We start from the raw sequence: 115,343 nt of genomic DNA on the forward strand, positions 1-115,343 counted from the left end.
CAACGCCTCATCACTCATTATGGGAAGATACGCACCACCCGCTACGCATGGTCCCATTATTGCAGCTATTTGGGGGATTCCCATCGCAGACATTTTGGCATTATTTCTAAAAATTCTTCCAAAATGCTCTTTGTCAGGGAAAATTTCGTCCTGCAGAGGGAGAAATACTCCAGCACTGTCGACCAGATAAATTATCGGGAGTCTGTTTTCTATCGAAATCTCCTGTGCGCGGAGATTCTTTTTACATGTGACGGGGAACCAGGCTCCTGCCTTTACAGTGGAATCATTGGCAACTATCACACAGTCCCTCCCATGAATTTTGCCGATACCGAAAACCGTACCTGAACTTGGTGCCCCGCCCCACTCTTCATACATTCCATATGCGGCGAAAGTATTCAGTTCCATGAAAGAAGTGCCCTGATCAATCAATCGGGATATTCGCTCTCTGGCAGGCATCTTTCCCTTTTCTCTCATTTTTTGAAGAGCTTTCTCACCACCACCTTTGTGAGTTATTTTTCGCTCATTTTCAAGTTTTCTGACAACCTGTTTGTACGCATCTTCCCTTACAAGAAAGGAAGTTTCTTCCGAAAGGGGCTTTCCAATTTTTTTCATCTGCTAATCACCAAGAAGGTTGCGTGAAATTACAATTCTTTGCACTTCAGATGTACCCTCACCTATGGTAAGGAGTTTTACATCCCTGTAGAATTTCTCAACGGGGAAATCCTTAATAAATCCGTAACCGCCAAAAATTTGTACTGCCTGATTGGAACATCTCTCTGCCACTTCACTCGCAAAGAGCTTTGCCATCGCGGCAATATTTCCGAGTGGTTTTCCGGAATCCTTTATGGTAGCGGCTTTGAAAGTCATTAACCTTGCTGCTTCAATTTCAGTTGCCATGTCGGCAAATTTGAATTGTATCCCTTGAAAGGCGTTTATAGGCTTACCGAACTGGTGCCTCTCGCCCGAATATTTTAATGACTCCTGAAGTGCACCCTCTGCGAGTCCAACACTCAGAGCTGCTATCGAGATTCTTCCACCCTCAAGAATTTTCATTGCCTGTTTAAATCCTTCGCCTTCGATACCAATGAGATTTTCAGCCGGTACTCTACAATTATCGAAAGTCAACTGGCAGGTGTCGCTCGATCTCATGCCAAGTTTGTTCTCTTTCTTGCTGACGATAAATCCGGAGGTGCTTTTTTCAACGATGAAAGCTGAAATACCTCTCGAGTGTTTGGATTTGTCCGTAACAGCCATAATTACAGCGACATGACCCACACCACCATGTGTGATAAAGGTTTTACTGCCGTTCAGAACCCACTCGTTGCCATCTTTTACTGCGGTAGTAAGCATTGAAGCAGCATCACTTCCTGAAACGGGTTCTGTAAGCCCCCATGCACCAATAAACTCTCCTGATGCAAGTTTTGGCAGATACTTCCGTTTTTGATCTTCATTTCCGTGCATGAGAATGTGATTTGTACACAAACCATTGTGTGCAGCTACTGTAAGCGCAACAGACGGATCCACTTTTGCAAGCTCCTCTATTATAAGTGCATACTCTGTATAACCCAAACCTGAGCCGCCATACTCTTCGGGAACAAGAATTCCCATGCAGCCCATCCCGGCAAGTTCCTTCACTATCTCAAACGGAAAGGCTTGAGATTCATCATACTCCATTACTACCGGTTTCATTGAATTAATCGCCAGATCCCTGACAGCCGCCTGAATTGCTCTTTGTTCCTCTGTGAAGTCGAGAAGAAAACTGTTTGATCCCGTATTTGTATCCATCACTGCTGCCTTTCTTTTAAAAATTCTTTATACTTCTCGATGATTTTCTTTGAGAGAGTATATGGTGAAATTTGCTTTTCCAAAACACCTTGTATCGAATCATGAAGAAACTGAGTCCCTCCCGAGGACCATAGCTCTCCAAGTATTTCACTCTCAACGATCTCCTCCAACCGGTTTTTTTCCCTCTCTTTTCTCCGTAGCATCAATTTCCCGGTGGAAACAAGATATTCTTTGTGTCTTTCAATCTCGAGAGCAACTTCGTCAATTCCTTTGTTTTCATTTGCCGAAGTTTTTATAACTGCAGGCATCCAGCTAGTTTCGTCATGGTCGCGAAACTGGAGCATGGTTTTTATTGAGGCTACTGCCTGCTCGGCTCCGGGACGGTCACCTTTGTTCAGAACAAAGAAGTCAGCTATCTCCATCAGTCCCGCTTTCATCGCCTGAACTGTATCCCCGGATTCGGGAACCAAAACCACTATTGTGGTATCTGCAGCTTTTGCAATATCCAGTTCCGATTGCCCCACTCCAACAGTTTCATAAATGATAACTTCATATCCGGCAGCATCCAGCACATCAGAAGCATCAACCGTTTTCCGGCTTAGCCCGCCAAGACTTCCCCTCGTAGCCATACTTCGTATAAAAACACCATCCAAATTTCCGATTTCGGTCATTCGGACTCTGTCACCCAGCAGGGCACCGCCCGTAAAAGGACTCGTAGGATCAACTGCGATCACAGCGACAGTAATCCCCTGCTTCCGAAGAAGTTTAACCAGTTGCAGTGTTAAGGTGCTTTTGCCTGCCCCCGGAGGTCCTGTAATTCCTACTTTGTAGGCTCTTCCGGTATGCCGGTGGAGTTCTTCAAGAAGTCCGGCGTAACCTTCACGCTCTGATTCAACACGGGTGATTGCCCGAGCAATGCTTCTTTTATCTTTTTCGAGGATTTTGGTGATTTCAATTTCTGTCATTCAAGGTACAGTTTTTCTTTTTTAATGTATTCAACAACAAGTCGAGGCACAAGAAAATCTATCGGAAGACTCTCTCTTATTCTGTCTCTGATCCCGGTAGAACTGATTTCAATCATTGGTGAATCCACAAAGATGGCTTCACTAAAAAATCTGTTTTTATTTTCCATTTCCCTGTTATCAGTCTTTCGAGTGAGAACAATCAGTTTTGCTTCCTTTACGATCTCTTCGGGCTTGTACCATTTGTGAAAATCCAGAATGTTGTCGAAACCGATGATTAATTCAATATCCGGGTAGCTTTTTTTCAAGTGCATTATAGTATCGTAAGTGTAGGACACTCCCCCTTTTTTCAACTCGTAATCACTTATTTCGTAGGAGGGATTCTCACCAATGGCGAGCTCGAGCATTTTAATCCTCTTTTCACCATCCAGAATATCCGGTTTTCTTGTCTTGAACGGTGAAATGTTACAAGGCATCAGAATTATTTTGTCGAGATTTCTCAACTCCTTCACTCTTTGTGAAGTGATGAGATGTCCAAAGTGCACGGGATTAAATGTGCCGCCGAAGAGACCAACAGCCACTAAAGTAACTCTTTATATTCTACAAAAAGTTCAGTAAATCTGTCATGCATCAGGAAACTGCATGCGGGGATGCTTTCTTTTGCAGATAGATATTCATACAAAAGTTTAAAGTCTTTTGTCGATTTGACGACGGTGCCTGAAATACCACCGGTAATTGGTCTTGAGTTAAGCATTAAAATATGTTGCAATAGTTTATCGTAAGGATTGAGAATATTCAATAGAAGATCAGATTGTTTCAATTCCATGTAATTGAAAGCGACAGCGGATAAATAACCGTTTTGTGACCGGATCAGAAAAGTAGTTTCATCCTCCAGCTCGACCTGCTTTACCATCTCGACATAATCCTGCGGTTTAAGTCCCATCACAAGAGGATTTACGGCAACAATGAGATCCTGTGCCTCTGCTGAATCCTCTAAAATCTCCCTGATAATCTGAACCTGATTCCCCTCTTCGTAGAAGACAATCTCAAGGTGTTCAAACCGCTGCAATTCATCCAGACCCTCGGCGCTTATGTCAAATTGATGAAAAAGTGCTGTTATTTTGACCGGGAAGTCGAGAGCACTGACCACCTCGAACTGATTTATTAAAAGATTCCGACGAAGAAACGAGGAATTACTTTTATCAAAATGAGGGAATTCCTCAACCTCGAACAAATTAAAAACGGGTTTGGAAACATAAAACAGCACATTGACGGTTCGGTGCATCAGATCCGTTGAATCTTTAATAAATTTAATGGAAACCGAAAGTTAAGTATTTTTCAGGAAAATGTCAAAAAATCAACGGTCCTTTGGGAACCAAACAGTGAAAGTCGATCCTTTCCCGGGTTCCGATTCCACATCAATTTTACATTTATTAAGGTCAACAAGTTTTTTTACAATTGGCAATCCCAACCCAAGTCCCTCGAACGGGCGGCTGTACCCTGTCTCCTGCTGGACGAAAGGTTCGAAAAGATTGGGCAGGAAATCATCAGATATTCCAGTCCCGCTATCCCGGACGGAAACATTCACTCCTCCACTCTCACCATCTGACAGGGAAATTGTGACTCCGCCTTCTCGTGTAAACTTAATGGCATTCTCGACGAGAAAGAAAAGAATGTTCTTGGCATCAGCAGCATCTACAAAGACTGAATCATCATCCGTTTCTTTAACAACCGATAATTTAAGATTCTTCCGTTCAACCTCTTCTTTATTATCGTTTACAACTCTTTCCAATAAGGACATCAGGCCGGTGTGCTCAGATTTCATTTCGTGATCCCCGGTCTGCAACTGCGACATGAGGAGCATCATTTCAACTGTATTTATCAATCTCTGAGTGCTTTTTATCAAGGAATTGAAATAAACCAGATCCTCAGGTGATGCCGATTCTTCGAAAATTTCCTGAATTATCCCTGCCATCCCGACAATGCCGTTCAACGGAGTTCGAATCTCGTGAGATAAATTATTAATAAAGGCATCTTTCAGACTGTTTGCCCGTTCGGCTTTTTCTTTGGCAACAAGAAGACTTTCCTCAAACAATTTGATCTGTGTAATGTCTGTAATTGTACCAACATAACCGATGGTTTCGCCAACCACAATCTCGGGAACGGAATTCCCCATCACCCAGACTATGGTGCCGTCCGGCTTGATAAATCTGTAATGCGCCTGTGAAGTGACATTTTCTTCACAAGCCATTTTCCAGTTATCAACCAGTATTTGCTTGTCTTCGGGATGAACACCCTTTAACCATCCATAGCCAAGTGCCTCAGCAAAGGGAATGCCTGAAAGTTCTGACCATTTTGGATTTACATAAGTAGTCGATCCATCGGGATCGGTTCTGAAAATCCCGACAGGTGAAACCATCGCAAGAGTGTGAAAGAGCTGCTGACTTTCCCTGAGAGCATCCTCAGCTTTTTTCTGTTCGGTTATATCTTCAACAATTCCGTCATAGTAGAGTGGAGAACCGTCTTTGTCTCTGATAAGTCTTGCGCTCTCCCTTACATAAATGAAACTTCCATCCTTCCTCATCCATTTCGATTTATGTCCCTTTATCTCTTCCTGCTTCTCAATCACATCCAGAAATATTTTTCTTTCGTTGAAATTTTCATATCCTCTCTCTTCAATATTGATTGCTTGAAGTTCCTCTATCGAATTGTACCCGACCATTTTCAGAAGTGTCTGATTGGCGAGCAACACCTCACCTTTATAATTCGTCCTGTATAATCCCATCACTGCATTGTTGTAGAGCTCTCTGTACTGTTCTTCACTTTCGGAAAGCTGCTTCTGAGTCCAGACCCTGAGCTTTTTCTCATTCCCGAGTTCAAGAGCACGGTCAATCGCTGAGGGGAGTCGCGCCAGTCTGTCTTTAAGTATGTAGTCGGTTGCCCCGGCTTTAAGCAGCTCCACTGCTGTCTCTTCGCCAATCGAACCGGAAACACAAATAAAAGGAATGAGAGAACAACATTGCAACATGTCTTCCAGCGCCCCAAATGCGTTGTAACCCGGGAGCATGAAATCACATAGTATCAGATCAAAATCCGGTGTTTTTAAAGCTTCCAGATATTCTTCTTTCGATGCAACCCACTTCATTCTGGTCTCAAAACCCGCATCCACAAGGAGTTCTGCGATCAATTCTGAATCGTACCTGGAATCTTCCAGGTGAAGAATATTAACTGTTTTCCGTTCTTCGTTAATCATCAAGTTCCTTAGATATGATTCATTGGCAATTCATTTAGAATACCCCAGAATATTCCAATTTGTTTGACGGCATCGACAAACTCATTGAAATCAACAGGCTTTACAACATATGCGTTTACACCAAGTTCATAACATGTTTTTAAATCGGGTTCTTCCCTTGAAGAGGTAAGCATAACAACGGGGAGTTTCTTAAATCTCGGATCAGTCCTGATTACTCTCAGCACTTCAATTCCGTCCATTCTTGGCATTTTTATGTCGAGTAACAGGACTGCCGGTGGTTCCGGACTCCGGTTTGCGAACTTCCCTTCAAAGTTCAGGTATTGCATAACCTCAACTCCATCTTTAAGCACTATCACCTGATTGGCAAGATTGTGTTCGTTGAGTGCTTCAAGAGTTAATTCGACATCCATTGGATTGTCTTCCGCAAGTAAAATTGTTTTTAACATTGTCATGTTGTTTCCTTTGCCTTTTTTGGAAGTGAAAAAAAGAATTCCGCACCCTTCTCGGGTTCGGCTTCTGCCCAAACCCTTCCACCATGTCTCACTATTATTCGCTGTACATTTGCAAGTCCGATTCCTGTTCCCTCAAACTCATCCTTTGGGTGAAGTCTCTGAAATACGCCAAAAAGCTTTTGTGAATAGTTCATATCAAACCCGGCACCGTTATCCTTGACACTAAAAATATACTCCGGGTCTGTTTCCTGCCAGCTTATCCGGATTTTGGTGTTTTCTACTTTTTTTGAAAATTTGATGGCATTGCTAAGTAAATTCACCCAGACCTGTCGGATAAGAGAAGCATCTGCAAAAACTTCGGGCAACTCGCTAATGTCCCACTCAATAGAGCGATTCACCACACCCCTGCTGCTCGATTCCACCACTTCCTTCACAAGTCCGTTCATGTCAAGAAAAGCAGCCCGCATCTCAGCCCTTCCCGTCCGGGAGAACTGGAGCAAATCATCAATCAGTTCACCCATCTGTCTGGAAGACAAGGCAATTGAATTGAGATAATGCTCCCCTTTTTCAGAAAGATTCACCTTCTCTCTTTTCAGAAGCAGATCAACATAACCGCTAATATGCCTGAGTGGAGCCCTGAGATCATGCGAAACAGAGTATGAAAATGCTTCGAGTTCTTTGTTCTTAAAATCGAGTTCCTGAGTCCTCGCGATCACCCTCTCTTCGAGCTCAGCATTCAGTTTCTGAATTTCTTTCCTTGACTTCACACTCTCGGTTACATTTCTTCCGATACCAAGCAGCCCGGTTATTTCACCTTCATCGTTCTTCAACGGCAATTTTGAGGTAAGCAACCAGATGATTTCGCCATTTTCGTCGAGAACAAACTCCTCTTTATTGATAATGGGATTTCCTGTTTCAATCACATATCGGTCATCCTTCATAAATCCTTCAGCCAGGTCGGGAGGGTGGAGCTCCAGATCAGTCTTTCCGATCACCTCAGCTTCTGAACTAACATGCATGTTATACAAATCAGCAGGATTGGCAATTACTTTTCGAAGTTCAATGTCCTTACTGTATATGGCATCAGGAATGTTGTCGATAAGTGTGCGCAGCAGCTTCCGTTCCCGCCTTACCTCCTTTTCCGTCGCACGCAGATCGGTAATATCCCTGATCACTGCAACCACATCGTCACTGTCATCCATTCGGAATAAACGGGCTTCGAGGTCCCTGTTCTCTCCCGAAGTTTTTGAAATGAAATCGAATCCCTTGAGTTTCTCTTTCTTTCCAAAATTTACAAACTGATTTTGAATTGAAGCCCAAAGTTCCTCGGTGAAAAGAACTGAGAGAGGCTGATTTTTTATTTTTTCCGGATCATCAAGATGAAATGTTGGATTGGTGGTGTAACAATCGAGTATTATACCGTCTCTGGAAAATTTAAAGTACAGGTCGGGTAAAACCCTGAAGACAGCCCTTAAATCGTTTGCACTTTGAATGGCTTTCTCTTCATGAAACTTCTTTTCGTTTGTTGACGCTGAAAATGAAAGGGATGTGAAAGCGAGTATGCTTACAAACCCCTGAAGAAGGAGTAAGGAAGTATTTCTTGTATCTTTTACAAAGGGACCGAATCCGTTTACTGTACCATCCACAGCTATTATAGATATGATCGCGATGCTAAGATATGCAGCCACAGGGTTGAATTTTTGTGCCACCCAGATTATCAACGGGAAAAAAATGAACGGCATCAACAAGGATAAGATATGATTCGGCGAATTCGTGAAAACTATAAAAGACATGAGTGTGAAACATAAGCCGATAATAGTCGACTCAACTATATCCTTCGGTTCAAGTTCACTTACTTTTAAATTTAGAATTGTATATACGGCAGGTGTAAAAATGATGATACCCGTGGCATCACCCAGCCACCAGGTCAGGAAAAAAGCGGGATAAAAATCCCAGCTCGCCAGATTTGAGATGCAAAATGCAGCAGGACCCGCTCCGGCACTAACCAGAGACATCACAAAAGCAATTAATGTAAATCCTACAACGGCTCTCACTCTTGTAAATAACGAAGTCAGAATCGAAAATTTTTTGATCAACCAGTAGCCGGTAATGCCTTCAAGTGTGTTCCCGATCGCTGTCACTATTCCTACGATTGATGGTATCAGATACCCCTGACTCAGATCACCTGAAAGCATGGTCCAAAGATTTGCAAGAAATGCACCCGCAGCAATTCCGGGCGAAACCCGGTAGCCACACATAAGGAAAAATGCTAGAGCTATTCCCGAGGGGGGCCATACAGGGGAGGCGTTGCTGCCGGGCAGGGCGAGAAGAAGACTTGTCCGTGCGACAAGTAAGTAAACCAAAGTCACAATCAGGTTGTCACGCAGAAAATTGCCGGGCTTCGGTGAAGAATTGCAATCAAATCGACTATTTGTCATCATTAAATTCTTCTCATTAACAGGGTGAATTCTGTTTTTTCCAGACTTAAATTAATCATATTTCATGAAATATTAGTCTGTTTTTAGATGTAATTATTCAATCACATCCGGAGAATGATTTATCGTTTGATTTGCATTTTTATTGATGGCTCAATTCGGTAAATTTCTCACGATATGCGCTTCTTAGAGAACTTTTTCAGTACCGAATTATAGATAAATTTTGATGATTCAATCTGTATTTTGATGAATTCCTCCCCTTTTTCTTTCCATCCATTTTTCATCATCAGCAGCCTGCCTTCTTCTGATTCTCCTTCATTGTCTGTCAATTCACTCACCCGTACCTCAATAAAATGTTCCTTTTCCACTCTGACTGCATAGACTATCGAACGACTGACTATTATCATCAAAGTAAGATTAATAATATTTGCCCCAGTCTCCAAAGCTATATAATTCCAAATAGAGTGGGAAACAGCAGGAAATGGTGCTGCAAGCAGAAAAACCAAAAATCTGTTTTCAATTTTGTTCGAAATGAAAAGGTAGAGAAGAATAAAAAGAAAATTTTGCACACTGTGCATTGGAGCGATGACAAGGGTTCTCTCAAGCATTGTTCCCGCCATACTCCTCTCACCATTCCCGATTGAGGAGTAGAGGATGTTCTCAAAAAATGCGAAACCGAGTCCGATTGCTATCGCAAGGAATAACGAATCGAGCAATTCTTCACTTTTTAGTAATCTGATTGCCAAGAGAGTGACACCACCTTTTGCTATTTCCTCGATTAGTGGTGATACATAAATCGAACGGAAATGCCCCCGGTACATGATGTCGGCCACTTCATATATTTGTGACATGCCAAACTGTATCCCGATTGTAAACAGCACGGCAACCAAACCACCTGCAAGTGCCGGCAGAAGGAAATCAATCTCCCCTCTGTACCTGTATCTTTCGAAACCGGAATAGAACTTAAAAAACAAGGCGGAGATTCCTCCGCCTGTTAAAACCATTGCGAAAATATCAATCATCATATTTCAAATATAATGATACAACAATCAAACTGATTTATCAGGAATCGTATTTCATCCAGTTTATCAGTTCTTTTATCGAAGGTACCTTCCCGTATGACAGGATACCGATTCTGAAAATCTTCACTGAGATTTTTATCACAACAAAAATACTTAAAACGAGAATTCCCATTGCAATCAAATGCTCATAGAGAGGAACCTGTATCACATTCATCCTTGCTATCATCACCAGTGGAGATGTAAACGGGATGTAAGCAAATATTTTCACGAGTCCCTGATCAGGATTTTGAATTATCGGCATGAGTAAAACAACCGGAAATATTACCAAAAGTGTCAGGTAGCTCGTTATCTGTTGAGCCTCCTGTTCAGTATTCACGATGGAGCCGACTCCCACAAATATCGAAACATAAAAGAGGAATGCCAGGAGAAAATATGGAATTACAATGTGGATATTCTGAAATGCTGCAGAAGTGGCTATCAGAGGACCCGCATAACCAAATGCCAGAAGTGCCCAGATACCCATCTGAGTAAGCACCAAAAGACTAAGTCCCATAACCTTCCCGAATAACAGATCATCCGGTCTGCAACTTGAAAGAATAATCTCAATCAGGCGGTTGGATTTCTCTTCCACTAGACTTCTTACGAGTGAACCCCCTGTAAACATGATTATGAAGAAAAGAGCCATTACAATAACAAATGTGGAAAAGAACTGTGTCTGAAAATTGATTTCCTCAGCCCCCTCGAGAGTTATCTTTACGGAGCGAAGTCCAACCTCACGAGTGAGTGAATCGAGAAGGCTTTGCCCGATATTCTTGTTGGCAAGCATCCTTTCCCTTCTTATGCTGTTAAATCCACTCTCCATTATCCTTATGTCCCTAAAGTTACCCATCGACTTGCTGCGGTACTCAAGGTTCAGACCGGAATCCTTCTTCTCATAGATATAGATATATCCTTCAAGTACTTTTTTATTGAAGACAGAGTCATCCAGTTTTTTCTTTGCAAGGGATATGTCACCTGGAGGGACAACATTTTTTGGGATCAGATATCTTGGTTGTCCATCCTCAAGTTTTTCTTTCTGAAGTTGTGCCCTCAGAGCATCTTCATACTGCCCGGTTGAATCGAGAATCGTGATCGCCTTCGGTGCATCAGAGTCTTTGTCTGCGAGAAGAGAAGGCAAGATCGAAAATACAGTGAAAATAATTGGCGTAAGAACCACGGAGATAATGAACTCTTTCGAGAGAACCTTCTGAAGATATTCCCATTTCGCTACTTCAAATGCTTTCTTCATTTTACTCTCCGATCTGCTTTATTGTATCAATAAAAATTCGATTGAGGGTTGGTGCCTCGATAGAAAAACTTCTTAGCTTCATATTCTGGAACAGTTTTGGAAGTACCTCTCCCGGAACAGCGCCTTCAACCAGTTCAATCTCTCCAAAATTTCCGTATAAATCAGCGGTTTTTACTTCAGGAAGTGTCTTTATAAAGTCTGAACTCCCTTCATATTCGATCTTTATAAACTCTTTCCCAAAATTTCTCTTTACGAGATTTATCGGTCCGCTGCAAACTTCTTTTCCTTTGTTGATGAGAAAGATCGATTCGCACATCTTTTCAGCCATGTCCATTTGATGAGTTGAAAGCACAATGGTCTTTCCTTCACTTTTTAAGCGAAGTATTTCATCCCGTACCATCTCCTGATTAATAGGATCGAACCCACTGAAAGGTTCATCAAGTATCAGTATCTGGGGATTGTGAATGACAGAGACAATAAACTGAACTTTTTGCTGGTTTCCTTTGGAGAGTTCCTGTACTTTTCTCTTTTTATAGTCAGGTATATCGAGCCTCTCGAGCCATTTCTTCCCAACTCTCTCAGCCTCTGTAGAATTCACACCCTTTAGTGCTGCAAAATATTTTATGATGTCGAGTACGGTGCTTTTTTTATAGAGTCCCCTCTCTTCAGGGAGGTATCCTGTTATGTTATGGAAATCCTTGCCAACAGGCCTGCCGTCGATCGAGATTGTTCCCGATGTCGGCTTTATGATATTTAAGATCATCCTTATTGTGGTGGTCTTTCCTGCCCCGTTTGGACCCAGAAGACCAAATATCTTCCCCGGTTCCACTGTAAAGGAAATGTCATCCACCGCAACGATGTCTTTGAATTCTTTTCTAATGCTGTTTACTGCTAACATTTAAAATCCATTTTTATTGACCGGGAAAATTACTAATTATCATTCTCAATAACGCAATTATTTGACAGTCGGCAGAATAATTTGACAAATAGAAATTGCGGAAAATATTGTCTCTATTCCTTCATTTGACCTCACCTCCTGTTATTTAAGTTCTATCATAAATAATAACCAATCATAATAATCTCATTTCGAAATGACTATTCATTCTTTAGATTGCAGGCCAACATCAATATTTTTCTTACAAAGGACTCAAATACATGAAAAAATCGCAGGCTTTAATATTCGTCCTCACTTTATCGACTCTTCTTTTTCCACAATGGTCTCAGACCAATGGAATTAAAGGAGGATATTTTCAGTCAGTTGTATCGACGGGAGATAAATTGATAACCAGTACAGCAAATGGGAGTTTGTTCGTTTCAGACGGCAGCAACTGGTCATCCCCGGTTACTGGAGTATACGCCGCTTCCCTGCTGAACGAGAATAGCACTATTGTTGCTGTAAATTATGGCTTTATTTTTGTTTCTTCTGACAATGGCACTTCATGGGTTAAAAGGACAATCCCCGAAGCAACCAATTCCGATCCTGTTTTGTACCTCGGAAAACTTTATGTCATTAGTGCTTCTGGTGATACAGTTTATACAAGTTCCGATCTTGGAAACAGCTGGTTACCCGTTTCTCTGAACAAAAATTTTACTCACAACAACGAAACACGACAGATATTTATTGTTATGAATCTGTTTGTCTCTTCAGGTAAAATGTGGATAGAAGCTTTCACCGACAATACTCCGGAATCTGTAGTGCTTCTCGAATCAACCGATCAGGGACAAAATTGGAATGTCGCTTTTGTGCCTCAAAATGGTGAAAAAACCACTTCCGTTGCTAATGAAGACGGTGTGGAAATTTTAACCACAAATGCAAATGTTTACAAAAAAGATATTTCAGGTTCATGGGCTCTTCTTAAAAATGGTTTGGATCTTGGAAGTGGAAGTACCATCCCGTTTAACGGACTGAAACTCATCTCCGGTGATTATTACCTGTCCGTAATTGGTGACAATCCGGGACTTTTCCGACTTACAGGCAGCTTTTGGGTAAGCCTGAATTCTCCTTCTTATATTAACGGGTATACCATGCACCAGGGAAGCATTGTTGCCGCAACTTCGGGGAAAATCATCAGAAGAGTGGACGGGCATTGGCTGTCTATGACCGAAAATCTGATTGCAAGCACTGCAGCCCCAATTGTTATGTCTGAAGATGTGGTTTTCTCGCAGTATGGCTCAACTCTTTACAGAACCACGAATGGTGGAAACAACTGGGATTCCATATCCGCATACATCGGAAACCCTGTATTCAAAGGTAACCAGATTTATGGTTGGAATGCCAACGGAGTCATCCGTTCAAACGATCTCGGAAATACCTGGACAACCCTTAATTCCGGTATTCCACAGTCTTACATCACAAAAGTTTATGGAGTTGCTGTTTCCGGGAATACAATTTATGCAGGTTTTCACGGAACGAGAAGACGAGACCATCTGCCTCCTGTTTGGGAACAAGGTGGAGTTTACCGGTCAACAGACAACGGTGCTACATGGTCGTCGTTTAGCGCAGGTATTGTCCAGGAAGCAGGGGTACCGGCTCCTGTTTATGAAATAAAGGCCTCTGATTCAAGGGTGATTGTAAAAACGATCGAAGGAACCTACACCCTGAACGGACAGACCTGGCAAAGAATTAACAGCAACATGCCGGCATCCACTTCCTTCACTTCGCTGACGGTCGTTGCTGATTCTATTATTGCAGGAAGCAATCATGGTCTGATGATTTCCACTAACAATGGAATTGACTGGAAATATTTCAAAAATGGTCTACCGACTTCGCAGTTCGACCTCTATTTTATTAAATATTTCAGATATCTTGGCCATTTTTTCGCCTACGACAGTCAGGTGAACAAAATGTACAGATTGAGAGACACCACCTGGGTGCCTTCCTTGTTTAATCTTCCAGACGGAATGGAGATAACTGCTCTCGATGCTTCAGGAGATGTTCTGTATGCAGGTACCGTAGACCGCGGTATTTGGAAATATCTCAAGACTCCAACTCCGGTTGAAATGGAAGAAAATTCACCGGTTTCTTTCACTCTGAGTCAGAACTATCCAAATCCGTTTAATCCGTCCACAACTATTTCTTTCTCACTCGCGAACGACGGTTTTGTATCGGTCAAAATATTTAACATTCTTGGTGAACTCGTTGCCGAACCCCTAAGTGGACAGCTTGCAGCAGGCAATCATAAAATCAATTTCGATGCTTCAAACCTGCAATCAGGTGTGTACATTTATAGTGTAACTCAAAACGGGAATTCCCTCTCCCGGAAGATGACCCTTCTCAAATAATTAACCCCATGAAACAAAAAACCCTGTTCTGCCAAAAGCATTACAGGGTTTTTTCTATGTAGCGCGTACGGGATTCGAACCCGTGATCTCTGCCTTGAGAGGGCAGCGTCCTGAACCGCTAGACGAACGCGCCAAATTTAGACTTCAAAAATAACCTATTTTGAGCAGATTACAAAGAACAGACCGTATAATCTGGTTGATTTCTTCCACTTCTCCCCTTTCACTCATTTTTAATTAAATAATTTTATGAAAAATTCATAAAAAAGTTATTTGGCTTTTTCATTTATTGAGTTATATTTACCGTCGCACATTTCAATATTATTATCCTCTTTAATCTGACTTTTTAATACAATTTATTTAATCAAAATAATCGGACAATCTCATGAATACAAAAAACCTCACAAGAACTCTTCTCATTGTATTTGCGGCTCTTTTCCTGACCGCGTGCAGTGTTTCCACAGAACAACTCGCAGACCAAATCAAGAAAGACATGGAAAACAGCCCTCAATTCAAAGAAAAAGGAATCACGGTTAAAGAGTTTACTCTTACTCCAAAAGGCGGAGAAAAATATGAGGGGCTGCTCAAAACCGAGGAGCCTGGCGGCGAAGCTCACTACAAAGTCGATGTAACCTATGATGGCTCAAAAGCTTCCTGGGTTTTGGTGGAACATCTCAACAAATAATGAGATCAAAAACAAACAGAAAGGCAGATAATTCCATTACCCGGTAATTATTTTGGCTGTTTGCGAAAAATTCTTTTTTTCTGCATTATAATTAATTACATTTCGCAGTTATTTTTAATCATTTAGTTTAATCGCCCGGGGACATCATGTCTAAACTTTTTGCTGTTCTTTTTATTTACGAAAATATGTCCCCTGCACAGTAATTTTTTTTAATTTCCCGTTCCCGGAGATTCTCAAGGGAAGGGTTTATTGGAATAAACCGCAACAGTTAGTCTGTTGTACAATTAAATAATCAAACAACTAATTTATTGGAGACTCCATGTCGAAATATTTTTCACTCGTTGCAATACTTGCAGTAGCTTTGTTTCTCGGTGGTTGCAAAAAAGCAGACAAACCTGCTGATAAGCCTGCAGATTCTGCAAAACCTGCTACCGAAAAACCTGTTGAAGGTGAAACCTTTACAGACGAAGCCGCTCAGGTAAGTGTTGCACTTCCTGCAGGATGGTACTATACTACTGATGAAAAAAGCATGACAGCTCACTCAGCTGACAGTCTTTTCGCTGTAAACTTCGTCGTTCTCAAAGAAGACGAACTTGAAGCAGCTATGAAAGAACTTGACAAGTACCTCGGAAGTGATGTTAAGAACCTTAAGCTCGGCGAAGCAAAAGATGAAGACATCAACGGCATGAAAGGCAAATCCATTGAAGGAACCGCTGATGGTCTCGAACTGTATTTGGGACTCATCAATACTCCTGCTGAAAAAACCAGCTTGTTCATCAACGCCTGGGCAGCTCCTGAAGCTCTGAAAAAATATGCTAAAGAGCTTGAATACATCTTCAAAAACATTAAGCCGCTTAAGAAATAATAAGCTTAATTGATTTTCAAACCGGATTGCTTAAATTAGCAATCCGGTTTTTTTTTGTCATTCTACACATGGAGTATTGTGCTAAAAGTATTTTCTTTTTCAATCTTAATTGCTGCTTTGGTTATGACTGGCGGATGCAAAAAATCTGATGGTCCTGCCAACAAATCAGGTTCCGAAACTTCCGCATCGAATGTTGAAGGACAGATCGAAGGCGGTGAGACCTATACAAACGAAGCAGCGAAAATCGATTTTCAACTTCCCGCCGGATGGATTCTTGAGACCGATGAGCAAAACATCACAGCATTCCCGAAAGAAGGCGGATTTCTCGTGCAATTTTACATCCTGAATGTTGATAATCTTGATAAAGCAAAAGATGAAGCACTAACTATATTCAACAGAGAGATCCACAATCTTAAGACAGGTGAAATCGTTGACAGTGATATTAATGGTTTGAAATCAAAGTTGATACAAGGCAACTCAGAGGGTGTTCGTCTTGTTTCCGGAATTGTAGATGCACCTGCTGATAACATCTCGGTACTCATCGCTGCATGGGGTTCATCTGAAACAGTAAATCAATATGAGAAGGAAGTCAACTCGATTATCAAAAGTATCGCAGCTGCAAAATAATAACCCGTTCAATTGCATTTGCTTTTGAACCTGAAACCAAAACAGATTGTTATATTATAAACCAAAACAAAAGGATACTCATGAAAAAATCAGCATCAATAATACTTCTCACATTCTTACTTACCATCATTTCCTTGAATGCTCAGGCGCCTGCTGTCCCGGCGGCTTCCCCGTTGGGTTCAGTCTATCAGGTTGTCGGAATAAGTGAAGTGACAGTCAAATACTCCCGTCCCTCTGTAAAGGGAAGACAAATTTTTGGCGGAGTAGTTCCGTTTGACCAGGTATGGAGAACCGGTGCCAACTCAGCAACCACCATCACCCTTTCTCACGATGCAACCATCGGTGGAACCAAACTGGCAGCCGGAACTTATGGAATATTTACAATTCCGGGCAAATCAGAGTGGACAGTGATTCTCTCGAAAGACAACAACTTGTGGGGTTCAGGGAACTACAATGCCGCAAATGATGCTCTTCGTTTCAAAGTCACACCTGAAAAAACAGGCAATGTGGAAATGCTCACCTTTAATTTTGAATCAGTCGAAAGCGACAAGGCAAAATTGACCATCTCATGGGCTGATGTGAAGATCGGTTTTGATATTGCCTTCGAGAGCCACAAAAACATCCTCGACAAGCTAAAAACTGATGTAAACTGGAGCACTTCATTCAGAGGTGCTGATTATATGCTAAAATCGGGCAAAGACCTGGACCTGGCAATGAAGTATATCGACATCTCAATTATGATCGATGAAAACTACAACAATCTTAAGGTTAAGGCACAGTTGCTCGAAAAGGCAGGCAAGAAAAGTGAAGCGATTGCGACTATGCAAAAAGCACTTGATAAAGCCGCAACGATGAAAAATCCTCCGTTTGACCTTGATGCAATGAAGTCACTTCTGGAAAACTGGAAGAAATAGATTATTAAAAAAAAGAGGCTGAACCAAACGGACAGCCTCTTTTTATTTTAAGTATTCAATCAACCAGAGGGGAAATCGAAAATCTTCGATCACTAAAAATCGAAAATGTCATCCAGGAATCCACCTCTCTTCTTTTTCTTGTAACCGTATTCGTGACTGTCATAACTTCTGTCCTTCTCATAACCACGGTCTTTTTCTCTGTAGTCAGAATCCTTTTCACGGTAAGTTTCACGGCGGTCATCACTTCTGCTTCCAGCAGAAATCTGGGCAGATCTCTCAATTATTTTATCGAGCTCTCCCCTGTCAAGCCACACTCCGCGACAATCGGGACAGTAGTCAATCTCCACACCTTCTCTGTTGGAAATTACGAGCTTTGTTTCTTTACATACCGGGCAATTCATATATTATTCTCCTTGTCATTGTTTTCAATCCATTCCGGCCTCTCCGGGTTAAAAGTATAACAAATTGAATGTCAATCTGGTTCAGTAATTGCTACAAGTTGGCGACATTTCGCAGAAAATTTTAACCGTGCGAAAAAAATGTATGACACCTGACTTAGATGTACTTCTTCGCTTTTTTCCAAATATCTTTTAGTGGATATTTTAGCTTGCGCGCAACCCATATGTTCATATTATTCTCATAAGGCATGGAGTATTTCGCGGTATGGATTCCTTTAAGTTCAGGGTCGATTGCATAAGTTTTCACATCATCTTCCGTGTCGCCCAGTGAAATATAAACATCATATTCCTCCCGCGGTACCCCCCACAACCAGTAACTGTTATGTTCGGTGGTGCAGTAAGGAAGATTGTATTTCCTTCCGATAACATTGATTGCACTCGCTTCTCCATAGTTGTTTGCCACAATGAGAATTGAAAGAGTGTCCTCACCCGGAATTGCATCCACAACTTTTTTGACTGATTCCACCATCTCCTCCCACCCGTGCATGTCTGCGTAAAACTGATGAAGTTCAGTCAGTTTGTGCCCCTCATTCGACTGAGGATTCAAACCTGTTAACTTGAAATATTTGATGGTATCTTCAACTTTTAGAACCGGCACCACCACAGGGATGGCTACAATTCCCATTCCAATAACTAAAACTGGTATAACATATTTCAACGGATATACCAACCACTTCGAAGTTAGAAGTTTCGATTCAAGAAACACCGCACCGACTGCGATCATAGCGGGATAGGCAGCTCCCAAATACTCCGCTTTTGAATGTGAATTAACCAGTAAAATCAGAATTGTAGTTACCCATATAGCTGCGGGTGCAATATTTTTCCTGCCCGAAGGATTGAATGTCGAATACCACAGTCCGCAAAATGCCAAAACAATTGCGAAAGGACCCATGAGCATCAACTGATCCATAAGGAACTGAACCCGGGTAATTTGCGAATACTTCATTTCCACCGCATTACGCATGAATTCGAGATGAGCAAAGTCGTTGAACACATTCCAGACAATATATGGTGAGAAAATCAGAAGTGCAATAACTCCCGAAATCCATGGGTAAGGAGTCTTCAACAGATCTCTTTTGTCACTGACAAGAAGTGCAGCGAAGAATCCGGCAATCAACCAGCCAATGCTTATTTTATTGAGCATTCCCAATCCGGCTAAAATTCCCCAAACAATAAATTTCTTATTCTGCGGTTCCTGAATCAGATCTACTGCGAGACAAGTGAGGAGTGCCCAGAAGAAATAATCGATAGAATTCATCGAATATACAGAGTTCATCCCCATGAAGACAGGCATAAAAGAAATTGTAATCGCTGTAAGAAATATGGTAAAACCTCCACCACCCGTTTTTTGAGCGGTTTTACAGGATATCCACACCACCACCGCAGATAAAATCGCGGGGACGATTCTGATCACACCAACGGAATCTCCGAACACAGTTGTAATCAACCATAGTAGCCAGATTGATAACGGCGGATGATCAACATACCCAAAATCCAGGTGCCTCGTTGACTCAAGATAGTAAAGCTCATCCCGAAAGTAGGAAAATCCGCCGAAAAGAATAGCGTAAAGGTGGATAATCAATGTAATCGAGGATAAAGCAAGTATTAAACGGTTGTTTGTAATTGACTTCATCATAATTTTTTTGTTCCAAGAACACCAATTTACAATTTTGATTTGTAATTCAATCAAAATGGTTTACTCTGCCTCAATCAGAGGGTGGAACCTCACATTATGTCAAAAGCTATTTCAACAAAACCATTTTCTTCAATTCTGAATACCCCCCTCCTGAAAGCCGACAAAAATAGACTCCCGAGGGCAATGAAGTTCCGTTAAATTGATACTGGTGCTCACCTGCCGGCATACTGCTTAAAAATTCTTCCGAAATGAGTACACCTTCACAATTGTAGAAGCTTAATTGGATATCGGTGGACTTGCTCAGCGTGAAATTCAGCGTTGTCACCGGATTAAACGGATTGGGATAATTCTGACCCAATTTTATTTCATCAGGTGTTGCCGCAGGTTCTTTCACAGAAGTTGGGAGATCATCACAGGTAAGGAAGTTGGGTGTGCCACCATAATCATTTCTCCAGATCGAATCTTTCTCGCCCAAAGTTGCCCAGACAATCTTCCCGCTTGCAGCCAACACATTTAATGAGTCGATAAGACTGCTGATTTTTGCGAGATATGATGACTTGAAATCTCTTTGGTTAATCATTATTGTTGCAGTGTAAAAATTACCTGACGGCAATGTTCCATTCGCGATGGCATTGAGCATCTCGTTAAGAGTGTTAAGATTGTCTGTAATCTCAGTGGTATCAGTCACCTGATTGTGACAAGCGTTTCCGAGTAACCGCACTCTCTTTGTCGGATCATGAGTCATCAGATTCCATGCACCTGCAGGTCTCCATGAACCAAATGCATTCAGATCGCCATTATGGAACATCCCTTTGGTTGCAGATCCCCAGACTATATCCGGTTTCCAGATTTTCAGCGGGAATTTCTGTCCTCGAAGTCCACCCTCGAACAGGAGCCAGCTCTTAAGTCCAACCGTGTCATTCCATAAAAATCCTCCGACAATTTTTGAATCCGAAACACCACAATCGGTTATTAATTTGGCGATATCAGCATAATTGTATCCGTCTGACTGATGAGAATGAGCATCAACCTGAATTTTTTGCTGACTGTCCTCAGACAACCATTTCAGAATATTCTTGCCGCCGGTTGCAGGATCATTCCCTTTGTCAAAATTCAATACGCCGTTTAAGAATCTCCAGTCAGCCTGAAAGTTATATTTGGCACCCTTTGACTTCACCGTGTTGGCTAACTCCACAATAAGGCTCCTGACCTGCATGAATCCGACACTGTCCGTGTCATAGAGAACCGGATCCGTCACTTCATTGTGCGAGGTTATATTTAAATAAACAGGTGTTTGTGCATGAAGTGATGCTACGATTAAAAGAAGGATTGTAACTCGTGTAAACATTCGTGATTCCTTTATTTGATTAAAATTGCTTTTTTGATAATGTTTGTGTTATTAAATGAAAACCTGAAGAAATAGACACCCGATGCCATTCCGTTTCCGTTAAAATTGTAAATAAATTCACGACCATCGGACACTATTTGCTCACTCTTTATCAGATTTCCACTGATATCATGAATATTGACCCGGCAATATCCCCCATTCGCCATTTCTACACTGAAGCTTGTTGAAGGATTAAAGGGATTCGGGTAATTGTGTGAGACATTAAAATCACCGGGGAGATCAGGACTTTCCCTTTCAACGCCGGTTACAGAAATTCTTCTTGCCGGCTTTTCTCCCCATTTTACGGGGTTTTGATACAAAGTTTTATTCGTGTATGAGATACTTTTGGGAGTAACTGTACCAATTGTTCCGGTTTCGTACAGATTTTTTAGTGCTGAAGCCGCAATGAACAGATACTCCAAAGGATTTGCCAAAGGGAATCCGTTCGTAACAACACTTGAAGGTATTCGGGAGAGATATTTGTTGCCGGTCGCATAATAACCGAACAGAGAGTCGTTGAAAGCAACTCCCTTTCTGATCGAAATTGAATCCAGAGAGCCAGATGAAGAGAGATTAACTACCGTTGTATCAAATGGTCCGTTGATGTCCGATGTAGTAACACTCCCCGGAAGTGAACCGGTGTTCAAGTAGCTTGCCAGTGATTTGGTAATGGTATAGTAAGCGTCGGCAATGGAAAAATAATCTCCGGACAGACTGAAAAAGCGGGGTGGAAAATTGACGGGATTTGAAGAAGCGATACTTCTGGAGAGCTCATAAATCTGGTTGATGGAAACACTTCTCTCAATATCAGGGGATATTAAGGTGTTTAGATCTTTCATGATAAAGGTCTTTATATGGGGATTCCCGGCAGCAGTGGCGACGAGGGAGTCATAGTAACTCCATAATTTTTCTTCCTGTTGTTCGCTGTTGGTTCTGATCCAAAAGGATGTGCGGTTGGTATCGAACGGCGCCTGCAAAGGGACTGTCGACATCGAATCAGAATAATAGCAGGCACGCCAGGGTGGAAGATTATAATGAAAATCTGTTTCATGAATTATGGCATTGGCAAAATTCAACTTCGTATTGTTGATCGTGTTCATCTTAGATGCCAGGTACGCAGCAGGTGAATAATAAGGCTCATCGGGCGTGCCGATCATCTCCCACCAAAACTCATCATCGGTTTGTGAACCCGCTGTCCAACGCGTAACACTGAAATCGACCGGACGAACCAGTAGACCTTGTGAATAAAAAAGGGGGTAATCTGCATCAGAACCTTCTTCATGAAACAGAAGCACACCTTTGGCACCCATACTTTTACAGGCTATCAGGTCTGCCCTCCCAAAATTTGAAGTGGGTCCGCTTTCACCTGTGGATACTGTAAATGGTGATTCGTCGAATACTTCTTTAACAGATTTGTAGCCACCTGTAAATTGTGATTTGTAACCACCTGTCACCAGATCAAGCCGGTATTTTTCATAAGGATCAAGGACCTGAACCAGAGTATCAAGCGGTTTTTTAGTCAAACTGCTGATATAAGACGACTTAAAAGAGAGAATGTGTGGTGCCCGGTGATGAAGATTTATTCCCATCCCCAGAATTTTTAATGAATCCGGAAACCATGGATAGAACTGAACAATGTTAGTAATCAATTGCTCAACAAAATAAAAATCAGCTCTTACACCATACTTGTTAAAAATGTGAGCAGCACGCATCAAAGTTTTGCACGACTGTGCAGGTTCAGTAAAATCATGTGCGTTAACCACAAAATTCAAATACAGGTAACGCTCACCGTCCTTGTCTCTTTGATTGATAACAGTTTGAGTGAATATTTGCACGGAAAGAATAAAACTGATTAAAACAACTATTAAAAGACTCTTCATGAAATTCTCCATTTTTGAATATCGGACACCCAAATTTCAGTAATGGTTTAATCACTAATCATGATTAGAGGCACAGTGTGACGATGATCATATTCGGGCTTGAGACAGGTCTCTTTTCAATCACAAATGGATTAAAATCATCGGTAGAATTCGCGGAGGGAGGCTCATGAGTCGCGGAATGTCAGGAAGTTGAAAAGATTCGGCGTATTTTTTTTATTTATTTTTTTATTTCAATTGTTTATATTTCATATTGAATAAATCGAAAGCTAAATCATGGATGAATCAACTATCCTGTCGAAATTTAATACTCTTCCGGAAACTCTGAAAAAAGAAGTCCTGGATTTTATGGATTTCTTAATCCAGAAGAAACAGAATGATTCTGATAATAAGCATCCGGTCTCCGGTTGTATGAAAGGTACATTTAAGATGAAAGATGACTTTGACGAACCACTGGAAGACTTTCAGGAATATATGAAGTGAAAATTCTTATGGATACCCACGCACTTATCTGGTTTGGCGAGGATGACGAAAAACTGCCTGATTCTCTGAAAGTGATTCTGAGTCAGAAAAACAATTCTATTTTTGTCAGCGTTGCTTCGTTGTGGGAAATGGCTATTAAAATCAGTCTGAACAAGTTGTCAATCTCAGTATCATTCGATGAAGTAATAGAATTGGTGAAATCTAATGGTTTTGAAATCCTCCAAATCTCAGAATCTCATTTATCAGAACTACTAAAATTACCATTTATACATCGTGATCCATTCGACAGAATATTAGTTGCTCAATCTTAATCTGAAGATTTTTTGTTTGTAAGCCGTGATGAAATTTTCAATTCGTACGAAGTTAGAAGATTGTGGGCCTGAATTATTCTGTTCTGAATATTTATTCTGTTTTCAACCGATTTGGCATTAAATTTTCCCCAATCAAAGAATTATCCCTTGAAAAAGACACGATTTTTTCGTAAATTTGGAATTACAAGCGAGCGTAACTCAGTCGGTAGAGTGTCAGCTTCCCAAGCTGAATGTCGCGGGTTCGAATCCCGTCGCTCGCTCAAGATTTCAGAAGATTTACGCGGGTTCTGCCATAGGCATCCCTTCGGGAGATTCCCGTCGCTCGCTCAAGATTTCAGAAGATTTACGCGGGTTCTGCCATAGGCATCCCTTCGGGAGATTCCCGTCGCTCGCTCAAAGTTTTTTAAATATTTTGTAAAAAGACTTGTATAAATTCGCAAAAATCGCTAAATTTACAGTCTAAAATTTTTGAAGTCGGGCGTTTAGCTCAGTCGGTTCAGAGCATCTGCCTTACAAGCAGAGGGTCCGGGGTTCGAATCCCTGAACGCCCACAAAAAAGCCTCAAAACAGCGTGTTTTGGGGCTTTTGTTGTTTTAAATGGTTTTGGAAAATCATCTAATAGAGCTATAATTTGCTTAATTTAGCCTGTTTTGACCTGAATTATTGCCGACTCGCTGCCACTTTCGCTGCCAAATAATTCCTGAATATACTTTCACAAAGATCAACTGAATATAAAAATAAACGATTTTGGAGCATTCAGCCGTGAATCAGATTCTTTTTTGAGTAGACGGTTTTTACCTCAAATTAATTACAGGTAATTATTTTGTGTTCTAATTTTTAAGTCTTTTGTTGAATAAACAAATCTGATTGATTTACTTTATTAAATAAAATAATCTCAAAACAATTCAGAGCGAAAAACGAATTGGTGAACCTTGCGTGAGAGATACCAGAATTAGAGTCTATGATGTGTTAAGTCGGCTTTCTACCCGGATGTCGCCGCGAGGGCTATAATGAAGTTAGGTGCCGCTTTCTACCCGGATGTCGCCGCAAGGGCCGAAACTTCAGCATTTCAGACTTCATCCCTCAGACTTCGCCCATGATATTCCTACTTCTTCGACATGAACCCTGTTTCATATTTCACAACAGTCTCTATGCTGTTTCTAAGTCCGGAATTACCATAAGAATAGACATTCGGGTACCGTTCGGTGATTTTTTGCATCAGGTCATTTTTGTAGGTGATATCGGTAATTGAGTACAATTGATCCCGTTCGAAGATGTAGATATATCTGTTTTGCGACCATCTTCCCTGATAGTCGAAAGAGTTTTCTATTCTTAAACCACCATCCCGATTGCTTAGAATTTCTCTTCCGTTAAGATCGTAGGCAATTACTACATCTACTTTCTTTGTCTTGTGAAGGAACCTGTCGCCGGTTTTTTTGTAGTCACCCGCTTCAAGCAACTTCCCTTTGTCGTAAACAAAATTGAAAACGATTTTCTCGTCCGGCGGGGATTGAGTCAGGATGGAATTGATTTGCCCGAGAGTATCACGGGTGTAGCTTGATATTTTTGAGGTAGATCCGGTTTTGCAGGTGTAACCAACAAGCTTGTCGTTGTCATTCCAGGAAAACTCGAACGATTGTTTCGCGAATTTATCTCCCGGTTTTATTACCGACAGTGTCAACAATCCTTTGGGAGAATAGGTAAAAATGGCAACAGTGTCCTGATCGATTATATGAAATTCTTTTGAAATGCCATTTTTCCTGACGGCAGCAACATGGTAGGGCATCATCTTTTCTCTGTTCATGCTCCCCATCTCCCGGTATCCCCAGTCATCACTGTTGAGTCCCTGGGCGGGAATAAACTCCTGGGAGAAGGAACTGACAGTAAGCAAACAAACGAGAACAATTAAAAATATATTAGGAAACTGTTTCATATACCGATCTTTTTCAAAAATAATTAGATGTGACCAAATTTAGAAGAACCAAAGGGGACTGCTCCACTTCGCAGCCCCCTTTTTATTTCATAACATCGTAAATGCTGTCCTGATTATTGCTTCCTGCTGTCTGGCAGCAAGTTTGCCCGAACCGACTGCGGGGCTTGCGCTTTCTGGTCTGCCGACATACTGAACGCTCAAATCCTTTTTTAGAATTTTGTAGATTCTGGGACGAATGAAGTTCCAGGCACCCATATTTTTCGGTTCTTCCTGTACCCAGAGCAATTCCTCGATATTTGAATATGAGTCGAGTATTCCGGCAAGCATTTCTCCTTCAAACGGATACAACTGCTCAGCTCTCACGATGGCAACATCCGTAAAATTGTTCTCTTTTCTGAATTTGTCGAGCTCATAGTAAATCTTGCCGCTCGTCAGAAGAACTTTTTTCACTTTCTTTTTATCGAGTCCTGAAGTGTCGTCAAGGAACTCTTTGAATGTCCCTTCAAGGAAGTGCTGCTTTGGTGATCTTGCTTCAGGCAGACGAAGAAGACTTTTCGGTGACATTACAACCAGCGGACGAAGAATATCCTTCTTCATCTGTCTTCTCAGGAGATGGAAATAGTTCGCAGGATCGGAGAGATGGCAGACTTCCATATTTTCCTGAGCACAAAGAATCAGGAATCTTTCGAGTCGTGCACTTGAGTGCTCGGGTCCCTGACCCTCAAAACCGTGAGGCAGAAGAAGAACGAGGTTATTGGGAGTATCCCATTTTTCTTTTGAAGCCACAATAAAATTGTCGATAATGATCTGGGCACCGTTCACAAAGTCACCGAACTGTGCTTCCCAGATAACTAGACAGAGCGGATCAGCCGTGCTGTAGCCATACTCAAACCCCATTACAGCAGCTTCTGAAAGGTTACTGTCGAGAATTTCTGCCCGTGCCTGATTTGTATACATGTGATTAATCGGGAAATACTCCTGACCGGTCACCACATCGGTAAATGCCATGTGCCTTTGTGTAAAAGTACCACGGACACAATCCTGACCGCTCAATCGAACCGGAATCCCCTCTTTAACCAGGGAAGCGAATGCGAGAAATTCGGCTGTTGCCCAGTCGGCGAGTCCGTCATCCGAAGTGACTATATCCTTCCTTTTTTCAAGGAATTTCACGAGTTTTGGATGCAGATTAAACCCTTCAGGAAGTGACGAACCCTTGATCAGCAAATCTGAAAGTTCTGATTCAGAAAGTGCAGTGTCGTGTTCCTTCTTTTGGGTAGCAATCTTTTCAGTATTAACTGCGAGAGGAATATCAATTTTGAATTGTATTTTTCTTTTTGCAACTTTTTGAAGAGCGTCCTCAAGTTTCTTGTTGTAGTCGGATTCCATCTGCTTCAACTCATCGAGAGTGATGACTCCTTCAGCAACAAGTTTTTGACCATACTGTTTCGTAACGGATGGATGTTTCTTGATTTTTGCGTAAAGAATTGGTTGTGTATAACCCGGGTCGTCTCCCTCGTTATGTCCGTGTCTTCTGTAACCGACAATATCGATCACTACATCTTTTTTGAATTTCTGACGGTAGTCGAAAGCTATTCTGATAACATGAAGCACCGACTCGGGATCATCACCGTTAACATGGAAAACAGGTGCCTGTACAATCTTCGCCACATCTGTAGCATAAACTGATGAACGGGCTTCCTCGGGGGTGGTGGTAAAACCAATCTGGTTGTTTGTCACGATATGAATGGTGCCGCCTGTCTTGTATCCTGCAAGCTGAGAGAGATTGATGGTCTCGGCAACAACTCCCTGTCCAGCAAAAGCTGAATCACCATGCAACAGTACCGGAATAATGTGACTTCTGTCGATATCACCTGTCCGGGTCTGTTTCGCTCTCACGATTCCTTCCACAACAGGGTTCACCCATTCAAGGTGACTCGGATTTGAAGCGATTGAGACACCGATTTCCTTGCGGGTTCTAGTCTTTACTTTGTTATAGGCGCCAAGGTGATACTTCACATCACCCGAACCGGCATATGAATTCGGATCGACAATATCTTCAAATTCAGAGAGAATTGAATCGTATGATTTACCTACTATATTTGTGAGGACATTTAACCTTCCGCGGTGTGCCATGCCAAGAACAATTTCTTTTACATTGTTATCGGCTGCTATGGTAAGCAACTGATCGAGTGCGGGGATGGTGGATTCAAGACCTTCCAAAGAAAATCTCTTGTGTCCGACAAATTTCGTATGAATAAAATGTTCAAATCCTTCGGCTTCGATAAGCTTGTTTAAAATCTGCTTTTTAGTCGGATTATCGAGGTTTGGCTTATTCTCAACAGGCTCCATTCTGTTTTGAAGCCATGCTTTTTCGTCACTCGACTGGATATGCATATACTCGACACCGATATTTTCACAGTAGGTACGATGCAGCTTCTCAAGGATTTTCCGAAGTGTAGCCGTTTTATATCCGCCAAAATCATGTGTGAGGAACTGCCTGTCGAGATCCCAGACCGTAAGCTGATAAAATATCGGATCAAGCTCATGGTGGTAGGTGGTGTTCTTGCCGAGAGGGTCGGTTGTTGCAATCAGATGCCCGCGAACACGGAACATGTTTATCATCTGGCGGACTCTTCCCTGCTTGGCTATCTCTTCGTAACTCGTGTGGCCGTTGCTGAACGCCGGCTCCAGATCGCTTTGCCATTTGTGAGGAAGCATCGGAATTTTCAGACTCTCGAACAACTCTTCGTAAAAATCATTTTCGCCCAGAATCATTTCACTTATCTTCTTGAGGAAAAGACCCGACTCGGCTCCCTGGATGATTCTGTGATCATAAGTGCTGGTGATGGTCATAACCTTGCTGATACCAAGACTGGAAACTGTCCCCGGTGACATTGCGACATATTCTGCGGGGTATTGGATTGCGCCTGTCGCAACAATGGTCCCCTGACCCGGCATCAGTCTGGGAACTGATGATATGGTGCCCAAAGTACCGGGATTTGTCAATGAAATGGTGGTTCCCATAAATTCTGAGGGGTCAATCTGTCCGGTACGGCTTCTTTTTACAAGGTCTTCATAAGTATCGAAAAACTTTTTAAAATCCATTGTATCAGCAGCTTTGATGTTTGGAACCATCAGATTTCTGCTGCCGTCTTTTCTCTCGACATCAATTGCGAGACCGAGATTTATATGTTCTCTGTTTATTACAACCGGTTTACCGTCCTTTTCAGAGTAAGCGTTGTTCATCGAAAGATAGAATTTCGTTGCCTGAACAATAGCCCAGCCGATAATATGGGTAAAACTTACCTTACCTCCCCTGACTTTGGCGAGGTGGGCATTAATAAGCAGTCTGTTCTCTTCAAGAATCTTCACCGCAATACTTCTGATTGAAGTTGCTGTCGGAATTGTAAGTGAACTCTCCATATTTTGCAGAATTTTTGCCGCACCGCCTGCAATCACGCGGGTTGTGTCCCCCGGAAGTGGCTGAGGCGCAGGAAAAGTCCTGGCAGGCACGCCGCTCTCTGACCTGTTTCCGGTTTGTGCCTGTGGTTCCTGCTCTACTGTGGAAGTCTCTCCTGAAAAATACTTCTTCCACTGCTCGGGAACTGCTGCCGGATTGTCCTTATACTCCTCGAAGAGATACTCCACAAACCAGCTGTTTGAGCCAAATTCTTCAACAAATTGTTGTTTATCTTTTGGTGAACCGTTTTCACTCATAATTTTTGCAATACTCTTATTATTTTTGAATGATCTGTCGTATATATTCGTTCTTTAATTGTGATTCGCCCTCTCAATTAAGAACAAAAATTTAAACAAGAAAAGTAATCAAATTAACGGAACTAAAGAAATGCCAAATCGTGATAACCATCATATTGCCCATCTAAGAAAGAATTATCAACTCATGGGACTGGATGAAAACTCGATAAAGACAGACCCGATGGAACAGTTTTCCCTCTGGTTCAATGCTGCCCTCGAATCTGAAATTACCGAACCAAATGCAATGATTCTCTCCACAGTCTCTCCTGAAGGGTCACCTTCCTCCAGGACTGTCCTCTTAAAAGGACTTGAAGCCGACGGATTTATCTTTTTTACAAATTATGAGAGTGAAAAAGGAAGGCAAATCGGCAATAACGACAATGTGGCAATTTTGTTTCTCTGGCTCGATCTCGAAAGACAGGTAAGGATAACGGGCAAAGCATCGAAAATAGACAGTTTGGCATCCGAGACCTACTTCAAATCGCGACCCGTTGACTCACAAATCGGTGCCTGGGTTTCCAGTCAAAGTGAAGTGGTACCGGGCAGGGAATATCTGGAAAAGAAATTTGAATCGATGAAACAAAGATTTTCCGATGGTGAGATTCCTCTGCCTCCATTTTGGGGCGGTTACAAAGTGGTACCGTCAAAAATGGAATTCTGGCAGGGTCGCCCAAACCGGCTGCATGACAGAATCCTCTACACCCGTGCGGGAAATAAGTGGAAAATTGAAAGACTTTCTCCATAAGAAGAGAAAATCAGTCTAAAATGCGGGTTTTCGCCTTCGCCTTTTTTCGATCATCAATGTTCTGAGAGCTATTGCAAGCACGATAATCACACCACCGATAATTGCATAGAATGAGGGCGTTTCCCCGTAACCGATTAAAACCCAGACGGGGTTAAGAACCGGCTCTATCATCGCGAGAAGTGAAGCTTCAATTGCCTCCACTTTATTTATTCCATAACTGAAAATCACATAAGCGATGCCAATCTGGAAGATTCCCAGATAACCTACCATCAGAAAATCATTTGTTGAAAGTGCCGGCATGTCAAAAAGTGAGTATGCACAAAACAGAGCTACAAAGAAATTGCCCCAGAAAATGGTGCTCCATTTGTAATCTTCACCAGACTTCCTCATCCCAAGAAACATACCCGTAAGACACAATCCCGAAATAAGTGCGAATGTATTCCCCTCTATATCGCCGGGAGACAGTTTTCCAACAAAGAAAAGTGCCATTCCAATGAAACAGAAAACTATCGTAATGAGATTTATTCGTTCAAATTTAGTCTTTAGCAGAAGCGGTTCAAGAATGAGGACATAAATCGGTGCAGTATATTGCAGAAAAATTGCATTTGCTGCAGTAGTCAGTTTCGTCGCCATCACAAAAAACACAAGGACTCCCGCATAGAAGAGCCCTGTCATCAAAGACCAGCCGTTAAATTTTAATGCCTTCCCTCGAAACAAAAGAAGTATCACCAGTCCGGCAAAGAAAGACCTGAAAAATGACAGTTGAATCGAGTTCAGGCTTATCAGTTTTATAAATAATCCACCTGTGCTCCAAAGAAGTGCGGCGATTACGACGGCGATGATACCTTTTTGATGAAGGGATTTCTCCAAGGGGGAACCTTAATTTTTGAAAATTACGAGTGTAAATTTAACCCAATAACCCTTTTATTTATCTTTCTTCAAATTAATTTGTTAAAACTGCAATAAAATGGAAACTTACTATTGACTTTTAAGTTTCCATATAGTATTTTAGAAACTGTAATTATTAATTTTAGTTTCCATAATGCAAAAAACAGATATTAAACTAGAGATCGCCCTGTATGCCTTTTCCCTCTACAGAGAAAAGGGATTTATGACAATTCCCATGGATGAGATCGCAAAAGGGATGAAGATCAGTAAAAAGACGATCTACAAATATTACAATTCGAAAGAAGAGCTTGTAGAGGCTGCTTTCCGATCGTTCATCTTAAAGGCGTCTACGGTGGTCGGTGAAATAATGCAGAAAGATGTCCCTTCGGTGGTAAAACTTGTGTTCATTCTAAAACACATGCTGACGGAGACAGCCATGATTTCCACTGTGCTCTTCAAAGAACTCCAGACAGAAATGCCTCTTCTTTGGAAGGATTTCGACGATTTTCGGAGTGAAATGATGAGAAAAACCATTTCTAAAATTTACGCTCAGGGAAGAGAGGAAGGATACATAAAAGAATATCCCGTCATTTTTATTGTGACGATTCTGGTTGCATCGATAAGAGAAATACTAAAAAAAGAATTTCTCGATCAGTCGGGATATACAATCAACGAATCCCTTTCCCTCTTCTACAAATTTTTGTTCAACACAATTCTGACCCCCAAAGGGAAGGAAGAATTTTCAACTATGATCTATGGAGTTATACAGAATGAGAATATTTAGGATTCTCTCAGTTTTGCTTTTTACCGGTCTGATTTTAACCGGATGCAAAAAAGAAACCGACACTTCCAAAATTAAAGTCTCCGGGAATCTTGAGGCTATCAGCGTAACACTCTCCTCACAAACGCCCGGACTTGTCGTCAATTTCCCTTTCGAAGAAGGAGATGTGGTGAAGGAGAATGACACAATCGTCAAGATTGATGATTCCAATCTGCTTCTTCAACTTGCAAAGACCGGAGCGCTAATAGAAGGTGCAGACGCCCAATACAGTCTGCTTCTAAGCGGTGCCCGAAAAGAGGATATCAAGCAGGCAGAGGAAGTGGCGTCACAACTAGAGGCAAACGTGCAACTTGCTGAATCTGATTTTGCCCGCATTAAAAACCTTTACGGCACCGGGTCGATGACGAAAAAGCAATATGATGATGCTGAAACACGCTTGAAAGTACTTCGATCTCAACTGGATGCGGCAAAGGAAAACCTTCAAAAAGTGAAAACCATTGTCAGACCTGAAGAACTTAAATCGGCAGCAGCCCGGAAAAAGGAAGCATCAGCGAGTGCAGATATCCTGAAAAATGCCATTGAGAAATGTTTCGTTATCTCCCCCATCTCAGGTAAAATTGTCAAAAAATATGTTAAAAAAGGAGAGGTTGCCGGTGCCATGTCGTCACTGGTTAAAATTTCCGCACAAGACGAACTCGATTTAATCGTCTATGTACAGGAAACCGACCTGGGCAAAGTAAAGACGGGTCAAACGGTTGATATAAAAATTGACAGCTACCCGAATAAATCCTACACAGGCAAGGTAATCTTCATTTCACCCGAGGCAGCCTTCACTCCCAAAAATATACAGACCGAGGATGAAAGAACCCGTCTCGTATATGAAGTGAAGGTCAGAGTAAAAAATCAGAATAATGAGTTAAAAGATGGAATGCCCGCTGATGCGTTTATCAAATTATAGTTCGTTCACTTCTGACCCGTTTGAAAGCCGCCTGAAATGCCACGAGGTTCGATAATATGCCGGTGATAGAGATAACTTCGCTAAAAAAAACATACGGCGAGACTTTGGCTGTAAACTCGATTGACCTTTCAATTCTGGAAGGTGAAATGTTCGGGCTGGTGGGTCCAGACGGAGCGGGAAAAACAACGACGATGCGAATACTTTGCGGATTGACGAAACCAACCGGCGGATCAGTCACCATTTTCAACAAGGAATTATCAAAAGCAAAAAAGGATATCCAAAACAATATCGGATATCTCTCACAGAAGTTCTCTCTATATGGAGACCTGACAGTCGATGAGAATATCAGGTTTTTTGCGAACATTCATAATGTAAGGCATTTCGAAGAGAGAAGAGATGAGTTACTTGAACTGATGAGACTTATCAAATTCCGGGACAGATTTGCGGACAAGCTTTCAGGTGGAATGAAACAAAAGCTCGCCCTCGCTTGCTCTCTGATTCACAAACCAAAAATATTGTTTCTCGATGAACCAACCACTGGAGTTGATCCTGTCTCCCGAAGAGATTTTTGGAAGATACTCTCTAAACTCCAGGCCGATGGCATCACAATTCTGCTTACCACTCCCTATCTTGACGAAGCAGAAAGATGCAACCGTATCGGATTGATGAACAGAGGAGAAATAATCGCCCTCGGAAAGCCACAGGAAGTGAAAGACACAGTCGATATGTCTGTCCTGGAAATTTACTGTGATGAAGTAAGAAAGGTCTCCCGGATTATCAGGGAAAATCTGAAATATGACACACAGGCATTCGGTGACAGAATAGATATTCTTTCCCAAAATCCTGAAGATGTATTGATCGATGTGACGGGACTATTAAAGAAACATAATCTGGCAATTACAGAATCCAGAATCATCTCACCTTCACTCGAAAATATTTTTATCCACCTCGTAAGCAGTAATTACAAGTAATGACATGAAAAAATATAAATTATCAACCATTCTGTTGTTCTTCACACTTTTTGTGACCGGTGTACCGGCGCAAACTTTTAGTCTTGAGGATTGCATTAAAGCCTCGTTGGACAACAGTCGTCCGCTCGCTCTGAACAACTCCGCGATACAACAAAATTTGGGAAAAGTAAAAGAAGTTGCAGCAATGAAACTTCCCCAGTTAAAATTCCTCGCGTCGTATTCGAGACTGAGCGACATACCAAACTCAGAGATAAAGCTCCCGTTCCTGCCCTCTCCCGTGGTTTTGCAGGAGCCCATACTGAACAATTATGCCTTGAGACTCAGCCTGACTCAACCTCTATTCACAGGACACCGGTTATCGTCTCAAGAGAAGAGTGTTGAGATTTCAACCGAGGCATTGAAGTCAGATAACGAAATAATAAAAAACGATGAAGCCATAAAAACGATTGCGGCCTATTACAATCTCGCGGCTGCGAATGAACAACTGGCGGTGATTGAAGAAAATATCACAACCCTCAAAAAGCGGTTGTCTGATGCGAACGATTTTTACAAAAACGGACTGATTACCAGAAACGACATCTTAAAAATTGAAGTGCAAATATCCAACACCCTTTCCAAAAAAATTGATGCTGAGACGGCAATCCTTGCTGCCAAAGCACAGTTAAACCTCGCGATCGGAAGAAGCGTCGATTCACCGATTGAGATCAACAAGTTTTCATGGGCTGAGCCGGCTACTGCAATTGACTTTGAGACGCTAAAACAGACTGCGGAGACCAACAGAGGTGAGTTCAAAACACTCGCAATCAAACAAAAGGTTTTGGAAGAGAACATGAATGTCGCCAAAGCAGGTTACCTACCTGAAATTTATCTTGGTTCGAACCTCTACTACACCAATCCCTCTCAAAGAATTTTCCCTCAAAAGGACGAATTCCGGGCAACCTGGGATGTCTCCTTGAGTCTGCAATGGAATGTCTGGGACTGGGGTGCCACTTCTGCCAAGGTTGATCAAGCCACAGAAAGCATCAAAAGTCTTGGCACGACAAAACAACAGCTTTCGGATGCGGTTTCCAATGAAGTCTATCAAAATTATCTCCAGTATACCGCTGCCAGGTCCAAATTGAAAAATCTTGAGATCACTCTGGAACAGGCAAATGAAAACTACAGGGTGACACTCGAAAACTTTAATGCTCAGGTGGCAACAGCTGCCGATTTGCTTGAAGCTGACAATTCCCTTTTCGCTGCAAAAACGAGCCTGCAACTTGCAAAAATCGGCATTGTCCTGTCGGGCTATAAACTTCTGAAGTCAACAGGAAAGAGGTTGTATTAATGCAATACGCCATCGAGGTAAGCCGGCTCACTAAAAAATTTGGAGATTTTGTCTCTGTCGATGAGGTTAGTTTTTCGATTCCACAAGGCGAAATTTTTGGATTTCTGGGAGCCAATGGTGCCGGAAAATCTACAACAATCAAGATGCTTTGCGGATTGCTTGAACCAACTTCGGGGGATGCTTTGGTTGGCGGTTACAGCATCATGAATGAGCCTGAAAAAGTGAAAGAAAACATCGGCTACATGTCTCAAAAGTTCAGTCTTTACAACGACCTTTCAGTGGAAGAGAACATCAATTTTTTTGGCGGGGTTTACGGTCTGGAAAGAAGCGAACTTGCTGAAAGGAAAAAATGGGCTCTCGAAGTATCCTTTCTACAAGGGAGAGAGAAGACCGTCACAGGAAGCCTCCCCGGAGGCATAAAACAGCGGCTCGCACTTGCAACAGCAGTAATCCACAAGCCAAAAATCGTATTTCTCGATGAACCTACAAGTGGTGTTGATCCAATCTCAAGAAGAGCTTTTTGGGAGCTTATCAACTCACTTTCAGAGGAAGGTATTACTGTTTTTGTAACCACCCACTACCTTGAAGAAGCCGAGTATTGTGCCAATATCATCCTTATTAATGCAGGGAAAATAATTGCCGAGGGCACACCAACCGAGTTGAAACAGGACCACATCAAATCAAGGGTATTGGAAATCAGTTCTAACAACAGTGTTGAGTTGATGAACAAAATTTCTGAATCACATCTGAATGGTGAGATCTCCATTTTTGGAGACAAAATTCACTTCATTCCGGCAGATAATGCTGCTTCCAATGTTGAAACAATCCGGTTCCTTAATACAAATTTCTCAAATTTTGATATGAACATCTCTGAGATACTCCCCTCCCTTGAAGATGTTTTCATTCATCTTATCGAAAAAAAATATTGATATGCTTAAAACTGTTTTTGCAATCGCAGGCAAGGAATTCAAACATTTAACAAGAGACCGAAGACTCTTCGGAATCCTGATGTTCTTTCCCGTTTTTCTACTGGCATTCTTTGGATATGCCGTTAATTTTGATGTGAAGCAAATTAAAACTGCTGTAATCGACCTTGACGGATCCCCTTCGAGCCGCAGGTTTATCAGCGAGATGACCTCTACCGAGTATTTTGCAAAACCGCTTTATACTCACGACATGTCATCGATCAGGCACTTGCTTGACAGCAGAACGGTAACTGCTGTTATAACGATACCCGAAAAATTTGAGGAAGAACTAAAGCGGGGTGAAAAAACAACAGTTCAATACCTCATCGACGGTGTGGATGCAAACACCGCTGTGATTGTATCCAACTATATTGAAGCCGCAATCGGGTTGTTCAATTCCAAATACAGGGATGAGGAACTCGCAAAAACGGGATTAAAGGTTAATCCACCGGTTAAGATTTCACCTAAAATACTTTATAATCTGGAGCTAAAAAGCTCTCTGTTTTTTGTACCGGGTTTGATTTCAATGATTCTCGTGATCACAGCAGTAGTCAGCGTTTCCCTGTCACTCGTCAGAGAGGAAGAAAGAAACACAATCGAGCAAATTCGGGTCTCCCCTGTCTCTTCCTTTTCATTGCTTATCGGCAAGATAACCCCTTACCTGCTTCTTGCATACCTGAATGCAGTTATGATACTGATTGTCGGGTATTTTCTTTTTGGTGTCGAGACAAAAGGGAGCTATTTCGATCTGGTTTACACGACATTTGTGTTTCTTCTTGCCTGCACCTCACTCGGAATTCTGGTTTCAGTAATTTCAGACAACTCACAAGTGGCATTTACTTTAGGGCAGTTTATATCGCTCCTGCCGGCACTTCTTTTGTCCGGGTTTGTATTTCAGATTGACAGCATGCCACCTCTCATTCAGATTCTTACAAATATTACACCGACTAAATTTTTTAACCGGATTCTAAGAGCAATAATTCTTCGGGGAACGGGACTTCCCACATTCTACAAAGACATGATCAGTCTTTTTATTTATACAGGTGTAACACTCGGACTTTCGCTCATCATCTCCAAAGTTAAAGAGAGGAAAGCCTGATATGAAAATCGTATTGCGAATTATTTTGAAGGAGTTCCAGCAATTCAGGCGGGATCCAAAAATGTTCGGTATCATTCTTGTCGCACCTGTAATGCAGTTGATTTTTCTCGGATATGCTGCGACTCTCGACATAAAGAGCGTAAAAACCATAGTTTATGATACCGACAGATCGGAAATGAGCAGAAAACTGGTGAGGGAATTTGAAGGCAGCACCTATTTTATTGTGAACGACTACCTCTACAACTACGATGCTGTTTACAAAAAGATGGATGAGGGGAATACAATTGCTGCGATTATCATACCAAAAGACTTCGAAAAAGATATCAACCGGGGTGAGTCGGCTACAATCCAGGCAATTTTTAACGGAAGTGACGGAAACACAGCATCAATCGCTGCAGGGTATGTATCCAAAGTCATTGGAAAGTTTGCGGGAAATGTAGCCGGCGACAAGCTCAAACTTCGGGGTATCACCAGACTCCCCTCGGGTGAAGTCACCTCGCAATACAGGATCTGGTATAATCCCGCTGTGGAGTCGAGATACTTTATGGTGCCATCCATCGTAGGGCTACTTCTCAGTCTGATAACTCTTTTGTTAACCTCTCTTGCCATAGTAAAGGAAAAAGAAATTGGCACCCTTGAACAGTTGATTGTTACACCGATCAAGTCATGGCAGCTCATCGCAGGGAAACTGATTCCATTTGTTATGCTTGGATTTGTAACAGTTGTTCTGGTGCTAACTGCAATGAGGGTAATATTCGGAATAGAGGTTAAGGGGGATGTGGTATTTCTTTTCTTCTCGGCATTTATCTACATTCTCTCAACTCTGGGTCTCGGATTGCTCGTATCAACATTCAGCAAAACCCAACAACAGGCAATGATGGTTGCCACATTTGGTGTAATGATGCCTCTAATTTTCCTCTCGGGTTTTTCCTTCCCGGTAGAAAACATGCCCGACATTTTTCAAAAAATCAGCATAATAATTCCGCTAAAATACTTCATCCTGATCATTCGCGGTGTTATACTGAAAGGCTCCGGTTTCGCCGAACACTGGCAGGATGTCCTCGCAATGTTCATCATCGGAACCGTAATCCTTGGAATCAGCATCCTAAGGTTTAAGAAGAGAATTTCTTAATTATGAGTTATGAATTATTAGTTATTAGTTTAACTCATAATTCATAAGTAATAACTCATAATTACTTGATTCGGTATCCAAACTTTGTGACATACCTGGAGTCAAACTCTTCCTGGTAGGTGGAGGTGAAATAGGTACCAAAGAGACCGTAGCCACCGGAGATGTTGGTGAAGACCTGCTCATCAAGGCGGAGGCTGAAGTTGTCGAGGAATCCGTTTACGCTCGAGTAGTAAAATGAAAGAGGCGCATCGTATTCGGTTGATTCGAAAATAACATGAAGCGCCCGGAATTGTGATTTATCCTCTACACCCTCGGAGATTTTGTTCATTGCCCAGTCGAAGGAGGTAAGTTCATAGGAGGCTTCCTCATCTCTATTAGCAACGGGATATATTGGCGTTTCGACGCCGTTTCTGTTAATCACTCTAAGCGGCACTTCAATTGTGCCAGGCACTTCCCTGTTATTTACCAATTTCGAGTAATAAATCTTCATCTTTGGAAATGTAAGGTTCAACTCCTGCGAAGTCCAGTAGAAGGTCCAGTTTTTGCCGTACTTAAATGGATCGACATCAGTTGTAAATCCACGCGGAAATGGAATGGAGTTTTCGTAGTTAAGATACTGTGGTACTTTCGTTCCTGAAGTCAGCACTTTACCGTTTTGCAGCCTTGCAGTGATCGTTATCGTATCATTTGCATAGAGTGGAATTGCCTTCCCGAAATAAAATTTCTGCGGGCCCTTATATCTGGATGAATCTTTCCGGGCTACCATGGAATCTTTTAGTATGTAAGTATCCCCTCGAAATCTAATTTCTACCCGGGCACCGGCAATCTCGGGATCCTCTGTGTTCAGAAGCGGATCGGTACCGGGGGCATCATAAACTTTTGCCAGGATTACTTTCGGGACAACGAACTTGCCGATCTCCTGTCCTGGAGTAATTGAGTAGAGGACATAGCCCTCCTTAAATTCAGATCTGGGAGAGAAACTTTCTTCACACCCTGTCATCAACAGAGAGATGAAGAGAATACTTATTGTTGAAAGAATCTTTTTCATGCTAAAACTCAGCTTTCACGAAAATTGCAGGGAGAATCGGGAGTTGATCAATTCTCTTTCCGGTTTTTTTATCAAAATAGTAGATGTTGGCGCGGTTGTAGGCATTTATTACACTCGCACCAATTGTAAAGTCTGCGAAGGAAGTCGAAAACTTTTTGGTGACCGAAATGTCAAGTCTGTGATACCATGGCAATCTTCCCGAATTCTTGGTATCATAGATAAACTGTGGTTCGTAGTTGTTGAAAATATCTATCGGTGTTGTACCATCAAGGAGGAGTTTGTTGAAAAATCCCGAAATCGGTGTAAACGGCATTCCTGATGAAAGCACCCAGTTTGCGGTGAACTGCCAGCTGTCACCCGGATTGATACCTGCAAGAATACTCAATGAATGCCTGACATCATACCTTGGCGGATAAGTAAGGTCTTTTGCCTTTTTCTCAGCCCAGCCGAGTGCATACGAGGCTCTTGCATAAAAAATGCTTCCGTCAAATTTAAGTGACGACTCAATACCGTAAGAGACTCCCTCAATATTCTTGAAGTCGAACTGTATCGAAGTAAATTTCTTTTCATTCACTTCCATCAGATTCGACATCACTTTGTAGTAAGCCTCCACTTCAAGAAGGAATTTATCTGTAAAGTAGGAAGTGAAGCCCGCAATAAAGTGTGTTGCCTCGGCTGCAGTTATGTTATCAGGAATGATTACCCATGGTTCAAACACCGAAATCAGTTCATCCTCATTAGCAAGAGAAACCATCTCCTGTGAGTATCTGCCGAATGCAAATTTAAAGATCATCAAACGGTTGAGGAGGTATGTCAGGCTGATTCTTGGTTCAAAAAGAAATGGTCTTTTTTCTGACATCGAAATAAAATTGAATCGCATTCCAAGATCGAGTCCGACATCATCCCAACGGAAAAACCGGTAGTTGAAGTAACCGGCAAGAGCATTTTTTGTGTTCTTAAAGTCAATTTCCCGCTCCAACTGATTCACCTGTTTCAAAGAAGTGGAAATATTTTTATTCTGAAGACCAAAAAGGAGCTGATCTTTGCTGTCATAAATGTATGCAAAATCGGCATTTATCGTGAAATCAGTTACATTGTTCTCACGGGGCTTCGAACCGCTGAAGTTTGGCTCCACTTTAGCCATGTAATGCGAAAATGAGAAAATAACATCGGAGACCAGTGGTGAACCATCCCAAATCTTGCTCCACTTTAGTCCACCAATATTGTTTCTGATGTGATAATCTTCAAGTAAAGGGTCGCTGTTAATAACCTGGTCGCTGCTAAGAAAGAGGTTCGCACTGAATTTACTGTTGGGATCAATATAAGCAGGTGAGTAATTCACTTTTAGCGAAAGATCGTAAAAATCGAAGGGTGTCTCTTTGTTGTTCAAGTATTTTTTCAGAATCCCCGACCAGTAACTTTTTCGTCCTGTTAACAGGAATGAACCATCTGGGATGGGTCCCTCGGCTGCTACTTTTCCGGAGAGCAATCCAGCCTGAATTGTCCCTTGATAAAAATTCTTGTTCCCGTCACGGGTAATGATATTTAAAATTGAGGAGAGCCTGTCCCCCATCGCGGGAGTAAAGCCACCTTTATAAAATTCGAGTGATGAAATAATTTCAGGGTCAATTACCGAGAAGATTCCAAGAGCATGAAAGGGGTTATAAACAGTTGCACCGTTAAGAAGCACAAGATTTTGGTCGCTGCCACCACCTCTTACATAATATTTCGCGGTTGCATCTCCGGTAGTATTCACCCCCGGGTTGTTCTGAATAACACGAAAGATATCCGCTTCAGCTCCGACGGGTTGAAGTTCTATATCCTTGATTGATATTTTCTCAAGTCCCAAATCAGTTTCATTTTCACGGGCATTTCTCTCCCCGACTATCGTAACTTCATTGATATTCACTGAAGAACGGGAGAGTTTCAGGTTAAGTTCGTTGATTACACCCGATTTTATATCGATTTCCACCTCTTTTTTGATGTATCCGATATAAGAGAAAAGTACTGTTCGCTTCCCTGCAGGTACAGACGGAATGAAATAGTAACCCGAACTGTTGGTTGAGGCACCAAGTTTAGTGGTCTTTATCGTAACATTTGCATACGGAATAATCTCACCGCTTAATGAGTCGGTAACAATTCCCCGAAGACTTCCCTGAGACTGAGCAGGTACCTGCAGCAAAAACAAAAGCGTAATTAACATTAAAAATAATGTGTAATTTCTTCCTGTTTTTTGTCTGGTTGATTTATTTGGCGAGGTTGATTTATTGATTGAGGCAGTAAGAGCAGGAATTGAAGGCATGAAATAATTTCTTTAATAATTTACACAAGTTTGAAATCATAACTTCAAACTTCGCAGATAGCGTTAACAAAAAATAAATAATTAATATCCTTAATTTAGCGATAATTTCTGATTCAGACGGTTCTTTTCAATGTCAGCCAATTACAGGGAAACACAGAACAGAAGGCATTCTTAAAATTCTTACCCATCATGCGCATCGTGTTCAAAAAAAAAAGGCTGCCCCTTTCGAGACAGCCTTAAAAACAGTTCAGATGATAGTGATCAGGAAATTAATACCTAATACCTAATACCTGATTTTATTTCATAAGAAGCATCTTGTTTGTAAGTCTTACATTGTTTGAAACAACTTCATAGATGTAAGTACCGGAAGCAAGTTTCGATGCATCAAATGAGTAAGCATACATACCTGAATTCAGGTTTTCGCTGACCAATGTTGCAACTTCTTTACCAAGGATATCATAAACTTTCAAGGTTGTGAAACCTGCACTCTTCAATGAGAATCTGATCTCTGTTGAAGGGTTGAAAGGGTTAGGATAGTTCTGGAAAAGTTTGAAATCTTCAACATTCATGCCAAGGTCTTTAATGCTGGATGGATTCGGGTTAATGAATCTCTCGATTGGTGGATAGTTAGCTGAACCAAAGCATGTTACATAAGCAGTGTCACCTGAAGCTGTGAAACTGATACCGCGTGGTCTTGAGTCAGTTGCGCCTGGATACATGTTCCATAACAAGCTGTCTTTGATTTCGCCGGAAACAGGATCGTAAGCATACCAGGCTCTGTTTGCCCAGAAAGTGGTGGCACCCGGATATCTGTTTGGTAAATCATTGTTTGAACCTGAAGAAGCCCAAAGAAGATTGTATTTTCTGTTCCAACCAAATGATTCAGAATCAAAACCTTTGAGGATGGTATCTGTTACTGTGAATGGTGAAAATTCATCAGGTCTGGTATATTTGAGGATTGCATGATTTGTGTAACCAGCCCAGTAAATTGTGTTTCCATCTGCGCCAACTTCGAATGATCTTGAGAAACCAACTGATGAATCAACTGCGTTTCCGAGGAAGTTGAAGGAAGGATCCCAAATTTTAATCGGGTTTCCGGGAGCAACATTAGCCGTGAAGAAATTTCCATTGCCGTCTACAGCGTTTGCAACACCCGATGCTCCAATGGTATTTCTAAGTTTACCTTTGGAAAGACCTGTTTTGTAGTCAATCTTATGGGTAAAATCAAAGAATGTGGCAAGGATATCACCATCAGGATGAGCTTTCAGACCACGGCCTGTGTTTGCCACGAGTGAGTCAGGGCTGACGCCTGGACCTACGAATACTTTAATTGGTGAGAATGAAGCCTGTGTTCCATCCGGGTTGAAGCAAAACAGAGCGCCGCATTTAACCCATGCGTTACCGTTCCAAATTGAGTCAGCGTTTGAAGCATAAGGGGCAAACCATATTCTTCCGTAAGGGTCAACAGCTACACCGTGACCACCGGTCGAAAAACGGTAATGGGTTGTATCCGGGAAATATCCGTTAAAGGTCCAACCTTGAGCGAATGCTCCCGCTGTCAGCAACATGAATAAAAGAAGTGCAGACAATTTTTTCATTTTGTATCTCCTAAATGAGTTGATGTTGAGTTGTTAAAATAAGCATTTAACATTAAAAATCTAATTAATTATTTTCTACCGGAATAAGCAGCACCCTGAACACCCATAAGAACTTTTACAATGGTTTGGTCATTGGCTTTACCGGAGACCAGACCCGAAGATCTTGTGTAGTATAGGTTTGTACCATTATCCCATGTAAGATACATTGCGTTTAATGGAAGAAATACACCCGGATAATGAACTGATACACTTCCTGCAGGAGTAACTTTCAAAATCGGTTCAGTATTGTTTGTCGCCAGGAAAATATTACCGGTAACATCCATTGTAAACTGATTGATATAAACATTATAACCAACAGCAGTACCAAGATTAACAACCGTCTGAGGGTTGGCTCCGTCAATATCACCGTTTGCATCCATTGGGAATTTGTAAAGGATCGAGGATGAGTCTTTCTTTACGGCAACATATACAGCATTGTTATAAACTCTGATTGCTGTTGCGTTGGCTGCAAATGCATAAGATTTCAGAACCTTTGTGGGGCTTACCCTGAAAAGTGATGCGTTGTCGCCACATGCCCAGATATTTCCCGCATCATCGAAATCGATGTCAATGATTTTTACTGTAGCCGGTGTGATAGCAAACCATGAGGCTATCGCAGCACCTTCAGTCATTCTGAAAATGGCTCTGAGTGAATTTCTTACACCATAAAGTGCACCGTCGGGTCCGATCTTTAGACTGGTGAAGACATAACCGCCACCAATTGATGGGGTAAAGTTAGTCTTGACACCGGCAGGTGTAACCTTAACAATGTTATTTGTTACGCCGCTTGAGAGAAGCGAAAAATACATGTTTCCGTTTTTATCGAATTCGATAGCCGATGGCTGCTCGAAACTCTGAAATACCAATGGAAACTGGGCTGCCTGAATCAGTTTTACAACAACCGTGTTGCTGAAAGCCAAAGCACCTTTTACTCTTACCTTTACCAGAGCATTCTGACCGGCTTCAGTAACAACTCCGGCTCTAACCTTGAGCTCAGTAGCAGTTGCAGAGAGAATGGTTCCGGTACCGGTGTTGAAATAAACTGTGTTTTCTTCAGGAACCGTTGAGAAATTTGATCCATTGATCGTTATTTCAGTGATACCACTGTAACCGCTGTCCGGGGTGACCGTCGAGATGACGGGATCAGGTTTAACGGCAACATTAGGATCAAACAGAGTGGTAGTCTTATCGTTTCCACACCCGGAGAAGAGTATCATAGCAGATATCAGAATATATGCCGGGAGCAGAACTGTTTTAATTTTATTCATCAAAATTGCTTTCATTTTTTTAACCCGTCTGATAGTTAATACTCAAATCTGACTGTGAAATTGTGAACCGAGCTAAATACTCCAAATGGGGTATAAGCATAGTCAACCGCCATTCTGATCCCTTCCAGTTCAGGTCTAAGACCAAAGCCGAGGCTGTATTTTTTCTCGTCATTAGGGAATGAGACACCTCCGCGGAGGTAAACCCATTTCATAAAGCTGTATTCACCACCGATGTATAACTGTTCAGGATAATCTCTCGGGTGGGAAACATCCACAGCCAGCAGGAATGAATGCTGTTTCGCCAGTTCGGGGAAAAGATCGATCATGTTCATTGCAACACCAATTTTGAAGTTGAGTGGCAACTGAAAACCGTCTTCCTTGTATTTGATCTCGGTCGAGAAATTCCTGACACTCATACCAAAATTAAGGCTTTTGAACCCTGTTTTGTAGAAAATACCAAAATCGAATGCCAATGTCGAAAGAGAATTCTCTTCGGTAACCATCTGACCGGTATTGTCGAAAGTAATAGGGCTGACACCAAGATTCTGGCGGACATATTTAACCTGACCACCGACACTGAATTTTTCAGAAAGGGCATTGGCGTATCCAACACCTATCGAAATGGCTGTCGGGCTGAATGTACCGACATCTCTGTAACCTCTTTCAGTGCTTCCATCGACTACTGTCATAAGCAGATCGCCGTAATTAACAGCCATTACAGTAGCACCAAATTTTCCCCATGCCGGATCACTTGGTTGAAATGAAAAGCTTGAATAAACATAATTGATGTCGGCGATCCACTTGTTAACGCCGGCTGATACATCCATTTTACTGTCACCAAATGCAAGTGAAGCCGGGTTATAAAAGAGGGCTGCTGAATTTGAGGTGATAGCAGTAAATGTTTCTCCCATACCGGTTGCTCTTGCATCGGTTGGAGCAGATAAAAACTTCATTCCAGACTGTGCTAACTTGGTCCGTTGACCAAATGTCTCAGACTGGAGAAAGCATACGGCAGCCAAAATAATAGCCGTAAATAATAGATACTTTTTCATATTCTTTTCCGTCCCGGTTAAGTTAGCGAATGATAACAAATTTAACGGTGTGTTTTTCACCCGTCTTACTGTCTGTAATAACACCAATGTAGACACCGCTGACCACAATCTGACCTGCTGATGTAACCTGATTCCAGAATTCATCGCCTGATCCGTCACTGTGTTCGATAGTCTTGATGAGTTCACCCATCTCGGTGTAGATTTTTATTGTACATTCGCCGGGGATGTCATAAAAAGCTATTCTGTCGCCTGCTGCCCCGCCCGGGAATCTTACTTTATCAGGGATTGAACTTGAGTTGTAAGGATTTGGTACCACTCTGATCTCACTAAGGGCGTTACCGGCTTTTCTTTTCAATCTTGCAGGATCGTATGATTGTGAATAGTAGCGGGAGCTTTTCGAACCGTCATTACCTACACATGTAAGGTAATAGTAGTAATCGAAACCTCTTGAAAGCGAAGTATCGTTAAATGAAGTGGTTCCGGAAGGAAGCGTTTTAATAAGATGATATGTCGAATCAACATTTGCTGATGCTCTCCATACTTCAAAACCTGCAGGATTTTCACCGTCAAACAGTGTCCATGTAAGTGTAATTCTGTCACCACCCGATTTTATATCAAAAATCTTTGGGGGTTTTGGCGGATTCGGTACCGTTGCCCAGTTGGTTGCAAAAGCATCAGATATCTTTTTGAAAGTTGCCATCAGGGAATCTTTTCCCTTCATAACTTCCTGATTTTTCTGAAGCGCTGTAATCTGTCCGTTTTTGAATCTCTTGCCAACTTCGAGTCCGGCATCATATCCCATACCTGCTGAAGCTTCAGCCCAGACTATTGTAACAGAGTCACCAGGGGCGAGTGTGTAAGGACCGTAACCGTTGTTTGCAGAGTTACCGCCTGTTCCAGTACCGTAAGGTGGAGCAGTCTGAGCAGCATAATTTCCATCAGGCTGTACAAACTTGGCGTGTCTTGGTGATTTATGACCGGCAGACATGAGAGTATATTCACCCTGCATTCTGTTCACATTAAATGCATTGTTTCCGGCGAGAAATTCATTTCTGTCAGAATCTTCCCAGCTAGTTGTAGATGGCTGGGTTTTATCATCGGTTTTGTCTGTAGCAGATTTGTCAGCATGAAGAGTTATGTTTCCAACGAACTGCCATGCAGCAAGTCTTCCGACTGTATCACCTTTATCAAGATAACGGGCTGCGTTCGAGTTGATCTGCCAGATTGGACCACCGATATTATCGTATGGTGCTTCTTTTCCGGGGTGATATCCATGCCATGCGAACTGACATCTGAAAGCCTCACTTGGAGGATCGACTTCCACACCGTCACCTCTTGAATCAACCATTGTATTGATACCCCATCCTGCGGAGTTACCGATTACATAGCGTGCTTGCTTGTTGATAGAGTATCTGTAATTGAAGAAGAAATATACGCCTGTCAGAGTAGTGTTTGGCAACTCGATGGTTGTTGGATCTGCATCTGTGTTACCTGTATTCTTGTAGGTGTACTCATTTACGATGAAGTTATCATAACCGGGTGCACTGAACTGATAGATTCTTCTCTTCATCGTGATACCCAACTGGGTATGTACGATATTTTCAAGCATCCTGTCAGCCTTCAATGTAGGGTCAACCCTGTCGATGGAAACATCTTTCTCATACGACTGATTTCCGTCGACATTGACAATCGGGGCTTCAAATTTTGAGATCAACTCAAATTTTTCAGGAAATGCTGCCCAGAATTGCGGGTTTCTTGGTCCGATTGCCACGACTTTCACAGGATAAAAATTACCTTTTTCATCTGTAAAGTTGGCAGCACCGATCCAGTGACCTTTCATCGCTATCATATCCTGATAACGATAAATTGCAGGATATGCGAGACCTTCCTGCTGGGTTTTCACAAAGCCCTGCTCTTCAAGCTCACTGCCTATCTCTGAATACCAGCTATGCAAAGAGCCAACCGACATCCACTTGTTTTTAAACTGTGCATTTGCATCGAAAGTGGCAACCACCAGCAGAAGCAAAAGAACAGACCAAAATTTAATCATAAATTCTTTTTTCATTTTTTCCTCGGATTTAATTTCCATTCCATGTTCACTGATAATTACTTTATTTCAATCATGAGTCTCAGACCCCAGTAAATTGCTCTGGGATTTAAGAACGCTGTGTATGCGAGGTTTGGCATATCGATATATGATTTATTTTTACGCCATTCTTCTTTTTGTGACTCACTTGCATTATCATCCCAAGGAATGTACTCACCTGTTCTGACATCACCCGGCTTGTCTTCGCCGATAATGTTTTTGTAACCAAAAGCACTGAACTCTGATGGCAGATGAAGCGATTGCATGTAGGCATCATAATCTTTTGCATCAACAAAACCGGCTCTGTAATCAAGATACTTGATGTTGAAAAGGTTTGAAATGTCTGCAAAAAATTCGATTGCTGCAGGTCCGACTTTGAAAGTCTTCGAAATTCTCATGTCGAAGTTATAAAAATCTTTCCATTGAATATTGTTTGTGAATCCGGGGCGTGTTCCGCCGGGTCCTGTCCAACTGAAATAGGTTCCTGATGACCATGTAGCCAAAAGGTTGATTCTGATATCTTCGAGAAGATAAACGCCGCCAATTTCAGGACCAAAATTCATTGGTGTGAAAATGTCGATATTTGCTCTGCCGTAAGGCTGTGGAACAGGTTTTGACTGCTCAAAGAGAGCTGTGTTTCTTTCGGATTCTCTCTGAAGTGCAGGGTTCTCATAGTAGGTAGGCAAACCGAAGAAACCTGCGGTTGAAACCATATAGGTGTAGTTAACAAATCCTGTAATCCACTCACCTCTGTTTTTGGTAAGTGTTATTTCAAAACCGCGAATGTCACGGTATCTGTTTGGTTCAGGAACACTGTAGGAAACCGAATTGTCACGGCTGACATAACCGACAAGGCGGGTTTCATCAGTAACATCTTTGTAGTAACCTGCAACTCTTAAGAGGAACATGTCAAACAGATTGTGCTCGTAACCCAATTCGTATGCGACTGTTTTAGGCAGCGGGTTGTTCGGGTTTGCAAGTCTTGATATTGCATTATTCGACTGATTTCTTCTAAGGAGGAAGAGATCTTCCGGAGCCGGCATCGATCTGAAATGACCATAGTTGAAGAAGAGTTTGCTGTTAACCGTAATCGGGAAAGCAACACCAAGTCTAGGACTAAGGCTGATAACTTTTTCAGTTGATTCTTTCTGAAGAAGTTCATCTATTTTCAATGAGTAGGCACCCGAGAATGCTTTGTTGTAAGGATCATAGAGATACCACTGGCCGCCCGCGTGTGAATAATCCAAACGGAGACCGATATTGGCAATCATTCCCTCAAACTCGAGTTTTGTCTGACCATAAATTGCCCCTCTTACAGGGTAGGTCTGCCATACTGAACGGGAGTTGCTGGTAGGAAGTGAAGGCTCAATAAGAGCGTAGTTAACATTGTTGTCGGTGTAGATAAATTCGACACCGGCTTTTATCTGCATAATCTTGTTAAGCTGACTTGAATAGTCAAATCTTGAACTCCAGGTATAAACTTTCGAACTGTCTCTTGAGTTTGAGTATCCAAGTCCCATGTTCATCGAGCTTCCGATACCCGAGCTGAAACCGGAGAATGCACCGTATGGTGATTCATCATAGTAATTGTTACCGATTTTAACCACTTTGCCTGTGTTTCTTGCACTGGCAGGATTGGTGCTGTATTCTGAACCAACGACATTCAACTGAATTTCGTAGAAAGTTGTTGGAGAAAGGACATGAACAAATTTTGCACCGAGCATTTTTCTGTCAACTTTGGTTGGTGCCCAGTAATCTGTTGCAAATGCTCTCGCATCAAGGTAACTTGCGCCTGCCCTGATGTCCATTTCAGAAACAATTGAATAAGCAGAACGGAAGATTCCGGGACCACCGCTTCTTGAGCTGCTGGTACCGGTCTGTAAACCAAGTAATCCTTCGATTGTGAATTTCATTCCCTGAGCAATGTCAGAAGTGATTTTCACATGGGTGCTCCAGTCATGGTAGGAACTGGTTGACAAAGGAATTACATACATTTCTCTTGTGGTTCTGTATGATGCGAGGAATCTGAGATCGCCAAGCATGCTGCTGACAACAGGAACCGGTCCGCTGATACTGAAATCCATATCATAATCGGGCTGGGTTATGCCCATCGGTTTTCTGTGTTGCCAGAGGAAAAGTTGTTGTGCTGCTTCAGGAGTAAGATCGTTCGAAGGATCGTCATCAGAAAGGAGTTCCTGTGAAACTTTGTCCCATCCTCTGAATTCCTGATACTGTGCCTGCGTATATGCATCCCATGCACCATTTTTTGTACCCGTGAAGGCTACTGTAGGATCAACATAGGGACGAATAAAATAGGTATTGAAATCGTTGGGCTGGTCACCCCAGTTTTTTGCACCGGGTGCTCTGTATCTTCCGAGGAATGCAACATTATATTTGTCGCGTTTACCTTCGGTTGTAACCACATTCACGAGACCGGAACGGATATTACCATATTCGGCATTGAAACCGCCGGTTTGAATCTGAATTTCTTCAACAGAAGTAAAACTAATTCCCGTATATGAAGAGTTATCTCTTTCATCTCTAAAAGTAATACCGTTTATCATGAAAGCTGTCTGGTCGGAGCCGCCACCTCTGATAGTGAGGCCTTGAACACCGGCTTGTAAGCCGATAACACTCGCCACACTCACTACAGGCAAACTTGCCACATCCTCCATTGAAATATTGACAACACTGGAGGAGACATCTTTTTCTATAACGGGTTGAGTTGCCGTTATTATTACTTCCTGGGTTGTAATTGATTCATCAGACAGAAAAAAATCGATAGTTGTCGTCTGGTTGATGTTTATTTTTACCTCTTGCACTGATTGTGAGGCGTAACCGATCATGGATGCTCTGATTGTAAATGCTCCCGGAGGGACATTAAGTATCGTGTAGTATCCTTCGGCATCGGATTTGGCACCCAGTTTGGTACCTTCGATCACTATGGTCGACCCGATTAGTGTCTCGCCCGTTTTCTTGTCCTTCACTACACCGGTAATTTTACCTGTCTGTGAGAAGACCGGAATACTGAAGAGGAGAAAGGCAATACATAAAATAGTATGCTTAAAGCGCATATTTCTGACTCCTGTGTGTATCTTTAACAAAATGTATAAGCAACACCGCTTTTTTGTTTAATGATTGATCTGTAAAATCTGTTGATTGTGTGCAAAATTAACAATTTTAATAATAATAATCAGATTTCCCCGTATGTGTGGAAATCATTCTACCAAAATTAAAGAAAATTTTCGATATAGGGAAAATTTTGGCAAAAATTATAAAAATATTTCTACTTCCTGTTTAATTCCTCCTCCAAAAAGAGTTCTATCGATTTAAAAAGGTGCGACGAAGTCCCCTTTCCTTCTGAAATTCCGTGTGATCTGTTTGGATACGGCATATATCTGAATTGCTTCCCGGCTGCCACAAGTTTATTAACAAGATATTCCGCATTCTGGAAATGGACATTATCGTCACCGGTACCATGAATCAGGAACAGCCTTCCCTCAAGATTGCCTGCAAAAGTAACGGGTGAACACTCTTTATATGCATCGGGGCTTGTCTGAGGCAATCCCATGTATCGTTCTTCATAGATAGTGTCATAAAATCTCAGGTCTGTAACGGGTGCGACAGAGACACCGAAATGATACATTTTCGGATATCTGAAAAGCATGTTTAAGGTCATGGATCCACCACCGCTCCAGCCCCATATCCCGACTTTTGTAGCGTCCATATAAGGGCGTTCTGTCAGGAGTGTCGTTAATGCGCCTGCCTGATCTTCGGAAGAAATCACACCTATCTTTTGATAAATTGATTTTCTCCACTCCCTCCCTTTTGGTGCAGGTGTCCCTCTCCCGTCAACACTCATCACAATAAATCCTTTGTCTGCGAGTGCCTTGTGAAACAATCCCATAAATCCGTCATAGCTGTCGTTTACAGTAGTGCTGGCGGGTTCGTTATACACATAAAAGAGAACCGGATATTTTTTTGAAGGATCGAAATTGTAAGGTTTTGTGCACCATCCGTCAACTGAAACACCACCCGGTGTTTTGACGGTGAAAAGTTCATAGTTATAACCTGCTTCTTTCAATTTTTCAACAAGTTTTTCGTTGGTTGTCTCCTTGCGGATCATCTTGTGATCCGGAAGTGAAATAAGGCTTACTTTTGAGGGGGTATTGATATTGTCATAAGTATGATAGGCAAACTTGCCGTCGGCAGATATGCTGTATTCATTCGAACCGGCAAATTCAGAGGGAGTAATCCTTCGGGGAGCCTCATTTTTACCTGTTTCCACCATATAAAGATACTTTTGGGTAGCCTTCTCAGGTGAAGCATAAAAATAAACTGCCCCCGTTTCGGGAACAAACCTTACAATTTTAATTACATCATATTTCTTGTTGATCAGATTTTTAACAGATGCGTCCTTCAAGGAAATGAGGTACAACTGATTAAAGCCTTCTTTGTCTGAAACCCAAAAAAGATCCTGATCATTGTTTATAAATTTCCAGTCATCCACCACTTCTATCCAGGCGTTCTGCTCTTCATTATACAATTTTTGAACGGTACCCGTCCGGGGGTCTGCAAGATAAACGGTCATGTTATTCTGGAGTCTGTTCAGGTGCTGAAAAGCGAGCTTGCCGGTCTTCCCTGCCCATTCCATCCTGGGTATATAGTTATTCCGGGGGTCGTCTCCGACATTCATCCAAACAATGTTGCCTGAAGAGATATCTACTGTTCCTACCTTGCATCCGCTGTTGGTTTCACCGGCTTTTGGATATTGAACAGGAATCGTGTAAGAATAGAGGGAATCAGTATTATTAATCATTAAAAAATCTCTGACACCATTCGCGTCGAGCTGCCAGAAAGCGATCATTTTACCATCCGGACTCCATCTGAAACCGTCACGGATGCCGAATTCCTCTTCGTACACCCAGTCGAAAGTGCCGTTGATTATAGTTCTGCTGCCATCTTTTGTAAGAGCTTTTATCTCACCGGTTGTCAGATTTTCGAGGTACAGGTTGTTTTCTCTCACATAAGCCACGAAATTTTCAGTAGGATCCAGTTTTGCGAATTGAAGTGTAGAAGGTTTGGCATCACTTCCGCCGAGTTTTCGAAGTTTCTTTGTCTCTGTGTTATAAATCCAGTAATCCCCTCTCGAATTAACACGCCAGACTCTTTTGGTGTTTGTGTAGATCAAAATCCACTTCCCCGACGGAGAGAGTTTGTAGTCATTCAGGTTCAAAGGTGCTGACTTCCCTTCCGGTATCAGGTCTTTGGTGGAAACGACAAGAGTTTTATCCCCTGTTGTTACATCAATTTTGAAAATCTGAGAACCATCATCACCATCCTCAATTTTATAATATGTGTGCCCGCTCTCTGTCCATTTTACAGGGGCAAAATATTCTCCACTGAATTCCCCCTTGAATACCTGATCGATGGTAATCTTCTTTTGAGGAATTGCGACAAAAGAGAAGAAAATGACAAAAAAGAGAAGTTTTCGGTTTAAGTACATTTGATCTGCCTGATTAATTGTTAAACACCTTTGTAATCTTTTATTTGCTGCATCGAATAGAGAGGTAACAGATCCAGGTCGGCATCCTTAAGATTCGAAAAAGCTTTTTCCTCTCTTACAATAACGCAGAGCACTGAATCGACAATCGCTCCGAGATCCCGAAGATCTTTCGCGCTAAGAATAATCTGCCCTCCCGTTGTAACTACATCCTCGATTATGCACACTTTTTTGCCGGAAAAATCGAGTCCTTCAGCCACTTTGCAGGTGCCGTACTTTTTCGCTTCCTTCCTGACAAAAACGGAAGGAATTCCCGTTTTAAGTGACAAAACTGTTGAGAGAGGTATCCCCCCCATTTCAAGTCCCGCCAGCACTTCGGTTCCTTCCGGAATCAAGGGAACCATCTTTTCGCCGATCTCCTGAAGCAGTAGCGGATCTGATTCAAATCTGTATTTGTCAAAGTATTCATTGGAGATTTTGCCCGATCTAAGCAGGAACTCCCCTGTCAGATGAGCTGTGTCAAAGATTTTTATTGCCAGTTCTTTTTCTGTCATGTTATTTCTTTTTGTGATCTGAAATTTTTCATATATAAACCTGTTTCTGCTTCTTTATGGTACCGGATCAAATCCACTCCCTCCCCACGGGTTACACCTCAAAATTCGCCAGATACCAAGATAAAGCCCTTTAAAAGGTCCGTGCTTTTTCAAAGCCTCAATCATATAATTGGAACATGTAGGTGTGAATCTGCAACTTGGGGGAAATAGAGGTGAGATCAATAACTGATAGATTTTTACGAAAGCGATCAGTACTGAAGAAATTATATTAACCAGGAATTTCAGGAGTTTCATTTTGGTACGATCCGGTGCGGAATAAATTTCTTTTGAGACTTAATTTACAAAGTTTTCCACAGATATTAAAATGAACTATGAGGGCTGAAGGATGAATGGCGAAGGATGATGGCTGAAGGATGATGGTTGAATGGCGAAGGATGAATCACGAAGGATGATGGTTTCAGCCCTCAGCCTTCAGTTTTCAGCCCTCTAAAATTCAGCCTTCAATTTTCTTTCCCTCACATCAATTCCCCAGTAGAGTTTATTGCGGAGAACATTAAAATAGCTGGAATCTTTGCCGCGAATAAGTTTAAGCGGGTTTTTCCCTTTTGAAATGTCGATACTAAAAGGTGATGATATTTCGTTCACTCTCTGACCGTCACAGTTTATCGAAAATTTAACGGGATGATTATTTATTTCAACTGTAATCACCATATCGGCAGGCAGAACGAGTGGCCGCATCGTCAGACTGTGAGGACATATCGGACTAATCACTATGACATCAGCACGCGGGTTTACTATCGGACCTCCGGCAGAGAGTGAATATCCGGTTGAGCCGGTAGGGGTGGCAATAATCAATCCGTCTGCCGAGAAAATTGAAACCAGTTCCTTGTTGGCGAATAGGGAGATTTCCATCATCTTGGGCCAGCCACCCTTCTCGATGACGATGTCGTTTATCGCCAGAATATTGGAATCGGAGAGACTTTTACTGTTACCCTTTAGTACAATTCTTTCCTCGAGGAAATAATTCCCTGATTTGATATCTCGAAATGACTCATTCAATGTTTCTTTGTGAATTTCGGTGAGAAAACCCAGTTTTCCAAAATTTACTCCTGCAATCGGTTTCCCGCTCTCCAGAGTAATCGAAGCGGTGTTCAGAAGGGTGCCGTCTCCACCAAGGGAAATTATAATATCAGACGCATCAATGAGTTCGGTATCAGGAAGAAAATTATAGTCTGTTTTCATCGTCTCTGTGGAGAGTTCAAAAATCGAATCACTGATAAGACAGGAAAAACCTTCGGAGACAAGGGCGTCAACAACTGTTTTTACGGCAGAGGCTATATTTTCTTTACTTGTGTTGGCTATTATGCCTGCTTTCATTTCTTTCCCACAGTTTTACATATTTGGTAAAAACATAGTTCATTGAATAGAATGAGAGAATAAAACCCTGTGCCCCGTCAAGGAAACCTGATTTCAGGAAATACATTTTCAAAAATACCGACAGCGCCCTAATGTATGCTTCAAAAATCCCCGATTTTTTGTTTTCATCGTAAAGCTGATTTGCTGCAAGCGAGGTGTAGTGGTTAAACTTGTTATAATAGTGCTCGGAAGAGGGATCGGTAAAGTGATCAAGCGGAAATTTCAATTCTCCCGGCTCACCAGTAAACTCAAGCCCTTCATGGACCAGATTGTTATTAAATTTCACCTTTCGTTTGTTAAACAGCCTTGGTACCCTGCCCGGATACCACCCGCAATGCCTTATCCACCTCCCCAGAAACCATGCTTTGCGAGGAACACTGAAAATGTCATGTTGCGGATTACCCGATTTCCACTCGGTGAGTTCTCTTCCAAGTTCGGGTGTAATTGCCTCGTCTGCATCGATCCAGAAGATCCAGTCATTTGATGTTTTTTCAATTCCGTTTTGCTTCGTAAGAGCATATCCTTCCCACTTTATCGGGAAGTATTTAACTCCCGGAAACTGCCTTACGATCTCTTCTGTTCTGTCAGTTGTGGAATTATCTATGAGGACATTAATTTCATCAATAATCCCCAACTGTGAAGTAATACACCTCCCGATATTTGCTTCCTCATTTTTAGCGAGAACGATGGATGAGAGCTTAATCATTAAAAATTCCATCAACAGGGGCATTGCAATAAGGACATCTCCCGCTGACAAGACGGTTCGATATAACGGTATGCCAGTCCCGCTCAATCACTTTGCAATTGCAATTGGGACAATAAGTGGTCTGCCCTTTGCTATCGTGAACATTCCCTGTGTAAACATACTTCAAACCTTCTGCGATTGCGATTTCCCGAGCCATTGAGAGAGTATTGAAAGGGGTTCTCTCTTTATCCCTGAGTTTGAAGTCAGGATGAAAAGCCGTAAAGTGAAGCGGAACCCTGTCGCCGATGTTTCTGTGTATCCACCTCGTCATTTCTTTAATCTCATGTTCTGAATCGTTTTCCCCCGGAATCAGAAGTGTTGTCAACTCCATCCATACATTTGTCTTTTCTTTTATCCAGACTATCGTTTCAAGAACCTCTTTTAGAGATGCCCATGCCAGGTTTTTGTAGAAACTCTCAGTGAATGCCTTCAAATCGATATTTGTGGCAGAGGCATACTCGAACAGTTCATACCTGGCTTGTGGAGTTACATATCCGGCTGTAACGAGAACTGTATGAATGTTTTCTTCTCTTGCTATCTTCGAGATGTCAATTGCGTACTCCGCAAAAATTACAGGATCATTGTAGGTAAAAGCAATCGAGGGAGTGGAGTACTTCTTTGCCAGCGAAACCACATCAGTCGGCAGAGCCATTATGGAGTTGGAATCATCAAGCTTCGCTTTCGAAATCGACCAGTTTTGACAAAATTTACACCCAAGGTTACAACCTGCCGTACCAAACGACAATATGGTGGAACCGGGCAGAAAGTGGTTCAAAGGTTTCTTCTCAACAGGATCGATAGCGAAACCGGTCGGTCTGCCATACCCGATCGAGATGAGCTGATTATCTATATTCTGACGAATATAGCAAAAACCGTGCTGGTCAGGTCCCATTTCGCAAAATCTTGGACAAAGAGTACACTTGATTTTACCAGTGGATGAAACCTCCCACCATTTTGCCGGGTGGAAATTTGTATTTACTGACATATCAGATTACGAAAATCTTCAATTTGTTGGTTCTTCCTTTTTCTGAAATAGGTGCACCTGAAGTGTAAATCACTACATCACCTTTTTTTACATGTCCAATCTTAAGTATTATATCGGTCGCCTCGGAAATCAGCTCTTCTGAATCCCGGTCGAGATCAGGCATGAACATCGAAGAAACACCCCAATAGAGGCACAGATTGTTCATCGTGTCAAACTTGTCCGAGATTGCGATTATTCTTGCATTAGGGCGATATTTTGAAAGTTTCCGTGCTGTCCTTCCATTTTCAGTAAAAACCACAATCGCTGCGGCGTCCACTTCCCTGCTCATCTGTACAATACCTTTGTTAACCGAATCGAAGAGTTTGTCTTCAAAATTTTTCGTCATGTCAAAGTCAATGTGACGGGTCCAATAAGCATGAGCACCTGCACTTCTTACAATCTGATTCATCGTCTCCACCGTTTTCACCGGAAATTTACCGACGGAGGTTTCAGCAGAAAGCATAACAACATCGGTGCCATCCCACACAGCGTTCGCAACATCGGAAGCCTCCGCTCGTGTAGGAATCGGATTGTAAACCATCGATTCGAGCATTTGAGTAGCTGTGATAACAAGTTTACCGGTGGCGTTGCACCTCTTAATTATATTCTTCTGGATCAGAGGAACCTCCTGAGGCTCCAGTTCCACTCCCAGGTCACCTCTCGCTACCATTATGCCATCAGAAACTTTAAGTATTGACTCAAAATTTGAAACAGCCTCTTTCATCTCAATTTTAGAGATTATTGGTGCCGAAAATCCTTTGTCTTTCATCCATTTTCTTAAGTTTGTTATATCATCAGCACTCCTTACGAATGAAAGGGCAACAAAGTCAACACGGTGTTTAATGAAAATATACTCAAGGTTTTTAAGGTCGGTCTCCGTCACAGAGGGGGTAGAGAGTTTCATTCCCGGAAGATTCATCCCCTTTTTAGGTTTCACCGTTCCACCATTGAGTATCTCACAAACAACTGCAGTAGACTCTTTCTCTATCACTCTCAGTTTGATCAATCCGTCATCAATCAGGATTAGATCACCAATCTTGGCATCATTTACGAGCAATTTGTATGATGTTGAGAGAATTTTATCGGTTCCATCCAAATCCTCGATTGTGATTCGAATTGTATCGCCCGTCTTAATCTCAATCTCAGGTACGCTCAGATTACCGATTCGAATTTTAGGACCCTGTAGATCAGCCAGCACTGCCAGTGAAGTGGACTCATTCACGCAGGCTTCATGAATGTTAAAAAAGAGATTGTCAAAAAATTCGTGCGAGCCATGAGAAAAATTTAGCCTCACACCATCCATCCCGGCACGGATCATTTGAGCAATTATGTTTTTGTCCGAGGTAGCTGGTCCCAAGGTACAAAGTATTTTTGTACGGGCAAAAAGAAAGTTAGATCCTTGAAGCATGGTTATTCTCTTCTTTATGGATAATTCTAAATGGTCGACCATTTAGTTTATTAAAATTGTTAAGTGCAAAACTAATAAGCAAACAAATAAAATTTATTCGGCAGTTTTAAGAATTTGTTCTCCCGCCACTGTTTCGGGTTGAGTCGATCTTGGATGTTTATTTAGCTTAAAGGGGTCCTTCGCAAACATATACATCTTTTTGAGATTCTCTGCAGTAATACCATAGATGGTATTCCTGGGAAAATGACCTTCATCGTTTTTCTCTCCTGCTCTTACACCGAGAAGTATCTCCAATGCCTCCGATATATGCGAAACGGGCCATATATGAAACAAACCAGACTTGGCGGCAGCCTGAATTTCCTCATCAAGCATCAAATCATCGATATTTGAAACAGGTATAATCACACCCTGATATTTGGTGAGACCTTTCTCTTTACAGACTTTATAGAAACCTTCTATTTTTTCGTTGACGCCACCTATTGGCTGTACTTCCCCTTTTTGATTAACTGAACCCGTTACAGCAATTGCCTGATTTACCGGCAATTTTGAAATAGCTGAAATTATCACAGCCATTTCGGCAATTGACGCGGAGTCACCATCAATATTTCCATACGATTGTTCAAAAACCACTGTGGCAGAGACCGCAAGAGGAACTATATGCGAGAAAGTTTCCCTCAGAAATCCTGCTATTATGAGTATCGCTTTGTCATGAGTTTTCCCGGACAGTCCCGATTCCTTTTCAACATTTATAATGACTCCGTTTCCGGGTGCAACAGCAGAAGTGATGCGGGCGGGTTTTCCAAACGCAATAATGTCGCTGCCATAAACCGCCAATCCGTTGATCTGACCGACCTTTTTCCCGGCCACATCTATCAGAATTCTGTCCGTGGCTATCATTTCTGTATATTTTTCGTCCCACAGGTCGTGTCTTCCCCGCGCGTTTGCAAATGCCTGACGGACATGCTCAGACCTTACCTTGGAAGAATTGTCTTCCTGTGCCCAAAAAGAAGCTTCACGCACCACATCAGCAAGCATCGAAAAGCGGGATGTAAGTTTATCTTTGGATCCGGCATACCTTGCAGCAATCTCCATCACGGACGCTATAGCGGATTTATGAAATTCCTTCAAATTTTCATCGGAAATTATCTTTTTTATGATGTGCGCATACTGAACCAGTATTTCCTTCGAACGGGTGATTTCGTAGTCGAATTCCGCTTTTACTTTGAAGATTTTCTTAAAATCATCTTCTCTTTCAGCGAGAAGTGAGTAGATATACGAGTTCCCGATCAGGATCACCTTTAAATCAATCGGTATTGATTCCGGTTTCAACGAAGAAGGTGCCATCTGATAGTAGATGTGGTTATCCTGAATGTCCAGCATCATGTAAGTAAGGATTCGCTTAAGTGTTTTCCAGACCCCCGGGGCCTCAAAAAGGTGACTGACTCTCAAAACCAGAAATCCTCCGTTCGCACGAAGCATCGATCCGGCTTTAATGTTCAGAAAGTCGGCATAGAAATTCCCCTTCCTGTCTGAGACTCTCTCAATATTTCCAAAAAGAGTGTTCATGGAAGGTGCGGTTTCGATTATAACAGGACTGTCCTTCATCCCTGCATTATCCAGAAGAATATTGACATCATAAGCACGGAACGGATCGAGTGGAAAGGATTCTGCAATTGCCTCGGGATTTGACATCGCAAGCTTAAACAGTTGAATATTCTCAAGAATGTCCTTCTCGAGGGTGGCAATCCAATCAGCAGTTTTTCCATCCTTGTAATTTTCATTCAGGTAGATAATCGCACCTTTAATTAATGCTTCGGCCTCACCCTTCTCTATGTTACGAATCTCGGTTTGCAAATCCTGCGAAAGCTTCACATGTTTTTTGACGAGAATCATCAAATCCTGCTGCCGGGCAGAATAGGCATCATAAATCTGCTGAGCCTTTTTCTTTGTCAGTTCACCTTTGGAAACAAGCTCCTCAATCGCAGTTATGAGAACCGGTTTTTTATTGATTACAGGCATAATCTCGGGACGAACCCCATCCTCAACCTGAACCTGCCCGAGTGTAAGCCCGTCTTTATTGATCATCTCTTCAAAGCTCGTAATGAGCAATTGCTCCTGTTTCGAGAACTTCTCGATGATGGCATTTTTCTTTGCGTTGAGACTCTCAGATTCCAGCACCTGAGGTATCCTCTCTCTCAGAAGAGAAATCAAGGAATTTACATCATATTTGAATTTGAGGGACATACCCGCAGGGAAGGTAAGAAGTACCGGCTGATCCGGATTTTTGAAGTTGTTCACATAGCAGTAATCGAAAAGTGCCGGATTGTTGTCCGCCAAAATCTCCAACATCTTTTTGACTGTCGAAGCTTTGCCTGTACCCGAAAGGCCGGCAATATAGATGTTATATCCTGAAGCTTTCAATCCCACGCCCAGTCGCAACGCTTTTATTGCTCTGTCCTGGCCGATAATTCCTTCTATTGGTTCTATCTCTTCTGTGGATTCAAAGTTAAATGTCGAAAGGTTACACTTCCACCTGTAAGCAGAGGGTTTAAGTTCGGGGTGCTTTTTAGCCGGAGCTGGTTTCATTATTTTCTCAAAATTTTGGTTATTAAATATAATAATTTTTGGTTGATAAAGTTGGAATATTGAATCATATCTCTTTTTTATGGGTTGATGATATTGGCAGGACTCATTATATTTGTTGCTGGAATTTTAGTTTAGATCGAAGAGTGTCTCTTCCCGGTTTTTCATTAAGTAATGGTTATAATATGTCAAAGTGGACCAAGATATTTGTTTATGCTCTGATCGTACTCGTTGCAGGCGGTCTGGTGATTTATCCGTTGATCAAAAGTGACGGGAAAGATGATGCCGGAAAAGGCAAAACATCGACTAAACAGCAGCAAGGTCCGGCTTTGGTTAAAGCGAGGGTGTTGAAGTATGATTCATTTTCCTCCGAAATTAAAGTTATGGGTAAGGTAATCGCAGACGAATGGGTGGATTTATCACCTGAGGTCTCTGGTAAAATTGTTAAAATAAACTTCAAAGAGGGGGGAAATGTCGCCAAAGGACAACTCCTTATAAAAATAAATGACAATGACCTTCAGGCTCAACTTAAAAAAAACAAAGTGAGACTCGAACTCTCCGCTCAAAAACTCGACAGACAGAAAAAACTTCTTGAAGTTAACGGCACAACTCAGGAAGAATTCGACAATGCCAGATTCGAGTTTGAATCGATCTCTGCTGACATTGACCTGATAGAAGCTCAAATATTAAAAACTGAGATCAGGGCCCCTTTTGCGGGACAAATCGGCTTAAGATACCTCTCGGAAGGTGCCTTCGTAGCACCCGGAACTAAAATCGCAACACTTCAAAGCAGATCAAAACTAAAGATTGACTTTACCATTCCGCAGAATTATTCGATATACTTGAACACCGGGAAAAACATAAGTTTTAGTACAGGAAACGGTGCTGAAGAGATGAGTGCAAACATTTATGCTCTCGAGCCGGGTGTGGATCAGACTACAGCCACACTCAAGGCAAGGGCTTATGTCACCGGAGGTGGAAAGGGCTTAATTCCCGGTAAGGTAGTGGAAGTCAAAGTTAAACTGACGGCACCCGTAAAAACCATCCTCATTCCAACCGAAACCCTTATCCCTGAAATATCAGGTCAGTCCGTGTTCCTTTATAAAAACGGAATGTCTGTCTCCTTCCCGGTAGAAATCGGAGACAGAACAGAAAAAATTGTGCAGATTGTCTCAGGAATCAGTGAAGGAGATACTCTGATTGTCTCCGGACTGATTCAATTGAAGAATGGCGGTCCGGTCAAACTTTCAGGAGTTGAAACGCAGGGAAAAACGGAATGAGTCTATCTTCAATTAGTATACGGAGACCCGTATTAGCCATCGTTATGTCGGTGGTTATCGTTCTTTTTGGTGTAATCGGATATACTTCTCTCGGAGTGAGAGAGTATCCCAGCATTGATCCCCCGATTATAACAGTCCAAACCAATTATACAGGCGCTAATGCCACGGTAATCGAAGCCCAAATTACGGAACCGCTTGAAGAATCGATTAACGGAATCGCCGGCATCAGAAGCATGACCTCCTCTTCCAGAGACGGCAGAAGCCTCATTACGGTTGAGTTTGATATTGATGTCGACCTCGAGGCCGCCGCAAATGATGTAAGAGACAGAGTCTCCCGGGCAATCAATCTTTTACCACCCGATGTCGACCCTCCTGTGGTCACAAAAGCAGATGCCGATGCCATCCCAATAGTTATGGTGAATGTTAGCGGTAAAGAGAAAAGCATCCTTGATCTCTCTGATTATTCGAGAAATGTCTTGAAAGAAAAACTTCAGACTATCCCCGGTATAAGTCAGATTCAGATTTGGGGTGAAAAAAGGTATTCAATGAGGTTGTGGCTCGATCCATCGAAGATGAATGCGTTCAAAGTTACTCCGGTCGAGGTTAGGAATGTCCTCAGACTCGAAAATGTCGAACTCCCCTCGGGACGGCTTGAAGGAGACAATACAGAACTTACTGTAAGGACTCTCGGACTTCTCCAGACACCTGAAGATTTCAACAATCTTATCATAAAAGAAGAACAAGGAAACACGGTCAGATTTTCAGACATCGGATATGCTGAATATTACCCGGAAAATGAGAGAACCATTCTCAGGCGTGACGGGGTACCGATGACAGGTCTTGTTGCTGTTCCTCTCCCCGGCAGTAACCATATCGAGATTGCAGACGAGTTCCACAGAAGAATTGAAGAAATCAAAAAAGATCTCCCGGCTGATATGAATATACAGCTCGGTTTTGATGCTACCACCTTCATCAGACAATCTATCTCGGAAGTAATGGAAACCATATTCATTGCTTTCGGACTTGTGATTTTGATAATTTTTCTATTCCTTCGTAACTGGCGGACGACTCTCATACCGATTCTGGCTATTCCAATTTCTTTAATTGGTGCATTCTTCATTATGTATCTTGCCGGATTTTCAATTAATGTACTTACGCTGCTTGGTATAGTGCTTGCCATCGGAATTGTAGTGGATGATGCCATCGTGGTACTTGAGAATATCTATAAAAAAATTGAAGATGGCTTAACCCCCGTAGAGGCAGCAGCAAAGGGTTCATCAGAGATATTTTTTGCAATCATCTCCACAACTGTTTCACTTGCTTCCGTTTTTCTTCCGATAGTATTCCTGCAGGGCTTGACCGGGAAACTGTTCAAGGAGTTTGGTTTTGTAATCGCCGGATCGGTAATCATTTCGGCATTTGTGGCTCTTACTCTCACCCCGATGCTCAGTTCAAAAATGTTGAAGTCATCCGAGTCGCATTCGAAATTCTACAATCTTACCGAACCGTTTTTTGTATGGATGACAAAGGCATACCATACGGCGCTGGAAGCTTTTATGCGAGTCCGCTGGGTTTCATTTCCTCTTGTCATTCTTGCTTTGGGTGCCATCTACTTTTTTGGTGGCGGACTGCAGTCAGAACTTGCACCTCAGGAAGATAGAAGTGCGCTCAGGATTCAATCGACAGCACCTGAAGGAACATCTTATGACTATATGGACAGGTATATCCAAAAACTCGTGGAGCAGGTGCATGGTCTTGTTCAAAATGAAGAAGCAGCACTCGTTTCTGTGACGGCTCCCGGGTTCGGAGGCAGTTCCACAAATTCGGGCTTTATCCGCCTTATGCTGAAAGACCCCAAGGACAGAAGCAGATCGCAGCAGGAGATAGCACAGGAGTTGACGGTTGCTGTGCGTAAGTTGAATGATGCCAGAACCATTGTAATCCAGGAACAGTCGATTGGCGGCGGTTCAAGAGGCGGACTTCCGGTGCAGTATGTAATACAGGCGAGCAATTTCGAGGATCTGAGGGAAGTGTTGCCAAAATTCCTTGGCGAAGTAAGACAGAGCCCCGTTTTTGCAGTAACCGATGTGAATCTCAAATTCAATAAACCGGAAGTTGTTGTAGAAATCGACAGATCAAAAGCCAGAGACCTTGGTGTGTCTGTATCCGATGTGGCAACTACACTCCAGTTTTCTTTGAGTGGACAAAGATTCGGTTATTTCATCAGGAATGGAAAACAATACCAGGTAATCGGTCAATTGAAACGGGAGAACAGGAATGAACCTCTCGATCTTCGCTCCATGTTTGTGAAGAACAAAAGGGGGGACATGATTCAACTCGATAACATTGTCACTCTGACTGAAAGAAGTTCACCGCCGCAGCTTTACCGTTATAACCGTTACGCGTCTGCCACCGTGTCTGCCGGACTTTCCGGAGGAAAGACGATTGGTGACGGAATCGCAGAGATGGACAGGATTTCTGAAAAAGTTCTTGGCGATAAATTTACAACAGCCCTTGATGGAGCTTCCAAGGATTTTGCCGAAAGTTCTTCTTCACTGGTGTTTACTTTTCTGCTTGCACTGGCTCTGATTTATCTGGTTCTTGCGGCACAGTTCGAAAGTTTCAGAGATCCTTTTATAATTATGCTTACAGTGCCCCTGGCTATAGCCGGCGCGGTGATTTCACTTGCATATTTCGGACAGACTTTGAATATTTTCAGTCAGATTGGGCAGATTATGCTGATTGGACTGGTTACAAAAAATGGAATTCTTATTGTGGAATTCGCAAATCAGAGGAGAGAAGCCGGTTCAGACAGGTTAAAAGCCGTAAAAGAGGCTGCTGAATTGAGATTGAGACCTATTTTGATGACAAGTCTTTCGACTATCCTCGGTACACTACCTATCGCTTTGGCTTTGGGTGCCGGTTCGGAAAGCAGAGTATCAATGGGTATTGCAATTATCGGTGGACTGATTTTTTCCACAATTCTTACACTTTTTATCATCCCTGCGATGTACAGTTACATTTCGCCAAAAGAGATGAAGATTATTCCCGATCTTTCTGAAATGGAACGAAAATAGATTACAGAGGTAGTGTGCAGGAAAAGACAGAACCTTCGCCTTGCTTGCTCGTTACCTCAACTCTTCCTTTGTGAGCTTCCATAATCTTTTTTACGATCACTAGACCGAGACCGGTGCTCTTCTCACCCGCAGTTGAACGAACACTTAGTTTTTCAAAGGGGATAAACAATTTGTTGATTTCCGTGGCAGGAATCCCCTGACCATTGTCCTTTACTCCAAAAACAAGTTCATTCGCCATCTTTTTGATGAACAAAGTGACTGCATTTCCGGGGAATGAAAATTTTATTGCATTCGATGTCAGATTGTTCAGTACCTGTTCAATTTTTACCGGATCGATGTTTACTTCAATCTCTTCCACATTCGATTCATATTTCAATTCGATGTTCTTTTTGTCGGCAAGCACCTTGTTTAAGGCGATATTGTTCTGAACAAGATTGGTGAATTCCACATCCATCGTTTTTAGATTAAGTTCACCCGATTCAATAACCGAGATATCGAGTAGTTCATTCAGAAGTTGAAGAACAAAATCACTCGATTTCACAATAATCTTTACAAATTCAAGCTCATCTTCAGCGAATTTTTTCTTCAAATCATCCTGCAATATCAAGCCAAAAGAAAGAATCGCACCGACGGGATTACGCAAGTCATGCGCAGCCATCGAAAGGAATTTGTTTTTATCCTTGTTCAGTTTCTCAAGTTCATGGTTTTTCTTCGCAAGTTCACGATGCATCCTTAAAAGCTGTTGATTTGCCTCGGCGAGTTCGCCGTTTTTCTGAATGGCATTTTCATAGGTGGAAAGAAGAAGATCCACGATCTGAATTCTGTCGGAGTTGATAAAATACTTTTTACCGCCGAAGACTATTTCCATTCCCATATTTGATACGGGCGAAGAAAGCCTTATTTCCTGATTAACAAGGATGTATTTAACACGCGATAGAAGGAATTCTTTGTTGTATGGTTTGGTGAGGAAATTGTCGGCTCCCGACTGGAGACCTTTAATAACATCATGTGGATCGGAGAGGTTGGTGAGCAGCATTACCGGAATGTCTTTTGTAGCATTGTTTGACTTTACATGCTTGCAAAGGTCATAACCGTCCATTTCAGGCATTAATATATCAGTAATAACAAGAGCCGGTTTTTCTTCCTCAATCAGTCCGACTGCAATAGATCCGTTGGCTGCGGTTTTAACTGAATAACCTTCACTTTCAAGAATATAAGCAAGTTGCTCAAGTTGAGTCGGACTGTCTTCCACCACCAGGATATGATTTTGCATTGCTTCCTCGAATCTCCAAATCGTTCTTCGAAATTAAAAAAGAGAATTGTAAAATTCCCGTCTGTTAATTTATGAAAGAGATTAAATAATTACTAATAAAACAGTTAAATATCTTTATTATTGACAAAAAAGTTTATAGTGTCTATCAAAACTGATTGATCAAAACTCTTTTTTAAAATATATGCGTTGGCACCTGCTTTTACTCCCCTTGCTTTGTCTTCCTCCCTTGCGAGTCCTGTAACAAGTATAACCGGCAGTTTCGAAAGTTCGGGAGTCTCCCTTACTTTTACTGTCAGTTCGAGTCCGTTCATATTAGGCATCTCGATATCGGAAACAAGTACATCGTATTTTCCGGAAACCAGCAGATTGAAAGCTTCCACCCCGTCTTCCGCAATATCGACTTTAAAACCTGCGAAGTCAAGAATCTCCTGCAAAAGTGTTCTTGAAGTCTTCGAATCATCCACCACCAGCACTTTTACCGATTTCCTTTCTGCCAGAAGCCTTAAATCCCCTGTTGATGTCTCTTCGAGACCCATCAGCCATGTGGAGCTAAGTACCGGATAAAGTTTCCCGTCTCCAAGTATTGTCGCCCCTGTATAAAGCTTTATACCGTCAATCGGTGGTTGAAACGACTTAATTATGATTTCAAGTTCATCATTTATTTCATCGACCAAAAGTGCCAAAGACCGCCCTTTTGCTTTGAGAAACAGCGCCGGAATGACAGAATCTGTAAGCGGTGAATTATCGATACCCAATTCACTTTTCATTATCTTTACCGGTATCACCATCTCATCACTTTGGATACCATAACCCTTACCAAAAAATTTTATCGAGTCTCTGTTTAGTCTGGTTATTTTTGAAATGAATTGAGACTCAACAATAAATCTGAGTGCACCGGCTCTCACCATCACTCCTCGCGTGGAAGAAATGGTGACAGGAAGCCGCATTGTCACTCTGAACAGTTTCCCTCTCTCCGAGTTAACTGAAATCGTTCCTTTCAGTTTTTCCACTTTTTCTTTCACGATACTCATTCCGAGCCCTCTGCCGGAGATGTCGGTTACAACTCCCGTTGTTGACACTCCCGAATAGAAAATCACTTCCGAAACTCTTGATTCGATCATGGGTTCCGGTTCATCCCCCTTCAATAATCCCTTTTCAGCCGCTTTTGACTTCAGTGTATCGACATCGAGTCCTTTCCCGTCATCGGTGATGCTCAGGATAATGTTTCCTTCAGCGGGTCCTGATATCTCAATTTTAATACTCCCCGACCTGGGCTTCCCAATGTTGAGCCTGTGAGCGGGACTCTCTATCCCGTGATCAATGCTGTTTCTGATAATATGTAAAAGCGGGTCTTTGATCTCTTCAAGAATTCTTCTGTCAACTTCAATGTCAGCTCCGGTAATGGTCAGTTCCACTTCCTTATTCAGCGCTTTAGACAGATCACGAACAGCTTTGGGAAGGAAATCGAGCACATAGCTGAACGGAAGCATAAACAGAGTCTGAGTGAAATCATTTACATCATCAATTATTCTTCGGGAGGCTGTCTTATATTTTTTTACCGCAGATGTCAACTCAGCAACCCTCCTCCTGCTTGTAAAAGAATTTTGCGACAGGGATTTAAAATTCTCTGCGAGCTCAACAAATTGAGATTTTAGGTTGGGGGGAAATGAATCCACGGATGCGAGCAGCCTGTTAAACTTTTCAGTGAGCTGCTCAACTGTTTGTTGTCCACCTGAGACAATGGAGTTCATCTCCTTTATCTCATTCAGGAGCTGATCGTAGTTCAGTTTAATATTTAACAATTCCTCGGTTCTCGTCCGGAGATCGTCAATCTTGGCAGTATTAACACGAATGGTTTCGGGTATCACTCTTGAGGCGGAAGTCTCGGGTTGTCTTGATTTAACAACAACTTTTTCAATGGGTTTTTCGGAGGGTTTTTCTACATGACCCAATGGTTCGGTTTTAACGGGAGAGACATTATCTTCTGTTTTTTGTTTCTCTTGAATCTTTTTTCGAAGTTGATTCAAATTAAAATTATATGTGGAGAATTCTTCCTTGCCATCATTGTCCAATACCCTTGGAGAATCTTCTTCATGTTTTTCTTCGACAGAAGATTTAATTATTGATCCAAGTGACATCCCCTTGACTTCTTCGGTCAGAAGTCTCATTGCCTCCTGATTCTCAAGATCGTCAGCCCCGTTTTTTTTTAGTTCTATCGACTCTCTTGTCAGATCAATAGCCCTGAAGAGGATGTCGTAATCCCCGGGTGATGGTTCAATTTCTTCCTTTTTTATCAATGAAAAATACGATTCAATATTTTGAAGAAGATACTCGACAGCTTCAAGACCAACAGCTCTTGAGGCACCTTTCAAACTGTGAGCCTCACGATACACTTCTTCCAGCAGTTCAGGTGCGTTTATCGCAGGTGATGCAATTTTTTCAAGTTTTAGAAAACCTGATGACATAAGTGAAAGATGTTCTTCGGCTTCTACTGAAAATGTCTTGAAAAGCCTGTCGAAGAAAGTGTTATCCATCATTCTTCACGAATTTGAACTTCTTTATCTGGTTGGCAATGTTACTCCCAAGGTTCAACAACTGGTTCGTATATGATTCCACTTCCCTTGTTGAATTGGCATTATGTGCACTCGCAGTTCTTATGTTTTCCATGGCAGTGGCAATTTGGTCCATCCCAATTTGTTGCTGCTGATTTGAAGAGGTAATCTGAAGTGAAGCATCATAAGAAAGCTCGATGCTCTTAACCAGTTCAGAAATTACAATTCCTGTCTGATTTGATGTTTTGATGCCGTCCTCAAGTGCTTTTGAAGCCTGTTCGGTCGATAATACTGCCGAATTAACAAAATTTTGTATATCCTGAAGAATCAGTCTGACCTGTGAAGTTGATTGTTTCGACTGTTCTGCGAGATTTCTGATCTCCTGTGCCACAACTGCGAAACCTTTTCCTTGCTCTCCTGCTCTCGCTGCTTCGATGGAGGCATTCACAGCCAAAAGATTGGACTGTTCAGCTATGTCATTAACTGCGGCGATTATCTCACCTATCAGCCGGCTTCTCTCATTAAGTTTTAGAATGTTTTCTGTGATGGAATTCATGTGGGTGCCAAACCTTTGAATGCCGTCGATCGTGGATCTGGTCGATTCCTGACCCGAAGCGGATATGTCGAAAGATTCCTGGGCTCTCTCTGCAACTTCCTTTGCTTTTTTATTTGAGAGATACGATGTCTGCCTCACCTCTTCAACTGTTGCAGTAGTTTCGGTGATAGCTGCCACCGTTTCCGTTGAACTGCTTGCAAGTTCAGCTGTATTACTGAATATCTTGTTCGTAAATGTATTTAAGATATTTACAGCTTCATCGAGTTCTGTTGTAATGCTTTTCAAAGAAGTAATCATCTCGGAAAAGGACTTGGCAAGTACACCAATCTCATCTTTTCTCGCTGTGTGGTTCACTTTCACAGTCAGGTCGCCCGTGGCGACGAGCTGTGCACTTTTGCTCAAATCGAGAAGTGGAAGTGCAAGATTCGAATTGAGAAATGCTATCAAGACTATTGCCAGGATAACCAAAATTCCTCCGGTAATGTAGAGTAGCATCCTTTTATTGGAGAGGATGCTGTCAACGGAGTTGAAACTCTGCTCTGACTTTAACTGGTAGGCTGAAATCAGATTATTGATTACGAGATTCAAATTACTGAATGAAAAATGTTCTGATTTCGAAAGTCTCACTGTCAATACAGGGTCTGATGGTGAGGTTGCACTGTTCTTTGACAAGTATTTTAATATAGAATCAGTTGCGGAAATAAAATTTTCCGATGCTCTGATTATCTCTGTAAGATTGTTGTTCTCTTCCACACTTCCGAATCTTATTTTCAGGGAGTCAATATGATTCAGATAAGAAGTTTTTATTTTCTCATACTCGTCCAGTCTGCCATAACTCAATTCCGGAAGTGACGAAGCAACCTCCTCATTGATCATGGTGGCATATTTCTGAAGGGTATTTAAATGCGAAACTGTCTTGATATACGATGACACCTTATCGCCGGTTATTTTTCCGATACTGTCGTAAGCATCAAGATTAAAGTAAATTAGAAGAAATGCGAAGAGAATCAATCCCGAGAAAGAGAAAAATAATTTCCACCGGGTCGAAATACTGTTAATCCAGTTCATGTTTAAGCCTGTTTAAGATCATAAAATTCTGAGAATGTCATTTTCCATCAATTTATCAATATCAACACATCTGGCTGAGTCGTGAAAAATTCCGGAAAAAATAACGGGTAAAAGTGTGCTGCTCTCCCCTCCAATGATGGATTCGGGGTCCCGATGTTCGATACCACCAACATCTTCGCACACAATGGCAAAATAGATATCATTGCAACTGCAAATCAGGAGATACCTGTGCAGGGCTCTGGAAACAGATTCAATTCCAAAGATCCTGTCGCTGTTGAAAACCCCTATCACCGAACCTCTGAAATTATAAATCCCTGCAAGCTTTTCGTCGACACCCGGGAGAAGGGTAACATCCCTGTATTTGATTACCTCAACAACATTATCGGCAGAAATGAGAAGTTTCTCACCGGCTACAAAAAAGGCGACAAATGAATCGAGGTTCTTACCAACCTCTGATGATTTTGGCAGTTGTGCAAGTCTTTCGGCATTTCCGAGGAGGGTTTTTCTTCTGATTTCCTCTTCCATCAGAACCTGAATATGTTTCTGTATTCTTTATAATTCCTCGATCTCAATTTTTCAGAGAGAGCTCCTTCAGCAAGACCCGTAATAAGAAATCCACCCGGATTAAGAACCCGTAAAAGGTTATCTGTCACAGCTTCTATGGCACTCGCATTAAGATAAAGAAAAAGGTTACGACAGAGGATAATATCAAATTTGATATCGGCAAGGAAGTAATAAAGATTTGGTGAGAGCAAATTATACCTTATAAAAGATATGTTCTTTCTATACTCATCTTTTAATTTATACCTTTTATCAACGGCGTTAAAGTATTCTTCTTTGAAACCTGCCGCGCAGGTCCTGAGCGACCAGTCGTTGTAAATGGCATCTCCGGCGATTCTGATCATCTTCTGATTTATCTCGATTCCATAAATCATAATTTCATTGTTCAAATAATTATCACCCATTGCTATCGCGGTGCTGTACACTTCTTCGCCGGAGGAAGAGGCTGCACATAAAAGATTTAATTTACCGTTTTGCCGAAAAGCTTGTGCAGCCAGTTCAGGCAATACCGCCAAAGTCTCAGGTTCCCGGTTGAAATAAGTCTCATTCACCGAGTAAAGGTCTATCAGTTCTTCATCAACATCAGAAAAGGAATCATGATTTACTTCACTCTCAAAAAGGTCAATCAATTTGGTCTCTCCAAATTTGATTAACAACTTGCCAAGAATAAACGCTGTATTTTCAATTTTTGACGGAATGATGAACCATCCGTATTTTTTTTCGAGATAGGTTGTAAATTTTTTGTAAAGATTAATACTGTCAAGATTGCTCATGGGTGTCACCTGCTAGAATTTTTTCGCCCGTTGTAAGGTCAAGCAGTACATCCTCTTTTATAAATGTCCCAAGATCATTGATAATGAACCTGCCGGAGGAATCAATGAGGACACTACCGCTTGTATATGTGTTCATCGCAAAATTATTGAACTGGGCAGGATCGAGTTCCAGCACATCTGCTACCTCATCGACTACCAAAAGAAATCTGAATCCGTTTCTCTTCATCAGTATCATCTTGTGAGATATATCCATTCCGGGGAAGGTCAAACCAACCCGCTGGTAAATGTCGAAAACCGCAACAGGTTCTCCTTCGAGAATGATGTAACCCAGAAGCAAACTGCCTTCAGAGACAGGATACTCCTTCAGGGCAGCAGCCGGCAATACCCTCACCACATTCTTTAGCGGGACAAAGAATTCGTATTTACCGATCCTGAACTTGAGAAAATTCTCCAATGAAATCCTGTTATTTCAATTCAATTAACGCGTAAATATACAATATATTTTCAGAATTTCAGTTGATCTTTATTATAATTTACGGAACTTCAGTACCTCAGAGTTTCTGAACCTCTGATATCCAGATGCTTGGCGAACAAGAGTTCTGAGGTTCTAAAGTTCTGAAGTTCCGAGGTTCTCATTTTAACAGTACCATCTTGTGAACCCTGATATCCCCTTCCCGGTTTAATACGGCAAAGTAAACTCCACTTGTGTATTTGTTCCCTTTCCAGGTTGCGTGATATTTTCCGGGAGACTGAAAAGCATTGACGAGACTCTCTATTTTTGCCCCGGTTATATCGTAGATATCAAGCAAAGTATTGCCGGCTTTATCCAGGGAATAAGAAATTGTCGTTTCAGGATTGAACGGATTCGGGAAGTTGCCCCATAACCCAAAACCTGACGGCATTTCCATATCCTTTACTGAGACAGGCGCCTCTGTGGGATAAGAAACTCTTAGATTATCCATGTATATAGTACCCGAATAAACCTGTCCCGGCACTCTCGAACTTCCCATCCTTATTTGGATTTCTTTCAGCTTCAAAGGAAAGTAAAGTGTGCCCGTCGTTCCTCCAGGAACTGCCCTGTTGACAGGAGTTTTTGTCTCCTGAAAAATTACGGAAGTGATGTATTGAGGCATGGTAATTCTGAAAAGTTCATCGTTTTCATCTGTAACCAGCCATGTAACATGGTGCTGAGGTCCATCAGCCTTCACATCCACATGAATCGAATCAGGAACTCCGTAAATCTGTTTATCGGTCTTCAGGTAAATATAATTGAAAACCCCGGTTTCATAAGTAAATTTGTAATTCAATTTAAATGAACCGGGTGCAGTGGTAAAAGTATCGATAGCGATCGACAAATTTGTTCCTGTCGTATCCATCAGAAGGTAATCCACTGTCCATGCCTGCAGGTCGTCCATGCCATCAATCAGCCGGATTCCTTCACCAATCTCAACCGAGATCAAAACAGAATCTTTGTTCCCGCGATGATCCGCAAAGACAGTGACAAAACCGTTGTCGCGACCCTTAAATTTTCCTGTGGAGTCTATTGTGCCGACTGTTGGATCAGAGACTGACCATGTGTACAAATTCGCTTCCAGATTACGGGGTGTACCGTCCATATCCCAGGCCTGAGCCTTCACCTCCAGTATACGGGTTGAATCTGTTACAGAATAACGCGGACTCAACTGTATCCTTGTTATTCCTTTTACAACTATCAGCGCCGAATCACGAAATCCCTGATAGTTGACATAAACATAACCTGTATCGGGGTTGTTGCCTGCAGTAAAGGTGTTCCCGGTCAGTGTACCAATACCCGGTGTAACCGAATAAACCGGAGTCCCTTGTGTGAGCGGGACAGGATTATAATACTGATCAAATCCGTAAGTCGAGAACGATACCGATTCCCCATGATATAACCGGTATGACCCCGGTGAAATCCGGATTCTGTCAAGGGATCCCTGTGGACTTGAAGTGAAGACAGCCATTGCGTTGGCTACTGTTCTCTCAACTCCATCAGAAGTAACATTCATTACGGAATCGCGAACAAACATGGTTGTTGAGCCACCACCATCGAAGTTAATTCCCTGATAAACTCCAATTCTTTGCATAAAATCAGCAAGTTCGTGAAGGGTCATTCCAATACTTTGTGCAGACCTTCCGTCGACTGCTATAAAATAAATCTTGCTTGAATCCTGAGAGAACCCGACAGCGGTACGCGGATGTCTTTCATATGTGTGTGAAGGTCCTCCCTCTTCGAGATAACCCTGATCAACATAATCAGCCCCGTTATAAACGATCTTTGGGAAACCACCGATCAGTTCTTTTAGTTTTGCAACTCCGGGTGACAAACCCATAAATATCTTGACTGTATCACCAACCGCAAGACTATTCAACCATGTGGCTGCTGTACCGTTGCCTGAAAGCACAGAGGTCGAATCATTCAGAGCCATACCTCCCGTACCCGTCACCTTGTTTGTCACAACACAAATTACGGTATCGTTTGCGTACCACTGCGAAACGCTTTTTACTGCCACTTCAGTACCGTAAATATTCGTTCCTGTGTTTGTACCATTAAACTTGTTGAAAAGAATCAGTTGATTTGTACCCCTGTTTTCATTCACGCCATTGATGACAGTCGCAGAGTTACCTTTCTTAACCGATGCAGAGAAATTCACTCTTGCAAGCATTGGTTTTTTGTTGTCACTGAATCCTACAGTCGATTGGACACTTGGTCTTCTGAGCAACTGTCCGTCACGAATTTGGATGTTGATCGGGATTCCGGTGCCGCCGTAAAAATCGCCATTAATAGCTCCCACAGCGATGTGTCCCGGAAATGATCTTCTTCGCGCCATCGCGCTTGTCTTTTCGTAACCTGCGAGTCTGTCTTGAGCCTTTATCGTTTCAATTGAATTGTAAGGAACATTCATGTCGATTTCCAAAACATAGATATTCCACGGTTTGCTGTATTCTATATACTTTTTGTAAAAGATACCCATACCAACCTGGAGATTGGAGACTGTATCGAAATTTAATTGCGAAAATGAGGTAGAAACGAGGATGAGAGAAAGGAATAATATTTTGTTAAGCTTTTTCATTTTGTATGCCGGTAAAATTTTGTGCAAAATTCAGATTTTCATTCTGAAATTTATACAAATTTATCGGAAATGAGCCTCACACCAGAAAAGTATTTGTAGCTTTTTCTTTTCCTATCGTTGTGCTCTCTCCGTGCCCGGGATAAACAACCGTGTCATCAGGCAGGGTTAACAATTTTGATTTAATTGAATTGATTAAAATGTCGTAGTCTCCTCCCCAAAGATCAGTTCGCCCGATGCTCCCTGCAAAGAGTACATCCCCGGCGATCAAAATTTTCTCTTCGGCACAATAGAGACAGTACTCTCCGGGAGTATGTCCCGGTGTGAAAATTGGCTCAAATATATACCTTCCGATTTTGAAAGTGTAATTTTCATCATAGAATCCATCGGGCAGTGTTACTTCTTCCATCTCGATGCCGAATGCCCTACCCATTTTGGGAGCATTCTCGAGCAGGAAAAGGTCTTTTGCCGGAATAAGGTATTCAGGGTTGTATTGCCGTTTGACAAAATTATTTCCGAAAATATGGTCAAGATGACAGTGGGTATTGATCAGATATTTAACTTTAAGCCGGTTCTCATCAATAAAATCTGAAAGCTCCTGCTCCTCCTCGAGGCTGTAACATCCGGGATCCACAATCGCGGTCTCTTTGGTTACCTCATCGAAGACCACAAAAGTATTCTCATCAAAAGGACTGAAGACAAACGATTTAATTTTCATTTTCCCTCCCAAAATTTTCTCTTAATCTCTGATATATCTTGCTTTTGTATTGAGTGAAGTTGTCAACTGACTCTTCAACCGAGTCACCGCCAAACTTGTCGAGATAAAATGCAGCGAGTGTCCAGGCAAGAACACTCTCACCGATTACTGCACAGGCAGGAACAGCGGTAAAATCACTTCTCTCCCTGCGTGCATCAATTTCTTCAAAAGTTGAGAGATCAATGCTCCTTAGTGGCATCATCAGGGTGGCGATTGGTTTCATGGCTGCTCTGACTAAAATATTCTCACCATTGGTCGTGCCACCTTCAATTCCACCTGCCCTGTTGGTTTTTCTTGAAATAACCCCGTCTTTCAAAATTATCTCATCATGTACCATCGATCCGGGTACTACCGCCCCTTCAAACCCTGTCCCGATTTCCACACCCTTAACTGCATTGATCGACATCATCGAATGAGAAATTGCGGCATCCAGTTTCCTGTCGTAATGAACAAAACTGCCGACTCCGGGAACCAGTCCCTGTGCCACTACTGCAAAAACGCCACCCAGAGTGTCACCATCCTTCTTTGCGAGTCGAATTCTATCCTTAATTCCTTCCTCTTTTTCGCGGTCAGGTATCCTGAGCTCACTCTCCTCAACTGTTGTGAGAATCTGAGCAAAATTGACTTCGTGTTTGTTCAATAATCGGGAATACAAATCTCCTGAACCGTTAACTCCCCCAATACTCTCAACAAAGCTTGAAATCTCAACTCCATATTGCGATAACAACTGTTTTGCGAATGCCCCTGCGACAACTCTAACTGCTGTTTCTCTCGCACTTGATCTTTCGATTGAGTTTCGTATATCATCGAGATTATATTTGGTCACCCCCACCAGATCCGCATGTCCAGGTCTTGGAATGACTATCTTTTCGATTTCCTCCTCGACAGGTTCAACCGACATTTTTGTTCCCCAGTTCTCCCAGTCACGATTCTTTACAAGGACAGATATTGGTGAGCCGGTGGTTTTTCCAAACCGTACACCTGAAACGATTTCGGCGGTGTCTTTCTCGATTTTCATTCTTCCGCCCCTGCCGTATCCGCCTTGCCTGCGGGCAAGTTCCTCATTTATTTTATCTAAATCAATGCGAAGATTTGAGGGAAATCCTTCGATGATGACTACTAATGTTTTGCCGTGGGATTCACCGGCTGTTAAATATCTTATCTGTGACATAATTTCCGAAATTGTGTTGCCAAAAATAAAAAAAAATGCCGGTCAGACCGGCATTTTTTAGGAAATGTTTAATTTATGGTTTAATCAGGAATCTCTATTCCCACATATCTTGAATTGCCCTGATTATCCGCGACCTCGAGAAGTACTGCCCTGCCTTTGCTGTTTTTGAATATTTTTTCTATTTCAGCTACAGTTGATACATCTTTTCTGTCCGCTCTTGTAATCACGAGTCCTCTTCCAAGGCCCTGATCATAAGCAAGGCTGTATGGCTTCACATCCGCAATAAATACTCCGTTGTCAAGCTTGTATTTTTTTAACTCGTCAGCTTTTAAGTTCCGGAGGGTTAAGCCAATGTTCTCAAGTTTAATTTGCTCTGCAGACGAATTGTCTTCCTTTTCGGGTCTGTCTGCGTTGTCTTTCACAGCCACATTGTCATCACCTCTTGGTTTCAGGGTGACAGTCCTTTCTATCTCCTTGTTGTCTCTCCATATGGTAAGGACAACTTTTGAACCTGCACTCTTTCCAGCAACATGACTTTGCAGAGTATTGGGTGCATTCACTTCTTTACCGTCTATCTTCAGGATCACATCACCTTTTTTGATATCGGCATCTGCTGCAGAACCGCCTTCAACCACCTTTTCGATAATGACACCTGTTGGTCTGTTCAATCCGAGAGATTTTGCGAGTGCAGCATCCACTTCTCTGATCTGTACACCAATGTAACCCCTGCTGACCTTACCATTAGCAATAAGATCTTTTGCAACAGTTTGAGCGAGGTTGATCGGAATGGCAAAACCATATCCGATGTATGTTCCTGTTCTGGTGGCAATCGCAGTATTCACTCCAATTACTGCACCATTTAAATCGACAAGTGCACCACCACTGTTACCCGGGTTGATTACTGCATCTGTCTGAATGAAATTTTCAACACCGTAGCTGTCATTGATTAACCGGAGAGAACCCCTGTTTAATGCACTGATTATTCCGGCTGTCACTGTTGAAGAAAGTGAAAGTGGATTACCAATCGCCATTACCCACTGACCGACTTTGAGACCATCACTGTTCCCAAGATATGCGGCAGGGAGATTTGTTGCATTAATCTTTATTACTCCAAGATCTGTCAACGGGTCTGTGCCGATCACCTTGGCTTCAAATTTTCTTCTGTCATTCAGTATTACCTCAACCCGTTTTGCATTCTCCACCACATGATTGTTGGTAAGAATGTAACCGTCGTTGCTGATGATAATACCGCTTCCTGAACCTTCCGATTCCTTGGGAGAGCCATCCAAGTCGCCGAATGGAAAGAAGTCGAATCCCTGTCCTTTCTTTGCCTCAGCAACAACATTGATTTGGACAATCGAAGGGGTAACCTTTTCAGACACTTCGATAAATGCCTGACTGAAATTGTTAAGCTCTGCATTTGGCATGACGGGTGACCTGTCGGCTCCAAGCTTTACATCAGCGAGACCGGGCTTTACCCAACCGAAGCCTGAAACCAAAACCGCTCCAAAAAGAATTCCGAGTACTACAAGGGCAACTGCCCCAAGAACGCTCTTTCCTCTCATTTTCTAATCCTACTGTTTAATTGTTAAATAGATAACCAGGAAGTAAGTTTTTATCTATAAATCTCCTAATATTTTTAATGCTTTTAAGCCTTTAAAAGTTTCAAAATGGGTTCGAGTGTAAGTCTCAAGTAAATTTAACAACTGTCTGACAGATTTTGATTCGAATGTGTCAACCGGTTTACCGCTATTTAGACAGAAAAGGAGACCATAAAGTTCCATGGAAATATATATGCCCCTTCTTTTTTCTAACGCACATTTCTCGCACAAAATTCCAAATCCGGGATCAAACCTGACACCTGTTTCTTTTGAAATTTCACAACCACATGATGAACATGTCTGCGAATGAATCCCCACACCCGACTCATCCAGGATAAACAGGAAATATCTTAGTAACAGTATCAAGGAAGGCTCTTTTTTGGAGTCCATTAATCTGATAATTTTTTCAGTCCCTCTAAATAGTCTGTCGTTCTCCTCGTGCGGCGAAGTAAGTTCTTTTAATAGTTCGATTACTGAAGTGGCACAACTTATCGCCTCGAGGTCGGTCATGATTTCTTTGGGATGAAAAATCAGTTCTGCGGAGTTGATTGTATAGAGTTCTCTTCCCTCTTTGTCATAATAGAAAAGCTCAACAATATTTAGGACATCAGTGGCAAGCCCTGATTTCGATTTAATGTTTCTTGCCCCTTTAACCAGTCCGCTTATTTTCCCGCCGGTTCTGGTGTAAAAACTGATTATGTTACTCGAATCACTGTACTTCAATCTGGAAAGGACAATTGCTTCGGTTTTTACGAGACTGTTTCCCATTATCTAAAGCTGAAAGGAAATTTGAAAATACCTTTTTCGGTGATTATCCCTGTGATGTTTTCCGCAGGAGTGATGTCGAAGGATGGATTGAAACAGTTGAAATTGAGAGAAGTGAAACCGGATGAAAGATACTGAACAAGTTCCATTGGTGATCTCTCCTCAATCGGGATATCAGAGAATCCCAACGCAGCGGGATCAATGGTAGTTGATGGTGCGGCAATATAAAAAGGAACTTTGTATTCCTTGCACAACACTGATAAAGTAAATGTACCAAGTTTGTTCGCTGAATCGCCGTTGGATGCTATACGATCGGCTCCCGTGATCACGAGATCGATTTTACCGTCCCTGATCAGGACTCCGGCGGCTGAGTCGGGAATGATGCTGAAAGGAATACCGTTTTTGGAAAGCTCATAGGAAGTGAGTCTCAAGCCCTGAAAAAGAGGTCTGGTTTCATCAGCATAGACATGTTTTATCAGTCCGTTTTCAAATCCCCTTTGTATCACTCCGAAAGCAGTACCGATTCCGCCGGTTGCAAGTCTTCCCGTGTTGCAATGTGTAAGAACTGTTGAACCCCCGTTAAATATTTCAAGACCGTTCTCTGCGATCTGTTCACACATCGCTTCATCCTCGGAATGAATACGCTTCGCTTCCGACAGGAGATTATCAAAATTCCTCTCCTCACCGGGCAGCTCGAAACAAAATTGTTTCATTCTCTGGAGGCAGTTGAAAAGATTTACTGCAGTGGGTCTTGTTGAGGCGAGTAATTGAAAAGCGGAATTGAAAACCTGCTCGGAAAAACCTCCTTTAACAGACAAAGCCAGAGCATAAGCTGCTGCAATTCCAATCAGGGGTGCTCCCCGGATCTCCAGCCGCTTTATTGCTTCAGCCACTCTCTCCGGGTTATCAGTATGGATATATTCTTCACAGGATGGCAGCTTTGTTTGATCAAGAAACACAAGCCTGCCATCCTGAAATTTTATGGAAAAATAGGAATCAGATCTCATCAAATCTTGAAATCGTCAAGAATTCCCTGTATCTGTCCTGAATCCTCAGATAGGAAAGATTTTCAAGTGCTTCTGTGCTGAACTGTTCAACACAAAAGGATGCCATGGTACTGCCGTAGACAACCGCCCTCTTGATGTTCGAAGGACTTAAATCCTGTGTTTTGTGCAAATATCCAATAAATCCTCCGGCAAAGGAGTCACCGGCGCCGGTTGGGTCATTTATCATTTCAAGCGGATATGCCGGTGCCGAGAACACAACATCCTCGGTAAAAAGCAGAGCACCATGCTCGCCTTTTTTGATTATTAATATTTTTGCTCCCATTTCCCTGATTATTTTGGCGGCTTTAATCAGGTTCGGTTCCTGCGCCAAGAGCCTTGCTTCGGAATCATTTATGATTAACACATCACTTCTTTTAAGAACTTCAGCAAGCACATCTTTCTTCCCTTCGATCCAATAATTCATCGTATCACAGACGACAAATTGTGGATTTTCAAGCTGGTCAAGCACTCTTAACTGAAGAACCGGGTCGATGTTCCCGAGACAGATGTATGAGGATTTTCTCAGTTTGTCGGGAATTACGGGATTGAACGATTCAAATACATTTAATTCGGTCAGAAGTGTATCCCGTGTGTTCAGATCATAATGGTATTTGCCTGCCCATCTGAAGGTTTTTCCTCCTTCAACCACCTGCATTCCGGTAAGATTGACATTGTGAGATTCCAACAGATCGAAATATTTTTTGGGGAAATCGTCTCCCACCACACCAACAATGTATGCAGGTGCAGTAAAATAACTTGCTGCCAGTGAAATATATGTGGCAGAACCTCCAAGTGCGTTGTCTACAGACTTGAAAGGGGTGGATACTGAATCAAAGGCGACGGAACCGACTATTAACAGGCTCAAATCTAACTCCTCATTATGAATGTGTGCGAGCGAAAATAAAAAAACTTAACCTTGTAATTAAACAAAATTTCTGCTCTAAATCAACTTAACCGGATCAAAATAGATTTTTTCATCTCTTGCCTTATTCATTATCAACTCTGCCGACTTTCTTTGACCGGGCCACGCAAGCAACGGAAGTGCTTCTTCCAGCGAACACCACATATATTCATCGTGCTCTTCGGACAAAATTACTTCAACATTTTTATCCACCTTCCCGGCAAATACCGGGATAAGACTTACACTATCCTTCGCAGGATTGTAAAAAGAATTTACATTCGGCACTACAAAAAACTCTTCAGGGGTAATCCCGGTCTCTTCTTTTATCTCCCGAAGTGCTGCCTCCCAGGCTTTTTCACCTTCGTGCATTCTGCCCGTCACAGGTTGCCAAAGACCGGGATAAACTTCCTCAGACTGAGCTCTTCGCAACAGGAGTATTTCATGATTTTCTCCCGAACCCCTGAAGATGTGTGCTTCTACTATATCATCAATGATTTTCATTTTGCCTCCTAAAAAAATGCTCTGACTTCCGCCCGTGCGGAGTGAATCACTCTGCCTCCACCCAATGAACGACCGTCATATCCCAATGTGCTCTGAAGGTTGGTTGATATCCTGTAATCAAAATTGAGCCTCCAGTAATAGTTTTTCCCTACAAGATTACCGTTGGTCAACTCAAATGGCAGGAAGTTTTCAGTGTCGTTTTTAATAATTTCTACTCTCTCCACTTCAAATCTTACTCTCCCGGTTCCGGCAAATGAGAAATTAACTCTTAAAATCTGACTGTTGGACTTTAGCTCCGTTGGAGTTGTCGGGTACTCGTCCTTTGTGACTCCGGTTTTTATTATAAACCCCGTCTCTATGTAATTTTCAGGTCTGTAAGAAAAATCGAGAACGAAATCTGTGGAATTAATCTTCCGGTTACGAAGCGAGGCAGGTGGAGCTGCAAGGTTATTGGAATTGAGCATTACATCTGCCTGAATACTGAATTCTCTGACAAGTCGTAATCTTGTTCTTAGACTTCGTTCGGTCAGCAAACCTCTTTCAGCACCTCCGCTAAACTCGGTGAAACTATTCCTCTCATTAAATCGCAATCTAAAATTAAGGTCTGAATTGTTTTCAAATATAAAAATATCCTGAAGAATCGATTGAGAACCCCTGATTGTATTTTTATCATTCAAAAAGTAGGAAAGCTTCAAAAGATATATATTCTCTATCTCGTTTTCTTTGCTGTTTTCTTCTACTCTGACAGTTGTCTCACTGCTGATAAAATCCAGTGGCTTCAAAAATGAGAGCCCTTCTTCAGCAAGATCTCTGAATAAAATCTTTACTCTGAATCCGGTTTTAAGGTCAATTACAGGGTATAAGGTTTCACTCGGAATTGTGATAGCTATAAAATCGGCATCATAAATGGCGGGTTGGAATTCATTTTCATCGTACAAGCTGTTCTTGTTAAGATCACCGAGATAGATGTAATTTCCGGTTCCTCTCTCCACTTTAACAAAAACCCTCTCGAGCAAAGAAGCCCTTCGGGTAGAAGCCTCGTAAAAAAGATCCCCGTTAACCCCGTTACCAATCAATGCAAAACGACTTCGCATTCTCAAGAGCACTGTTTGGTTGTCAGAAAATCCCTTAAGTTTGAATAAAGGTTCATACCGCTTTTCCCTGACCGCCACCGACATCTCAATATTGAAATCCCTGTTTCCCTGATATTTAATCCCTGCTTCCTGTCCTGTTGTCCTCGATTCCTTTAGAAAAACCCCTTTCTCGGAAACCTCATCCTCTCTAAAAATCATCTTCCCGGTAAAATTAATTCCCCAAAGAGCGGGAATCTCCAGAAGTGGTCCTGCTTCATAAAAGTAATAACTTCCAGATAGAAGTGAGTCGTTGGAGACAATCCTCTCCTTTTTGATCTCACTTTCAAAAAACACACCCGGACTGAAGAACCCGATTTTCCAGTTACCCGCTGCCTTTTGCTTAAGCCATCCGCTCTTGAGCAACACATTTTCTGTTGAAACAAAATCTGCACTGTAGGAAATGTCTCTCTCCCCCTGCTCAAATGATCTGAACGCACCATTTATTCTTTCCGAGACGAAATTATTTCCGTTTTTCAGGTAGCCATAGGAAACATCCACTCCGGTGCCCGGGATCGGGTATAATGAGAAGCCTGCCTCACGGAGGATTTCATCCCCCCGTTGGGTAAGATTTCCCGTATTGTAATCTCTGTCGAACTCCACCGAATTAAATCTATCTGGGGAACTGAAATCTGCAGCGACAAATCTTTCCCTGTATTTCAGGGTGAGAGAACTGAAGTCAACATTGAAAAGTGAAAAAGTTACAGGATTGAAAATCGCCTCAAAATTTCGGGCAAAACCGGTTGCAGAGGTACCTTCAAGAGTTGAGAACTGGTTTTTGTTCAAAATACTCCCGGCAATCTCACCTTTGAACCGAAGGTATTCCAGTGGTTGGTACTCTATCACAAAATTTGCTGCCTGCCGTTTTTCCGGCAGAGGGATGAAAATTACAGGAGAATAGACCCCAATCCCTTTCCCGACATACCTGAACTTCCCGATCGATTCTCGGGTATAATCACCGTTTCCCGCACCGGTATAACTGAATGAGACATTATAAACAGCATTCTGTGAACCCGGATTATACAAATAATATTGCAAAGCCTGACCGGTTCCCGTCACTGTATCGCGTTTTTCGTAAAACCCGTTTCTTCTTCCTGTTGAATCAGGATCCGCCAGCCTCTCACCCGGTTTTGTGGCTTTGTTTCTGTCTCCGCCCGCATTTTTGAGAATCTCCTTGTCCTGATCGGAAAGGGAAAAATCGATTGGATTATCTTTGTCATCACCCTCCTGAATAAATTGCAGGCTGTATTTCAGCTTTGAGCTGAAGAGTTCACCATCAGTACCTGCTGAGAAAAAATTCCTTCCATATTTCCTGTCTGAATACTCGAAATCAACATTTATTCTGGATGAAGAGGTGATTACTCTTCTTGTAGTAAAGATCAGTTCACCACTGGAATAATCAATTGTATAGTCATTATTGTCACCCCGTCGCATTTCTTCTCCGTTCAGAAAAACTTTTTCCGATCCGGCTATTATTATGATGTCCCTTTCACCATTGCTGCCTGATAATCTGTATGGTCCCTGCACTCCCTCCTGTCCTTGAAACACATTTGAATTAAACTTTCCTCTCGAACTCGCCAAAGCGAAAAAACCGTTGAATTTATCGTATTTCACCTCTCCGTATAAACCCTGAAGTTTTCGGCTCACCCTGCCAAATTCTCCACGGCTTGAAATAAGATCGTAGTCGCCAAAAACGCCTCTCGCATTTGGGTGTGTAATCTGGATAAATACCTTGTCTATTTCGTCAAGTCTTTCAGTGTTCCCTTCCGGTTGAATTGGAGTATTCTCGTCAGAAAGTGCAGCAACAATTTCTATATCATCAGTCAGTTTCCCGCTTAACTGAAGCTTCAACCCGCTTTGAAGCGAGAGATCTTTATTCGTTCCAAAAGTAAAACCTCTAACAAGGGTTCCGCTCTTTTGAATGTTCTGCCCAAAAATGTTATCGGGAGACAGGAAGGAGTCAAAACCTTTGAATCCCCTGATGGTATCTTCCCCTGCCAGGGTCACAAAAGACTGCAGTTCCCGTTTTTTATAAATCTTCGACAGGGAGGATTGAAGAGCCTGATACTCAATTCTCAGTGTATCAAAAATTGAATATGAAAGTGATTCGGAGAGAGAGAAGAAACCTGAAAGATAGTCAATAGTATAGTCGGTCTGAAGCAGCACTTTATCCCTGATTGTGATTATCTCGCTCCCGGGTTTTACTCCGGTCGCCTCGAGTTCGTATTTGTTGCTTACCTTTACCGGCAGATACTGCACCTTGATCTTGTAAGAACCTGATTGACCATTTCCTGAAAAGCTCCAAAGAAGAAAAAAAATCAGAACAAGGCTTAGCCACCTCATTAAATATCCACTGATTGCTTCTATGAGTATTTATTGTAATGTGAAATTACAACATTTTTTACCTCATCAACAGTAATTCTTAAGAGGCACTCTCTTACCGGACAGGTTCTTCCCGCACCATATTCACAATAGTTAAACGCAACCGGTGAACAATTCAATTCTCTGTTAATTGCGATGTGTTGATCTCCGGGCTGTTTACAGAAATTTGGATTTGTCGGTCCGAAAATTGCCACTGTAGGCACACCAAACCAGGCTGCTACATGAACAGGCCCGGTATCATTTGCAACGAGCAAGGCAGTGCTTTTCAAGATCGGGGCGTATTCATCTATCGACTTCAACTCTGTAATCCTGATGTGTGAATCTACGAGTGATGATTTAATATCTTCACTCAGTTTCCCTTTTTCCACGACAAAATTGACCTCAAACGATTCACTCAGATCAATCGCAAGCGTTATCATATTTTTCACTCCCCACATTTTTTCATCCCAGCCGGCAAATGGAGTCAGGATTATTTCTTTTCCTCTTGCGGTCGACAAAGGAAAAATCCATGATTCAGGTTTTCTATCAATTATTTTGTAACTGTCAACAGCATCAAAATAAATATCGATGAGATGAGGCTCTTTCCGCATGGACTTAAAACTGTCGAAAGCGGTGCTGTAAGCCTCTCTGGAAATTCCGTGGAACCGCCTGCCACCTGAAAGCAGCATTGTTAATACTGACTGTGGATTCTCTGAAAAATTAATTACAACTCCGCATTTGGTTGCTCTGGCTTTTTTAATAACAGACATTGATGGAATTTTACCACCTTGAAGAAACTCTGTGCTGTCAACATACACAAATTTTATTCCCGGCAATTCCTTGTTGAACAAAAAACTGAATTTACTGTAAGTAAGAACCGTGATCTGAACCGACACTTCCTCTTCTGAGAGTCTTTTGAGGGCATGAAGTGAAAGGATGGTATCACCTATGTTATTAAAAGAAATTATGAGAATATCCTTACCGGAAGATGAAAACATGCGGGATAACAACTTCATAATGAAGACTAAAAATCTTGTGAAAGACTTCAGGAAATTATTGTTATCGAGATTTAAGGAACCTGGAAACGATTTCCTCATAAACTGAGTTTCGGGTGATGTGTAAAATTAATGGATATGCTAAAATAAAACATAAAGGAAGAATAAGAGTGGTCAAATTAAATTGACTGACCAGTAAATAGCAAACTAACAATATCATCGATGAATAAAGCAGGAAGAAAAATGCGTTTTTCACTAATTCAGGATTTAATCTGAAGCCCGATCTTTTAAAGATGAAGGCGAGACACATTACAGATTGAACTATATAGGTAATCGAAGTTGAAAGTGCGAGTCCATTCTGATGCATATTTTCACTTAGAACTAGTGAAAGGATGTATTTAAGAATTAAACCCGCGAGCGAAATTAAAACGAGAGCAGTACTCCCCTTCAGACTGTATGCATATTTCAATCCGACTGCAAATATTGCGTACAGAGGGAGGCTAATTGCATAGTAAACCAGAGTCCCTTCTGTCAGGAGAGTGGAATCGCCTGTAAATTTACCCCGCTGATAGAGTAACCCAATAATTTCCCCACCTGCAAAAATAAAAATGATTGAGGCAGGGATAAACACAAGAAGAATAACCTCTATCGCCTTCGTAAATTTTGCGTTTGCCTCTTTCAAGTCACCTTTAGCAACATTTGCAGCAAAATCGGGTAACAATGCACTTCCAAGTGCTGTTGTAAAGATGGTAACGGGAAGCATGTATATGATATACGAGTAGTTAAGTGAGGCAATACCGCCGGGTTCAGTGTTTGTATAAAACAGTCTGTCTATGAAAAAGAAAATCTGTCCCACCACTTCCACAAAGAGTGTATTAAGGAAGATAAGCCAGGAAACATTTTTTGAGATCGCAAGAGAGAATTTGAATTTCCCCCTGAACATATTCTTACTGCCAAAAAGTAGATGTGTAACCTGGATCATGCTGCCCATGATGTAACCGGCTATTATCGCCATGGTTCCCAGCCAGGCAGAGAAGAAGAAAACTGTGAAAATTATTGAAAGATTTGTCCACACCTGAGAAAGATAGGTAACCTTAAATTTGAACTCTGCTATCAAATACGCAGACAAGATACTGATTATGGCATTCAAAGGCACGGTTAGAAGTGCCATTTCAAAAAGTTGATTTATTGCGGTGTGGTCGGATCCGCTCGAGGTCTCGAGAAAAAGAGATATTACTCCGTCAGAGGCGAAGTAAAGACCCGCTGCCACCAGGGTTACGAGTCCCGTGAAAAGAAGCATCGTGGAAACAAAAAAGGAATTTGCTTCTTCGGGGTCTTTCGATTTGAGATCATTGTAGATGGGGATGAAGTAGTTTTGAGCCTGATAAAACAGAATACTGTTCAGCATCGCAGGAATGGTGTATGCTATAAGGAAATATTCGAAATCCTTGCCAACCCCAAATTTCCCGGCAAACAAAATTTCCCTGAAAAAACCGGTTCCCTTGGAAAGAACTTGAGCCACTACTACTATCAGAGCAGCTCCGCCAACTCCTTGAAATATGTGTTTTATTCTATCTTTTACCAAAACAGGTGAGTTTTTTCTAACAATTCAGGGGGGTTAGCTTAAATATTTTTTTACTTCATCTTCTTTTCTGAAGTAATACAAAAAGGTAAGAGTAAAAAAGAGAAACGCTGCAGCCAGGACCGACTGAAACATTTTTGGGGAAGATGTCCTCAATGGGGGCACAGCCGTATCAAGTACTTCGATGGTTGGAATGTCTTTCTGTTCCTGTATCAGCTCTTTAAAATATTGCTGTTGAAGAAGTGAATATACTTCGCTTAAGACCCGGACTTCCCTGTAATAGTTTGAAAGTTTTACCCCCAAAGCAGGAGCTTCTTTGAATCCAACAAACAATTCATCGGAGTTGGTCTGAAACTTGTTATATTCTTTTTGAAGTGATGCAAGTTTACTTTTTACTGCCTCAACCTCGGGAGAGGTTTCACTCATCGTCTTCAATCTGAATTCGAGCTCAATCTGTGTTGCAAGAATGTCACTCTTCACTTTGGCTGCAGCGTCAATTGCTGCTTTTAATTGTTCGGGAAGTGCAATGGTCTTATTTTCCTTCTGAAACTTTGCCATTGCATTTTCGGCACTGTCCAAATCACTTTTAGTAGTTACCAGTCTTCCTTCAATAAACTCCCTTGTCAATTTCGCCTTACTGTGAAGTTTGCTCCTGTTTATGCTGTCCAAAGCCGCAACAAATGTGTTGCTCACCAAAGCAGCGAATTCAGCAGCACCTTTTCTGTCAGAGTCATTTCTTCCGAAATATCCGGTCTTGATCGAAAAGCCAATCTTGATTATGCCTTCCTTAGTTACTTCAACTTCCAAATCACCAAGTATTTTGGAATGCAATTCTGTCAGGTTGGATGTGTTGTAATACTTTTTCAGATCAACTTTTTTTATCACATATTCGGTAGCTGAACGGCTTTTGACTATTTCAGCATACAATTGTGAACTGCCTGAAGCCCCGCCCGTGACCAGACCCCCAAGGTCCTGTCCACCCAGCAATCCCGCAAGTCCCTGTGATTTGGGTGATTCGGGGGGAAGAACTGAAGAAGTAGCGGTAAAGGTCAATGGATAGACGAAGTAGAGAATTACTGTATAGACAACAAGTACCGTGAACGAAATTCCGAGTATTTTAACATAATTCTTAAAGAAAGTTGAAAAAATTGTCTTCATTATCTGGTACTGATTATAACTGCCACGGTTGCGGCTATTACCGTTGCCAACTGGCCAAGAATAGTTAGTGTATCTTTGAACACATCCCAGAATTTCGGTGCTTGAGGCTTTTCCGGAATCCAAATGGTATCGCCCGGTTCGAGCTTGATAACTTTATCTTCCTCAACCCATTCACCGGTTCTACCTTTTATTACCCTGACCTTTCCCTCTTCGGCTCTCCATGCGAAACCACCTGCGATATTAATATAATCTCTGACTGAAAAATCGGGATTGAATTCCAGATTCCCGGGGAATACTGCCTGACCGATTATTGTTATGTAGTCTTTCTTCTCTATCACAAAAATCTGATCATTTTTCTTCAAGATCAAGTCGTCTGTTTTATCACGAAAGACTTTCTGAAAGTCAATAACAATCCTGCCGTGACGCTGACGGGATTTTGATTTAAGATAATCATACTCGTCATCAGTCATATCTTTTCGGGGTATTAATTTAATTCTCTCAAATTCAGGATCATAAGCGGATTCACCAGAGGCCCGAATAATGTATGAGTTTTTCATCGATGCCTTTTCAAGAAACCCGCCTGCTTCAGGAATAATTTGGGAGAGTTTTGTCACCCCCTCAGTAATCTTGTAAGGCCCGGGATATCTGACAAAGCCATCAATAATAACAATGTTCTCTTGAAGATAGAGCGGTTTTGTGCGTACAACTATTCTGTCTTTGTTTTGTAACTTAAAGCCACCGGAAATCAAATAGCCCGAACTCTCGCGGATGCTGTTTTGGGTATGATTGTCATCCGCAAATCGAATCACTTCAATTGTATCAAGAAATGCAGCATCGAGATATCCTCCTGCAATTTTAAGAAGTTCAGCATAAGTTTCCCCTTCTTTATACTCATAAACCCCGGGATATTTGACCATACCTGATAGACTGACGGTCTTGTCAAGTTTGTCGACCATAATATAATCGCCTTCTTCGAGCAATGGATTCTGATTTCTGTCCGCAAGTCTGATGAATGACAGCAGATCAATATATTTTGTTCCACCGTCTTTCGAAATGATTTTTATGTTTCTGATATTGGCAACGGGTGTAAAACCCCCATCCATCAGAATGTCATTTAATCGTGAGTTTGCAAGAACGACTTTACTCCCCTTCTTTAAAACCTCACCATAAATCGCAATTTTTATCCTTCTTATACCTGATAGAGTTACGAAGATATTTTTACTCTTGTATTTCCTGGCAAATTCGGCTCTGATCTTATCTTTGGCATCTCTAAGAGTCAAACCGCTCAGCTTAATCATTCCGATTTTTGGCAGAAGAAGAAGACCATCCGGGTTTATTTTAGCATCAAAAACAAGAGTTTCGATATCATCGAGACTGATCTTGAACTGATCTCCAGGTCCAACCAAATAGACATTTTCATCGACACCTCCTTCAACCACAGCAATGTCATCATTTTTTTGGATTGAAGAATCGGTGATTATAAATGCCCTGTCAGCATATGAAGGCAGGTCTTGTGAACGGATCACGGTAGAAAAAAGAGAAAGGAACAGCATCACTGCCGTTCCTTTTCCAAAAATAGAGAATATTTTGATTAGCTGTCTCATCGCAGGACTATGCGTTTTCTCCGGTTTTAGTCGAGCGTGAGTAGTAATAGTAATATTTGTAGTATGAACCATAGGAGCTCTTATAGACAAAATTATTAAGTACTGCACCAATAAAGTGATGTGTACCCTGTCTCATAATCTCACCGGCTCTTCTCAAGAGTTCCATCTCAGTAGTATCGGCTGAAACAACCAAAATTGATCCGTCAACATATCTTGACAGAATCTCGGAATCTGTTACGGCTATTACAGGTGGAGTATCCAGGATTATGAAGTCATACCTGCCTCTTAACTCATTCAGGAAGTTTAGCATCGCTTCTGATTCCATCAACTCCGCCGGATTTGGAGGAATGGTACCGCAGGGAATGAAATCCAGATTAGGCATTTCAGTTGTACGGATAATCTCATCCAAAGTGTTATGGCTGAACAGATAATCAACCAAACCGGGGTGTCTGTTCATATTGAAAACATTATGAACTCTGGGTTTTCTTAAATCGCAGTCAACCAAAAGTACTTTTTTGTTGATCTGTGAAAAGCTTCCTGCAAGGTTTGTTGCAATGATTGTTTTACCTTCAGTAGGAGCTGATGAGGTTACAAGAATTACTTTCATCTTGGCAGCATCAGGAGTGGTAAATTGCAAACGGGTCCTGAGTGCTCTGAATGCTTCGGCAGGAATTGAGTCAGGTTTTGAGAATACAATAAACTCGTTCGAACTTCCCTTCGTTGCATCAATACCCTCAATTCTCGGAATCCATGAAAGTACATTGAAGCCAAGTTTTGTGAGTTGATCAGGAGTTTTTACGGTCTTGTCGAAGTAATCTCTCACAAATACATATGAAATTGATACAACGAGACCCAACACAATACCGATGATAACAATCAGGGTACGGTTTGGTTTGGCAGGTGAAGTCATCACCCTTGCAACTTCAATCACTACCACATTACCTGGTTGCGACTGTTCATTTATGACGGCTTCCTGAAATCTCTGTTCGATCAGCGTGTAAAGTTTTTCAAGCCCTTCACGGGTTCTTGTAAGCTTTGCAAGTTCTATGGCACTTCTTGGAAGTGTCCCAAATTTTCCTTCATACTGTGCCAACTGGCTTGTGACTTGGGCTATCGAAAAGGTCAGTCCCTTTTCCTGAATATCCAATTCCAAAAGCTTTAATGCAACTGTTTTGTATTCTTCAGGTGTGTTTGCCACCGCGCTTTTCTGGAAGGTTTCTACTTTTTCATTAAGCTTATCTTTAAGAAGATTGATTTTGACATCAATCTCTTTCAGAGCTCTGGCATTCTTGGGATCTTTTTCATTGCCAACAACAAGTAATTTCTGAATCTCCAGTTTGGCAATTTCTGTCTGGAGTTGGTCAAAATAACCTTTTACCTCATATTGTGCGAGGTAATCAAGTGCATCAGGATCAAGCTTTGCAAGTTTGGCTTTGTATGATTCGATTGCATTTTGAGTCGATTTCAACTCTATTTCATACATCCCCTTGCTGGCTTCAAGAGTGGAAATCTGTGAAATCAGATTGGAAGCCTGATTGTCGAGGGCTATAATTCCCCCGCTCTCCTGAAAAGTCTTTAACATATCCTCAGCCTGATTCAAAGCCTCAAGCTTTTCACCCCGCTGTTGATCAAGGTAATTTTTGATTACAACAAGCTGGTCACGATTGAACATCAGGTTTAGGTTGCGGTACTCGGAAGAATATGTATTGGCTATCAGAGCCGCTTCATATGGTGAAGGTGAACTCGCCGAAAGAATTACAAAATCCAGGCCTCTTTTTTGTTCAACAGTCACGAGACTTGAGAGAGTAATTGCGAGTTGTTCTTTGGTCATCAGTTTTTTCTTGCTCTGGTCGAGTCTGTCACTGGTCAAAAGAACAGAGAAAGTGTCTTTTTTCTGCGCATTATTGAATGAATCAATAAGTGCGGAGGCCACTCTTTCTCTTAGAGTATAACTTTTAATGACCTCAATTTCATTTGAGATGAATCTATCCTCTGAACCAAATGGTTGAAGAAGCGGGTTCGATTCAAGAATATTACCGGAGTTTTTATTGATTTTTACAAGTGTTGTAGAATTGTAGATATCAACCGCATTTATTGCGTAAACCAGGGCAAAAATGAAGGAAACAGCAGTAATAATAAGTATAGGGAGCAGGTTTCCCCTGATCAATTGAAGATAATCTACAATTGATTTCGTTTCCTGGAATTGCGAATTGTTGAATTCTGTATCCAAAAGTTCCTCTAATTTCGTGTAATATTCAGGATTAAAATAGTTAATGATATAGCAGCAGATAGAACCTGCAGTGCTATAGAGAGATAATCTCTAAAGAAAAATCTTGGCTCACCCTTCAAAAGAAGAATATCGCCCGGTTGAAGTCTCGGGATGGTATCCACGGGACGGATATGATCCTCCCAAAGGAGGGAATTGTAATTCAGTTCGAGAACCCTGTTACCGGTGCTGGAAATTAACGAACTGTCTTTTGCATTTTTAGGTGGTGGAAATGCGGCGGTATCACTGTTGGCGAATCTAAACAATGCTATCTGCTCAAGCAATGCATCTGTGGTAGGACCACCGGCAAACGCAAGCAGGTCAAGCACCGTTGTTCCTTCGGGGACAAGATATTTACCCGGAAACTTTACATATCCGAGGGCAGAGACTGTAATATTTATTCTGTCGGGATCTGAATAATCATAGAACGCACCACCTGTTTGCCTTATGGTAGCATCCCTTCCAACTTTCACATCCTGTGCTTTAATAATAAATGTTGTGCTAAAAACCAGAAGAAAGAACAGTAATTTGGTAAACCTCATGTCTCTACTTTTTATTTATGATGTGCAAATATATTGATTATTTCAAACTTTTTAAAGCGTATTTAGTTTCTTAACTCAATTTTAATTGAAAATGCGGCAAGAAAAGTACCTAAAAAGGCTATTAAAGGAGCAGATACCCAAGAGAGCATCACTCCCACGGTATCGGACGAATTCGAAATGTTTATTTCTAAAAATTCCAAACCTGAATTTACAACAATTCCATGGAATAAATATGTGATAAATGCACACATTATCCCAAGTGAGAGGGTTGAAATGTAAGCCGGAAGCTTTATTTTCATCAGACTCCCGCCAACCAGCCTCATTGTATTAAAATCCTCGCTTCTCGCAGCAAATGCGGAACGAATCGAAGTATAAGCAAGATAAAGGGCTATGAAAAGGAATACAGCAGAAACAATTATCGTTATCAATCTGATTCTTTTTGTAAAAACCATCACTTCTTCAAGCTTCCCGGCACGAAATTCAAATCCCGTAATTCCTTGTTTTTGTGCAATCGTTTCAGAAATTTTGCCCAGCCCTGAAATCTCATTCGTTTGGGAGTCAAAAGCAACAATCAGTGATGCCGGTAATGGATTGACACTCAGAATTTTACTAAAATCCTCACCCGTTTGTCTGATAAACTCTTTACGGGCTTCATCCTTGCTTAGAAACTCTACTTTTTTTACCGCGGGTGCTTTTCCAATTTCTGCAACCAAGAGATTAATTGCAGACTCTGAAAGTGAATCTTCAAGATAAAACGAAGCTGTAACATTCTTTTTCAGATTTTCCTGCAGTGCCGAGGAAAAATTGGTAAACAGATATGATGCCACAATAAAGTTTGATGCTAGCAGCAGGGAAATAAATGTAATTACCGATGTAATTCCGGCATATTTTAAGTTTCGATAGGCTTCTTTAATGTAAAATGTCATATTCTATAGATTTGATTCGTCGATCCAGCGGGCAATCTGCCACTTGTTTGTAATCGCATTTTTTTCCAGATTAAGATTAACTCTGCCATTTATTCTGACAATATCGTTTGGGTTAAAAGTGATTGTAAGATTAAAACTCCGAACGATATTCAGTTTTAGTGAATCCCCGCTCGACAAAATTATGTTGTTCCAAACGAGATCGAGCCTTTCAGAATTTGAGAAAAGTCCCGAAGTGGTTCTTAGTTCCTCTTCCCTTCCCCATGTAACATCTGCACCAAGGTCGTAATCACGAAATGTAAAAATGAAATCATCCTTTATCAGAGCAGAGTATATACTCGTGTCTTTAAAAGTATAAGCATAACGAAGGTTAACAAAGATGCCATCAGATGTGGAAAGATCGCTCAGCACTCCTCCACCCGAGTCAGGATCAGTGTAGTGTCCGGGTGAAAATGGATTTTCACATCCCCCAATAAAAAGAACTAAAATGAGTATCATTCCTTTCAGGAATTTTCTCAATTGAAGTATCCTTTCAATTCACTCCATGTGGCAACTTCTCCCGATTTTATATCCTGCCACTGATAAATTGTCCACAATTGTTGTTTGTCCCTCAAAAGTTTGAATTGCAACTTTCCGCTGTAGACATTCGCCAGTCCTTGAATGTTGTGAGGAACAGTCATATTATAATTTGCAGAAAGATAGGCACTGTCGCCAAACGATACAAGTTGCTGCTGATCAAGCGTCAAACTGATCGCAGACTCCTTTGGGATTTTATTAATTATATTGTTCAGATATTGTTCTTCATCTTTTACCGACCAGCCCGAAACAAGAACGGCGTACTTCGAAACCGCTTCGGCGTTTGCAATATACTGGAATGACTTCCCGTTTTTTGTCGAATCGCTGAAAGATTTGAGATAATACTGGGTACTTTTGGTCGTTATGGAATTTATCATGTTCGTAATGACACTGTTCACATCTACAGGTTGAAGATAGTTGAACCTTGGTACATCAGGTGACTCAGGCGGTCTCGTACTAAAAATGTCGCAACCGGCAAAAACGACAGGCAAAAATACAAGAACTAAGAGGCGATGCATATAAATCTTGGCGATCCTTTCAGGTTAAAACTGTTTCCATCATAATCACCATACAATGACAGATTTTCTGCACCAAATTCATCCAATATCGATAAAATTTCTTCTGCATCAAATAATCTTACTGATTCCCGAAAACTGTAACTATTCTCCCCTTCCTCAATTTCGATGTCTTTTACTACCCTGTTGTTCTCGATTTTTCGATTCTCTATATATCGTGCACCGTCAATGACAGTATCGGAGAACGGAACGAGATTAGCTTTCAGATAATGGACATTCAAAAAATCGAGTAAAAATCGACCCGACTTTTTTTTGAGAGAAAATGCATTCTTCAAAGCAAGCCGGTTTTCTGCATCTGATTCAAAATATCCCCAACTTGTGAAAATATTCATCACAAGATCGAAATTCGCCTTAAACGGTATCGATCTTATATCTCCCCTCACTAAATTCAGATCCACCCCGGCTCCTCTAGCCTCAGATTGAGCAACACTCAATAGTCTGTTACTCAAATCATAACCGGTGACATTGTATCCCCTCCTTGCAAATTCGATGGAATGCCTGCCAGAACCACACCCTACATCCAAAACCCTTCCCTTGCTATGCTCCGGTATCTGCTGTTTTACAAGCTCGATCAACTTTAACGCATCATTCCTGTCACGGTGTCTGTAGAGCGAAAGGTAATGTTCAGATTCAAACCAGTTTTTGAACCAGGTTTTACCCGGCTCAACTGTCTTTTCAATAGTCAAAAGCTGCTCCTGCCGGTAACTGCCCGACCGATAGTGGCATCATCTGCAAATTCGATATTACCGCCAATGGGTACCCCTCTGGCAATCCTGCTCACGGATACCCCAAAAGGTGAAATCAGCCTGTTCAGGTATAATGAAGTGGCCTCTCCTTCTGTGTCGGGATTTAGTGCGAGAATCACTTCCTTTACTCCATCATCAAGTCGAATGAGAAGTTCCTTTATCTTGAGATTCTCGGGGCCAACACCGTTCAGGGGAGAAAGCACTCCCCCCAGAACATGATAACTACCATTAAACTCGTGAGACCTTTCTACGGCTATCACATCGTTGATATCCTCAACGACACAGATGATTGATTTATCTCTTTTCTCCGAACTGCAAATATCACAAACTTCATGTTCGCCTATGTTGAAGCAAATCCTGCAAAATTTGAGTTTTGTTTTAAGTCCGGTGAGCGATTCAATCAACTTATCGATCTCTTCAGGTTGTTGTCTCAATAGAAACAGGGCAAGTCTCCTCGCACTCTTGGCTCCAACTCCCGGGAATTTTGAAAATTCTTCCACCACAGCTTGAAGTGGTGCTGCAAGATTCATCGCTTAGAAACCCGGGATGTTCATTCCGGGAGGAATCACACCTTTAGTAAGTTTTCCCATCTCTTCTTCATGCATTTTTTTCGAAGCTGCAATGGCTTTATTTACTGCTGCAACTATCAAATCTTCAAGCACTTCTTTATCATCGGGCACAATAACTGCAGGATCGAGGACTATCGATACCAGTTCATTATTTCCGTTTACAGTTGCTTTTATCATTCCACCACCGGCTTCCTCAGTTACAGTTTTTGCACCGAGCTCCTGTTGAAGTTTAGCCATGTCTTCCTGAAGCTTTTGAACTTGACGCATCATCTGTTGCATGTTGGGTTTACCACCGAACATTAATCCTCCGGATTTTTGAGTATTTTTTTAGAAAATGTTTATTTATGTAACTTGTTAACTTTATATTTGCCATTTATATATTTTTATTGTTGAATTGTAATAAAAAATGCAGATAGAATTAGAGAGTAAGTTCAGTTCAATCTTAAACAGCAAAAAACACAATGCTAATTTACGAGGAAATTCGTTAATTATTTCCCCACAACTTTCTGACTATCTTAAAGAGTTTAATTTACCTCTCTATTTTTCAGACAGGAACCCGGGAGTTGAACCGGCTGAAGGTGTCGGAGCCGGTTATTATATAAGTGTATTCAATTTCGCGAATAGTTATATTGCAAAAGCTGCCGGTGTTGAGGTGCTCTCGCCGCTCAAATTACCGGCATATCTGGTTTATATCGATGAAAATACTGAATATCCCGCAGGTGAATCATTGCTCTTTTCTCTCGGAATTACCGTTCCCGAAGATTTTCGTGCAGCACTCAAGTTGTCCTTTAAGTTTAACGCGGTCTTAAGATCCTTTTTTGAAAGACGGGGATCGGATTTAGTCTCGATTAAAGTAAAATTTGTATTAAATGATAACAAGGTACTGCTCAATGGTGATTTGACATACTCGGATATACTTCTTTTACCAACTGAGAGTAACAGAGATTTATTAAAATATGTGACTGCACCTGATGAAAAAAACACTAAAAAACACATAAAATTCATAAACAAAATTTTGGAATAAATGTTTACTAAATACGGCTATTTTACTATTGGAGTTGTTCTCGTTTTATCTTTCCTGTTGATTGCAGCAGGCATCTGGTTTATTGAAAAACCCCTGATAAAATATGCACTTTTCGTTGTGGCTGCTTTTTTGACAATATTTACATTGAACTTTTTCAGAGACCCGGAACGCACCCCGCCTGCAGGCGATGATATCATTATCTCTCCTGCCGATGGCAAAGTGCTGTTCATAAAAGAAGTCTATGATGATGAGTATCTAAAAAGCAAAGCGCTACAGGTTTCCATATTCATGTCACCACTTAATGTTCATGTAAACAGAATCCCGATTGATGGAAAAGTGGAATATCTGAAATATCACGAGGGAAAATATCTTGTTGCCTGGGACGATAAAGCATCTTCTGAAAATGAAAGATTTCTTACCGGAATTGATTACGGTAAAGGTAAACTCCTCTTTTCTCAGATTGCAGGATATGTAGCCCGTCGAATCGTAAACGACCTGAAAACCGGTACATCTGTGAAAAAGGGTGAAAGATTTGGAATGATAAAATTTGGTAGTCGTGTCGATGTTCTTGTCCCCCTCGGGTCGGTTCCGCAGGTGAAGGAAGGCGATATGGTTACTGCCGGAGAAACCATTTTGTTCAAATTACAGCAGGATTCAAAAAAATGATAAATAATAAACGGGCTATTGTGCCCGGATTGCTAACACTGGGCAATCTTACCTGTGGATATCTGTCCATAGTGTTCGCTGCTCAGGGGGAATTTGTAACGGCGGGATACCTGATTATTGCATCAGCGTTTTTTGATTTGATTGACGGTCTTGCCGCAAGACTCCTGAACGCAGCTTCCAATTTCGGTGTGCAACTCGATTCGCTCGCCGATATCGTCGGTTTCGGGGCTCCAACAGCTTTTCTGGTCTACAAATTCAAACTTGAGGAATTTGGAACCTGGGGACTGGTAATCAGCCTTCTTTTTCTGGTCAGTGGTGCACTCAGACTTGCAAGATTCAACACTCAGGTAAGCTCTGACCTTAAGAAAAAAGACTATACCGGAATCCCTATCCCTGTTGGTGCGTTAATCGTTACACTTCTAATACTGGCACAAATTGATAAAGATATAGTCCCTTGGTCTTGGAAATGGCTTTTCCCGTTTGTTACAATTCTAACTGCTGCCGGAATGGTTTCAAAAATAAAGTTTGCGGCATTTCCCAAATTCAATAAGTCACTTATAGAAAAGTCACCCGTGGAGATATTACTGGTGCTGATTCTCCCCTTTGCGATCTATTTTTATGGAATAACAGGTCTCTTTTTCTTATTCATTTTTGGTATTTTATTTAACATAGCCAAAAGCTATGTTACTAGTCAGAAAAAAACAATTAAGCATCGGGCATAATGTGTTCAAAGCCAAAGTTATAGTCAAAAGAAGAAAGTCAATTCTCGACCCGCAAGGTAAAGCTGCCGAACAGGGAGCAAAACTTCTTGGATTCAATAATATCCAAAGCGTCAGAATGAATAAAGAAGTCGAGTTTTTCGTGAATCTTGCCTCCAAAGAAGAGGCATTTAGGGAAGTTAGTGAGTTCTCTGAAAAACTGCTGGCAAATCCGATTATGGAAGATTATGAAATACAACTCGAAGAAGTAGATGAAGCCTAAATTTGGTGTGGTTGTTTTTCCCGGTTCAAACTGCGATCACGACGCGTACTATGCTCTAAAGCATGAACTTGGATATGAAGTCGAGTTTTTGTGGCATAAAGAGCACTCCCTGAAGGATTGTAATGTCATAATTCTCCCCGGAGGCTTTTCGTACGGCGACTACATAAGATGCGGCGCAGTGGCAAAACTCTCCCCCATTATGCGCGAAGTAATCCGTTTTGCCAATGATGGCGGAATTGTGATTGGAATATGCAACGGTTTTCAAATACTTTGTGAAACGGGACTTCTCCCCGGCGTATTGATCAAAAACCGTGATTTGAAATTTATTTGTGAAGATGTGTATCTAAAAGTAACCGGGAAGTCGAAACTCTTTGCTGATGGAAATCACAACTCTGTATTCAAAATACCGATAGCCCATGGTGAAGGTAATTATTTTATTGAAGAAGAAAAACTTGCAGAACTTGAAAGTAACAATCAGGTTCTTTTCCGTTACTGCACCACAGTTGGTGAGGTCTCTGAAGATGCAAATCCGAATGGCTCACTAAACAATATTGCAGGAATTACCAATGTTTCAGGTAATGTCCTTGGTATGATGCCACACCCCGAGAGAGCCTGTAGCAAGACCCTGGGGAATGATTCGGGCAAGTTCATTTTTCTTTCAATTGCAGAATTTTTAAAAACTAAAGAGGTAGAAAATGTTTTCTAATCTAGGACCACTCGAGATATTTCTCATAGTTCTTGTCGTACTCCTCCTGTTCGGCGCGAAAAAAATCCCTGAGCTGGCACAAGGTGTTGGTAAAGGAATGAGAGAATTCAAAAGAGCAATAAAAGATGTTGAGCAAGACATCAAAGTTGATGACAACAAGGATCAGCCTAAAAATCCCTGACACCGGTCAATAGTTGCTTACCTACAATACCATTTCTGAAAAACGGGATCTTCTGCTGTCAGGAGAACTCGATCTCATTGCAAATGTCAATTATTTTCTTCAGAAGATTAAGTCCTCTGAAGATATCAATGCATTTCTGCATGTAAACCATACGCTACCCCTTGATGCCGAAAGACTTTTGGAAAAACTGAGGTCCGGGGGCGCTCCGGGTAAACTTTTCGGTGCGGTAATAGCAGTCAAGGATGTCATTTCTGTCGAAGGGATGCCAATGACCTGCGGTTCCCGTATTCTGGAAGATTTTCAGCCTGTTTTCACCGCCACGGCGGTTCAAAAACTTATCGATGAGGATGCCCTTATTATTGGGAAACTCAATTGTGATGAGTTTGCAATGGGTTCGTCAAACGAGAATTCCGCCTTTGGCGCTGTTCTTAATCCTGTTGACAAAACAAGAGTCCCCGGTGGTTCTTCAGGTGGTTCCGCTGCTGCAGTAGCTGCAGGGCTTTGCGATGTAGCCCTCGGAAGCGATACTGGAGGTTCCATTAGACAACCGGCTGCCTTTTGTGGAGTGTATGGAATCAAACCAACTTACTCCCGGGTTTCCCGGTACGGTTTGACTGCATTCGCTTCCTCATTTGACTCGATAGGTCCAATCGCACACAATCCTGAAGACTGTGCACTTGTTTTGCAGATCATGGCCGATTATGATCAACTTGACTCCACTTCCACGAAAAACACCTCGACAATCTCTTACCCTGTTCAGAGAGTAACCAAAAAACTCAGGATTGGGATTCCTGTTGAATATATGGGCGAAGGTCTTGATGACGAAATTAAGGAAGCTGTGTTTGGTATAAAGTCAGAACTTGAAAAACTGGGTCATGCTGTCGAATCCGTTTCATTACCCTCGACCAAATATACTATCGCTGCCTATTATGTCCTGACAACCGCCGAGGCTGCTTCAAATCTATCGAGGTATGATGGAGTAAGATTCGGGAAGAGGTCGGGCAAAGGTGGGGGTCTGAAAGAGATGTATACTGCAACAAGATCTGAAGGATTTGGTACAGAAGTAAAACGCAGAATAATGCTTGGAAATTATGTACTCTCGGGTGGATATTACGAGGCATACTTCAATAAAGCTCAAAAGGTGAGAAGGCTTATCAAGAATGATTTCAGGAAGGTTTTCGAAAACTTTGATCTTATTCTGACGCCCGTGACTCCCGAACTTCCCTTTAAGTTCGGTGAGCGATCAAAAGACCCTCTTGCAATGTATTTAGGTGATATTTATACCACTTCTGTAAACCTTGCCGGTATACCCGGAATCTCGATTCCTGTCGGGACATCCAAAGATGGTCTCCCGATTGCAGTGCAGTTCATTGCCGCTGAATTCGCAGAGGATACTCTCCTCAGTATCGCAAAAATCCTACAAAAGCTCTGAAATAGAACTCATAATCATGTGTCCCATCTTGTCTCTCTTTGTCTTGAGATACTTGATGTTATTGGGATTCGGAGCAATCTCCAAAGGTACTCTGCTTTCAACAGAAATTCCATACTCGAGCAGATCATCAATCTTCTTTGGATTATTTGTTATAAGTTTCACACTCTTCAGTCCAAGTTCTTTAATTATTTGAGCACCAAGACCGTAATCCCTTGGATCGGCATCAAAACCAAGTTTTTCGTTGGCCTCCACCGTATCGAAACCCATATCCTGAAGTTTGTACGCTTTAAGTTTGTTGCTCAATCCTATTCCTCTTCCCTCCTGACGCAAATAAATCACAACTCCCTTGCCATAACCGTTTATTAAATCAAGCGAGTGGTTTAGCTGGTCGTGGCAGTCACATCTGAGAGAATGAAAAATATCACCTGTCAGACATTCCGAGTGAATCCTCACCATTACATTTTCCTCACCCGATACATCACCTTTAACTACAGCGATATGATCTTTTGAGTCGATATGCGATTTATAAAGATGAAGTTTGAAATCGCCATGAGATGTCGGGAAATTAATGGTGGTAATCTTAGTTATAAATTTCTCATTAATCATCCGGTGTTTCAGAATCTGCCTGACCGAGATCATCTTTAGATTGAATTTCACCGCAATTTCCTGAAGCTCTTTCATCCTTGCCATCTCACCGTCCTCTTTGAGAATCTCACAAAGGGTGCCGGCAGGATTCAAGCCCGAAATGCGGCAGAGATCAACTACAGCTTCGGTATGCCCTGCTCTTTTAACGACTCCACCTTCAGTATATCTGAGAGGGAAAATGTGCCCCGGGATGGCAAAGTCTTCTGTTTTTGCTTCGTCGGAAGCAAGGGCAAGGATGGTTTTTGCACGGTCAGAAGCAGAAATACCGGTAGTCGTACCTTCAACTGCATCTACCGAAACGGTAAAATTCGTCCCATGAAGGGCATTATTTGAGCCACTCATTAAGGGGATACCCAGGTGATCCAGTTTGCTCCCGTCCATTGCAACACATAATAGACCTCTGCCCTGAGTTATCATGAAGTTAACAATTTCGGGTGTTACAAATTCTGAAGCACAAACAAAGTCACCTTCGTTCTCACGGTTTTCATCATCAGTAATGATGATTACTTTTCCGTTCCGTAATTCAGAAACCGCTTCTTCTACCGTGCAAAACATCACTAATTCCGTTATTTCTTGTCTAAACTTGTGGTTGTACCGTCTGAATTCAATATTGCTGCTATTGCATTTTTATCGAATTTTATTTTTGTTGTGTCACCAACTTTAATCCAGACAACTTTATCTTCAACTGTGGTGACTTCACCATACATGCCACCTGAAGTAACCACTTTGTCCCCTTTTTGAACTTCGGAAAGGAGCTTTTCTCTCTCTTTCTGTCTTTTCTGCTGGGGTCTGATAATCATAAAATAAAAAATGAGGAAAATGGCACCGAACATTATCAGTGTACCCATCATTCCGCCGCCGCCTTCGCCTCCTGCAGGAGCCATTGCAAGCAAAGTTTCCATTTAATTCTCCGTTTCTTTTTTGTCTTGTTCTGTTATCTTATATAAAACTTGTTCTTTCCACTGCTTAAAATCCCCCGCTAAGATGTGCTTCCTTGCAGCTCTTGCGAGTTCAAGATAGAAGTGTACATTGTGAACCGAGACGAGTTCAAATCCCAAAAATTCGTTTGCAACCAGAAGATGCCTCAAATAAGCTCTCGTGTGATTCCTGCATGTGTAACAGTTGCAATTTTCGTCCAAAGGCGTAAAATCATTTTTATAGATCGAGTTTTTTATCCTTACCGGACCATTCCATGTAAAAATAAAACCTCTTCTGGCGTTTCTGGTCGGCATAACACAATCAAACATGTCCACACCCCGCTCGATAGCTTCAAGGATGTTTTCTGGTTTGCCTACACCCATGAGGTATCTTGGTCTGTCAACTCGCATAAAATCAGTAGTAAAATCGACAATATCATACATCGATTCCGCAGGCTCACCTACTGCCAATCCACCTATGGCATATCCTTCAAAATCGATATCCAACAGCGATTTCACCGATTCCTCCCTTAAATCCTTGTAAGTACTTCCCTGAATTATCCCAAACTGATTTTGTTCAAATCCGTAGAGTCCCGAAGTCTTGAGAAATGCTTCCCTGTTCAGAATTGCCCAGGCTGAAGTCATTTTGGTCGAATGTTTTGCGTATTCATAGGTGCATGGGTATGGAGTACATTCATCCAGTACCATCATGATATCAGATCCGATGGACCTTTGGATATTTACAACTTTTTCAGGGGTAAAGAAGTGCTTCGAACCATCAAGATGTGACTTAAACTCAACTCCGTCATGCTTTATTTTACGCAAATCAGAGAGGGAAAAAACCTGAAACCCGCCGCTGTCGGTAAGTATTGGTCTGTCCCAGTTGATGAATTTATGCAACCCTCCGGCTGCCTCAAGTGTCTCAGTCCCCGGTCTCAAGTAGAGATGATAAGTATTTCCAAGTATGATATCTGCATTGATATCATCTTTCAGATAAGAAAAATTTACTGCCTTTACAGTCCCCTGAGTACCTACAGGCATAAAAATTGGCGTTTTAACCACCCCGTGTGCAGTAGTAAATTCGCCTGCTCTCGCCTTGGAATCCTTATTGGTGGTTAGTAACTTAAAATTCAGACTCAATAAATCTCAAAAATTGTGATTTAAAATTTACTTCTTTTAAAACTCTCTAACAAATTAATAAAGCAGTGGTATTATTTATAAAGAAAATCCCGGCAACAAAATGTCGCCGGGATAAGTAAAAAGTTGATTAAATTAATGTCTCAGACCTCAGTTCCTCGGGGGCTCCGGGGTTCCGAAGTTCTTATTTTACCAGGGTCATCTTTCGGCTGATCTTTACATTCTCGCCTGAAAGTTCGTAGAAATAGACTCCACTCGCAAATCCGGTCGCATTGAAATCAACAGTATAGACACCTGATTGTTTTTGCTCATTAAAAAGCCTAACAACCTCTTTGCCTGTAATGTCATATATCTTCAACGAATAAACTCCCGCCTTTGCGATTGAATAATTGATCACGGTGGATGGATTAAACGGATTTGGATAGTTTTGCTGCAATGAGAATTCTGCCGGAAGGTTATCACTCTCCCCGGTCGAGCTTGGGAGTGGTATAGTAATTGAACCAAACCCGGCGACAGAATATTCTTTTGCCAGGAGTCGTTCCAGCCATGAACTCTCTCTCGTTTTGTTTACATCAAATGCTCCAAAATAAGCTCCAATTTTTCCGTTCACTGGCAATTTTAGTGCTGAACTTAACAGATCAATCGCTACTTCAAATTGCACTGCACCCGCTGTGGATTTTGCTGCAGCTTCAAGTCCGGAGGGATTGAGGAATCCCTGGGTAAAACCAACGCCTGCACTGTAAGGGAAATATGCAAGTTCGAGACCCGTTCCATCCCTTCTTACTCTGAAATAACCCTCCACGGAGTCCTGATAACTGAAATCCCTGTTTTTGTCGAAGGCAAATGTTACGAAATCATCAGTCGAAAGTGTGGAGTCGCCAAAAAGATCGAAACCAAGATACAGTTTCGTTCCGGCAACTTTGGTGTACACACTTCCCCAGTGACCATTTCTGGTAAGAATTATTCTTGTTGCATCACCATACTCGGTATCAGTCACCTCTCCGTCGATAACCGGAGCTGACAATGATGCAGGATTTAGAATAATTGAGTCATTTTGTTGATAGGCGATCCCGAAATTTACCGGAGTAATAGATGTTTCATAACTTGAATCATAAACCGCCGAAACTCCGTAATAATAATTTACGAGTGGAGGTACATTCATCGAACTAAATGTAGTTACAAGCTGATCCATTATCAGATTGTTCTGGTTTTGTACACTGACAGGAGACTCTGACCTGTACAATCTGAAACTTCTGACAGCCCTTCCTGTTGCAGTTAGTCCGGGTTGTCCTGACATCTTTACATCATCGAGGTAGATGATAATATCCTCTGCTTTTGCCTGAAAAGCAAAATAAACATCCCTGTTAATGTATGAAGAAAGGTCAATTGAAACAGGTCGCCAAACGAGATTAGAGTCAGCAAGATACTGCGGATCAAGTGCTCTGATTACAGTTGTAAAAGCAGCCGTATCTGAAGTGGTAGTGGAAAGCTTTACAAAACTCGTATGCGGATTACCAAAAGCGTATGCCGTTCTGATATAGAAAGTCAGATTTGGTTTTTCGGGTGAAATGTGTACTTTTTCAGTAATCAGCCAGTCTGTCTTTGGGGCTCCGGGTGAATAGACATCAAATTTAATACATTTGTTTCCACCATGAGGAAGAAAACCGGATTCAACCCAGTAAGTTCCTTCTCCTGCAGGAGGAGTAACTCTCCATCCCTCGGGAATACCGTCTTCAAAATTCTGATCAAACTCACCCGGCATTACCCAGGAGGCATCTATTCTGTCGGCGTATTTCCCTTTTGTAACGGTCAGACCTGTCGGAGGGAGTTTCAAAATAATATTCGTGTCTGCTATTGTGATCGAGGCAAGAGCGGAATCAGACCCATTCGCACTTTTTACGATTATGTTACCACTTCCTGCAGAGTTTGCTCTGAAGGTTGCCGAGTCACCCGTGGTTTCGAAAACACCAAGATTTGCAGGACTCACGCTCCATTGATACGGTTTCACTCCATACCCGGCTTTGAATTTAATCAGAGAACCCATAGTCGTGTTTACGGAAGTTGGAGAAATCGTAACCGGCAAAACCACTGCAGCATCGAGAACTGTATTTATGCCGGAACTGTAGTGCCCGATCCACTTTTTATTGTCAGCACTTACTGCAACAGCAGTCATATCGGTGCTCAAAAGGGGTGAGTTTGAGGGAGTGTAAGAAGTTACATTTCCATTATATATAACTTTAACCCCAAAACTTCCTGTTGTACTCGAAGAAGCAACCCAGATTTTCCCATTGAGATCCTTTGCCATGCTTTTTGTATAGCCATTGAATCCCATCGGGGTAAAGGTATTGTTTTCATACTTGAACACATCAATGTCAGAGGACGCGTAGACCACATCATTGTTATCAACCGCCACACTGTAAAACAACCCTTTTTTCAAGCCTTGTTTTGTTACGCCATTGTAGACAAAAAGACTGTCGAAAGTTGTATAATAAATGTGTCCGAGTGAATTCTCAGCAATTGATCGACACCATCCGCCCCCTATCCGGGTCCAGTTGTTGTCAGCTATTCGTTTGAAGAGTCCCGTTCCCGAGCCCCCATAGATCACACCATTGCTTGCTTTGTAAAAGACATTTATGTCACTGCTGCCCACAATTTCAAATGTACCAATCCAGGTAATTGTATTTGAAGCAAATTCGTACACATAAAGTCCGCCAAGCAATGCCGATGATTTTACTGCTATATAAAGTTTTGCATCGATATAAGAAATGGCTGTTATTTCGTAAAAGTTACCGCCTGTCGTGGGTAAACTTGAGTTTTTTGGGAAGGCAATTACTGAAGTGCCATCAATTCCAAAAACTCCTCTTGTTCTGGTACCTACCCAGACTTTACCGTCAGGTGCAGAAGTAATACACCTGATTTGGTTGTCCGGAATACCGTTTCCTGTTGTTATAGTTCCCCAGGTCTGAGCAAAATTAATTTCAAAAAGACCTGAAAATATAACCAATAGTAGAACTAATCGTTTTGTCATGAATTGGTAATTAAGTATTAAAGTAAATTGTTGAATTAATTGAAAATTACTACAGCCCTTAAATACTAGTGTTAGAATTGCAACAGGATTTTATACCTGCAAAATCGGTTTGTGTTCTAATTAGAATCCAAGCTTAACTGAGAAAGTGTGACCCATTCCCAAATTTTGACCGAATGGTGATATGGCGTAGTCGAAGACAAATTTATTCCAGTAAATTCCGAGCCCGGAAGTAAAACCCTTTGATTCATACAAGGTTTGATAACCCAGCCGCAGAGCAATAAGATTATCGTATAACACTTCTGCACCAAAATTTACATGAATGTCATCAGTGGCAAGGTATTTTTGAACTTCAAGTCCGGCGTTGAAAGCAAGCTTATTGTCGGGTAACTCAAAATTGTATCCGCCACCAATTCTCAGATCGGCAGGCAGTTTTGTTGCGGTAGTTTTCAATTCATTCATCGTACCGAGATTCCTGAGGGCAACTACTGCGAACATTTTGTCAGAGATGGAATATCTAGCACCCAAATCCACTGCAAACCCTGTTGCATCCTCATAAAACATCCCTTCATAGAGGTATTTTACAGCAAAACCGGCATCAATCCTGTCAGAAATTTTAAATCCGGTCCCAAGTGATACCGCATAGAAATCAGCAGTAAATGTTGAAAGTGCCGCTCCCGGTCTCTCCCTTACCTCGATATCACCAACCCTTGTTGAGTTTATACCAATTCCCATTTTCAGTCCAAACAAGGAAAAGCGGGCTGCCAGCATTTCTGTTTTCACTCCCTGTATCCATTCATTGTGCGTGAAGGATACTTCAGGACCGGAACTGCTGCCAATATTTGCGGGATTATAGAATATGGCAGAGGCATCATTCGCGAAAACTGCTCCATTATCCCCAAGGGAAATATTTCGGGCACCCGAACCGATCTTTAAAAAAGAGAGCCCGGAGTTACCAGCAGTTTGTGAATGAATGTCAAGGATACCAAATAAAATAAAGAGAATTAAAAAAAGTTTTTTCATTGTTGCAGTCTTAAAAAATGAAATTAAGGCCAATTATATGTCTGTCTGAAGACGAGTATTGTTCCACCTGAAAGGCGTAATCAAATCCAACCCTGAAATTTCCGACCTGTCTCGAGTAAGAAAAACCCAATGAGGGCTTGACGGGATCATCTCCATTGCTCAGATACCAGTTATCGATACCCCCTCGCAGAAAGAGCCCTTCATAAATATTGTATTCAGCTCCGAATCTGATTAAATTTGTTCCATAATTGTCTGATGCAAATTCCGCTGCGAGTTGCAAATTATACGGTTTGTAAAGATAACTCACACCAAGCTTCTTGAAAAGAGGAAACTTGTCGTTAGTTGCACCGCCATCGGTACCATAAATCGGGGCAGAGTCCCATTTGTACTGCGAGTTAATGTCGCTCAGGACGAATGAAACCGCAAGTTCAGGTGTAATCGTATATATAAGACCCACATCGAATCCAAGACTTGTGGTTGTCACCTCTTCATACAATTTGTAATAATAAAATCTTGCTGTGACACCGGCTGCAAATTTTTCCGAAAACTTGTTAGCGAGCGAAAGATAGAAAAGATTCTCTGAAGTCGAAAGAGTTCCTTTTTTGAAGCCCTGGTTATCCCTCTGATCGATATTGGATACACCGGCGTTAATCAAACCCGCTGAAACACCGGCCGTCGATCTTGGGACCCTCTCCCCCGGTATGGTATCATTCTTTCCGTAGAAATCGAACCTTCTGGTAAAACTGATAAAATTTAATGCACGGTCGAGACCCAGAAATGTATATTGTGCATTAAATGAATTGTCGTTTTGAAATACCGCAAGTGCAGGATTGTAATAGGTAAAGATATTCCCGGTTTTTACCGTACTTAATGCATTACCCATACCGATACCTCTGGCACCAAAACCAATTCGGCTGAAAGCACCGGGCGCTGAGGAAATGTCGCTCATTTTTCTCTGAGCATCAACTGATGTTACCAAAATGAGAAGTGCAACTAAAAATACTAATTTTCTGATCTTCATATTATTGCAACACCATTATCTTTCCAAACAAAGGTTTTTCACTTCCGGCATCTATACGGTAGAAATAAACTCCATTTGGCACTACCTTGCCATTATCATCCTTGCCGTCCCAAAAATCGATTACTCCCGGTGTACCTGAAGTGTTAACTGAATGAACCGGATTTCCTCTCGGCGCATTTTGAATTACTGTTCTCACATAATTCATTCCGAAATCAAAAATCCTGATTGTAACATTCAACTCTTTTCCGCCGGTTGAATATTTAATTTTTACCTGCTCAGTTTTTGGAGAAAACGGATTAGGGAATGCATATGAATCTTCTTTCGACTCAAGTTGCTGGGATGCAAAATAGAGTTTCCATTTATCTGGCCAGACACCTGTGAAACCACTGTTCCTGACCAGTCCGTCAGATGTACCAATGTAGAGCACTATTCCCGATTCCGCCCATGCTGCCGAATAAAAAGTTTTTGATTTCAGCGAGAGTTTCGAGTCACTGTCAACGATGTTACCCGGTGAATACCAGTTCTTTCCATAATCATTCGATTTGTACAGTCCACCACTTGCTGCAGCCACCACTTTGTCGGTAAATACCGCAAAATTATTCACCCTTTCACCGTCCAGACTCGTAATCCAGTTGGCACCACCGTCAGGCGAAAAACTGACACCGTATGATTCCGAAAGGTCCTCTGCTTTCCAAGTAGCTGCCCATATTTCGTCGGTCCCGAGTTTACAGGCAAGGCCGACAACAAAATTTCCTGACATTGCATTGACCTGATTCTGATGATTAAACTTGACCCAGCTTATTCCACCATCGGTCGACTTGTTGATTCCGTTTGCAGTTCCGGCATATATAACAGTATCATTTACAGCCATAACACTGAATGCACGATAGTTAAGATACCCCTCACTGCAAAATTTCCCGGGTACGGGAGAGACACAAAAATTTAGATTGTCCGAAGGTTTTATTGAATTGAGAAAATCGGGAGGCAAAACAACCCTCGACCAGGTTGCACCGAGGTCAGTTGACTTTCTCAACCCGCCTGCAAAAGATGATATCCAGACAGTGCCGGGTGTGATTGCAATGTCGTATGTAATATTCTGAATCGCGACTGTAACCGGAAGTGCTCTCAATCTGTTGTTACCGTAAACAATCACGGTATCCGCATCTTTGTCCAAGGGTTGTGATACTGATTGCCAAGTCTCTCCTCCATCAGAAGTATATCTTAATCCGCTTCCCTCGGGAAGTGTCTGTCCCGTCCTTTCAACCGAGTGTGCTGTAGCCACCCAAAGTATGCCTCTGTACTTGTCCCATGCAATTGCCGAAACATTTTCTGTGCCAAATGCAGGATCACCATAATAGTTTCTCCAGGTTGTCCCTTTATCAGTTGATCTGCTAAGTCCTCTCGACGTCCCAAGCCAGATCGTATCTCCCTGAACCAGCATGGCACTAATGCTGTTCGAAGCGGGATTCTCGGAGGATGAATATGTAATCACCGAAGGTGAATCCTTAAATTTGAAGGAAAAAGGACTTTCCTGAGTAAATACTGAATATGTCAAACAAACAAAAATCAGAACAAGAGTTTTCATTAATCTTGTCATCTATTTTATCACAATCTTTTTAATTATCGGTAAACTTTTCTTTTTCCCGCGGTCTTCTGCATTAAATGTGAAGGTATATTCACCTTTTTGATTTGTAGAGAAGACACTGACAATAATTGAGTAGATGTCGTCATTAGCAACATCATCACCGTGATCCCTGAAATTTCCGTCATCATACATAAGAAGTGCGGCATTGTTTGAAGTGCCGTCAGGACGGGTAACCACAAAATAAACCCGTGCAAGATCCTGTTTCCCGTTGGGATCAATTGCTTTCATTGTCAGTCTGAAAACCGTAGTATCCAAAACTGTAAGCGTATCGGGTGCAACAAGATCACTTATAACCGGCTCCTGATTGGCGGCACCGTTGTCGAAAACGAACTTGTTGACTGATAACCGGTAACCCGTTCCCTCAAGATCTGATGCAAAATACTCGGTACGATACTCACCGGAAAGAAGTTTCGAGCTCATCGGTACCTTGATTGAGAATATCTTGTCTCCTGCTGTTTCATCACCGGCTTCTTTGTTGCCGTTATCAACGAGGTAATAGGGTGTGGAATTCACTTTTATATCACCAGGGCTGTAAAGATTCATATAAACACTTCCCGGTGCTGAGTTATATCCAAGATGGATGTAAAACTTCACGAGTGAATCTGTCGAATTATAAATCAATGTGTCGTATCTGGCGACACTCTGAACGGAATATTGAGCGGGAACGGGATCGACCAGGTTATTGAACGATTTCTCGCATCCACTCAACAATAATATCAGCGCAATGGCTGCTATGCTTTTTTTCATCTTGTTTCTGAATTTTTCAGCAAATATCTTAAAAATACTTCTCTAAAAATATGTAATTAGAGTTGCAGGAATTTATAATACACCCGGCCCTATTATAAACGGCATCGGTATAAACGAAAGGATAAATATCAATATTCCAAAATAACCGACTAAAAGTCGTCCAATACTGACCGGTGTATTATCATAAACGGGTGGATGCTTAACTTTGATGACAAAATAGAGAAGCAAAGCCCAAAGAAACCAGCCGGTCCAGCCAATCGTAATGCCTGTATCATAAAACTGATTTATCACTCCCATCCCACCTGCCATAAGGAGGAAAAACATCGCCACCCAGGCAATTTTCTCCTGTGCTTTTTCGCCAAACATTGCATAAATTATATGTCCGCCATCAAGCTGACCAACCGGTAGCAGGTTTAGAGCTGTTACAAACAATCCAAACCAACCGGCACAAAGATAGGGATAATGATAAATCTCGCTCATCGGCGGGATAAATCCATCCGGTGAATTGGCAAAAAGCTCTCTGAATAGAATAAAAAGCAGATTTTCTCCGAATGCAAGCGACAAACCACCCTCTCCGTAACTTGGAAGGTCAAAATCGGGATGGATATTCAATATGAATTCCTTCCCCGGCAGGTTCTGAAATCCATAAATCAATACTATTACCGAAATAACAAAACCGGCGATCGGACCCGCAATTCCTATGTCAAAAAGGGCTTTTTTGCTGTATATCGGACTTTTTGTTTTTATCACGGCACCCATCGTCCCGAAATTGAGCATACCCGCAATGGTGGGGAAAGGAATAAAGTAAGGAAAAGTAGCCTTCACATTGTGATACTTTGACGCAAAGAAATGACCAAATTCATGGAATCCCAAAATTGCGAGGATCGACAGTGAGTAGGGCAATCCCTCGGCTATTTGCGACACTTCCAACCCTGTACTGGGTGATACGACCCAAAATGCTCCGGCTATCGTGGTGGTAACAAAAGTTGCTACAAAAAGGAGCAAAGGTACAACATAAACCCGGAAGGCACTCTCTTCCATGTTGTTAATATTTCCGTTGTCTGTTTCGCTCATTATTAAAAATCTATTGTAACGCCCGTTGAAAAATATTCGTCATTTAAATCGTAGTACTCACCGTGTACATTTTTTCCGGAGAAAAGTGTAAAGACGAGACGGAGACCACTCCCTTCGGGCTTACCAAACTTGATTCCAAACTGTGCGGTGTGATTTGAATTGTAAGCAGTTGTAGACGCAAGTTTGTAGTCGTATGAAACGAACGGGTAAAAATTGCCAAATGAAAGAGATTGTATGTAGGAATCGAATCCGGCTTGCAATATCCAAGGTTTTATTTCCGTTGGATCAACATGGAAAAGATGTGTAGCTCCTGCATATACACGGAGATCACCAAAACGGTAGTAGCTCATCAACTCAAAAAATTCACGACTATAGACGATGGGGAATCTCTGATCACGCCACTGCCTGGTTGATCCATCGAAATGACCATCAACAAAGTGAGCACTTATGTGGCTCAGTCTGAGTCGTACACCTGCCTCATTTCCTGACGGGAATTCCTTTTTCAAACCGATGTTTAAGCCGAAAAGATAATCAACCGCATCGACGGGAAAGTGAAAGTCAGCTTCACCTCTTAGTCTGGTGTAGGTGAAAAAATCGGCTCCTGTCGAAAGCGTAAAGCCTTTGGAAATCTCTTTGTGAAAAATATCTTTTGAAGCACCGATGTCGAGTCTTAAATCATTCTGTCCCGACTGAAAGAAGACACCCATCCTTGGTTCCAGGAAATTGGAAGTAAATGGTTGTATGTTCAGGTCACCGGGAAAAATTTTGTACGATTGTGCAGTTACCAGAGTGGAAAAGAGGGCAACCGCCAGAATTATCCTGTACGATTTCAATATTTGTTACATTTCTTATTTTATAAAATACCAACATCAAATATAAGAAATCATATCTATTAATTTCGGTTAGAACTGACGCCCCTTCCACTCAACCGACTTTGAAAAAAGGAGTATAAAAGGAAATGTAATCACATACACAAAATAGTAAAGCTCAAAAAACGGAAAGTATCTAATCGTGGATAGAAGTTTAAGTCTGTAAACCACTGAGGTGAGGAAAATGAGGTCAACTGATATGATTGAGGCAATTAATGTTAAACCTGTTGAGGTAAAGAACGGTAGAATGGCAACTGCAAGCAGATGGGCCAGAAAAGCAGTAACCAAAACTGCAATTCCATGAAGTGGTACATTCAGCCCGCCAATCGACCACCTCTTTTTTTGTTTGTAAAGTTGCAGGATACCCTCTACCGGCAAAGATTCAATGAGAGCATCCTTATCGAGAGGGTAAATAATCTTGTATTTTTTTAATGCTGAAATGGCTGCTAGTAACTGCGAATCTTCGGTAACACTAAAAGGCATGCTCTCGTATCCGCCTGTTTCGTCGTATGCAGCGCGGGAATAAGCCATGTTGTTACCTATTACACTAAGGGGAATCCCGGCATTTACAGTACCGGAGCCCGCTCCAAGAAGATACATAAAATCAAGATGTTGCATCCCCTTGAAAGGATTACCTGTCTCCTGACATGTCATTCCACCACACAAACCTGTATCTTTTGTAAAGTAGGATGCCATTGTTTTAGCCCACAACGGATTTACTTTACAGTCGGCATCCGTCGTCAGGATCACTTCACCCTTTGCCACCTTCAATCCCTGAACCAGTGCATTCGACTTTCCACGGAGATGTGCAACGGGTTCCTGGTCCTCAACAAGTTTGAACCTTGGTCTGTCCCTAATAAATTCTTTGATCAAATGCCCTGTTTTGTCAGTGGAATGATCATCAATTATGATGATTTCGAGTTTCCCTTGAGGGTATTCAAGTTTATCGAGTGCATTCAGACAACGAATTATTACTGCCTCTTCATCCCTCACTGCAACCACTACCGAGGCTGTAGGAAGCTCGTCTTCAGACAACCTCGGAAATTTCCTGTATGTAGCAACCACATACAGAAGTGTCTGCAAAACATACAAAGCCACAACAATCAGGGCAATCAGTTCAAACATTCCCGGGGGGCTCCTGTATGATACTTTTTATTCGCAACAATATCTGTCGTTTCTTTTAATAATGTCAGTAAAAAATTGTGAGTTTTTGCATTATCATGAAAAACCACAATAGAATTCGGTTTCAAATATTTGTTAATTATTTCCTTCGAAAGATTAGAATCGCCCTCATAATCCCCACTCAAAAGATCCCACATGACACACTTTTGACCTGAATTTTTTATGTATTT

At 41.8% G+C, this 115,343-nt stretch carries 97 protein-coding genes and 3 tRNA genes (2 of these 100 only partly in view); 27 read left to right on the forward strand and 73 right to left on the reverse strand.

Annotated elements, in window-relative coordinates:
* The 11 genes from J0L60_10350 to J0L60_10400 all read right to left on the reverse strand — a co-directional run.
* A protein-coding gene (locus J0L60_10350) for an acyl-CoA carboxylase subunit beta (protein ID MBN8546517.1) crosses the window boundary here: on the reverse strand, positions 1–612 show its start. It extends 1,044 nt beyond the left edge of the window; the window shows 612 of its 1,656 coding nt (coding positions 1–612); its start codon is at positions 610–612; its stop codon lies off the left edge, out of view.
* 3 nt (positions 613–615) lie between these two features.
* Positions 616–1,785: an acyl-CoA dehydrogenase gene (locus J0L60_10355; protein ID MBN8546518.1), complete on the reverse strand. Its 1,170-nt coding sequence runs from the start codon at positions 1,783–1,785 to the stop codon at positions 616–618.
* Complete coding sequence (meaB, locus tag J0L60_10360; GenBank protein MBN8546519.1) at positions 1,785–2,750, reverse strand: methylmalonyl Co-A mutase-associated GTPase MeaB; 966 nt, start codon at positions 2,748–2,750, stop codon at positions 1,785–1,787. The genes J0L60_10355 and meaB overlap by 1 nt, the downstream gene beginning before the upstream one ends.
* The gene (nadD, locus tag J0L60_10365; protein ID MBN8546520.1) at positions 2,747–3,328 is read right to left on the reverse strand and encodes a nicotinate-nucleotide adenylyltransferase; all 582 of its coding nucleotides are present in this window, start codon (positions 3,326–3,328) and stop codon (positions 2,747–2,749) included. Before nadD ends, meaB begins: the two co-directional genes overlap by 4 nt.
* Entirely contained in the window at positions 3,328–4,032 is a 705-nt protein-coding gene (locus J0L60_10370; GenBank protein ID MBN8546521.1) for a hypothetical protein, read from the reverse strand. The genes nadD and J0L60_10370 overlap by 1 nt, the downstream gene beginning before the upstream one ends.
* Positions 4,033–4,104: 72 nt before the next feature.
* Positions 4,105–6,000: a PAS domain S-box protein gene (locus tag J0L60_10375; GenBank protein MBN8546522.1), complete on the reverse strand. Its 1,896-nt coding sequence runs from the start codon at positions 5,998–6,000 to the stop codon at positions 4,105–4,107.
* A gap of 8 nt (positions 6,001–6,008) precedes the next feature.
* Complete coding sequence (locus tag J0L60_10380) at positions 6,009–6,446, reverse strand: response regulator (protein ID MBN8546523.1); 438 nt, start codon at positions 6,444–6,446, stop codon at positions 6,009–6,011.
* A gap of 2 nt (positions 6,447–6,448) precedes the next feature.
* Positions 6,449–8,893 (reverse strand): MASE1 domain-containing protein, encoded by a 2,445-nt coding sequence (locus tag J0L60_10385; GenBank protein ID MBN8546524.1) that lies wholly within the window; start codon positions 8,891–8,893, stop codon positions 6,449–6,451.
* 164 nt (positions 8,894–9,057) lie between these two features.
* On the reverse strand, positions 9,058–9,909 hold the full coding sequence (locus J0L60_10390; protein MBN8546525.1) for a PrsW family intramembrane metalloprotease: 852 nt from the start codon (positions 9,907–9,909) through the stop codon (positions 9,058–9,060).
* Positions 9,910–9,949: 40 nt separating this feature from the next.
* Entirely contained in the window at positions 9,950–11,197 is a 1,248-nt protein-coding gene (locus J0L60_10395; GenBank protein MBN8546526.1) for an ABC transporter permease, read from the reverse strand.
* Position 11,198: 1 nt separating this feature from the next.
* On the reverse strand, positions 11,199–12,095 hold the full coding sequence (locus J0L60_10400; protein MBN8546527.1) for an ATP-binding cassette domain-containing protein: 897 nt from the start codon (positions 12,093–12,095) through the stop codon (positions 11,199–11,201).
* A 257-nt stretch (positions 12,096–12,352) separates the two neighbouring features.
* Between J0L60_10400 and J0L60_10405 the strand changes: the two genes are divergently transcribed.
* Positions 12,353–14,479, forward strand: a complete 2,127-nt coding sequence (locus tag J0L60_10405; GenBank protein ID MBN8546528.1) for a T9SS type A sorting domain-containing protein — start codon at positions 12,353–12,355, stop codon at positions 14,477–14,479.
* Between the two features lie 59 nt (positions 14,480–14,538).
* Here J0L60_10405 and J0L60_10410 read toward each other — a convergent pair.
* A tRNA-Glu gene (locus tag J0L60_10410) sits at positions 14,539–14,612 on the reverse strand.
* 249 nt (positions 14,613–14,861) lie between these two features.
* Between J0L60_10410 and J0L60_10415 the strand changes: the two genes are divergently transcribed.
* The 4 genes from J0L60_10415 to J0L60_10430 all read left to right on the forward strand — a co-directional run bounded on the left by J0L60_10415 (position 14,862) and on the right by J0L60_10430 (position 17,567).
* Complete coding sequence (locus tag J0L60_10415) at positions 14,862–15,161, forward strand: hypothetical protein (GenBank protein ID MBN8546529.1); 300 nt, start codon at positions 14,862–14,864, stop codon at positions 15,159–15,161.
* 319 nt (positions 15,162–15,480) lie between these two features.
* The gene (locus tag J0L60_10420; protein ID MBN8546530.1) at positions 15,481–16,026 is read left to right on the forward strand and encodes a hypothetical protein; all 546 of its coding nucleotides are present in this window, start codon (positions 15,481–15,483) and stop codon (positions 16,024–16,026) included.
* Positions 16,027–16,104: 78 nt separating this feature from the next.
* On the forward strand, positions 16,105–16,653 hold the full coding sequence (locus J0L60_10425) for a hypothetical protein (protein ID MBN8546531.1): 549 nt from the start codon (positions 16,105–16,107) through the stop codon (positions 16,651–16,653).
* Between the two features lie 80 nt (positions 16,654–16,733).
* Positions 16,734–17,567, forward strand: a complete 834-nt coding sequence (locus J0L60_10430; GenBank protein MBN8546532.1) for a DUF2911 domain-containing protein — start codon at positions 16,734–16,736, stop codon at positions 17,565–17,567.
* Positions 17,568–17,659: 92 nt separating this feature from the next.
* Here the strand turns inward: J0L60_10430 and J0L60_10435 are convergent, their stop codons facing one another.
* The 4 genes from J0L60_10435 to J0L60_10450 form a co-directional block, all read right to left on the reverse strand.
* Positions 17,660–17,968: a zf-TFIIB domain-containing protein gene (locus J0L60_10435; GenBank protein MBN8546533.1), complete on the reverse strand. Its 309-nt coding sequence runs from the start codon at positions 17,966–17,968 to the stop codon at positions 17,660–17,662.
* A gap of 154 nt (positions 17,969–18,122) precedes the next feature.
* The gene (locus J0L60_10440; protein ID MBN8546534.1) at positions 18,123–19,661 is read right to left on the reverse strand and encodes a glycosyltransferase family 39 protein; all 1,539 of its coding nucleotides are present in this window, start codon (positions 19,659–19,661) and stop codon (positions 18,123–18,125) included.
* A 106-nt stretch (positions 19,662–19,767) separates the two neighbouring features.
* Positions 19,768–21,009, reverse strand: coding sequence for a T9SS type A sorting domain-containing protein (locus tag J0L60_10445; protein ID MBN8546535.1), 1,242 nt, complete (start codon positions 21,007–21,009; stop codon positions 19,768–19,770).
* Between the two features lie 11 nt (positions 21,010–21,020).
* On the reverse strand, positions 21,021–22,928 hold the full coding sequence (locus tag J0L60_10450; protein MBN8546536.1) for a T9SS type A sorting domain-containing protein: 1,908 nt from the start codon (positions 22,926–22,928) through the stop codon (positions 21,021–21,023).
* 273 nt (positions 22,929–23,201) lie between these two features.
* Here J0L60_10450 and J0L60_10455 point away from each other — a divergent pair, with 273 nt between their 5' ends.
* The 5 genes from J0L60_10455 to J0L60_10475 all read left to right on the forward strand — a co-directional run bounded on the left by J0L60_10455 (position 23,202) and on the right by J0L60_10475 (position 24,730).
* Positions 23,202–23,408, forward strand: a complete 207-nt coding sequence (locus J0L60_10455; protein MBN8546537.1) for a DUF2281 domain-containing protein — start codon at positions 23,202–23,204, stop codon at positions 23,406–23,408.
* Positions 23,405–23,719 (forward strand): type II toxin-antitoxin system VapC family toxin, encoded by a 315-nt coding sequence (locus J0L60_10460; protein MBN8546538.1) that lies wholly within the window; start codon positions 23,405–23,407, stop codon positions 23,717–23,719. The genes J0L60_10455 and J0L60_10460 overlap by 4 nt, the downstream gene beginning before the upstream one ends.
* 187 nt (positions 23,720–23,906) lie before the next feature.
* Positions 23,907–23,979 (forward strand) — tRNA-Gly (locus tag J0L60_10465).
* Between the two features lie 216 nt (positions 23,980–24,195).
* Positions 24,196–24,270 (forward strand) — tRNA-Val (locus tag J0L60_10470).
* A 352-nt stretch (positions 24,271–24,622) separates the two neighbouring features.
* Positions 24,623–24,730, forward strand: a complete 108-nt coding sequence (locus tag J0L60_10475; GenBank protein MBN8546539.1) for a DUF433 domain-containing protein — start codon at positions 24,623–24,625, stop codon at positions 24,728–24,730.
* Between the two features lie 94 nt (positions 24,731–24,824).
* Here the strand turns inward: J0L60_10475 and J0L60_10480 are convergent, their stop codons facing one another.
* Positions 24,825–25,652, reverse strand: coding sequence for a hypothetical protein (locus J0L60_10480; GenBank protein MBN8546540.1), 828 nt, complete (start codon positions 25,650–25,652; stop codon positions 24,825–24,827).
* An 87-nt stretch (positions 25,653–25,739) separates the two neighbouring features.
* Entirely contained in the window at positions 25,740–29,369 is a 3,630-nt protein-coding gene (locus J0L60_10485) for a multifunctional oxoglutarate decarboxylase/oxoglutarate dehydrogenase thiamine pyrophosphate-binding subunit/dihydrolipoyllysine-residue succinyltransferase subunit (protein ID MBN8546541.1), read from the reverse strand.
* 130 nt (positions 29,370–29,499) lie between these two features.
* Between J0L60_10485 and pdxH the strand changes: the two genes are divergently transcribed.
* The gene (gene pdxH, locus J0L60_10490) at positions 29,500–30,153 is read left to right on the forward strand and encodes a pyridoxamine 5'-phosphate oxidase (GenBank protein MBN8546542.1); all 654 of its coding nucleotides are present in this window, start codon (positions 29,500–29,502) and stop codon (positions 30,151–30,153) included.
* Positions 30,154–30,168: 15 nt separating this feature from the next.
* Here the strand turns inward: pdxH and J0L60_10495 are convergent, their stop codons facing one another.
* Complete coding sequence (locus J0L60_10495) at positions 30,169–31,023, reverse strand: EamA family transporter (GenBank protein MBN8546543.1); 855 nt, start codon at positions 31,021–31,023, stop codon at positions 30,169–30,171.
* 172 nt (positions 31,024–31,195) lie between these two features.
* Here J0L60_10495 and J0L60_10500 point away from each other — a divergent pair, with 172 nt between their 5' ends.
* Genes J0L60_10500 through J0L60_10530 form a run of 7 tightly spaced genes read left to right on the forward strand, consistent with a single transcriptional unit; the run spans position 31,196 to position 38,274 of the window.
* Entirely contained in the window at positions 31,196–31,825 is a 630-nt protein-coding gene (locus J0L60_10500; GenBank protein ID MBN8546544.1) for a TetR/AcrR family transcriptional regulator, read from the forward strand.
* Complete coding sequence (locus J0L60_10505) at positions 31,812–32,780, forward strand: efflux RND transporter periplasmic adaptor subunit (GenBank protein ID MBN8546545.1); 969 nt, start codon at positions 31,812–31,814, stop codon at positions 32,778–32,780. The genes J0L60_10500 and J0L60_10505 overlap by 14 nt, the downstream gene beginning before the upstream one ends.
* A gap of 56 nt (positions 32,781–32,836) precedes the next feature.
* The gene (locus tag J0L60_10510) at positions 32,837–33,751 is read left to right on the forward strand and encodes an ABC transporter ATP-binding protein (GenBank protein MBN8546546.1); all 915 of its coding nucleotides are present in this window, start codon (positions 32,837–32,839) and stop codon (positions 33,749–33,751) included.
* Between the two features lie 4 nt (positions 33,752–33,755).
* Entirely contained in the window at positions 33,756–35,078 is a 1,323-nt protein-coding gene (locus J0L60_10515) for a TolC family protein (protein MBN8546547.1), read from the forward strand.
* Positions 35,078–36,007, forward strand: a complete 930-nt coding sequence (locus J0L60_10520) for an ATP-binding cassette domain-containing protein (protein ID MBN8546548.1) — start codon at positions 35,078–35,080, stop codon at positions 36,005–36,007. The genes J0L60_10515 and J0L60_10520 overlap by 1 nt, the downstream gene beginning before the upstream one ends.
* Before the next feature lies 1 nt (position 36,008).
* On the forward strand, positions 36,009–37,142 hold the full coding sequence (locus J0L60_10525; protein ID MBN8546549.1) for an ABC transporter permease: 1,134 nt from the start codon (positions 36,009–36,011) through the stop codon (positions 37,140–37,142).
* Position 37,143: 1 nt separating this feature from the next.
* On the forward strand, positions 37,144–38,274 hold the full coding sequence (locus tag J0L60_10530) for an ABC transporter permease (protein MBN8546550.1): 1,131 nt from the start codon (positions 37,144–37,146) through the stop codon (positions 38,272–38,274).
* Between the two features lie 61 nt (positions 38,275–38,335).
* On the opposite strand, the gene J0L60_10535 is transcribed toward J0L60_10530, so the two are convergent.
* From J0L60_10535 to J0L60_10605, 15 genes are all read right to left on the reverse strand, one after another.
* A complete protein-coding gene (locus J0L60_10535) occupies positions 38,336–39,322 on the reverse strand; it encodes a DUF4249 family protein (protein ID MBN8546551.1) in 987 nt (328 codons plus the stop codon).
* A gap of 1 nt (position 39,323) precedes the next feature.
* Entirely contained in the window at positions 39,324–41,525 is a 2,202-nt protein-coding gene (locus tag J0L60_10540; protein ID MBN8546552.1) for a TonB-dependent receptor, read from the reverse strand.
* A 395-nt stretch (positions 41,526–41,920) separates the two neighbouring features.
* On the reverse strand, positions 41,921–43,222 hold the full coding sequence (locus tag J0L60_10545) for a T9SS type A sorting domain-containing protein (GenBank protein MBN8546553.1): 1,302 nt from the start codon (positions 43,220–43,222) through the stop codon (positions 41,921–41,923).
* A gap of 68 nt (positions 43,223–43,290) precedes the next feature.
* Positions 43,291–44,529: an IPT/TIG domain-containing protein gene (locus tag J0L60_10550; protein ID MBN8546554.1), complete on the reverse strand. Its 1,239-nt coding sequence runs from the start codon at positions 44,527–44,529 to the stop codon at positions 43,291–43,293.
* Positions 44,530–44,564: 35 nt separating this feature from the next.
* Positions 44,565–45,581 (reverse strand): PorV/PorQ family protein, encoded by a 1,017-nt coding sequence (locus J0L60_10555; GenBank protein MBN8546555.1) that lies wholly within the window; start codon positions 45,579–45,581, stop codon positions 44,565–44,567.
* A gap of 22 nt (positions 45,582–45,603) precedes the next feature.
* On the reverse strand, positions 45,604–47,646 hold the full coding sequence (locus J0L60_10560) for a hypothetical protein (protein ID MBN8546556.1): 2,043 nt from the start codon (positions 47,644–47,646) through the stop codon (positions 45,604–45,606).
* Positions 47,647–47,687: 41 nt separating this feature from the next.
* Positions 47,688–50,741: a TonB-dependent receptor gene (locus J0L60_10565; GenBank protein ID MBN8546557.1), complete on the reverse strand. Its 3,054-nt coding sequence runs from the start codon at positions 50,739–50,741 to the stop codon at positions 47,688–47,690.
* 212 nt (positions 50,742–50,953) lie between these two features.
* Positions 50,954–53,173: a S9 family peptidase gene (locus J0L60_10570; GenBank protein MBN8546558.1), complete on the reverse strand. Its 2,220-nt coding sequence runs from the start codon at positions 53,171–53,173 to the stop codon at positions 50,954–50,956.
* A gap of 20 nt (positions 53,174–53,193) precedes the next feature.
* Positions 53,194–53,724, reverse strand: a complete 531-nt coding sequence (gene pyrE / locus J0L60_10575) for an orotate phosphoribosyltransferase (protein ID MBN8546559.1) — start codon at positions 53,722–53,724, stop codon at positions 53,194–53,196.
* Between the two features lie 54 nt (positions 53,725–53,778).
* Complete coding sequence (gene yidD / locus J0L60_10580; protein MBN8546560.1) at positions 53,779–54,018, reverse strand: membrane protein insertion efficiency factor YidD; 240 nt, start codon at positions 54,016–54,018, stop codon at positions 53,779–53,781.
* Between the two features lie 192 nt (positions 54,019–54,210).
* Complete coding sequence (locus J0L60_10585) at positions 54,211–55,101, reverse strand: NAD(+)/NADH kinase (GenBank protein ID MBN8546561.1); 891 nt, start codon at positions 55,099–55,101, stop codon at positions 54,211–54,213.
* Positions 55,070–55,846 (reverse strand): glycosyltransferase family 2 protein, encoded by a 777-nt coding sequence (locus J0L60_10590; GenBank protein MBN8546562.1) that lies wholly within the window; start codon positions 55,844–55,846, stop codon positions 55,070–55,072. Before J0L60_10590 ends, J0L60_10585 begins: the two co-directional genes overlap by 32 nt.
* Entirely contained in the window at positions 55,839–56,870 is a 1,032-nt protein-coding gene (amrS, locus tag J0L60_10595; GenBank protein ID MBN8546563.1) for an AmmeMemoRadiSam system radical SAM enzyme, read from the reverse strand. The genes J0L60_10590 and amrS overlap by 8 nt, the downstream gene beginning before the upstream one ends.
* 1 nt (position 56,871) lies before the next feature.
* Positions 56,872–58,317 (reverse strand): pyruvate kinase, encoded by a 1,446-nt coding sequence (pyk, locus tag J0L60_10600; GenBank protein MBN8546564.1) that lies wholly within the window; start codon positions 58,315–58,317, stop codon positions 56,872–56,874.
* A 93-nt stretch (positions 58,318–58,410) separates the two neighbouring features.
* Positions 58,411–60,903 (reverse strand): AAA family ATPase, encoded by a 2,493-nt coding sequence (locus J0L60_10605; GenBank protein MBN8546565.1) that lies wholly within the window; start codon positions 60,901–60,903, stop codon positions 58,411–58,413.
* Between the two features lie 182 nt (positions 60,904–61,085).
* Here J0L60_10605 and J0L60_10610 point away from each other — a divergent pair, with 182 nt between their 5' ends.
* On the forward strand, positions 61,086–62,180 hold the full coding sequence (locus J0L60_10610; GenBank protein MBN8546566.1) for an efflux RND transporter periplasmic adaptor subunit: 1,095 nt from the start codon (positions 61,086–61,088) through the stop codon (positions 62,178–62,180).
* Entirely contained in the window at positions 62,177–65,257 is a 3,081-nt protein-coding gene (locus J0L60_10615) for an efflux RND transporter permease subunit (GenBank protein MBN8546567.1), read from the forward strand. The genes J0L60_10610 and J0L60_10615 overlap by 4 nt, the downstream gene beginning before the upstream one ends.
* A 1-nt stretch (position 65,258) precedes the next feature.
* On the opposite strand, the gene J0L60_10620 is transcribed toward J0L60_10615, so the two are convergent.
* The 27 genes from J0L60_10620 to J0L60_10750 form a co-directional block, all read right to left on the reverse strand.
* Positions 65,259–66,530 (reverse strand): hybrid sensor histidine kinase/response regulator, encoded by a 1,272-nt coding sequence (locus J0L60_10620; GenBank protein MBN8546568.1) that lies wholly within the window; start codon positions 66,528–66,530, stop codon positions 65,259–65,261.
* Between the two features lie 104 nt (positions 66,531–66,634).
* A complete protein-coding gene (locus J0L60_10625; GenBank protein MBN8546569.1) occupies positions 66,635–69,064 on the reverse strand; it encodes a response regulator in 2,430 nt (809 codons plus the stop codon).
* Positions 69,057–70,706 carry a methyl-accepting chemotaxis protein gene (locus J0L60_10630; GenBank protein ID MBN8546570.1) on the reverse strand — a complete coding sequence of 550 codons (1,650 nt, stop codon included), beginning with the start codon at positions 70,704–70,706 and terminating at the stop codon, positions 69,057–69,059. Before J0L60_10630 ends, J0L60_10625 begins: the two co-directional genes overlap by 8 nt.
* A gap of 18 nt (positions 70,707–70,724) precedes the next feature.
* Positions 70,725–71,231, reverse strand: coding sequence for a chemotaxis protein CheW (locus tag J0L60_10635; protein ID MBN8546571.1), 507 nt, complete (start codon positions 71,229–71,231; stop codon positions 70,725–70,727).
* On the reverse strand, positions 71,231–72,040 hold the full coding sequence (locus tag J0L60_10640; protein ID MBN8546572.1) for a hypothetical protein: 810 nt from the start codon (positions 72,038–72,040) through the stop codon (positions 71,231–71,233). The genes J0L60_10635 and J0L60_10640 overlap by 1 nt, the downstream gene beginning before the upstream one ends.
* Complete coding sequence (locus tag J0L60_10645) at positions 72,027–72,494, reverse strand: chemotaxis protein CheW (GenBank protein ID MBN8546573.1); 468 nt, start codon at positions 72,492–72,494, stop codon at positions 72,027–72,029. Before J0L60_10645 ends, J0L60_10640 begins: the two co-directional genes overlap by 14 nt.
* 178 nt (positions 72,495–72,672) lie before the next feature.
* On the reverse strand, positions 72,673–75,132 hold the full coding sequence (locus J0L60_10650) for a phosphodiester glycosidase family protein (GenBank protein ID MBN8546574.1): 2,460 nt from the start codon (positions 75,130–75,132) through the stop codon (positions 72,673–72,675).
* A gap of 76 nt (positions 75,133–75,208) precedes the next feature.
* Entirely contained in the window at positions 75,209–75,847 is a 639-nt protein-coding gene (locus J0L60_10655) for an MBL fold metallo-hydrolase (protein ID MBN8546575.1), read from the reverse strand.
* Entirely contained in the window at positions 75,837–77,048 is a 1,212-nt protein-coding gene (gene aroC / locus J0L60_10660) for a chorismate synthase (protein ID MBN8546576.1), read from the reverse strand. Before aroC ends, J0L60_10655 begins: the two co-directional genes overlap by 11 nt.
* A gap of 89 nt (positions 77,049–77,137) precedes the next feature.
* Positions 77,138–78,622 carry a Do family serine endopeptidase gene (locus tag J0L60_10665; GenBank protein MBN8546577.1) on the reverse strand — a complete coding sequence of 495 codons (1,485 nt, stop codon included), beginning with the start codon at positions 78,620–78,622 and terminating at the stop codon, positions 77,138–77,140.
* Between the two features lie 54 nt (positions 78,623–78,676).
* Positions 78,677–79,426 carry a DNA repair protein RecO gene (recO, locus tag J0L60_10670; protein ID MBN8546578.1) on the reverse strand — a complete coding sequence of 250 codons (750 nt, stop codon included), beginning with the start codon at positions 79,424–79,426 and terminating at the stop codon, positions 78,677–78,679.
* Positions 79,426–80,430 (reverse strand): S-methyl-5-thioribose-1-phosphate isomerase, encoded by a 1,005-nt coding sequence (gene mtnA, locus J0L60_10675; protein ID MBN8546579.1) that lies wholly within the window; start codon positions 80,428–80,430, stop codon positions 79,426–79,428. The genes recO and mtnA overlap by 1 nt, the downstream gene beginning before the upstream one ends.
* On the reverse strand, positions 80,420–81,334 hold the full coding sequence (locus J0L60_10680) for a sugar kinase (protein MBN8546580.1): 915 nt from the start codon (positions 81,332–81,334) through the stop codon (positions 80,420–80,422). Before J0L60_10680 ends, mtnA begins: the two co-directional genes overlap by 11 nt.
* 75 nt (positions 81,335–81,409) lie before the next feature.
* Positions 81,410–81,871, reverse strand: coding sequence for an NUDIX domain-containing protein (locus J0L60_10685; protein ID MBN8546581.1), 462 nt, complete (start codon positions 81,869–81,871; stop codon positions 81,410–81,412).
* A gap of 8 nt (positions 81,872–81,879) precedes the next feature.
* Positions 81,880–85,344: a hypothetical protein gene (locus J0L60_10690; protein ID MBN8546582.1), complete on the reverse strand. Its 3,465-nt coding sequence runs from the start codon at positions 85,342–85,344 to the stop codon at positions 81,880–81,882.
* A 20-nt stretch (positions 85,345–85,364) separates the two neighbouring features.
* Positions 85,365–86,360 (reverse strand): glycosyltransferase family 9 protein, encoded by a 996-nt coding sequence (locus tag J0L60_10695; protein ID MBN8546583.1) that lies wholly within the window; start codon positions 86,358–86,360, stop codon positions 85,365–85,367.
* A 61-nt stretch (positions 86,361–86,421) separates the two neighbouring features.
* On the reverse strand, positions 86,422–87,942 hold the full coding sequence (locus tag J0L60_10700; protein ID MBN8546584.1) for a polysaccharide biosynthesis C-terminal domain-containing protein: 1,521 nt from the start codon (positions 87,940–87,942) through the stop codon (positions 86,422–86,424).
* Between the two features lie 33 nt (positions 87,943–87,975).
* Complete coding sequence (locus J0L60_10705; protein ID MBN8546585.1) at positions 87,976–89,097, reverse strand: hypothetical protein; 1,122 nt, start codon at positions 89,095–89,097, stop codon at positions 87,976–87,978.
* On the reverse strand, positions 89,097–90,701 hold the full coding sequence (locus J0L60_10710; protein ID MBN8546586.1) for an SLBB domain-containing protein: 1,605 nt from the start codon (positions 90,699–90,701) through the stop codon (positions 89,097–89,099). The genes J0L60_10705 and J0L60_10710 overlap by 1 nt, the downstream gene beginning before the upstream one ends.
* A 7-nt stretch (positions 90,702–90,708) precedes the next feature.
* Positions 90,709–92,931 carry a polysaccharide biosynthesis tyrosine autokinase gene (locus tag J0L60_10715; GenBank protein ID MBN8546587.1) on the reverse strand — a complete coding sequence of 741 codons (2,223 nt, stop codon included), beginning with the start codon at positions 92,929–92,931 and terminating at the stop codon, positions 90,709–90,711.
* Between the two features lie 8 nt (positions 92,932–92,939).
* Positions 92,940–93,509, reverse strand: coding sequence for an SLBB domain-containing protein (locus J0L60_10720; protein MBN8546588.1), 570 nt, complete (start codon positions 93,507–93,509; stop codon positions 92,940–92,942).
* A 62-nt stretch (positions 93,510–93,571) separates the two neighbouring features.
* Positions 93,572–94,435, reverse strand: a complete 864-nt coding sequence (locus J0L60_10725; protein MBN8546589.1) for a hypothetical protein — start codon at positions 94,433–94,435, stop codon at positions 93,572–93,574.
* Positions 94,436–94,438: 3 nt separating this feature from the next.
* Positions 94,439–94,930, reverse strand: a complete 492-nt coding sequence (locus tag J0L60_10730) for a hypothetical protein (GenBank protein MBN8546590.1) — start codon at positions 94,928–94,930, stop codon at positions 94,439–94,441.
* Between the two features lie 17 nt (positions 94,931–94,947).
* On the reverse strand, positions 94,948–95,526 hold the full coding sequence (locus J0L60_10735; protein MBN8546591.1) for a hypothetical protein: 579 nt from the start codon (positions 95,524–95,526) through the stop codon (positions 94,948–94,950).
* Positions 95,511–96,269 carry a methyltransferase domain-containing protein gene (locus J0L60_10740; GenBank protein MBN8546592.1) on the reverse strand — a complete coding sequence of 253 codons (759 nt, stop codon included), beginning with the start codon at positions 96,267–96,269 and terminating at the stop codon, positions 95,511–95,513. The genes J0L60_10735 and J0L60_10740 overlap by 16 nt, the downstream gene beginning before the upstream one ends.
* Positions 96,266–96,859 (reverse strand): recombination protein RecR, encoded by a 594-nt coding sequence (recR, locus tag J0L60_10745; GenBank protein ID MBN8546593.1) that lies wholly within the window; start codon positions 96,857–96,859, stop codon positions 96,266–96,268. The genes J0L60_10740 and recR overlap by 4 nt, the downstream gene beginning before the upstream one ends.
* 3 nt (positions 96,860–96,862) lie before the next feature.
* On the reverse strand, positions 96,863–97,198 hold the full coding sequence (locus J0L60_10750) for a YbaB/EbfC family nucleoid-associated protein (protein MBN8546594.1): 336 nt from the start codon (positions 97,196–97,198) through the stop codon (positions 96,863–96,865).
* A gap of 106 nt (positions 97,199–97,304) precedes the next feature.
* On the opposite strand from J0L60_10750, the gene J0L60_10755 reads away from it, so the two are divergent.
* From J0L60_10755 to gatA, 7 genes are read left to right on the forward strand one after another with little or no spacing between them, the layout of a single operon-like run.
* Positions 97,305–97,922, forward strand: a complete 618-nt coding sequence (locus J0L60_10755; protein ID MBN8546595.1) for a hypothetical protein — start codon at positions 97,305–97,307, stop codon at positions 97,920–97,922.
* Positions 97,923–98,588 (forward strand): phosphatidylserine decarboxylase family protein, encoded by a 666-nt coding sequence (locus tag J0L60_10760; GenBank protein MBN8546596.1) that lies wholly within the window; start codon positions 97,923–97,925, stop codon positions 98,586–98,588.
* Positions 98,585–99,310: a CDP-diacylglycerol--serine O-phosphatidyltransferase gene (pssA, locus tag J0L60_10765; GenBank protein MBN8546597.1), complete on the forward strand. Its 726-nt coding sequence runs from the start codon at positions 98,585–98,587 to the stop codon at positions 99,308–99,310. The genes J0L60_10760 and pssA overlap by 4 nt, the downstream gene beginning before the upstream one ends.
* Before the next feature lies 1 nt (position 99,311).
* Positions 99,312–99,569 carry a phosphoribosylformylglycinamidine synthase subunit PurS gene (purS, locus tag J0L60_10770; protein ID MBN8546598.1) on the forward strand — a complete coding sequence of 86 codons (258 nt, stop codon included), beginning with the start codon at positions 99,312–99,314 and terminating at the stop codon, positions 99,567–99,569.
* Entirely contained in the window at positions 99,559–100,275 is a 717-nt protein-coding gene (gene purQ, locus J0L60_10775; protein MBN8546599.1) for a phosphoribosylformylglycinamidine synthase subunit PurQ, read from the forward strand. The genes purS and purQ overlap by 11 nt, the downstream gene beginning before the upstream one ends.
* Positions 100,265–100,456 (forward strand): twin-arginine translocase TatA/TatE family subunit, encoded by a 192-nt coding sequence (locus J0L60_10780; protein ID MBN8546600.1) that lies wholly within the window; start codon positions 100,265–100,267, stop codon positions 100,454–100,456. Before purQ ends, J0L60_10780 begins: the two co-directional genes overlap by 11 nt.
* 13 nt (positions 100,457–100,469) lie before the next feature.
* Complete coding sequence (gene gatA, locus J0L60_10785; protein MBN8546601.1) at positions 100,470–101,888, forward strand: Asp-tRNA(Asn)/Glu-tRNA(Gln) amidotransferase subunit GatA; 1,419 nt, start codon at positions 100,470–100,472, stop codon at positions 101,886–101,888.
* On the opposite strand, the gene J0L60_10790 is transcribed toward gatA, so the two are convergent.
* The 12 genes from J0L60_10790 to J0L60_10845 all read right to left on the reverse strand — a co-directional run.
* Entirely contained in the window at positions 101,874–103,088 is a 1,215-nt protein-coding gene (locus J0L60_10790; GenBank protein ID MBN8546602.1) for a bifunctional 3,4-dihydroxy-2-butanone-4-phosphate synthase/GTP cyclohydrolase II, read from the reverse strand. The two genes, gatA and J0L60_10790, sit on opposite strands and share 15 nt — an antisense overlap.
* An 11-nt stretch (positions 103,089–103,099) precedes the next feature.
* The gene (gene yajC / locus J0L60_10795) at positions 103,100–103,435 is read right to left on the reverse strand and encodes a preprotein translocase subunit YajC (protein MBN8546603.1); all 336 of its coding nucleotides are present in this window, start codon (positions 103,433–103,435) and stop codon (positions 103,100–103,102) included.
* The gene (gene tgt, locus J0L60_10800) at positions 103,436–104,584 is read right to left on the reverse strand and encodes a tRNA guanosine(34) transglycosylase Tgt (protein ID MBN8546604.1); all 1,149 of its coding nucleotides are present in this window, start codon (positions 104,582–104,584) and stop codon (positions 103,436–103,438) included. It abuts the gene before it with no gap.
* Positions 104,585–104,771: 187 nt separating this feature from the next.
* A complete protein-coding gene (locus J0L60_10805) occupies positions 104,772–107,615 on the reverse strand; it encodes a T9SS type A sorting domain-containing protein (GenBank protein MBN8546605.1) in 2,844 nt (947 codons plus the stop codon).
* 120 nt (positions 107,616–107,735) lie between these two features.
* Positions 107,736–108,635 (reverse strand): PorV/PorQ family protein, encoded by a 900-nt coding sequence (locus J0L60_10810; GenBank protein MBN8546606.1) that lies wholly within the window; start codon positions 108,633–108,635, stop codon positions 107,736–107,738.
* Positions 108,636–108,645: 10 nt separating this feature from the next.
* Positions 108,646–109,656 (reverse strand): hypothetical protein, encoded by a 1,011-nt coding sequence (locus tag J0L60_10815; protein MBN8546607.1) that lies wholly within the window; start codon positions 109,654–109,656, stop codon positions 108,646–108,648.
* Position 109,657: 1 nt separating this feature from the next.
* Positions 109,658–111,241, reverse strand: a complete 1,584-nt coding sequence (locus J0L60_10820) for a hypothetical protein (protein ID MBN8546608.1) — start codon at positions 111,239–111,241, stop codon at positions 109,658–109,660.
* A 12-nt stretch (positions 111,242–111,253) separates the two neighbouring features.
* Positions 111,254–112,048, reverse strand: a complete 795-nt coding sequence (locus J0L60_10825; GenBank protein MBN8546609.1) for a hypothetical protein — start codon at positions 112,046–112,048, stop codon at positions 111,254–111,256.
* A 72-nt stretch (positions 112,049–112,120) separates the two neighbouring features.
* Entirely contained in the window at positions 112,121–112,978 is an 858-nt protein-coding gene (locus J0L60_10830; GenBank protein MBN8546610.1) for a site-2 protease family protein, read from the reverse strand.
* A gap of 146 nt (positions 112,979–113,124) precedes the next feature.
* Positions 113,125–113,829 (reverse strand): DUF1207 domain-containing protein, encoded by a 705-nt coding sequence (locus tag J0L60_10835; GenBank protein ID MBN8546611.1) that lies wholly within the window; start codon positions 113,827–113,829, stop codon positions 113,125–113,127.
* Between the two features lie 195 nt (positions 113,830–114,024).
* A complete protein-coding gene (locus tag J0L60_10840) occupies positions 114,025–115,116 on the reverse strand; it encodes a glycosyltransferase (protein ID MBN8546612.1) in 1,092 nt (363 codons plus the stop codon).
* On the reverse strand, positions 115,104–115,343 hold the 3' portion of the coding sequence (locus J0L60_10845; GenBank protein ID MBN8546613.1) for a polysaccharide deacetylase family protein. The gene runs 402 nt beyond the window's last position; the window shows 240 of its 642 coding nt (coding positions 403–642); its start codon lies beyond the right edge, outside the window; it ends in the stop codon at positions 115,104–115,106. Before J0L60_10845 ends, J0L60_10840 begins: the two co-directional genes overlap by 13 nt.

Source organism: Ignavibacteria bacterium, assembly GCA_017302895.1.
Taxonomy (GTDB): Bacteria; Bacteroidota; Ignavibacteria; order Ignavibacteriales; family Ignavibacteriaceae; genus UTCHB3.

Coding starts and splice junctions, on each gene's coding strand:
- mtnA (MBN8546579.1), bottom strand. CDS start 80,430: ATGAGATCTGATTCCTATTTTTCCATAAAATTTCAGGATGGCAGGCTT.
- J0L60_10415 (MBN8546529.1), top strand. CDS start 14,862: ATGAATACAAAAAACCTCACAAGAACTCTTCTCATTGTATTTGCGGCT.
- J0L60_10560 (MBN8546556.1), bottom strand. CDS start 47,646: ATGAAAAAAGAATTTATGATTAAATTTTGGTCTGTTCTTTTGCTTCTG.
- J0L60_10550 (MBN8546554.1), bottom strand. CDS start 44,529: ATGAATAAAATTAAAACAGTTCTGCTCCCGGCATATATTCTGATATCT.
- J0L60_10760 (MBN8546596.1), top strand. CDS start 97,923: ATGTTTACTAAATACGGCTATTTTACTATTGGAGTTGTTCTCGTTTTA.
- J0L60_10480 (MBN8546540.1), bottom strand. CDS start 25,652: ATGAAACAGTTTCCTAATATATTTTTAATTGTTCTCGTTTGTTTGCTT.
- J0L60_10555 (MBN8546555.1), bottom strand. CDS start 45,581: ATGAAAAAGTATCTATTATTTACGGCTATTATTTTGGCTGCCGTATGC.
- J0L60_10485 (MBN8546541.1), bottom strand. CDS start 29,369: ATGAGTGAAAACGGTTCACCAAAAGATAAACAACAATTTGTTGAAGAA.
- J0L60_10820 (MBN8546608.1), bottom strand. CDS start 111,241: ATGAAAACTCTTGTTCTGATTTTTGTTTGTTTGACATATTCAGTATTT.
- J0L60_10690 (MBN8546582.1), bottom strand. CDS start 85,344: ATGAGGTGGCTAAGCCTTGTTCTGATTTTTTTTCTTCTTTGGAGCTTT.
- J0L60_10815 (MBN8546607.1), bottom strand. CDS start 109,656: ATGAAGATCAGAAAATTAGTATTTTTAGTTGCACTTCTCATTTTGGTA.
- J0L60_10400 (MBN8546527.1), bottom strand. CDS start 12,095: ATGTTAGCAGTAAACAGCATTAGAAAAGAATTCAAAGACATCGTTGCG.
- J0L60_10790 (MBN8546602.1), bottom strand. CDS start 103,088: ATGTTTTGCACGGTAGAAGAAGCGGTTTCTGAATTACGGAACGGAAAA.
- J0L60_10630 (MBN8546570.1), bottom strand. CDS start 70,706: ATGAACTGGATTAACAGTATTTCGACCCGGTGGAAATTATTTTTCTCT.
- J0L60_10540 (MBN8546552.1), bottom strand. CDS start 41,525: ATGTTAATTACGCTTTTGTTTTTGCTGCAGGTACCTGCTCAGTCTCAG.
- J0L60_10585 (MBN8546561.1), bottom strand. CDS start 55,101: ATGAAAGCAGGCATAATAGCCAACACAAGTAAAGAAAATATAGCCTCT.
- J0L60_10455 (MBN8546537.1), top strand. CDS start 23,202: ATGGATGAATCAACTATCCTGTCGAAATTTAATACTCTTCCGGAAACT.
- J0L60_10625 (MBN8546569.1), bottom strand. CDS start 69,064: ATGGATAACACTTTCTTCGACAGGCTTTTCAAGACATTTTCAGTAGAA.
- J0L60_10780 (MBN8546600.1), top strand. CDS start 100,265: ATGTTTTCTAATCTAGGACCACTCGAGATATTTCTCATAGTTCTTGTC.
- purQ (MBN8546599.1), top strand. CDS start 99,559: ATGAAGCCTAAATTTGGTGTGGTTGTTTTTCCCGGTTCAAACTGCGAT.
- J0L60_10655 (MBN8546575.1), bottom strand. CDS start 75,847: ATGAAAATTAAATCGTTTGTCTTCAGTCCTTTTGATGAGAATACTTTT.
- J0L60_10510 (MBN8546546.1), top strand. CDS start 32,837: ATGCCGGTGATAGAGATAACTTCGCTAAAAAAAACATACGGCGAGACT.
- J0L60_10520 (MBN8546548.1), top strand. CDS start 35,078: ATGCAATACGCCATCGAGGTAAGCCGGCTCACTAAAAAATTTGGAGAT.
- J0L60_10525 (MBN8546549.1), top strand. CDS start 36,009: ATGCTTAAAACTGTTTTTGCAATCGCAGGCAAGGAATTCAAACATTTA.
- J0L60_10620 (MBN8546568.1), bottom strand. CDS start 66,530: ATGCAAAATCATATCCTGGTGGTGGAAGACAGTCCGACTCAACTTGAG.
- J0L60_10395 (MBN8546526.1), bottom strand. CDS start 11,197: ATGAAGAAAGCATTTGAAGTAGCGAAATGGGAATATCTTCAGAAGGTT.
- J0L60_10430 (MBN8546532.1), top strand. CDS start 16,734: ATGAAAAAATCAGCATCAATAATACTTCTCACATTCTTACTTACCATC.
- pyrE (MBN8546559.1), bottom strand. CDS start 53,724: ATGACAGAAAAAGAACTGGCAATAAAAATCTTTGACACAGCTCATCTG.
- J0L60_10515 (MBN8546547.1), top strand. CDS start 33,756: ATGAAAAAATATAAATTATCAACCATTCTGTTGTTCTTCACACTTTTT.
- J0L60_10535 (MBN8546551.1), bottom strand. CDS start 39,322: ATGAAAAAGATTCTTTCAACAATAAGTATTCTCTTCATCTCTCTGTTG.
- J0L60_10445 (MBN8546535.1), bottom strand. CDS start 21,009: ATGTTTACACGAGTTACAATCCTTCTTTTAATCGTAGCATCACTTCAT.
- J0L60_10685 (MBN8546581.1), bottom strand. CDS start 81,871: ATGAAAATCATTGATGATATAGTAGAAGCACACATCTTCAGGGGTTCG.
- J0L60_10405 (MBN8546528.1), top strand. CDS start 12,353: ATGAAAAAATCGCAGGCTTTAATATTCGTCCTCACTTTATCGACTCTT.
- J0L60_10590 (MBN8546562.1), bottom strand. CDS start 55,846: ATGATTAAGCTCTCATCCATCGTTCTCGCTAAAAATGAGGAAGCAAAT.
- J0L60_10385 (MBN8546524.1), bottom strand. CDS start 8,893: ATGATGACAAATAGTCGATTTGATTGCAATTCTTCACCGAAGCCCGGC.
- J0L60_10705 (MBN8546585.1), bottom strand. CDS start 89,097: ATGAAGACAATTTTTTCAACTTTCTTTAAGAATTATGTTAAAATACTC.
- J0L60_10750 (MBN8546594.1), bottom strand. CDS start 97,198: ATGTTCGGTGGTAAACCCAACATGCAACAGATGATGCGTCAAGTTCAA.
- yajC (MBN8546603.1), bottom strand. CDS start 103,435: ATGGAAACTTTGCTTGCAATGGCTCCTGCAGGAGGCGAAGGCGGCGGC.
- recO (MBN8546578.1), bottom strand. CDS start 79,426: ATGGGAAACAGTCTCGTAAAAACCGAAGCAATTGTCCTTTCCAGATTG.
- J0L60_10530 (MBN8546550.1), top strand. CDS start 37,144: ATGAAAATCGTATTGCGAATTATTTTGAAGGAGTTCCAGCAATTCAGG.
- J0L60_10500 (MBN8546544.1), top strand. CDS start 31,196: ATGCAAAAAACAGATATTAAACTAGAGATCGCCCTGTATGCCTTTTCC.
- J0L60_10835 (MBN8546611.1), bottom strand. CDS start 113,829: ATGGGTGTCTTCTTTCAGTCGGGACAGAATGATTTAAGACTCGACATC.
- J0L60_10505 (MBN8546545.1), top strand. CDS start 31,812: ATGAGAATATTTAGGATTCTCTCAGTTTTGCTTTTTACCGGTCTGATT.
- amrS (MBN8546563.1), bottom strand. CDS start 56,870: ATGTCAGTAAATACAAATTTCCACCCGGCAAAATGGTGGGAGGTTTCA.
- J0L60_10355 (MBN8546518.1), bottom strand. CDS start 1,785: ATGGATACAAATACGGGATCAAACAGTTTTCTTCTCGACTTCACAGAG.
- J0L60_10755 (MBN8546595.1), top strand. CDS start 97,305: ATGCAGATAGAATTAGAGAGTAAGTTCAGTTCAATCTTAAACAGCAAA.
- J0L60_10735 (MBN8546591.1), bottom strand. CDS start 95,526: ATGCATCGCCTCTTAGTTCTTGTATTTTTGCCTGTCGTTTTTGCCGGT.
- J0L60_10640 (MBN8546572.1), bottom strand. CDS start 72,040: ATGAGCAATCTTGACAGTATTAATCTTTACAAAAAATTTACAACCTAT.
- J0L60_10615 (MBN8546567.1), top strand. CDS start 62,177: ATGAGTCTATCTTCAATTAGTATACGGAGACCCGTATTAGCCATCGTT.
- J0L60_10570 (MBN8546558.1), bottom strand. CDS start 53,173: ATGTACTTAAACCGAAAACTTCTCTTTTTTGTCATTTTCTTCTCTTTT.
- J0L60_10610 (MBN8546566.1), top strand. CDS start 61,086: ATGTCAAAGTGGACCAAGATATTTGTTTATGCTCTGATCGTACTCGTT.
- J0L60_10375 (MBN8546522.1), bottom strand. CDS start 6,000: ATGATTAACGAAGAACGGAAAACAGTTAATATTCTTCACCTGGAAGAT.
- pssA (MBN8546597.1), top strand. CDS start 98,585: ATGATAAATAATAAACGGGCTATTGTGCCCGGATTGCTAACACTGGGC.
- J0L60_10450 (MBN8546536.1), bottom strand. CDS start 22,928: ATGAAGAGTCTTTTAATAGTTGTTTTAATCAGTTTTATTCTTTCCGTG.
- J0L60_10840 (MBN8546612.1), bottom strand. CDS start 115,116: ATGTTTGAACTGATTGCCCTGATTGTTGTGGCTTTGTATGTTTTGCAG.
- J0L60_10370 (MBN8546521.1), bottom strand. CDS start 4,032: ATGCACCGAACCGTCAATGTGCTGTTTTATGTTTCCAAACCCGTTTTT.
- J0L60_10720 (MBN8546588.1), bottom strand. CDS start 93,509: ATGAGGTTTACCAAATTACTGTTCTTTCTTCTGGTTTTTAGCACAACA.
- J0L60_10805 (MBN8546605.1), bottom strand. CDS start 107,615: ATGACAAAACGATTAGTTCTACTATTGGTTATATTTTCAGGTCTTTTT.
- pyk (MBN8546564.1), bottom strand. CDS start 58,317: ATGCTTCAAGGATCTAACTTTCTTTTTGCCCGTACAAAAATACTTTGT.
- meaB (MBN8546519.1), bottom strand. CDS start 2,750: ATGACAGAAATTGAAATCACCAAAATCCTCGAAAAAGATAAAAGAAGC.
- J0L60_10730 (MBN8546590.1), bottom strand. CDS start 94,930: ATGATACTCATTTTAGTTCTTTTTATTGGGGGATGTGAAAATCCATTT.
- J0L60_10725 (MBN8546589.1), bottom strand. CDS start 94,435: ATGACATTTTACATTAAAGAAGCCTATCGAAACTTAAAATATGCCGGA.
- J0L60_10420 (MBN8546530.1), top strand. CDS start 15,481: ATGTCGAAATATTTTTCACTCGTTGCAATACTTGCAGTAGCTTTGTTT.
- J0L60_10810 (MBN8546606.1), bottom strand. CDS start 108,635: ATGAAAAAACTTTTTTTAATTCTCTTTATTTTATTTGGTATCCTTGAC.
- J0L60_10695 (MBN8546583.1), bottom strand. CDS start 86,360: ATGTTTTCATCTTCCGGTAAGGATATTCTCATAATTTCTTTTAATAAC.
- pdxH (MBN8546542.1), top strand. CDS start 29,500: ATGCCAAATCGTGATAACCATCATATTGCCCATCTAAGAAAGAATTAT.
- J0L60_10710 (MBN8546586.1), bottom strand. CDS start 90,701: ATGAGACAGCTAATCAAAATATTCTCTATTTTTGGAAAAGGAACGGCA.
- J0L60_10650 (MBN8546574.1), bottom strand. CDS start 75,132: ATGAAAAAGCTTAACAAAATATTATTCCTTTCTCTCATCCTCGTTTCT.
- J0L60_10635 (MBN8546571.1), bottom strand. CDS start 71,231: ATGGAAGAGGAAATCAGAAGAAAAACCCTCCTCGGAAATGCCGAAAGA.
- yidD (MBN8546560.1), bottom strand. CDS start 54,018: ATGAAACTCCTGAAATTCCTGGTTAATATAATTTCTTCAGTACTGATC.
- J0L60_10390 (MBN8546525.1), bottom strand. CDS start 9,909: ATGATTGATATTTTCGCAATGGTTTTAACAGGCGGAGGAATCTCCGCC.
- J0L60_10435 (MBN8546533.1), bottom strand. CDS start 17,968: ATGAATTGCCCGGTATGTAAAGAAACAAAGCTCGTAATTTCCAACAGA.
- J0L60_10825 (MBN8546609.1), bottom strand. CDS start 112,048: ATGAAAAAAAGCATAGCAGCCATTGCGCTGATATTATTGTTGAGTGGA.
- J0L60_10605 (MBN8546565.1), bottom strand. CDS start 60,903: ATGAAACCAGCTCCGGCTAAAAAGCACCCCGAACTTAAACCCTCTGCT.
- recR (MBN8546593.1), bottom strand. CDS start 96,859: ATGAATCTTGCAGCACCACTTCAAGCTGTGGTGGAAGAATTTTCAAAA.
- J0L60_10380 (MBN8546523.1), bottom strand. CDS start 6,446: ATGTTAAAAACAATTTTACTTGCGGAAGACAATCCAATGGATGTCGAA.
- J0L60_10565 (MBN8546557.1), bottom strand. CDS start 50,741: ATGCGCTTTAAGCATACTATTTTATGTATTGCCTTTCTCCTCTTCAGT.
- J0L60_10665 (MBN8546577.1), bottom strand. CDS start 78,622: ATGAGAGGAAAGAGCGTTCTTGGGGCAGTTGCCCTTGTAGTACTCGGA.
- J0L60_10545 (MBN8546553.1), bottom strand. CDS start 43,222: ATGAAAAAATTGTCTGCACTTCTTTTATTCATGTTGCTGACAGCGGGA.
- J0L60_10440 (MBN8546534.1), bottom strand. CDS start 19,661: ATGATGAAGTCAATTACAAACAACCGTTTAATACTTGCTTTATCCTCG.